Origin of the sequence: Moellerella wisconsensis ATCC 35017 (assembly GCF_001294465.1) — a bacterium.
In the GTDB taxonomy this organism is placed as follows: domain Bacteria; phylum Pseudomonadota; class Gammaproteobacteria; order Enterobacterales; family Enterobacteriaceae; genus Moellerella; species Moellerella wisconsensis.
The window spans coordinates 57672-173014 of the sequence record NZ_LGAA01000002.1 but is presented as its reverse complement, the minus strand read 5'-3'; the positions used below and the strand labels follow the sequence as shown (position 1 = coordinate 173014).

The following is a 115343-nucleotide window of genomic DNA, read 5'->3' as shown; positions in this document are numbered from 1 at the left end:
CTCGTTTTTTACTTTTACAGACAATATTATTGCGCGTACAGGACAAATGCAAAACAGAGCTTAGCGGTATATCTATATCGTTATTCATTTATTTGTTCACTTAGGAGTACAAAACCAGATGCGACCCTGCCATCTGGTTTTTTAACCGGTTTAAGCGTATGAAATATAATATTCATACGGTGATATCGGTATTAATGTTGTCTCAATTTTTCTTTATGTTTAGTTATCTGGCGTGACAATTTATCAACCAGCATATCAATTGCGGCATACATATCTGAACTTTCCGCTGAAGCATGGAGGTCAGCGGCATTAACTTGTACGGTTGCTTCTGCAATTTGATTCAATTTTTCGACTTTTAATATCACTTGGATACCATTAATACGGTCGAAGAGTTGCTCCAGTTTTTTGCATTTTTTCTCAACTGTTTCACGTAATGCACTGGTTATTTCAATATTTTGTCCAGTAATTTGAAATTCCATACTATCTTCCTTATATGTTTAATTTAAACCAGTTTTTTACGCTGGTTAGAGGGCGGGATAGATAAAGATTCTCGATACTTAGCGACAGTTCTTCGGGCAACCTGAATACCTTGTTCGGCAAGCATGCTAGCCAATTTACTGTCGCTGAGTGGCTTGGCTGAGTCTTCGGCGGCCACTAATTTTTTCACCAACGCACGGATTGCCGTTGAAGACGCTTCACCGCCAGTATCGGTATTGACGTGGCTGGAGAAAAAATACTTCAATTCAAAAATACCCTTTGGACTGTGAAGGTATTTTTGAGTTGTTACTCGTGATATGGTGGATTCATGCATATCAACTTGATAAGCAATATCCGCGAGCACCATTGGTTTCATCCGTTCTTCGCCGAATTCGAAAAATTCTTGTTGCTGCTCAACAATGCAAGTTGCCACTTTTAACAGTGTCTCATTTCGACTTTCCAGGCTTTTTATCAACCACTTAGCATCTTGTAAATTATTACGAATGTATTGGCTATCATTTTCATTCTGCGGATTTTTAATCATTGCCGCATAATGCTGATTAATACTTAAGCGTGGAATACTATCGTTATTGAGTTCAACCTGCCAATGGCCGCCAACTTTACTGACTAATATATCAGGAATAACGTATTCGGATTCGCTAGTATTAATTGATTGTCCCGGCTTCGGATTTAACGACTGGATTAAATCGATGGCAATTTTTAGCTGTTCTTCTTTGAGCCGAGTTAATTTAGTTAATTGCCGAAAATCTCTATTAGCTAATAGATCGAGATAATTTTTGATGATAATCAGAGCGTCTTTTATTCCAGGAGTTTCATCTGGATACCAAGATAATTGAATTAATAAGCACTCTTTTAAATCACGAGCAGCCACCCCAATGGGGTCAAAATGCTGAATCCGCTTGAGCACTGCGATGACTTCGTCTAGGCCAATATCAGGATTATCAATACCTTCATGAATTTCTTCGGCGCTCAGTGTTAAGTAGCCAGAATCGTCAACAGAATCAATAATTGAGGTCGCAATAGCTCGGTCAATTTCACTAAAAGGCGTTAATTCAGCTTGCCACATAAGATAATCTTGCAATGATTGAGTCGTTTCGCCCTGATAAATAGGCAGTTCATCATCACTATAATCATTACGTGTTCCCGAAGGCGTACCGGCAGTATAAATCTCATCCCAGCTAGCATCTAGCGGTAGCTCGTCGGGCATAGCGGCTTTTTCAAGCGCATCACCAGTATCTATAGCGCTGTGATCATCGTGGTTATAGTCGTCAAGTGATTCGATTTCATCATGGGTATCTTCTTGTTCTAACAGGGGGTTAGTTTCAAGTGCCAGTTGAATTTCCTGCTGAAGCTCAAGCGTAGAAAGTTGCAACAAACGAATAGCTTGTTGTAGCTGTGGCGTCATTGCCAATTGCTGACTTAATCTTAGCTGTAAACTTTGCTTCATGAACGAGTGATAATCTCCTTTGATAATATACAGATAGCCTAATGTTTACAGTCGGAATCCTTCACCGAGATACACGCGTTGAACTTGTTCGTTGGCCAGGATCTCTTGAGGAGAACCATGAGCGATAAGGTGTCCCTGACTCACGATATAGGCTCTCTCACAAACATCAAGTGTTTCGCGAACATTATGATCGGTAATTAATACCCCCAGACCATAGTCTCTTAAATGCTGAATAATTTTTTTAATATCCAGTACCGAAATTGGGTCAACACCAGCAAAGGGTTCATCGAGTAAAATAAATTTAGGATTAGCGGCCAATGCCCGGGCAATTTCAACTCGACGACGTTCCCCGCCAGATAACGATTGGCCTAAGCTATCACGTAAATGGGTAATACTAAATTCTTCCATCAGTTCATCGGCACGGTCTTTACGTTGCTCTGCGGTTAAATCATGGCGAATCTCGAGTACCGCCATCAGGTTATCATAGACACTTAGACGGCGAAAAATCGATGCTTCTTGCGGTAAATAACCGATACCTCTGCGCGCGCGTTCATGCAGTGGTAGCAGGCTGATATCTTCGTTATCGATAGTAATGGTACCTGCGTCGCGCTGGACAATACCGACCACCATATAGAACGTAGTTGTTTTGCCTGCACCGTTAGGTCCCAATAAGCCTACAATTTCACCTGATTCAACCTTTAAGCTGACATCTTCAACAACTTTGCGTTTTTTATACGCTTTGGCTAAGTTTTCTGCGATTAATGTTGCCATTGTCTATTATTTACTCTTGCTATTAGCGTTGGGGCCTTTTTCTTGTAACTGAGAAGGCAATAATACGGTAGTAACCCGTTTACCTTTGTCGCTAAATGCTTCCATCTGTTGTGTTGGAACCAAATAAGTGATTTTGTCCCCTTTAATGCTGCTATCAAGTTGTTCTAATTGCGCATTCCCAGTTAAAATAACCAGCTCTTTTCCCATCTCATAACGCATTTTTTCGCCGCGTCCTTTGATAGGTTTTCCATCATCTTGCAGTTGATAGAATGTCACTGGATTACCGAAAGCTTCAACCACAATTTGTTTTGCGTCGCCGTTAGGACGGGTAACAATAACCTTGTTGGCTTTTATTTCGATTGAACCTTGTTTGATGATAACGTCATCTGTAAATATGGTAACATTTTTTTCTAAATCAAGGGATTGCTTAACAGAGTTAATCGTAATTGGCTGCTGCGTATCTGTTTTCAATGCCATTGCAGGTACACTGAGAGCAAAAATTGCACAAGCAATGGCCCCTTTGATTAAACATTTTTTACCGACGTGATTCATTCTTTTGCTCTTCATTGTTGGATCTCGTAATGAGTTTTAACATCATCAATTAATTCTGCTGTTCTGTTGCGCAGATTGCCGCGCATTTTCATTCCGACTGATTTTAGCCCAAGGCCAATAATGGTGACTTTATCTTCGGAGGATACATCTTGTGTCGTTAAATTAACAATGGCACTTTGTGTTGATATTCGCTGTATTTGAGAGTCTTTACTCAGGCTGTCGACTTCAACTTCACCATATAAATACAGCATTTTATCACTAGTTAGTTTGGCTTTCTGCGCCCTAACAGTCCAGGTTGGAATACCTGATTCATTATAAGTCGTCAATACAGGTTTACTGAACCAGGTTATTTTTTCGGCGGTATAATTATCAATTTTATCAGCCACTAATTTATAGGCTAAATCACCCATCGGATTATAGACAAAAGTCACCGACTCATCAGTTTGATAATTAGGCTGGCTATTATCCGCGGACACAGAAACTACCGGTGTTTCGTTGTCGGAAATATTCCAGCCAATCAAGCCAAGAGCAATAATTGCTAAGATAATTATTAACCAAGTTTTTGTTTTGCTCATTATCGGGTCTGTTCAGTTAAATAGATAATCCTTTTGCTTCTTCTAATTTACCTTGCGCTAGAAGAATCAAATCACATAATTCGCGTACTGCGCCTTTACCGCCAGCAATTTTAGTGACGTAGTCGGCTTTGGGTAATAACAGCGGATGGGCATCAGCAACAGCGACGCTTAAGCCGACTTGTGACATTACTGGCCAGTCAATTAAGTCATCACCAATGTAAGCAATTTCTTCTGGTTTAAGCTTCAGTGTATCTAACAGTTCGCGATACGCCAAAAGCTTATCGCTTTGTCCTTGGTAAAGATATGTAATACCGAGGGTTTGAGCGCGATCTTCCAGTAATTTAGCTTGGCGACCAGTAATAATAGCGACTTCAATACCGGAAGTGATTAAACACCGGATACCGTAGCCATCTCGAACATTGAACGCTTTTAGCTCTTCACCTTGATTGCCCATATAAATCAACCCATCGGACATCACGCCATCAACGTCACAAATCAATAACTTGATACGTTGTGCTTGGTGTAAAATATGTTTATCTATCGGGCCATAGCAAGTCGCTACATATTGTGGTTCAGTCATGCTATCTTCTCTGTTAACAAAACGGTTTTTAATTACTCGACGGTTATTTAATATTGGCAATACTATAATTAACAGACTTATTTGCCATCGACGTTAGATAACACCGGCTTGCAGTAAATCATGCATATGTAATACGCCAACTAATTTATTATCCTCGGCGACTAATACTGAAGTAATATGTTTTGATTGCATCAGGTTTAGCGCTTCAACGGCGAGAATATCCGGAGAAACGCGGATCCCACCAGCTGTCATGACGTCGGTGATTTTGGCATTATTTAAATCGATACCCATATCAAAAATACGGCGTAAATCACCATCAGTAAAAATACCGTTAATTTGCATATTATCATCGCAGATAACACACATTCCCAGTTTTTTACGGGTAATTTCTAGTAGTGCTTGGCGTAATGTTGCTGCTTGAGTGACATGAGGAATATCATCACCTGTATTCATTAAATCACGAACTAGCAATAATAGTTTGCGTCCTAGTGCGCCACCCGGATGAGAAAGGGCAAAATCTTCTGCTGTAAAGCCGCGAGCTTTTAATAGGGCAACCGCTAATGCGTCACCCATGACTAAGGTTGCTGTAGTACTGGTTGTAGGTGCCAATCCTAGTGGGCAAGCTTCTTGTGGTATTTTTATGCATAAATGGATATCAGAATATTTACCCATGTTGCTATGTGGATTATTAGTCATGCAGATGAGAGAGACTTGCTGACGTTTTAAGACTGGAATAAGAGATAAAATTTCATTTGATTCCCCCGAATTAGAAATAGCTAACACGGTATCGCTGCGGGTTATCATACCAAGATCGCCATGGCTGGCTTCTCCCGGATGAACAAAGAATGAAGGGGTGCCTGTGCTGGCTAGGGTAGCTGCAATTTTTCGCCCGATATGGCCTGATTTCCCCATGCCCATTACCACGACTTTGCCTTTACAGCTAATAATTCGTTCACAAGCACGATCAAAATCGTCATTAATATATTGTTCTAGGTTAGCCAGTCCTTCGCGTTCAATTTGTAGAACCTCTTTGCCTACCTGCTGAAAATTAATTTTTGACATTTTTTCCTACTCTCAGGGGGTTATTTTTATTTAGAAATTGAAAATAGTATCACTAATGTATCTCAGCCTTGTTCGAATAATTACACGGGCTTTTGAAGATTGCAGCATACCGTAAATCAGAAATATACGCTTTAGATTCACGAAAGATTATTATTTAACTATATTAATAACTATATTATCTAACAATACAGTGATTAGCTTAGCACCATAAACTAATCGATATGAGTTAAAAGTAACTATTATTGAATAGTTATTTTAGGTTTTGTTACTCAAAAATATCTTTTTTTAGTCTATTTTTTAATAGCCACACTAATTTCATGCGTTTTTTATGCTGTATTGGTCAGTTTTAATCATTATTAGTTGAGATAAATATTTATTTAACAACGCCCTAGGTGAAAATAAAACAGTTGTAACTTAGAGAGCGAAATAAAAACCAACATTCTGTAACATGCTATTTATAGATAATAAGATTATTATGGCGATAAAATAGACCAGCTCATAAATTCAATTGGATGATGTAAAAGAGTTAGCTGATAAATGAAAGCACAAATAGATAATTTAATTGAAGTGCGCAATATGTCCTTTACTCGCGGTAATCGGAAAATCTTTTCGGAGATAAATCTGACCATACCGCGAGGAAAAGTTACCGCAATTATGGGGCCGTCTGGAATAGGAAAGACCACGCTGCTGCGTTTGATGGGGGGACAGCTTCGGCCGGAAGAGGGTGAAATTTGGTTTGATGGCGAGAATATTCCTGCGCTATCACGCGCCAAGCTATATCATGCGCGTAAAAAAATGAGCATGTTATTTCAGTCGGGCGCGCTGTTCACGGACATGAATGTCTATGATAACGTGGCTTTTCCCTTGCGTGAGCATACAAAGTTACCTGAATCCTTAATTCATACGACGGTGATGATGAAATTAGAGGCTGTCGGCCTACGCGGTGCGGCGAAATTAATGCCTTCAGAGCTTTCAGGGGGAATGGCTCGCCGTGCGGCGCTCGCGCGCGCGGTAGCTCTTGACCCTGAGTTAATTATGTTTGATGAGCCATTTGTTGGTCAAGACCCGATCACAATGGGCGTTTTGGTTAAATTAATTGATGAATTAAATCAATCGCTTGGTGTGACTTGTGTGGTGGTCTCCCATGATGTGCCTGAAGTGCTGAGTATTGCAGATAAAGCGTATATTGTGGCGGAACAGCATGTTATCGCCCAAGGAACCGCTGACGAATTGCAATCAAATACTGATCCACGAGTGAGACAGTTTATCGATGGTATTGCTGATGGCCCGGTGCCATTTCGTTTTCAGGCTGGGGATTATCTGACAGATTTATTAGGGTAAGTAATATGATAACAAAGGCAATCGCCGCTCTAGGGCGACGCTGGATTAATATAACCGCATCATTTGGACGCGCGGGTTATATGTTGTTCAGAGCGCTAATAGGTAAACCAGAATTTGGTAAACAATGGCCTTTATTGGTTAAGCAGCTGTATCACGTAGGTGTTCAATCATTGTTAATTGTAGCCGTATCAGGTTTATTTATTGGTATGGTTTTAGGTTTACAGGGTTATTTAGTACTAACCACATTTAGTGCCGAAGCCAGTTTGGGCATGATGGTGGCATTGTCACTACTGCGTGAGCTTGGTCCCGTTGTAACCGCGCTATTATTTGCAGGGCGAGCAGGCTCTGCTCTGACCGCTGAAATTGGTTTGATGAAAGCCACTGAGCAAATTTCTAGCTTGGAGATGATGGCTGTTGATCCCTTACGACGAGTTATTGCTCCTCGTTTCTGGGCCGGTTTTATTAGTATGCCATTATTATCCCTGATTTTTGTTGCGGTGGGAATTTTAGGTGGTTCGATTGTTGGTGTTGATTGGAAAGGTATCGATGAAGGCTTTTTCTGGGCTTCTATGCAATCGGCGGTTGAATGGCGTCATGATTTAATCAACTGCTTTATTAAAAGTGTAGTTTTTGCCATAACAGTTACTTGGATTGCACTGTTCAATGGTTATGATGCGATCCCGACATCAGAAGGGATCAGTCGAGCAACGACGCGTACCGTGGTACATGCCTCGTTGGCGGTATTGGGTTTGGATTTTGTACTTACGGCAATGATGTTTGGGAATTAAGTCATGCAAAGCAAAAAAAGTGAAATTTGGGTTGGATGTTTTATGCTTATCGCATTAGCGGCAATTGTCTTTCTTTGCCTAAAAGTCGCGGATATTCAATCGATTGGTAATAAGCCCACTTATCAGATCAATGCTTCTTTTAGCAATGTAGGTGGATTAAAACCGGGCTCTCCGGTACGAGTTGGTGGTGTAGTGGTGGGCCGAGTGGCTGATATTACACTGAATAAACAAACCTATGAGCCAGATGTCAAAATTGATATCTTGAGCGAATATGACAATATTCCAGATACTAGCTCATTATCTATTCGTACCTCGGGTTTATTAGGTGAGCAGTATTTAGCCTTAAATATTGGTTTTTACGATGAAGATATGGGCACTGAAATATTAAAAAACGGCGGTCGGATTCAAGATACTAAACCCGCTATGGTGCTAGAAGATCTTATAGGACAGTTCCTGTATAAAAGCGGTGACTCTGCAACTCAAGTTGAAAGTAAGTAATCAGTATTCTCCTGAGAATATTAGAGCGCATTTTTATATTTTAAATTTTTAGTTGAAAAACTTTATTAAATATTAAGGAATTATGTATGTTTAAACGATTTCTTATGGTGGCATTGCTGGCGATAGCGCCTTTTGCAATGGCTATTGACCAAACGGATCCTTATAAATTAATGGATGAGGCGGCAACAAAGACCTTTACCCGTTTAAAACAAGATCAACCTCAAATCCGTAAAAATCCAGACTATTTACGTCAAGTAGTACGTGAGGAATTACTGCCATATGTACAAATAAAATACGCGGGTGCGTTGGTATTAGGAACTTATTATAAAGAGGCGACCCCTGCACAACGAGAAGCTTATTTTCGTGCTTTTGAGGCGTATTTAGAACAGGTTTATGGGCAAGCATTGGCGATGTATAATGGTCAAACTTACCAGATAGCCCCTGCGCAGCCTTTAGGAAATAAAACAATCATTGCTATTAGAGTAACCATTGTTGATCCTAATGGGCGTCCGCCTGTACGTTTAGATTTTCAATGGCGCAAAAACAGCAAAACAGGTTATTGGCAAGCCTACGATATGATCGCCGAAGGTGTCAGTATGATCACGACTAAACAGAATGAATGGTCTGATATTCTGCGTAAAAAAGGTATTGATGGACTGACTGAAGAATTAGAAATTAGCGCTAAAGTGCCGATTACTCTTGATGAGAAGAAGTAATATGACTCAAACCCTTTCTTGGCAACGGCATGATAATATTCAAGGGCATGTTTTGCGTTTAGCCGGTGAACTGGATAGAGAGACTTTATTGGCTTTTTGGCAGCAACGTGACGCTTTGCTGGTGGATATAGCCGCAATTGATGTTTCTGGGTTGACACGGGTTGATTCAACCGGGTTAGCCATGTTTGTGCGTTTACAAGGCGAATTAAGCGCCGTGGGCCATAAAGTACAGATTACAGGAATTAGCGATAATTTTAATACCTTAATTGAGCTCTATGGTTTAACTGCGCTGATTAACAACTAAGTCAATTTGTGTAAAAATTACGCCTCTGACTGCTTTTCTGCCTCAGAGGCGTTTTCTTTGGTTTAAGAGTGACGATTAATCCATTAGGATAGCTGGTTATACCCGTTATATTTTATATTGTAGCTGCATTAGTTTGATGCTCATCATCCCAAGATTTAAGTTATCAAAAATAACTTAAATGAATTTATTGGGTTGCCGCTATCTCTGACATTTTTGCAATTTTGATTATCGATATTGTTTGATCATGAATTGTTTGATCATGAATTGTTTAACCATGAATATTATATTTAGGGTAAATTTATAAAAATTTATACTGAAAATTATTAACCCTTTGGAAAATGAGTGATTATGGATACCAACGAAATTAAACAAGTACTAATGGATGCTCTGGGTCTGGATGAGGTCATCGTTAAAGGTGAGGGTAGCCATTTTCAGGTTATCGTTGTTGGTGCCATGTTTGACGGCATGAGCAGAGTAAAACAACAACAATCTGTTTACGCACCGTTGATGGAATATATCGCTGATAACCGCATTCATGCGCTGACAATTAAAGCCTATACCCCCGAGCAATGGGCGCGTGATAAGAAATTAGGCGGCTTCTGATAGCTAGCCAGCCTAATTTAGAGTGTAGTAATACGGTATCAACCTGATACTGTTTGAAAATAATGATGACACGTTTGCCGAGGCGAACCGTCTATTGAATTTGATTGATGAGAATAACTGAATGGACAAGTTCCGAGTACAAGGTCCAACCCAATTATCGGGTGAGGTCAAAATATCAGGCGCAAAAAATGCCGCATTACCGATTATGTTCGCAGCATTATTGGCCGAAGAGCCCGTTGAAATTCAAAATGTACCTGAATTAAAAGATATTGATACGACCATCAAACTGCTAAATCGCCTCGGAACAAAAGTAGAACGTAATGGCTCTATTTTTGTTGATGCGAGTAACGTTAATCAATTTTGTGCACCGTATGAGTTAGTAAAAACAATGCGCGCATCTATTTGGGCGCTTGGTCCATTAGTCGCTCGTTTTGGGCAAGGGCAAGTCTCTTTACCAGGTGGTTGTGCTATCGGTGCTCGTCCTGTTGATTTACATATTTCTGGATTAGAGCAATTAGGCGCGAAAATCGTACTGGAAGAAGGCTATGTTAAAGCGACAGTTGATGGTCGCTTGAAAGGCGCGGCTATTGTTATGGATAAAGTCAGTGTTGGTGCGACTGTTACCATTATGACTGCCGCCACGTTAGCAGAAGGTACGACCATCATTGAAAATGCTGCACGTGAGCCAGAAATTGAAGATACGGCAAATTTCTTAAATACGCTCGGCGCCAAAATTAGTGGTGCAGGCACTGACCGTATTGTTATTGAAGGTGTTGAGCGTCTGGGTGGCGGTACTTATCGTGTATTGCCTGATAGAATTGAAACCGGCACATTCTTAATTGCTGCGGCGGTTTCTCGTGGCAAAGTGATTTGCCGTAATGCTCGCCCAAATACCCTTGATGCTGTATTGGCTAAATTGCGTGAAGCCGGGGCGAAAATTGAGACTGGAGAAGATTGGATTAGCTTAGATATGGAAGGTCAGCGTCCAAAAGCGGTTACTTTGCGTACTGCTCCACATCCGGGATTCCCAACCGATATGCAGGCGCAATTTAGTTTATTGAACTTGGTTGCTGAAGGTGTAGGCATGATCACAGAAACGATTTTTGAGAATCGTTTTATGCATATCCCTGAATTAATTCGTATGGGAGCTCATGCTGAAATTGAAAGTAACACGGTAGTATGTCATGGCGTAGAAAAATTGACTGCCGCGCAAGTGATGGCAACAGATTTACGCGCATCAGCTAGCTTGGTGCTTGCGGGCTGTATCGCGGAAGGGACGACTACGGTCGAGCGTATTTATCATATTGATCGCGGTTATGAGCATATTGAAGATAAATTACGCGGCTTAGGTGCCAACATTGAACGTATTAAATCAGATGAAGAATAATTGATTCTGAGATGATTGAATCTTCTTTGTATTGCCGAAAGGATTAAAATTAAATGGGGCGATGAGTTAATCTTAATTGCCCCATTTCGTGGTCAGGTTATTTTTAATCATCAAGGTGTTTCATCGGTCACTTCTTCGATAATCACATCAATAGTCATCATTTCACCGTCACGTAAAATCTGTACGGGGACTTTACTGCCGGGACGAATTTCTGCCACTAAATCCATCGTTTCTGCTGCAGATATTGCGGGTTTTCCTTCAACAGCAAGAATGATATCACCTTGTTTAATCCCGGCTTTTTCTGCTGGACCATCATGACTTACCTGAAAAACACGCAGCCCTTTAATTTGATTGATATTATTGTTATTTGAGCGGATTTGCGGCAACTCGCGCGAAGTAATTCCGATGTAACCACGTACAACGCGACCATCACGGATCAATTTATCCATAATTTTGGTGGCAAGAGGTGCAGGGATTGCGAAACTTAATCCTTCAGTTGATAGCCCATTACCGGCATTAAACGATAATGTATTGATACCGACTAGCTCGCCTTCAGTATTAATCAGCGCGCCACCAGAGTTACCTGAATTTATTGAGGCATCAGTCTGTAAGAAATTTTGTCGCCGAGTTGAGCTAAGGCCGACCCGTCCAGTAGCGCTGATAATTCCTTGAGTGACGGTTTGTCCTAAATTATACGGATTTCCTATCGCCAAGACGACATCGCCAACGCGAGTTGTGCGTTGGGGATTAATTGGAATAACCGGTAAATTTTCTGCATCAATTTTTAATACGGCTAAATCTGTCAGAGGATCTGAACCGACAAGCAGTGCATCGAAAATCGAACCGTCTTGCAGAGCAACAAGTATTTGATCTGGGTTATCTACGACATGTTTATTGGTAATAATATAGCCATTGGCATTCATAATAACACCAGAGCCTAATGAATTGAGTTCACGCCCAGATTGAGAAATACTGCCTTTTGCGCTGCTGTAGACATAAACGACGGAAGGTGCGGCGATCCGTACCGCTTTATTATAGCTAACTGGCTCATTATCCGATTTGCCATACAGCAAATTGGTAATCCCTTGAGGGCGCAGAGTAGGCACCGCAATAATAATAATTGCGGCAGCAATAATGCCTAATAGCGCTGCACGGATTAACTTTTTAACCATAAGCTGAGTAATAATATTTATCAAAGAAGATAGGAATAGCAGGAGAATAGCATAAATAAAAACAGACACAGTAGATAACTGTGTCTGTTTTGCGCAAAAATAATAATTATTGCTAGTGCTGGTTATTTTCTAAACAGCAAATAGAGCGTCTCATCACCACGTAGAACTTTCATTGCCAATACGGGCGGTTTGCTATCAATAATTTTACGGAACTGCTCAATGGTCTCAACGCGAGCGTCATTTACACCAAAGATTAAGTCACCTTTTTCCAACCCGATCATTGCTGCCGGTGATTTGGCTGCAATGCTGTCAACTTTTACGCCGCGAGTATTGCTGATAGTGGCATTAGATAAGGTTGCACCCAGCAGTGACTCCGTTAATTTTTCGGCTTTAGTGCTGTTACCTTCGCCATTTTCTAACACAACTTTTACGTCTATTGGTTTGCCATTACGCAGCAAGCCAATAGTAATTTCTTTACCGATTTCGCTGGTACCAATTTTGGCTCTTAATTCAGCAAAGCTATTGATGCGCTTACCATCGACAGATATCAGGATGTCACCGGATTTAATTCCAGCTTTAGCTGCGGAGGATTTAGGCATAACTTCACTAACAAAGGCTCCACGCTGAGCATCAATTTTGAATGCTTTAGCAATATCAGAATTCATTTCAGTGCCTTTAATACCCAGCAATCCACGTTTGACTTCACCGTGTTTAATTAATTGATCACTAAGGTTTTTAGCCATATTGCTTGGAATAGCGAAGCCGATGCCAATATTACCGCCGCCCGGTGCTAGAATTGCGGTATTAATCCCAATTAATTCACCATTTAGGTTTACTAGCGCACCGCCAGAGTTACCACGGTTAATTGAGGCATCAGTCTGGATAAAGTTCTCTAAGCCTTCAAGATTTAATCCACTGCGGCCTAGCGCAGAAATAATTCCTGAGGTTGCTGTTTGGCCTAATCCAAATGGATTACCCACAGCGACAGCAAAATCACCGACGCGTAATTTATCGGAGTCTGCCATTTTGATTTGTGATAAATCTTTGATATCTTTGTTATTTATTATTTTTAATAGTGCGATGTCAGTTTGTCTATCTTGCCCTATCAGCTTAACATCGATTTCTCGACCATCATTTAGTTGAATTTGGATTTTATCCGCACCATCAATAACATGATTATTGGTTAATATATAACCTTGACTCGCATCAATAATAACCCCTGAACCTAGCCCTTCAAATGGACGTACATTTTGTTGTGGTGCAGGAAAATTAGGGCCAAAAAATGGTTTTAACTCTTCTGGGATTTGTTGGCTTTGAACCCGAGTGCCTGAAACATGTACGCTGACAACAGCAGGCAATACTTTTTCTAGCATGGGGGCAAGGCTTGGCAATTCTTGACTTTGCGATGTGGCAGGAATTGCAGCGCTACTGACGGCCGGAAGCGTGGCTAATGATAAACTAAGACTCATCGCTAATGCGGTCAGAAAGAAATTTTTTCTTTTCATAATTAGGTTAATTCTCTCAAGACTAAAGGGTAATTAATGGTTAAATTTATTCTGTTGGATAAAGTGCTTCGCTTGATTCAGTGATATACAGAATTAAGCTAAATCTAGCGAGATGACAGATATGGATATTATGACTGTCGATTATGGGGAAAAGTTCAATTAGCGGATAGCGGGATTGGTCTTTTTTACACGTATTTACATGCATTTAATTTGAATAAAGATAATTATGCACTGGCAAACAATAAGTTTGCCAGTTATGTATAGAGGTAATTATTTTTCTTTTTCGTCCATAGGGCGGAATAATCCAGAAGCACCTTCAGAATAATCTCTTGGCGGCATTTTTACTGGGGCTTGATCATTATCAGCTTCAGATTCGGTGAGGCGATAATTAAATGGATTGTCTTGCTCTGGCATATCAGACATTAGTTCCGATGAACTTTTAGCCATGTGCTGATAAAGCTGACGATAATCACGAGCCATGTTATCGAGTAATTCCGCGCTGCGAGCAAAATGGCCAACGAGCTCTTTACGGTATTCTTCGAGTTCCTCATTTTTCTTTTCTAGCTCAACCTGCATTGTTTTTTGCTGGCGAACTTTACTGTTACCGTATCGCACGACTAGCGCGCCGATAATGAAACCAATAACTAATCCAATTAGTGCATATTCCCAAGTCATACAGGCTCCTTCGTTCACATCATTATTGTTCGCAGAATTTAAGCTTAGTTCCCATTACTATATACTATAAATAGTTCGAGTTGCAGCAAGATGGCAAACGAAGATCTCCAAATTAGTATATTTTATTACTGATTTGGATTACTGAGAACAGCCAGCATATCTGCATCTTGAAGTATGACGAGTATACCTGTTAATGTCGAAAGAGTGGAATACAAAGGCGTATTGATAAACTTTATTTAACCTTTGGCGCGACATTATATTATCTCGGCATTACGTCGGCGGTGATTTTATCGGCTTATTTATGCGTTAATTAAGCGTTAATCGACCCGAATATGAGAGCGGCGCTAGCAAAGTTAATTGAATCACAAACTTGGTTATATTTAGCGCAGTGTACAGCAAATAGCGGCTCTAATGCCGTGATAATTTAAGGATTATTCAGTTAATGTTGTCAACCACCCCTCTGATGCTTTATCAGCAATCGCTTGATGCAGGTGATTATCAGCCGGATGATGTCCAGCGTAAAACTGTCGAACGTTTGGATGAGATTTATCATCAGCTGATTGAACGATCGAAGAATAATCAGCCGGAGAAATCTTTGGGATTTAAACAGCGATTAGGAAAATTATTAAATAAAAAGACCCCATCAGCTATCCCTCCGGTGCAAGGATTATATCTGTGGGGCGGAGTGGGGCGAGGTAAAACGTGGTTGATGGATATGTTTTATCAAAGCTTACCCATCGAACGAAAACTTCGTTTGCATTTTCATCGATTTATTCAGCGGGTCCAACAAGAGCTAATTGCTCAGCAAGGGAAAGAAAATCCATTAGAAATCATTGCTGATGGCTTCAAAGCTCAAGCGGACGTGGTGTGCTTCGATGAATTTTTCGTATCCGATATTACCGATGCGATGATTTTAGGTACTTTATTTGAAGCATTATTTGCGCGTGGGATCACGTTAATCGCTACTTCAAATATCCCCCCGGATGAGCTGTACCGCAATGGGTTACAGCGCGCCCGTTTTTTACCGGCGATAGAACAAATAAAAAAACATTGTGAAATTATGAATGTTGATGCCGGAATTGATTATCGATTAAGAACCTTAACTCAAGCACATTTGTATCTTACCCCGTTATCTGAGCAAAATCGTCAGCAACTAAATACGATGTTTGTGCATTTAGCCGGCAAAAAAGCCGAGGCTAATCCAATTTTAGTAGTAAATCATCGCCAAATGCCCGCTCTTTATTCAGCAGATGGTGTATTAGCGATTACTTTTAACGTATTATGTGAAGATCCACGCAGTCAGAATGACTATATTTTTCTTTCCACCTGCTATCACACGGTGTTGCTCTACGATGTTCCTATGATGGGGTCATCGAATGAAAGCGCAGCGCGACGTTTTTTAGCCTTGGTGGATGAATTTTATGAACGAAAAGTAAAATTGATTATCAATGCGCAGGTTGCCATGGAACAATTGTACCAAGGGCAATTATTGCAATTTGAATATCAACGTTGTCTTTCTCGTTTGCAGGAAATGCAGAGTGAGGACTATCTAAAAGTTCCGCATTTGGCATAATTTGGAATGGCGCGGATATTGTCATAAAACGATTTCTTTGTGCGATTGCTAATGCGATTTGCCTATAGAAGTCAGTTGAATTGATAAACTTTGTGTATATTTCATTCATCTTTTTTGAGATGATTTTGGTGAAATAGAAAAAAAATGCTTTTGGGGTCGATTTTTATGATTAACTTCTCTATAATCTTGCGACCCCACGTTACAGCGATGTTTTTTATTTCCCAAAAAATATCGCATTAGTGCCGGCATAGGCTGCTCGAAGGGGTAGGTTTGCTGGACAAGCGTCGTGTGAACCTCGAAAAAGTTTATGGACATGAGTGTTCACCAACATGTAACTTCAATATTGGGTAAGCTTTAATGAAAACTTTTACAGCTAAACCAGAGACGGTAAAACGTGACTGGTACGTTGTTGATGCAGATGGCAAAACATTAGGCCGTCTTGCAACTGAAATTGCTAGTCGTCTGCGCGGCAAGCACAAAGCGGAATATACTCCGCACGTTGATACTGGCGATTACATTATCGTTCTTAACGCAGAAAAAGTTGCTGTAACCGGCAAAAAGCGCGAAGACAAAATCTACTATCGCCATACTGGCCATGTAGGTGGTATCAAGCAAGCAACCTTCGAAGAGATGATTGCTCGTAGTCCTGAGCGTGTGATTGAAATCGCGGTTAAAGGCATGCTGCCAAAAGGTCCTCTGGGTCGTGCTATGTACCGTAAACTAAAAGTTTACGCAGGTAACGAGCACAACCACGCGGCGCAGCAACCGCAAGTTCTTGACATTTAATCGGGATTATAGGTAATGGCTGAAAATCAATACTACGGCACTGGTCGCCGCAAAAGCTCTTCCGCTCGCGTCTTTATTAAGCCTGGTAGCGGTACTATCACAATCAACCAACGCACTTTAGAACAATACTTTGGTCGCGAAACTGCGCGCATGGTCGTTCGTCAGCCGCTGGAATTGGTTGAGATGTTAGGTAAACTGGATCTGTACATCACTGTTAAAGGTGGTGGTATTTCAGGTCAGGCAGGCGCAATCCGTCACGGTATCACCCGTGCACTGATGGCTTATGATGAGACTCTACGTTCAGATCTGCGTAAAGCTGGTTTTGTTACCCGTGATGCGCGTTCTGTTGAGCGTAAGAAAGTGGGTCTACGCAAAGCACGTCGTCGTCCACAGTTCTCCAAACGTTAATTTATTGCCCTTGTGGCAGAGAATTAATGATAAAACCCGTCACTATGGCGGGTTTTTTATTTTTATTAGAAAAACTTTAGAGTTAAATTCAAGGATATAATCCTGAATATCACATCGCAGTGGTTTTTATTGGCTGATAAAATCGAATATTTTGGTTATTTTCGATATTTAATCACGATTTTTCAACATCCACCCCCCTAAAGTACGCAAAATCTGCTAAACTAGAGCCCTGCTTTTTGTTTTTTATTTCTCGCATCAACTTGGCGAGAGGGTTGTGCGAGCTTTCAATATGGAAAATTGAACTTTAGCACAGAGAACTTTAAAGCGGATGAACGGGTTGAAATAATAATTCTGTTATTTCAGCAAAGTTATTCTGCTTTTATAAAATTTGGAGGTTTTCATGGCTGTCGCTGCCAACAAACGTTCGGTAATGACATTATTTTCAGGCCCAACCGACATTTTTAGCCATCAGGTACGTATTGTGCTGGCAGAGAAAGGGGTGAGCGTAGAAATTGAACATGTAGAACATGATCATCTACCACAGGATCTTATTGATTTAAACCCGTACCAGAGCGTACCAACATTAGTTGATCGTGATCTGACTCTGTACGATCCGCGTATCATTATGGAATACCTCGATGAACGTTTTCCTCATCCGCCATTGATGCCTGTGTATCCAGTCGCGCGTGGTAACAGTCGTTTATTAATGCATCGCATTGAAAAAGACTGGTATTCATTGATGAATAAAATTGAAAAAGGTACGGCACAAGAAGCACAAGCTGCGCGTAAACAACTGGCTGAAGAATTGATTGCTATCTCTCCGGTATTCAATGAAATGCCTTTCTTTATGAGCGATGAGTTCAGTTTGGTTGATTGCTATTTGGCTCCGCTATTATGGCGTTTACCGGTTCTCGGTGTTGAGTTGCATTTAGCTAGCAGCAAACATTTACAAGTTTATATGCAGCGTGTCTTTGAACGTGATGCATTCTTGGCATCAATGACTGAAGCTGAGCGTGAAATGCGCCTTCCAGCAAGAGGTTAGTAATATGATGGATATGGCACCTATGTCACCACGTCGTCCTTATTTATTGCGCGCCCATTACGAATGGCTGCTGGATAATGAGTTAACTCCCCATTTAGTCGTGGATGTTGCTGCCCCTGGGGTAAATGTTCCTATGGAATATGCGCGTGATGGACAGATAGTGTTAAATATCGCCCCGCGAGCGGTGGGTAATTTAGATATCAGTAATGAGTATGTGCAGTTTAATGCTCGTTTTGGTGGTATTCCTCGTCAAGTATCTGTGCCTATGGCGGCGATTATTGCTGTTTATGCGCGTGAGAATGGGGCTGGTATGATGTTTGAACCTGAAGCAGCTTATGATGAGTCTGAATTAGTAGATCAACAGGATACTGAATCATCCAGTTCAACAGAGAAGACTGCACATCTTCGTGGTATCAAAGTGGTTGATAATTCAAGCGATGACAGTTTATCAGTCGAGCCACCCTCGGAGCCTTCTTCTCCTGATGATGAGCCACCTAAGCCACCGAAAGGTCGTCCAGCGCTACGGATCATTAAATAACGATATGATTAAATAACGGTATGATTAAATACTGATCCTCTAGCGTTCGGTATCAGACTGGGTTGCCACATTATTCATCATAATTAAACAGGGGGGCTATCCCCCTGTTATTTATTTTACTGTTTTGCGTTTATTCCCGCTTAAACTATCAAACATTCATATACAGCATTATCCCTTCAGCAGCTTTGCGTCCTTCAGCAATCGCAGTAACCACTAAATCAGAGCCACGAACAATATCGCCTCCGGCAAAAATTTTGGGATTTGACGTTTGATACGGTCTGTCAGAAAATTCTGGTGCGACAATACGGCCTCGATTATCTAATTCAACATTATGTTGTGTTAACCAAGATAAATCATGTGGTTTAAAACCAAAGGCCATAATGACGGCATCAGCGGGAAGAATATGCTCCGAGCCAGCAATTAACTCGGCTTGTCTGCGTCCATTACGATCTGCGACGCCAAGCTGAGTACGGACGACTTTGACTCCGCAGGTTCGACCATGCTGATCGACTTCGATACTTATCGGTTGTAAATTGAATAAAAACTCGGCGCCTTCTTCGCGTGCATTTTTAACTTCGCGCGGTGATCCGGGCATATTTTCTTCATCCCGTCGATAAGCACAACTGACTTGAGTCGCGCCTTGGCGGATGGCAGTTCGCACACAATCCATTGCTGTATCACCGCCACCGAGTACGACAACGCGTTGACCTTTGAGGTCGATATAAGGTGATCCAGAGTTAGCGCTAAATCCCATCAGCTCGCGTGTATTGGCGATGAGGTAGGGCAATGCTTCATAGACACCCGTGGCATCTTCATTGGCGATATCGCCTTTTAATGAATGATAAGTACCGGTACCGACGAATACTGCATCATATTGCTCAACTAAGTTGGCGAGTGCAATATCTTGGCCTATTTCGGTATTGAGTATGAATTCAATGCCCATTTGGCTAAAGATCTCTCGCCGACGGCTCATAATTGATTTTTCGAGCTTAAAGGCGGGGATCCCAAACGTCAGTAGTCCACCGATTTCAGGATGTTTATCATATACAGTGGCTTGTACGCCATTGCGAGCCAGTACATCGGCACAGGCTAAGCCCGCAGGACCGGCCCCGATAATCGCCACACGTTTACCGGTGGGTTTAACCTGTGAAAGATCAGGACGCCAGCCCATCTCGAAGGCTTTATCGTTGATATAGCGCTCAATATTACCTATGGTCACAGCACCAAAATCATCATTGAGAGTACATGCGCCTTCACATAAACGGTCTTGTGGGCATACGCGACCACAAACTTCTGGTAAGCTATTGGTTTGATGAGATAATTCAGCTGCTTCTATAATCCGCCCTTCATTGGCGAGTTTTAACCAATTGGGAATGTAGTTATGCACTGGGCATTTCCATTCACAATATGGATTCCCGCAGGACAAACAGCGGTCTGATTGTGTTTCTGCCTGCATGGCACTGAATGGCTCATAAATTTCGATAAACTCAATTTTTCTGATATTGAGCGGTTTCTTTGGCGGATCAATGCGTTGCAGGTCAATAAATTGATATACGTTATGGCTCATATCTTCCCCTTATTGTGCCTGAATACGCAATTCAGCGGCAGAGCGGCTACGGTGTCCTAACAATGCATTGACATCGCTAGATTTTGGTTTGACCAGTGAAAAATGGCTCAGCCAGTGTTGCCAGTTGGCGAGAATAGCTTCTGCACGTGCTGAGTGAGTGAGTTGCGCATGTTCAGTCATCAAACCACGTAAATGTTCTTCATGTATCGGCAGATCGCCGACAGATAATACCTCGACCATCTCGCGGTTAACTCGTTGATTAAAGTCATTGAGTTCATCAAGCACGTAAGCAAATCCCCCGGTCATACCGGCACCAAAGTTGATACCTGTGCGCCCTAATACACACACTATACCGCCGGTCATATATTCACAGCCATTATCGCCTATCCCTTCAACTATCGCGATAGCCCCGGAATTTCGCACCGCAAAGCGTTCCCCAGCACGGCCTGCGGCGAACAGCTTGCCGCCAGTAGCGCCATACAGGCAGGTATTACCAATGATGGTGGCTTCATGGCTAGAAAAAGCTGAACCTACTGGAGGTGCAATCACAATACGCCCGCCTGCCATGCCCTTACCTACATAGTCATTAGCATCACCAATAAGGGTTAACTCCACGCCTCCGGCATTCCAAACGCCAAAACTTTGCCCGGCAGTCCCAGCAAAATGCAGTCGAATTGGATCGGCTGCGAGGCCTTGATCGCCATGACGACGAGCAATTTCGCCGCTGAGCAGCGCACCGACAGATCTGTCGGTATTGAGAATATCGTAATACAAAGTTTTGCTTTGTTGTTGCTCGATAAACGGCAGGGCATCTTGCAGTATCTGCTGATTTAGATTTCCTTTATCAAACGGCGGATTCGTCGCGGTGCAATAAACCGGTGCGCCTGATTGCGGTTGCGCTTGTTCCAGCAATTTTTCTATTTTCAATTTGCTCTGTTTTGCGGTAGTGCCTTCAATAATATCAAGTAAGTCAGTTCGTCCAATCAGGTCGGTTAACTGTTTAATCCCCAGAGCAGCCATAATTTCGCGAGTTTCTTGGGCGATAAATTTAAAGTAATTAATCACTCTTTCTGGCAATCCGTGATAATGGTGCTGGCGCAAAGTATCATCTTGGGTAGCAACGCCGGTTGCACAGTTATTAAGATGGCAAATTCGTAGATATTTACAGCCTAATGCCACCATAGGCCCTGTACCGAAACCAAAGCTCTCTGCTCCTAATATTGCGGCTTTGATAATATCTAATCCAGTTTTTAAGCCGCCGTCTATTTGTAGACGAATTTTATGGCGTAATCCATTGGCAACTAAAGCTTGTTGAGTTTCAACTAATCCTAATTCCCATGGACAGCCAGCATATTTGACTGACGATAATGGGCTGGCTCCGGTGCCGCCATCGTAGCCTGCAACAGTGATTAAATCGGCATAGGCTTTTGCGACACCGGTCGCAATAGTCCCAACACCCGGCTCCGAAACTAATTTGACCGAAATTAGAGCTTGTGGATTAACTTGTTTTAAATCGAAAATTAGCTGCGCTAAATCTTCAATTGAATAAATGTCATGATGCGGTGGTGGCGAAATTAATGTAACGCCCGGTACAGAATAGCGCAGCTTTGCAATATAAGGGGTGACTTTATCTCCCGGTAGTTGTCCGCCTTCTCCGGGTTTTGCTCCTTGCGCGACTTTAATTTGAATAACATCGGCGCTAACTAAATAGGACGGCGTGACCCCAAAGCGGCCTGAGGCAACTTGTTTGATTCTGGAGCGTTTTAGCGTGCCATAACGCACGGGATCTTCACCGCCTTCGCCTGAGTTAGAAAAGCCACCGAGAGTATTCATCGCGATAGCCAATGCTTCATGTGCTTCTGGGCTGAGGGCGCCAATTGACATAGCTGCGGTATCAAAGCGCTGATACAACGAGCTTGCGGGTTCAACGTCATCGATATCAATCGCATTATTACCAATTTTTAGCGACAGTAAATCGCGCAGGGTCGTGATAGGGCGATGAGATACCAGCGCGGAATATTTTAAATAATCACTGTATTCACCACTGTGAACGGCTTGTTGCAACGTTTTAATGATATCTGGATTATAGGCGTGATATTCCCCGGTATGGCTATATTTTAGATTTCCGCCTTGCTCCAGCGGTAAGCGTGGCAACCATGCTCGGCGGGAGAGATTAAATAGATCTTGCTCAAAATCGCCAAAATCGGCTCCCCCAATACGACTGATAACCCCGTCAAAACAGGCAGCTGTTAGCTCTTCACTTAGCCCAACGGCTTCAAATAATTTGGCACAACGATAAGATGCAACCGTTGAAATACCCATTTTTGACATGATTTTGTATAAGCCTTTATTGATCCCATTACGGTAATTCAATAAGACATCGGTAAGCGATTTATCAAATAGTTGATTATCTTTCATCGCTGCCAGTGATTCATAGGCTAGATACGGGTAAATCGCTGTTGCCCCAAAGCCAAGCAATACGGCAAAGTGATGTGGGTCACGAGCGCTAGCCGTTTCAACGATAATATTGGCATCACAGCGTAAATGTTTTTCAATTAAACGTTGCTGTACCGCGCCGACAGCCATTGGGGCTGGGATAGGCAACCGTTGGGCTGAGATATTACGATCGGAGAGGATCAGCATAACTACGCCTTGGCGTACGAGTTTTTCGGCTTGCTGGCACAGCTCGTCAATAGCTTGTTTTAGTGTTGATTCGCCTATTTGATAAGTAATATCAATTATTTCATGCTGATAATAGCGTTTATCTTGTGAGAGTAATTGCTGAAAATCGGAATACAGCAATATAGGCGATTTAAAACTTAATCGATGAGCCTGGCCTTCGGCCTCGCAAAAAACATTCATCTCACGGCCAATACAGGTCGCTAGAGACATGACATGTGCTTCTCTAAGCGGATCGATCGGAGGATTGGTGACTTGAGCAAATTGCTGCCGAAAATAGTCATAAATAATACGCGGCCGGCTAGATAATACTGCAAATGGCGTATCATCACCCATTGATCCCGTCGCTTCTTGGCCGTTTTCGCCTAGCACGCGGATAACTTGATCTAACTCTTCACTGCTGTAAGCAAATTGTTTTTGATAGCTGGCTAGCGTTTGATTATCCATTGCCCGCTGCCCTGAAAAGCTATCGACGAGATCTTCAAATGCGGTTAAACGAGTCACATTTTTTTCTAACCACTGTTTATAGGGGTGGCGGCTTTTCAGGTCATTATCGGTTTCTGCACTGTGCAGAATGCGACCTTCTTGTGTATCAATCACCATTAATTCGCCCGGGCCTACACGGCCTTTCTCGACGACTTCATCGGGCTGATAATCCCAAATACCAATTTCGGAGGCGCAGGTAATTAGTTTATCTTTGGTTATCACATAACGCGCAGGGCGCAGGCCGTTTCTGTCCAAATTACAGGCGGCATAACGGCCATCAGACATTACGATACCGGCTGGGCCATCCCAAGGTTCCATGTGCATTGAGTTGAAATCAAAGAAGGCTTTAAGATCATCATCCATATCTGGATTATTTTGCCAAGCGGGTGGAACCAGTAAGCGCATCGCTCGCACTAAATCCATTCCGCCATTTAATAATAATTCCAGCATATTATCTAATGAGCTGGAATCAGAGCCTGTTTCATTGACGAATGGCGCAGCAGATTGTAAATCCGGGATTAAGGGGGTGCGAAATTTATACGAGCGTGCTCGCGCCCATTGGCGATTACCGGTAATAGTATTAATTTCGCCATTATGCGCTAAATAACGAAACGGCTGAGCAAGAGGCCAGCGCGGAGTAGTATTGGTTGAGAAACGCTGATGGAATAAACAGATAGCAGATTCCATTCGGAGGTCAGCAAGGTCAGGATAAAAACGAGGTAAATCAACAGCCATACATAGGCCTTTATAAATATTGACCAAGTTTGATAGGCTGCAAATATAAAAATCGCTATCGGTAATACGTTTTTCTATCCGCCGGCGCGCCATAAACAGACGCCGTTCTAGATCTCTTGAACGCCATCCCGCGGGAGCATTGATATAAATTTGCTCTATTTTCGGTAGGCTAGAGAGCGCAATACTGCCTAGAATCTCTTTATTAATTGGAACGGTACGCCAACCGACGACGGCTAAGGTTTCATCGGCAATTTCTTCTTCAACAATCTGACGACATTGCTGGGCAATATTTTCATCTTGACTGAGAAATAACATGCCTACGGCGTAATTTTTAGCTAATCGCCAACCTTTTTCTTCGGCGATAAGATGAAAAAAACGGTCGGGTTTTTGTAATAATAAACCGCAACCATCGCCTGTTTTACCATCGGATAATATTGCGCCTCGATGTTGCATTCTGGCGAGTGCATGGATTGCGGTTCTGACAACTTTATGGCTAGGTTCGCCTTCGATATGGGCGATAAGTCCGAAACCACAGTTATCACGCTCCTGTGACTGATTGTATAACATGATTGCCCCCAATATTCCCTTGCAGCTCTATGGTATTTTAATTTTACTCACGCTGGTTTATGAAAATTTAAGTTGTGGCGTCAGTAAATATCGCTAACTATCTGATTGATATAGCGATTAAATGATTGTTGTGTGTGCCTGTTGCTGTATTATGAATATAGCTAAGTTTGCATAAATATGGTGTGCCTAATCGACTGAGTTGACAGTTGACGGCGAGAATTCAACTTAGCGACATTTATTAATGCGGTCAAATATTAGCTATTGAGTAAGATTTTTAGTATTTTGTTGAGGTAAGTTTTTGATTAAAAAAATAAATATAGGATTAAATGGTTTTTGTGAGCTAGCTCATATTCTATTTTTGTTAGATTTATAATCACTGTGTTTTATACGATTTACCTTGCATATGTTCTGATTGTTTCTGGTTTGTAACGCTTTAATTTCTCTTTCCGTTTCATTTAAAGATGATTAAATTATTTTTAATATTTTTTCTTCAATAGTAATAAAAAGTAATGATTTATAATGTAATAAATATAACTGATATGAATTTTAATTCTCATTCAGTGATTTTTGATTCAATTTAACTACGGCATTTTTTGATTGAAATAGGCTTGTAGTAATTATTGTTTTAATTAATTGGCTAATTTTCAATTGGTTAAATGAATCTCCTTACCCAGAGATACAGAGAGTTATTATTTTCTGATTATCCACCACCGTTTTTATTTTATTTGATATATGATCCAGTAAGATTTTTATTTACGGGGTAATTATGAAAGTACTAAAAGGGCTTGCACAATACTACGTCGACCTGATGATGAAGCTCGGGCTGGTGCGATTTTCACTATTGTTAGCCTCTGCATTAGTGGTACTAGCCATTATTGTACAGATGGCAGTGACTATTTTATTGCAAGGACAAGTACAGAGTATTGATTTAGTCCGCTCGATCTTTTTTGGGCTGATTATTACGCCTTGGGCGGTTTATTTTCTCTCAGTGGTCGTGGAGCAATTAGAAGAATCGCGCCAACGTCTTTCGCGGATGGTGGATAAACTGGAAGTGATGCGAACCCGAGATGCCGATTTAAATACTCAACTGAAAGAGAATATTAGTCAGCTTAATCAAGAAATTGCCGAGCGAGAAAAGGCTGAGCAAGCCCATTTAGAGTTACTTAAAAAGCTTAAAAAAGAGATGGCACGACGAGAAGAAACTCAAATCGAATTAGAACAACAATCGGTTTTATTACGCTCCTTCTTAGATGCCTCTCCCGATTTAGTCTATTACCGTAATGAAGATAATGAGTTCTCAGGATGCAATCGAGCTACGGAATTATTAACGGGTAAGAGTGAAAAACAGTTAGTCGGCTTAACGCCTAAAGATATTTATGATCCTGAAATTGCCGCTAAAGTTATTGAAACTGATGAAAAAGTATTCCGTCATAACGTCTCTTTGACCTATGAACAGTGGCTGGTTTATCCCGATGGGCGTAAAGCCTGTTTTGAATTACGTAAAGTCCCTTTTTACGATCGTATCGGTAAACGCCACGGCCTTATGGGCTTTGGTCGTGATATAACTGAACGTAAGCGCTATCAAGAGGCATTAGAGAATGCAAGCAGGGATAAGACCACTTTTATCTCTACTATAAGCCACGAGCTTCGTACGCCGCTTAATGGCATTGTTGGATTAAGTCGGATTTTGCTCGATACGGAGTTGACCGCCGAGCAAATGAATTATCTCAAAACTATACATGTCAGCGCGATTACGTTAGGTAATATTTTTAATGATGTGATCGAGATGAATAAAATTGAGCGGCGGAAAGTACAATTAGATAACCAGCCGATTAATTTAACTGAGTTTATTTCTGATCTTGAAAATCTATCTGGACTGCTAGCTCAACCTAAAGGGCTTAAATTTACCTTAGAAATAGACGAAGAATTACCCGTAACAATTCTTTCTGATGGCACTCGATTACGTCAAATATTATGGAATTTGATAGGCAATGCCGTCAAATTTACTCAGAAAGGGGAAGTTAAGCTACGGATCTGGCGTGAAGCTGATGACAAATTGCTGTTTCAGGTACAAGACAGCGGTATCGGTATCCCGAAAGATGAACTCGATAAAATTTTTGCTATGTATTATCAGGTTACGGACAGTGCAGGTGGACGGCCAGCAACCGGGACAGGGATCGGTTTATCAGTATCGCGCCGTTTAGCACAAAATATGGGTGGGGATATTCAGGTTGAAAGTTCGATTGGTAACGGTTCGACATTTACCTTATCAATTATTGCACCGGTCGTTGAAGAGGTTGCCGTGGATGAGCAAGAAGATGGAGATTATCCATTGCCAGCTCTGCATATTTTACTGGTTGAAGATATTGAGTTAAATGTGGTCGTTGCGCGTTCGGTACTAGAAAAATTGGGCAATACTGTTGATGTAGCGATGAACGGTGCCGAGGCTTTAGCCTTGTTCCAGCCGAATGAATATGATTTGGTGCTATTAGATATTCAATTGCCAGATATGACCGGGTTAGATATTGCGCGAAAACTGCACCAGGAATTCCAGAAAGATCAATTGCCGCCCTTAATTGCTTTGACCGCTAATGTACTTAAAGATAAAAAAGAATATTTAGACGCCGGTATGGATGATGTGCTGAGTAAACCGTTGTCTGTTGCTGCCCTTACACAAATTATTGAGCATTATTGGGGGGCGAATGCGGCAATTAATATGCCAACGTCTGTCGATGAAGTCGATATTAATCAATGTGATAAAATTCTTGATACCGAAATGCTGCAGCAATATATCGAGTTAGTTGGACCGCAACTGATCCATGATAGTTTGCAGGTATTTGAAAATATGATGCCCGGCTATTTGGCGATACTGGATTCGAACATGGTGGCAAAAGATCAAAAAGGTATTGTCGATGAAGCACATAAAATCAAAGGTGCTGCCGGCTCGGTTGGATTAAAACATTTACAACAAATTGCCCAACAGATCCAATCCCCTGAATTACCAGCATGGTGGGATAATGTTGATGAATGGGTGGATGAATTAAAACAAGATTGGAAAACGGATATAGAAATCTTGAGAAGCTGGGTTGCAGCTCAAGAAGCCAAAAAATAACCCCAACCTAAGTTGGGGTGCGCGAATATTGCGCCAACACCAGGGAAATCGTCAACTCGCCTTGCTAGCGAGTCATTTGGAATACCGTTAACTTAGAAATTAACATCAACATAGCAAAATTTAGCGTTTTTGTTACAAGATTCATTAAGATCTGTGATGAACGTTGGTGTTTATTCCCCTTAGTAGGTAATGGATAATTTACTACAAATGGAGTGAGATATGAAATCTATTGCAGTTATTTTAACTGGTTGTGGTGTGTTCGATGGTAGTGAGATCCATGAATCAGTATTAACAATATTAGCTTTGAATAAAAATAATGCTAAAGTAACATTTTTTGCACCTGATGAATCGCAATCCACTGTTATTAATCATGTTAATGGGAAAGAAAAAACAGAGATACGCAATCAAATGGAAGAGTCTTCGCGTATATCAAGGGGAGAAATAGCGCCTCTATCCTCTGCTGATGCCAATAAGCTAGATGCACTTATTATTCCCGGTGGTTTCGGCGTGGCTAAAAATTTATGTGATTTTGCAGTCAAAGGTAGTGAATGTGAAATCAATAAGGATTTATTAAGTTTAGTGCAATTAATGCATCAGCAAAAAAAACCATTAGGGTTGATGTGCATTGCTCCAGTTATGTTGCCAAAATTGTTAAATAAATCTGTTCGATTAACTATCGGTAACGATCCTGACATTATTGCTCAGATTGAGAAGATGGGAGGAATGCATATTCAGTGTACAGTTGATAATATCGTAGTAGATGAAAATAACAGAGTTGTTACAACCCCTGCTTATATGCTCGCCCAATCAATTTCAGAGGCAGAAAAAGGGATAACAAAGTTAGTGGAAAAAGTGCTAGAAATGGCTTAATGGCTAAATAATGATATTTGTTTCATTTTTAGGGCACTGGTTAAAGAAAATTACGATCTCTTTACTTCTTCTTTGGGGAGCCTCGGTGATCGTGTTTAAGTATTTTCCAGTGCCATACTCTGGTGTAATGTTAGAAAAGCAAATTAGCGCCGCAATAAACTTTAATTTTTCTTATGTATCTAAATCACGCTGGGTAGATGCAGATCAAATTTCCCCTTATATGTATCTGGCTGTAATTGCGGCTGAAGATCAAAATTTTCCTAATCACTGGGGATTTGATATTGAGGCCATACAACGTGCTTATCAACATAATTTGAATAATAAATCATCGCTTCATGGTGCATCTACGCTTTCACAGCAAACAGTAAAAAATCTATGGTTATGGAATGGTAGAAGCTGGATAAGAAAAGGCATTGAGACACTAATGACACCAGTAATGGAGGTTATGTGGTCAAAAAAAAGAATTCTTACTATTTATCTCAATATAGCAGAGTTTGGTGAGGGTATATTTGGAGTAGAAGAGGCCGCTTTATTTTACTTCAAAAAGCATGCGAATCAATTAACTATGAGTGAATGTGCTTTATTAGCTGCAGTTTTACCTAATCCTATTAAGCTAAGTGCTAAAAACCCATCTAATTATGTGTTAAAAAGGCAAGCATGGATAGTTCATCAGATGCAGCTTTTAGGCAGTAAGAATTTTCTGAAAAAACATAGAATTTATCCATAATGCTAAAAAAAGCCACAGAACAGATTCTGTGGCTGATATTTTGGTTACCAATCAACCGTAATCTTACGGTGGCTGATGATCATAAATTGAAGCGAGTCTGACGCTGTTAATATATTACCTAAATTTATTCGACTAGTTAGACGATATCATTAGTTTTATTAACTATGTCAGTTTTCTTAATTAAGATAGGTAAAGGCGGTTGTCACTTTACGTACGCCATCAGTTTCGCTGGCGATTTTAGCCGCGGCATCACCTTCTTGTTTGGTTAATACGCCCAACAAAAAGACTTCGCCATTTTCAGTGATAACTTTAACGCTGGATGATTTTACCGTATCGCTTGCCAGTATTTTGGATTTTACTTTGGTCGTGATCCACGTGTCTTTGGATGCGGTACCTAAATCAACCGGTTCACCTTGGCGAACTTCGTTATATACCACATTGGTTCCTTCGACGTCTGCCGCTAGCTGTTTGGCTCGATCAGCCCAAGACAAATCAGGGCTTTGTCCGGTTAGTAACACATTACCTTGATAGGCAGTGGTAATAATTCGCGCTTTACCGGTGATATTTTTATCTTGATTTAATGCCGCACTAACACGGGCTTCTAATGTACCGTCGTCAACTTGTTGGCCGACCGTCCGGGGGTCTGTCGCACTTTTAGTCGCGACAGCAGCAGACCCTATGACGGCTGCACCTATACATCCTTGTAGCATTAATCCACCGCATATAACGGCTAATAATGGGAATAATCGCACTGTAGCTCTCCTTAGTCATCCTGATGAGGGAAAAGGGTATTATCGATTAAATCACACAGACAATTAACTGTGAGAAGATGCACTTCTTGGATCCTAACACTGCGCTGTGAAGGAATCCGAATTTCAACGTCTTGAGGTCCTAATAAACCCGCTAATTCGCCACCGTCATAGCCAGTTAAGGCGACGATAGTCATGTCACGGGTAACTGCCGCTTCAACGGCTTTAATTATCTCGTGGCTATCGCCATGGGTAGAAATCGCTAATAGAACATCACCCGCTTGACCGAGAGCTCTGACTTGTTTGGCATAGATCTCTTCAGGTTGCTTACTGCCTGCAATCGCGGTGATCATGACATTGTCTGTTGTAAGCGCTAGAGCTGGTAAGCTCGGGCGCTCTGTTTCAAAACGATGCACCATACTGGTAGCAAAACGCTGCGCGGTTGCTGCAGAAGCCCCGTTACCACAACATAAAATTTTATTGCCATTCAGTAAGGAGTGAACCAGCATTATTGCCGCTCGAGAAATGGCATCTGGTAATGCTTCAGCGGCAGCTATCTGTGTTTGAATGCTTTCTGTAAAACAGACTTTAATTCTATCCAGCACGTTGAATTTTTTCCTGTCAGATTAGTGTGTGAATTCATCATCATTGAATGCGTTCGGTACCCATTCGAATTGTTGCCCTGTTATAGCACAAATATCAAAACGGCAGAGAGCAGTATCAAAACTCTCATTTCTTTGGGCGAGCCATAATTTTGCAGCAGTTAAAATTTTTTTCCGTTTTTTTTGGGTCACGGAAACTAATGCACCACCATACCGGAGATTGCGACGAAAACGTACTTCAACAAATACCCAATAGTGTTTATCTCGCATTAGCAAATCAATTTCACCACCACGGTTACTAATATTTCGTTGCACGAAGCTCATGCCTTGTCGTTGCAAAAAATATTGGGCTTGGCGTTCATAATACTGGCCGACGAGCCAATTTACTGCTTTTAGCGGTTGCATATGACATCCTTGTCAGAATTTTAACCTGATGATTAATTTACCGCTTTTATTTGCCCTTTACTGAACTCTAACCACGGCAGTTCACGATAAATAATACAGTTGTCAGTTACGTCTAATTCCCCAGACGCACCCTTGATTTTAAATTGAGGATTATTTTGTAATTTATTGAAATTATTAGCTAATGACCAAGCATCAACGCCCATTGCATACAAACGAAGTAACGAATAATCCTGGGCTAATTTTTGTTGTGCCTGTTTCATCAAGTTAGCATTTGCACCAGCGAGTAATGGAATTTCACTGAATTCGACCCCTTCCATTTCAAAGCGGAAATCTGCACCGCTACCGGCTTGATTACTGCGAGAGCTGGCATATAAATTAGGACGACTACGGGTACTGATTGCCATCTCTATCATCGGCTTAATCAACACGAGTTCATCACGAGTCGCTACAATATATACGGCATCAATTGTGTCTGATGCCAGATTGCTTGGCGATTCAGTCTCAAGCGCAGGATATCCCTCAGTATTGAGTGGCTGCGTTACTGGTGTATTAGTAGTAACCACCGGTGTACCCGTCATGCGAATACCAATACCTTGGTTAATAGATTCTTTTAATGAAGCTACGGAGCCAAAGGATTGCTTGAGTACGGTTGAGCCATTTTTAGTTTGCCATTCATCAGCAAATGCTTTAGCTACACGCTCTCCAAATGCATTATCAGGCACCAATATCAGTGGGGCGGATTTACCTTGCTCGGCAATGTGTTGTGCCGCATTACGGGCTTCATCTTCTGGCGATAAAGAAAAATAGCATAAATTTGGACGCGGTTGTAATTGGTCAGTATCCAATTCATTTAATGCCAACACACTAATAGGTGACCCTATTTGAGCAATTTTCTGTACATTACTTTTCAATAATGGTCCAACGACTAAATTATAGCCATCTGCTTGCGCTTGTTGTAATAACTGCTCAATCGGTTGGCTAGTGGTATCGTAGACTTTAACACTTTGGCTATTTTGTGGAACAGGATCAATCTGTAAATTAGTTGTTGCCGTGGCTGCTGAGGGATGGGTATCCTCTGGTGCAGTAACTTCGGCATAAATTTGGTCTAAAATATCATCTTGATCACTAGCGTTTTCAGCCGGTGGGGTCGTGGGTAACGTAGCTACGTTATTCGCTGGAGCACTAGGCAAGCCCTTTTGTGCATCTAGAAAACCTTGCATAATCGCTTCTGCAAATACTTTACCTTGGCCACTTAATGGAAGTAATAATGCTATTCGTGGCGTTGACCCTACCGGGGAAAGGATTGCTTGCTGTAATTGTGTCGGTGGTATTTTAGCGGCAGGATTTAACGGATAACGCATTTTCCAGTCATCGTAGCCTGCTTTCAGGCTATCAGCACTCTCTCGATTATTTTGATAAATATCGAGTAAATCCACCCAACCTTGCAAAATATTCTCATCGGCCCCCACACCTTGGATCTGTTCAGGGGACATCTGGGTCAGCATCTGCCATAATCCATCAATATTTTTTTGACGGGCAACTGAGTCTGATAATAGAGGTTCTTGGGCAATATAAGCACGTAAAACATCGATTGATGGCTTATTATTCGATTTATCAATAATAGATTGGTAATGGCTAATCGCATTATCGCCTTGCCCAGAAGTGGCGGAGGTAATAGGCGCTGAGCCTTGTTGCCCAGACAATTGACAACCTGCCAGTATCAGTGTTGATACCATGGCAGAGTAGATTAACCCTTGTTTGAAACGCAATAAAATTGAAGGACGCATACTGTATCCAGTGATGTATTTTCAGTTGCTTAATTTTAAACTGGCTATTCGGATGAAACAATGAATCAACCTAATCAAGCAGTGGTTATGGCATCCACACTGTATATTGTGCCTACTCCCATTGGTAATTTGAGAGATATCACGCAACGTGCGTTGGATGTACTTAAAAATGTTGACCTGATTGCGGCAGAAGACACTCGGCACTCAGGCATATTATTACAGCATTTTGCAATTAATGCGCGCATGTTCGCTTTGCATGATCATAATGAACAACAGAAAGCTGATCAATTAATTAGCAAACTCCAGCAAGGAGACAGTATCGCATTAGTTTCAGATGCAGGTACACCTCTAATTAATGATCCGGGTTATCATCTAGTTACTCGATGTCGTGAAGCTGGCATAACGGTGATCCCGTTACCAGGTCCATGCGCAGCAATTACGGCCTTGTCTGCGGCTGGGCTACCTTCGGATAGATTCTGCTATGAAGGCTTTTTACCTGCCAAAAGCAAAGGCAGAAAAGATGTATTACGCGCATTAGAACAAGAGACAAGAACGCTCATTTTTTATGAATCCACTCATCGCCTATTAGACAGTTTACAAGATATGGTTGAGGTGTGGGGAGAAAATCGTCATGTCGTATTAGCTCGCGAATTGACTAAAACCTGGGAATCGATAGAAGGTCGGCCTGTAGGGGATTTACTCCGTTGGGTTAAAGAAGATGAAAATCGCCATCGAGGTGAGATGGTATTGATTGTTGAAGGCTATAAGAAACCTACAGAAGACGAGGCGATTACTCCTGAGGTCTTACGTACATTGGCATTATTACAAAAAGAACTGCCATTAAAAAAAGCTGCCGCAATTGCTGCTGAGATTTATGGCCTGAAGAAAAATGCGTTGTATAAATTAATGTTGGAACAACAACAGACTGAATAATGAGTCTTTTTTAGTTGTTATATTGAAAACACCTATACAACTGCGGACAAACTTCCTATAATCTGCGGCGGAGTTGGCTAGACAACCGCTGCTTTATCGTTGTCCTTCGGGAGACGGGTAAAGGGGAGGAAAGTCCGGGCTCCATAGGGCAGGGTGCCAGATAACGTCTGGGAGGGTCAAACCTACGACCAGTGCAACAGAGAGCAAACCGCCGATGGCCTGTTTACAGGCACAGGTAAGGGTGAAAGGGTGCGGTAAGAGCGCACCGCGCGACTGGCAACAGTTCGTGGCACGGTAAACTCCACCCGGAGCAAGGCCAAATAGGGGTTCATAAGGTACGGCCCGTACTGAACCCGGGTAGGCTGCTTGAGCCAGTGCGCAAGTGCTGGCCTAGATGAATGGTTGTCCACGACAGAACCCGGCTTATCGGCCGACTCCACAAATTAGGCCCCGAGCTAGTTCTCTAGCTTGGGGCTTTTTTTAGCCATTATTCTGCTAAATCAATAAGTAAACCTTGAAAGTCAGCCTTTGCAGTAAGAGATAAATAGGGCTCATGATGTAAAAATACGCCATCCCCACAATGGAGCTGTTGGCTAAGCGCTGATGTTGAAGTTAAGTTAATTGGTCCTTGAATTGACTGCAAATAACCATGCTTTCCGTTGAGAGATAACGCAAGTTGTTCCCCCGCAGCTAAATGAATATGGTGAATCCAAATATTCTGCCGAATAATTAAACTTCCCTGTTCACCTTGCGGTGAGGCAATTAATGACAATTTTTGCTTATCGAACGTAATTTTTTGGGGAGGATGGTAATCTTTTTGCGGGCAAGCATTTATCCATAGTTGTAAGCGAGTTAATTGATTAGTCCCACAATTATGTTCACTATAATGGATCCCTGGTTGAGGTGAAAAGCGCAAATATTCGCCTTGTTCAGCATACATCTTATGGCCTAAGCTATCGTAATATTCTGCACTGCCTTGCAAAATAATATTCACAATATCGACATTAGGATAGGTTTTGGCTTGAAAAGAGTGCCCGGGAGCCAGTACTTCTTGATTTAGCACCCGAAGCGCTTTAAAACCAAAAAATTCGGGGTCAAAATAATGACCAAAAGAAAATGAATAACGAGCCTTAAGCCACCCGTAGTCAGCAGAACCGCATTGATTAGCTTGTCTAATTTTCATCATGGCCAGAGTTCCTTTAAAGAAATATCCTTTCATAATAATTAGCTGGACGTTTAATTGTTAGCCAGTTAATCTGGTCACGATATTCAAATTTACTGAAAGAGATATTGAATGAATAAAGATCGGGCATTGACGTTGGAAGCATTACGAGTGATGGATGCAATAGATCGTCGTGGTAGCTTTGCTGCTGCCGCTGATGAACTAGGCCGAGTTCCCTCTGCGTTAAGCTACACTATGCAAAAATTAGAAGAAGAGTTGGATGTAGTGTTGTTTGATCGTTCGGGGCATCGTACGAAATTTACCAATGTTGGGCGCATGTTATTAGAGCGTGGGCGTACGTTACTCGAAGCCGCAGAGAAATTAACCGCAGATGCTGAAGCGCTAGCAAAGGGCTGGGAAACTCAGTTGACGATTGTATGTGAAACGTTAATTCCTGCTTCATCATTATTTCCACTAGTAGATAAATTGGCAAAAAAATCAAATACGCAGTTAGCCTTAATGACTGAAGTACTCGCCGGAGCATGGGAGCGTTTAGAAGCTGGTCGAGCAGATATTGTGATTGCTCCTGATTTGCATTTTCGTTCATCATCTGAGATTAATTCAAAAGTTTTATATTCGATTAATCATGTGTATGTCGCCAGCCCAGATCATCCTATACATCAAGAGCCAGAGCCTCTTTCTGAGGTAACACGGGTTAAATATCGAGGTATCGCTGTGGCAGATACCGCACGTGAACGTCCGGTATTGACCGTGCAGCTATTAGATAAACAGCGACGATTGACGGTGAGTACGATAGAAGATAAACGTCGAGCCTTACTAGCTGGTTTAGGCGTTGCAACCATGCCTTATCCAATGGTTGAGCAGGATATTCGAGAAGGGCGTTTGCGGGTAATTAGTGCTGAATATAGCCATGAAACACAAATTATTATGGCGTGGCGTCGTGACAGCATGGGGGAAGCTAAATCTTGGTGTTTACGAGAAATTCCCAAATTATTGGCACAAAAATAAGAAAAAAACACCTCATCAAGAATGTATTCCCGATGAGGTGTAACCGTTGGATGGTTAAAAATGGAGATAATAAAGGTAATAAGGTTTAGTGAATAAAGTGTGTTATCTTTTTTTAGTTAATAAATAATCAAAACTAAATTTACCTGGACCCATGACAGCTAAGAGTAGAAAACCACCGGCAATGGTCATATTTTTCATGAACATTAATGAATTTGGCGCTACTGAGAAATCCGTATGGAATAACAGCGCGGTTAATAAAGTAAATCCGGCAATAAAGATAGCGATTGTACGGGTGAAAAAGCCCAGTAATATAGCGATACCGCCCCCGAGTTCAAGCAAAATAGTTAACGGTAATAAAAATCCAGGTACACCCATTGAGCTCATATAGGCTTGCGTACCGGCATAGGCATCGCCTAATTTTCCGTAGCCTGCAACAATAAATAAAATCGACATTAAAATACGCGCAATTAATATAAGGCTATTGTCTAAATTTTTCATTCCATTCTCCAAAAACTATCTGATTTAATTGGGTCTTAAACCTGTTCTTTATTCACCATGATTTATTTAATTGGTGCTCGATAGGTTCACTAAATTTGATGGAGTTATAGTAATAAGAATGCTTCTTAGTAGATAGCTAAGCTTGTTAACTAAGTTATACAAAAAATTTGAATGCCCAATATTTAAATATAAATAGCTAAAGATTAAGGCTTAGAAATAGTATTTAGAAAGTAACATTTAGAAAAATAGACTTTATTATAAGTAGGTTGAGGCAGATAGCTTAGGCTAGAAATGAAAAAACCAGAAAATAGACAATTTCTGGTTTAAATATATTAGAATAATATTGAGATTATGAACGGTGAGTACTCATGCTATTACGTACTGTACGGACTATCCCCCATGCCCCCAACGCACGCTTGCCCCATGATAATAATTTTTTAGGGCGGCGTAGTGAGTAAAGAGATAATAAGCTAGCGCCAGCAATCAAGATAGGACGGAATGAAATCAGTGTTTGCCACGTACGATCATAAGGCTCAGTTATTTTCAGCCAATGCTGTGTGGTATCAGACAGAGAAGTGCGCTGTTGCTCTATTTGTTGCAACAGTTGCTGTTTCTTTTCAGCCAATATTTTCTGTTTATTCGCCATCAGATTGCTGAGTATCTCCGGTTAATGCTTGATGATCGCGTTTTAATTGCTCTCTCGTCGCACCTAACAAAGTAGATTGGCGTGATTTTTTTAACGTCCAAATAGCCCCAATAATAGCTAAAAGTATTAATATACCCGTAGTAATAGCAAGCGCTTGATAACGATAAACGGGATCAACAGACCAAAAAATGAGGCCCAATAAACACATTAATCCAAAAGCCGTGAATAACAACGTAATCCCTGCCATAAGAATTAGCTGGATAAGCGTTGCTTTTTCTTCTTCTAACTCAACGGCAACCAGTTGGATACGGGTTTCCACCATATTAACGGCGATAGTTACCATTCTTTGTAATGTGTCCAGGACCCCTTTTGCAGGGCCCTGTGGGCGTTCATGTTGTTCCATAATTAACGTTTAGCCAGAAGCACACCCAGAACGACACCGACAGCTGCGCCGATACCAATGCCTGTCCATGGATTTTCACGAACATAATTATCTGCTCGACCAGCCGCTTCTTTGGTTTGGGCAGTGATTTTCTCTCCGGCATAACTGAGTTTATTGCGAGAAGAAGCTAGAGCTTGCTGAGCTTTACTTTTTAGCCCTTCAATTTCTTCTTTAGATTTATTTCCGCTATCGTTTAGGATGGCTTCTAATGAATCTGCCAGTGATTTTAGTTCTGTGCGTAACTCTTCAGATGAATTATTCGTTGACATAACAATAAACTCCTTTAAGCAGAAAAAGTAATATGACGTTAATAACCATAGACTGTTTTAACTCAAGATTAAAGTCAAATAGTATTAAAGATAGGTAAAAATTTTTATGCTCAGGTAAATAGTGTGTTTTTATTTAATAAAATAATACTAAATATCGTGATGTTATGATCTGTTGGTAAAGATTAAAAATAATAATTTATTGTGATTAAAATGATGAAATTCTTATCGCCAGAATAGATGAATAGGAAAATAGCCATAAAATAAGCTACTACTCAAATTATTTTTAGTCGAACTAGGCGTAATATAAAGCAATTAAATAAAAAAAGCGGAAAATGGATTTCCGCTGGATTAGATGATTTTTTGGTTAGCTAGCTTTTTTACCAGACATTTTTTTCTTAAATACTACAATAATGCTTCCTAGTAGACCAATAATTAGCAGCCCAACAGGGATTAACATTAAAACATTCATTATATGGTGTTCATATTTTAAGAAAATAGGGCTTTTACCAAAGCCATAGCCAATAGCGGTTAAAATAAAGACCCATAAAAAACCACTTAACCAATTAAACAATTGAAAGCGACTATTATTTAATCCGGCTAAACCAGCAATTGTCGGAAGCAACGTTCGGACAAATGCGAGAAAACGGCCAATTAATAATGCCGCAAGCCCGTGACGGTGAAATAAACCATGAGCACGCTGATGATAATGTTCCGGTAAATGGGAAAGCCATCCTTTGACTATTCTAGTATTTCCTAGCCATTTACCTTGTACATACCCAAGCCAACAACCTAAGCTTGCACCGGCAGTTAATATCACAATAGTTAATGGATAATTCATTGTTCCTTTGGCGATTAATACTCCAACTAGGATAAGTAAACTATCTCCAGGTAAGAAAGCAGCAGGTAATACGCCATTTTCTAAAAAAAGGATCGCAAATAACATAAAGTATATTGCCCAAACCAATGAAGGATTAGACAGGGTGACATAATCTTGCTGCCATAAGGCTAAAAAAAGTTCTTTTACTAATTCCATCAATAATTCCTAAGCGCCAAACTCTCACAACAAGGCGTTGTGGATGTCGGGAGAAAATGGATGAACATCTACGCTACAGCTATAATAACGGTGTTAAGCCAAAAACGTATCACATAGTATAAAGCATGCACACTGTAACAAAACAAAAAATAACTAAACAGTAAATTCTATAGTTACGGTTAGCTTTTATTTAAATTTTGCAGAGAGTTAACATTTTTATCTTGGTGTGATTATCTATAAAAAATAGTTTTTTTAGTCTATTTATTTTTTCTCTTGATATAAACATCGGATTATATAAAACAGTATCGGCTAAAATTTATCGATCTGGCTATGCGTTTATCATATTGCTTTTTATATCGATTTGTCGTATTTTGCGGGTCATAGCAAAGGGGAGTAACTTCCTTGTCGGTTTATCGTCATTACGGTGCCATATGCACCCGGTAGCCGAGCATCACAAATTTTAGGCCCTTAGGTTAATTTGTGTTGTAAGTGAGACCTTGCCAGAAGGCGAGGTTTGCTCACTGTTTACAACCAAATATTGATTTGAGGTTAAAACATTAAGCGGCTGACGTCTTCTGAGATGTCAGCCGTTTTTTTGTTTATGAGGAGTAATAACATAATGAATTCTGTAGGAAATCCTGTTTTGTGGGGCAGTTTTGCGGCGATTATCGTGGTGATGTTGCTGGTGGATTTATTATGGCAGGGTAAGCATAAAGATCAGCCTATGTCGGTAAAACAAGCCGCCAGTTGGAGCTTGGTGTGGATAGCATTATCGATGTTATTTGCATTAGGTCTGTGGTGGTATTTTCGTGAAACGGTCGATATACAATTTGCAAATAGCCAAACAATGGCATTTTTGACCGGTTATTTATTGGAAAAAGCGTTAGCAATAGATAACGTTTTTGTCTGGCTTATGCTGTTTGGATATTTCTCAATTCCGGCAAATTTACAGCGCCGCGTATTAGTGTACGGTGTATTAGGTGCAATCGTTTTACGCACCATCATGATATTTGCAGGCAGTTGGTTAGTGTCTCAATTTAGCTGGATCCTATATATTTTTGGGCTATTTTTATTGTTCACTGGCGCTAAGATGGCCTTTTCCAAAGAAGATGATTCTCCGGTGGGAGAAAAAGGCTTTGTGAAATGGATCCGTTCACATTTACGTATGACCGATGAACTGCATGGCGAACGATTCTTTATTAAACAGAATGGAATACTGTTTGCTACTCCATTGATTATGGTGCTGATATTGGTTGAGATCAGCGATATTATTTTTGCTGTAGACAGTATTCCTGCAATATTCGCTGTGACGACCGATCCTTTTATTGTGCTTACTTCTAACTTATTTGCCATTTTAGGCTTAAGAGCCATGTATTTCTTATTAGCTGGTGTGGCAGAGAAATTCAGTTTATTAAAATATGGTTTAGCGGTTATCCTTATTTTTATCGGGATAAAAATGTTACTGCTGGATATTTACCATATTCCAATGGCTATCTCATTAGGCACAATTGGTGGTATTTTGTTAGTCACGATGATAATTAATGTAATTATAAATAAACGCAATGAAGCTAAATAATCACTAAATTAATATCTGATTGATTAAAGAACGCTGTCCGTGTGTTTGGTTAAACTAATACACGGACAGATCAATCGATAAATTGAGGTATTACAGCTTATACGCCAAATCCATCCCCTGCTTAATGGCGCGTCTTGCATCTAATTCAGTGGCAATATCTGCCCCACCAATCAAAGAAACACAGATTCCTCGCTGCTCTAATAATTTATATAGCGGGCAGTAAGGTTCTTGCCCTGCACAGAGGATTACATTATCGACCTCGAGGCAGTCTGTTTGACCATTGCGGCGGATGTGCAAACCTTGATCATCTATTTTGAGATATTCGACAGCATTTAACATTTCAATGCCGCGCCTATGTAAAGTTAAGCGATGTATCCAACCGGTTGTTTTAGCTAGATTAGCACCATTTTTACTTGGTTTTCTTTGTAATAAATACAATTTACGCGCTTGCGGTAAAGGATATTCGGGGAGGGAAATAAGTCCGCCCGGTGTATTTAAACTGGTATCGATATTCCATTGTTTAGTGAATGAGTTAATATCTGAATCACCTTTAGTTTGATGGCTAAGAAATTCCGCTACATCAAAACCAATGCCACCAGAACCAATAATTGCTGCCCTCTGGCCGATGTGGTGATGATATTTTAATACGTCGATATAATTCACTACTTTAGGATGATTAATTCCGCTCAATTGTATTTTACGTGGCTGTACACCCGTAGCTAATACCACTTCGTCAAAGCCAAGTAAGTCATCTACTTCTGCACGATGATTGCAGAATATCTTGATATTTTGTAATTCGAGTTGGCGGCGGAAAAAACGTAATGTTTCATAAAACTCTTCTTTACCTGGAATTTTTTTGGCTAAATTAAAGAGCCCTCCAATATCCATATCTTGTTCAAATAAAGTGACTTTATGGCCCCGTTTTGCACTATTTATTGCGCAGGATAATCCGGCTGGTCCGGCTCCAACGACCGCAATATTTTTTATTTTAGTGGTTGCTTTCAATAAGTAATCAGATTCATGACAGGCGCGAGGATTGACTAAACAAGAGGCTATTTCTCCCGCAAAAATTTGATCTAAGCATGCCTGATTACAACCAATACAAGTATTAATTTCATCGGCTCTATCTTGTTGTGCTTTGGTAATAAATTGTTCATCAGCGAGAAATGGACGAGCCATCGACACCATATCGGCATGCTGTTCGGCTAACAATGTATTGGCAACATAAGGGTCATTAATCCGATTAGTTGTAATTAGTGGAATAGATACTTTGCCCATTAATTTCTGAGTAACCCAGCTGAAGCCTGCTCTGGGGACTTGGGTTGCAATCGTCGGGACTCTGGCCTCATGCCAGCCAATCCCGGTATTAATCATGCTGGCACCTGCGAGTTCTATTTCTTGTGCAAGCTGAACTATTTGTTGCCAATCGGAGCCTTCATCGACTAAGTCAAGCATAGATAAGCGGTAGATAATAATGAAGTTATTTCCAGTTTTTTGGCGAATAGCTCGCAGAATTTCTAGCGGGAACGCTATTCGATGAGCGAAACTGCCGCCCCATTTATCCTCGCGTTTATTGGTGCGTTGAGCGATAAATTGATTAATTAAATAGCCTTCAGAACCCATAATTTCGATGCCATCATAGCCGGCACGTTGAGATAATTGCGCTGTATGAGCAAAATCATCAATAATTTGCAGTATCTCGTGATGAGTGAGTGGGTGAGGAGTGAATGGATTGATATCGGCTTTAATTGCACTTGGTGCAACTAATTGAGGGTGAAAACTGTATCTACCAGCATGCAATATTTGCAGGGCAATTTTCCCTCCCGCTTGATGAACCGCGTCGGTCACAATTTGGTGTTGCGCGATTTGTGATCCCTGAGTAAAGCTGGCTCCATTAGGAGTTAATGTACCGGCTGGATTAGGCGCAATTCCTCCGGTAATAATTAAGCTCACGCCATTTTCTGCGCGTTCACGATAAAACTGAGCTAAACGATGCGCCCCTTCTGGATGTTCCTCTAATCCAGTGTGCATTGATCCCATCAGGATCCTATTTTTTAATACGGTATGGCCTAGATCCAGTGGTTGGAATAAATGTGAAAATTTGCTCATAGAATTGCCCCACAGAATTATTTTTATACAGAGGTCGGATGAGTTTGATTTAATTTAGCCTAAATAAATTATGAATGTTGGTTATTGTTAATTTTTTGTGATTTTTATCATGACTTAGAATCGATATATTTTCTTGGTAGATTTAAAACAATCATAATTTCGCCTCGAAATAACACAAAATAACTTGATATGTTATTAATCTATTTCTTTTATTGTCATGAATAGTTATTAATAGGATTGTAAATTAGGGCTACAGATAAAAGAGGAGTTAATGATGAGTACGATGACAACGCCTGTAGTTCTGGAAGAAAATAGCGGATTACTTATACCGATTAGCCATCAGTACGATATTATTTTGAGTGAGATTATTCGGAGGGGAAAGCTAAAACAATTTTGGTACACCTCGGTATCTGCGCCTGAAAATATAGTTACCGAAATTGATCGCTGAATTAATTTGCAAGCGGCAGGCAAAATGTTGTCTTTTATTGTGATACATAAAAATAACCAACAAGTTGTTGGGTTAACTGCCTGTAACACGATTGAGAACTAAGCCCATCGGCTAGAAATTGGTACGATATAGTATAGATTAGAAGTACAGCAAACTCATATTAATACTGAGGCTAACTGTTTGTTATTAAAATACGCTTTTGAACAACTTGATTGTGTTGCAGTTGAATTTCGTACACGTATTCTTAATTTACAAAGTAGAAAGCTATTGAACGCCTAGGGGCGAAACTGGACGGTATTTTACGTAGCCACAGTGATACCAAAACGGGAGAATGACGAGATAGTTGTGTTTACAGTATCATTGCTAGTGAATGGTCGGTGATAAAACGTCATCTCGAATGGCCGTTAACTAAACCGCGCTAATTATTAGCGAGCAATTGGGTGATGAAAAACAGTAAAAGACCGGCTAAAGATTAAAGTTGATGGTTTGAATCATCCATATATTTAATGTGTTATCAACATAGTAGACATTATTTTTTTAGATTGGATAGAAAATCAGCATACAGTTTCTAAAGACTAGACCTAAAGGAAAACTGCACGTATAATCCTCCCCCATCAGGCCCCTTAGCTCAGTTGGTTAGAGCACTCGACTCATAATCGATTGGTCGCTGGTTCAAGTCCAGCAGGGGCCACCAAATTTATCAAGGAGTTACGTTAATAGCGTGACTCCTTTTTTTATTTAAATTTTTCATCGCTCTATCCTATTCCATTATCTATCCCTCGATAAGTAAAGAGCTAATCTGATTTATCAGGGCGACGTAAAACTCCGTGCTTTAATGAACAGTCTAGCTATATGGGGCCAGTTCACTTCAGGGTGGGAGGATGTCAAAAATAACTGCATTACAAGATAATCATTAAAAACAGCAGTATTTAGTTATCATTCTTTGATGGTTTTTATGGTTAGTTATTTACAATAAATTTTAATCTTTCTAAGATATTAGTGTTCTCTATATTTATCTATTCGATTTTAGTTTATCCGCGAGCTCATCAAATTGAGTGGCTGCATTATACCGTCATGCCTATCCTTATTTATATTTTATCAGTTAGTTATTTGTTGGTGGTTATTGTTTGATCTTCTTCACAGATTACTGTTTTTCTTATTGGGAAATCATGCTCCGTAAAATAATATAATTTGGAGTTTTATTTCAAAAAAGAGAATATAAAATGACGCTAATTGAAAAGATGACCAAGGATATTCAACAAAAAGGTGGATTGATAGTGTCTTGCCAGCCGGTTGATAATAGTCCAATGGATAAACCCGAAATTATTGCTGCAATGGCTCAAGCTGCGGTAAATGCAGGTGCTATCGCGGTACGAATTGAAGGTATAGATAATTTAAAAGCCACCCGTCCCCTGATAGATATTCCCATTATCGGTATTATTAAGCGTGATTTATCTGATAGTCCAGTGAGGATCACTCCGTGGTTAAGTGATGTTGATGCCTTAGCGGCAGAGGGTGCAGATATCATTGCTTTTGATGGCACTGATCGCGTACGTCCTATTTCTGTCGAGGCATTGCTTACTCAGATTCATCGTTTAGGTAAATTAGCGATGGCAGATTGTTCCACCTTCGATGAAGGAATGTATTGCCAAAAATTAGGGACGGAATTTATTGGTTCAACTATGTCCGGTTATACCGGTGGTGAAATACCAAATTTACCTGATTTTCAGCTGGTTACAGAGTTGGCAGCCCAAGGATGTCGAGTGATTGCTGAAGGGCGTTATAACACGCCCATAATGGCTGTAAAAGGCATGCAAGCAGGTGCTTGGGCCGTCACTGTTGGTTCTGCGTTAACTCGCCTTGAACATGTCTGTGAGTGGTTTACTCAGGCTTTAAAGTCGCAGCGGGAGTTAGATAAATAAATACATTAACCATTGATATTGGAGGAACAAAAATTTTGGCTGCGCTAATTAGCCGCGATAATCAATTAACACAACATACTCAAATCACAATACCAGCAAGCGTATCACCGACACAACTTTATGAAGTATTGGTTGTGATCACCACGCCATTACAAGCCGATGCAAGCAGTATAACCAGAGCATCAATCGGGTATTGCGGCTGAACAGGGAGCAAACACGCTAAAAAAAGCTGTAATTAAGATCGATGTAACCACATTAGCTGATTAATTTGTTATTTATTGTAATCAAGCGCTTTATTTTTTGATATCTCCGTTGGTTTTATAATGGTGGCATTAGAAATAAAGTGTTTAGTTATTATTATATTACTATAACAGCAAGCTTTTTTTAACTGATTGGAATTGGTACTCTTATCGGCAGAATTCTTTTCCCATTTATCTTCTGCAACCAAGGATAATTTCCATGACGGAACAGGCAACGACTCGACTCAAGCCGGGTAAAATACTCGATACGTTGGGAGCGATGAAAAATAGCTTATCACCAGTATCACAGCGTATTGCAGACTATATCCTGTTCCATCCTTCAGAAATCACTCAACTTTCTATTGCGCAACTCTCTCAAGCCACCAAAGCGGGTGAAGCAACGGTCGTGAGGTTTTGTCGCACTTTGGGGTATAAAGGTTTTCAAGATTTTAAAATGGATTTAGCCATTGAAATGGCAATGTCAGATAATGAAGCATCGCCGCTCCTCGATGCTGAAGTGAGCCATCAAGATGACATCCATACTATTGGCCTAAAATTACAAGCAACCATTAATAACGTGTTATCAGAAACGCTAAATTTGCTGGATATGCAGCAGGTAAAAGGCGCGGTAAATGCTCTATTATCAGCTAATTATGTTTTCATTTGTGGCGTGGGATCCTCGGGGATTACCGCCGAAGATCTCAAAAATAAGCTGATGCGTATTGGTCATCGAGTTGATGCTGTTACTAATAATCATTTTATGTATATGCAAGCCTCGTTATTAAAACCGGGAGATGTAGCGATCGGTATTAGTCATTCAGGTAACTCTCCTGAAACGGTACATGCCTTAAAACTGGCTAAAGAGGCGGGGGCGAGTACTATCGCACTTACCCATAATCTAGGATCACAAATTATGGAATATGCGGATTACCATCTGATTAATGGTAATCGTCAGGGCAAATTACAAGGTGACTCGATTGGTACTAAAACGGCTCAACTATTTGTGTTAGATCTGATTTATACGTTGCTGGTTCAAACTCAGCCAGAGAGCGTTAAAGAGCAAAAACTACGTACATTGAATGCATTAAAAAGTAGCAATTCGGCATAGAGCTATTTCTTCCTTATTTAATTTTTAGTCAAAATTGACGAAAGATCACACTTTTATTTTTTTCTCCTTATTACACTCAATTGGTTATTGCGTACTTAGGTATTGCTCTTTAATTTAGAGCTAAACTCCATAAATAAAAAATTAAGAAAATTGACCTCTAAAGGGGGCTGTAATTAATAAACTATCTGGATTGATTGCTGCTCCTCATATCCCTTTTGCGGCTGATGGTAGCGTTAATTATCCTGTCATTGATCAGATAGCAAAATATTTGATTATAAGTGGTGTTAAGGGGACTTATGTATTAGGAATAACAGGCGAAGGTATTCATTGTTGTGTTGAATAACGTAAGAAAGTTGTTGAACGTTGGGTGCCGGCAAGCCAGAGAATGTGGATGATTTAGTAGAATATTGTTGTTTAGCGGCTGCGAGTGCACCTTGTCAAGGTTTTTACAAGCGGCGGGCAAGGCCATTCCTAATTTATCTGGTATGAAGTTTAACTCCCCTGATATGTATGAATTCCAGTGTTGTTTACGTGTGGATAGCGGTAAATACGATAGTCCATTTGGCATTGATGTGTTTATGCCTGCAGGATTAGCTTGTGGGGCATTAAGTGCAAGGCAGCACTTATAATTGGTTGAATACGGTGGCGTTGCCGCCGGTAAAGTGCCATACAATGACATGGAATTGATGTTGGTGATCCTCGCCGCCCATTGCGTCCAATGACAGCAGAACAAAAAGCGGATGCATTAGCCAAGTTTAAAGCAGCTAATTTCCTGTAATTATATATATTCAGTGTGAATGGATGGCTAAGCGCTTCCCCTGTGAGTGAGAGCCTGTTCGCATTGAGTACTGCTAAATCAGTCGTGAATGAAGCCACGTTTAATTAAGTGGCTTTTTTTATCGGCTATTTGTTATAAAATAAGCTGTAAAATATGCTCTAAAAATAATTCACTTATTTGTTGGTGACAAAGCAAAAGTTGCTCGAAAAATTAATTAAGCGATAATTAAATAGAGGATGACTTTAGGATTTAGTTGCTGAATTTAAGTTAAAAAAATACCCGCATAGGCGGGTATTCTTGTGGCTAAGAATATTAGCGTAAATTATTCATCCAAGAAACTGCGCAGAACTTCTGAGCGGCTTGGGTGACGTAATTTACGTAATGCTTTAGCTTCAATCTGACGGATACGTTCACGGGTAACATCAAACTGTTTACCGACTTCTTCTAACGTATGGTCAGTGTTCATATCAATACCAAAACGCATACGAAGAACTTTCGCTTCACGCGCTGTAAGACCCGCCAAGACATCGTGGGTTGCAGAGCGCAGGCTCTCTGAGGTCGCCGAATCTAATGGCAGCTCCAGAGTGGTATCTTCGATAAAATCACCTAAATGCGAATCTTCATCATCACCAATTGGTGTTTCCATGGAGATAGGCTCTTTGGCAATTTTAAGTACTTTACGGATTTTATCTTCAGGCATCAGCATACGCTCTGCCAGTTCTTCAGGCGAGGGTTCACGGCCCATTTCCTGTAGCATCTGACGAGAAATACGATTCAGCTTGTTGATAGTTTCAATCATATGTACTGGAATACGAATGGTACGAGCCTGATCGGCGATTGAGCGAGTAATGGCCTGACGGATCCACCAAGTTGCATAAGTTGAGAACTTATAACCACGGCGGTATTCGAATTTATCAACCGCTTTCATCAGACCGATGTTACCTTCCTGAATTAAATCAAGGAACTGTAAACCACGGTTGGTGTATTTTTTTGCGATAGAAATAACCAGACGTAAGTTGGCTTCAACCATCTCTTTTTTCGCACGGCGGGCTTTCGCTTCACCGATTGACATGCGACGGTTAATATCTTTAACTTGCTCAATGGTCAGACCCGTTTCTTCTTCAATCTGACGTAATCTTTGCAGGCTACGATGCACTTCTTCTTCAACTTCAACCAGTTTTTCAGACCATGGTTTGTTCATTGCTTTAGCAGCAGTTAACCAAGTGTCGTTGGTTTCATTACTGGTAAACAAGGTAATGAAGTTTTTCTTTGGCATCTTGCATTGTTCAACACACAGTTTCATGATGGTACGTTCTTGCAAACGAACGCGATCCATCATTTCACGCATATTGTTAACGAGATAATCAAACTGTTTTGGTACTAAACGGAACTGTTTGAAAACTTCAGATAATTCTTCAATCGCTGCAACAGTTGCAGGATTACTCCGACCATGCTGCTTGATATGTTGACGCGTTTTTTCATACTGCTCTTGCAGTTCCATGAATTTCTGACGAGCCAGCTCTGGGTCGATGCTGTTATCATCATCTGCATCGCTATCATCTGATTCTTCGTCTTCATCTTCATCTTCGTCAGCATCTAATTCTTTTTGAGGAAGCTCGGACCCGACATGAGTAGCCGTTGGCGCGATTTCTTCTTCAGCATTAGGATCGACAAAGCCTGTAATCAGGTCGGAAAGGCGTGATTCTCCTGCCTCAACACGTGCGTATTGTTCTAGCAGATAGGTGATCGCTTCAGGGTATTCAGCAACTGAACATTGAACCTGATTGATGCCATCTTCAATGCGTTTTGCAATGTCGATTTCACCTTCGCGAGTCAGCAATTCAACTGTGCCCATTTCACGCATATACATACGTACTGGGTCAGTTGTTCGGCCTATTTCACTTTCAACACTCGACAGTACTTGTGCTGCAGCTTCGGCAGCATCGTCATCTGTATCGGAAGTCGTTTCAGCCAGCATCAGATCATCAGCATCAGGTGCTTCTTCCATAACCTGGATGCCCATGTCATTAATCATCTGGATGATGTCTTCGATTTGATCCGAATCGACGATATCTTCCGGCAGATGGTCATTGACCTCAGCATAGGTCAGATAGCCTTGCTCTTTACCTTTAGTAACGAGTAGCTTTAGCTGTGACTGCGGGTTTTGCTCCATAAGACGGTATCCACACTTCTGAGTATTTAGATTGGTGTCGGTCGGCGAACAAATCAGCCAACAATAACATTTAAGGGGATTTGTTAATTTTTATGCTACGCCCCTTCATTTCTCGTAGCAGATTACAGGCATTCGCCTTAGGTAAAGCGGCACTTAAGCCGTGTTGTTTTTTTACTGAATACTTTAGGTCTTCACTCTTGCTTGAGTGATCAGACGGACTTCTTCGCGCTCTTCTGGGGTTAGCCCAGCGGTTCGCTCTTTTGCAATTAAAAAGTCAAAACGTTCATCAAGAGCACTAATGAATAGATGACTTAAGGCATCTATAAATGTTTTTTCTGCTATTTCCTCTATCTCTATATCGTTCCATGTAGCCAGCTTTTCAAGTTGTCGGACAAATTTATTATCACGATACAGCTCAAGTAGTTGACCAGTATTCATTCCAGGATTAGAACGACATACATCGACTAGCTCTAAAAATAGAGGAAGTCCCGGTAGCTGTGAGTGGCTAATGCCATCCAACGGCGGAACTAAATCCGAAAAATTCGGATTTTGCACTAACAAAGCGATTAAAATTCGCATTGTGGTTGGTTTTAATTTGGGTGCCTGATAATTCTTTTTTTCACTAGTCTCTCTATCAATCATAGCAAGAACCTGTGAAATATCAGGGATACCGATAAAATTACCTAATTCTTGTGCCAAATATAGTCGCAGAGTTTCCCCAGGTATTTGTTTAATCAGGGGAATTGCAAGCTTATTGAATTTGGCTTTTCCTTCCTGTGTACTTAAATCGACCTGCGTTAGTAAAGTATCAAATAAGAATGTTGATAGCTGATGGGCTTCGCTCATTCTTTTTTCGAAATTAGCTTTGCCTTCTTTTCTGATTAATGAATCAGGATCCTCTCCATCAGGCAAAAACATAAATTTTAACTGGCGGCCGTCGTTCAGGTAGGGGAGTGCGGTTTCTAATGCCCGCCATGCGGCTTCGCGACCAGCACGGTCACCGTCATAACAACAAATAACAGTTTCAGTCGAACGATATAAAAGCTGAATATGCTCGGAAGTCGTTGATGTTCCTAATGATGCTACAGCATAATCAACACCAAACTGAGCTAAAGCAACCACATCCATATAGCCTTCAACGACCAATAATTTTGCAGGCTCATGGTTATTTTGAGTCGCTTCATACAAACCGAATAATTGTCGACCTTTATGAAAAATATCGGTTTCTGGTGAGTTAAGATACTTCGGTACACCATCACCTAACACTCGACCACCAAAAGCAATAACCCGTCCACGTCTATCGCGGATAGGAAACATCACGCGTTCTCTAAAACGATCGTATGTACGGCCCTTATCGTTGGTGACCAGCATCCCGGCTTCATCAAGCTGTTTTTTGGCTTCATGATTTGGGGCAAATCGTTTGAGCAGATTATCCCAACCAGGAGGCGCAAAGCCAATGGAGAAGCGTTTAATAATTTCATCACTGAGTCCGCGTTGGGTTAAATACTCTTTAGCCACTTTTGCCGAAGAATTATTTAACGCACCACAGTAAAAGTGGTTAATTTTTTCCATTAACTGATAAAGATTTTGTCGCTGATGCCGTTCTATCTGACTAGAACCCGTACCGGACTCATAAGGAACTTCTAGTCCATGCAGGGTGGCTAACTCTTCGATAGTTTCGACAAAATCTAACTTGTCGTAGTTCATCAAAAAGTCGATGGCATTGCCATTGGCTCCGCAACCAAAACAATAATAAAATTGTTTTTCACCATTAGCGGTGAATGATGGCGTTTTTTCGTTATGAAACGGACAACACGCGTGATAATTTTTACCTTGTTTTTTTAACGGCACACGGGCATCGATCAAGTCGATAATATCGGTTCTCGCTAATAAATCATTGATAAATGAACGCGGAATTCGTCCAGCCATAAGCCTTATATTCGCCTGTTGTTGAACGATAAGTTGAACGATAACAAGCCGCGCTTTCCTACGGAAAGCACGGCCTTTAACTGCTACTGCTATCTGTGTTGATTGCGGTCGTAACCGCAGTCAATTAATACAGACGAGTACGACGTGCGTTTTCGCGAGCCAGTTTCTTAGCGTGACGCTTAACAGCAGATGCTTTAGCGCGTTTACGTTCAGTCGTTGGCTTTTCATAACATTCGCGACGACGAACTTCAGCTAAGATACCTGCTTTTTCGCAGGAACGTTTGAAACGACGTAATGCAACGTCGAATGGCTCGTTTTCACGTACTTTAATTACCGGCATGTGCCTCTCACCTCAATAGAAATCGGTTTTTCGCTGGCGCTGCTCAGCCAGCCGTCATTTAAAATGGTGCGGAATTTTACTTCAATGAGTACGGCTTTGTAAAGTGCCGTATAAAATTGAAACACACAAGATTACCTGTTTTGTCCCAGTAATTGCAATATTTTCTGCAAAAACAAACGACAGAACTGATGTAATAATGAATTTAGCCGCACAGAAAATTGATATAGGGTGCAGATTGTAAACTATGATGGATAAAAAGTCAGCCTTTATCCGGCATAAATTACACCTCACCCACGAAATAATGATAAACTTGGCGCACTATATGAACAAGGGCAGTGTAATGAGTGGTGCAATGCGAGTTTTAGGTATCGAAACATCCTGCGATGAAACCGGGATCGCAATCTATGATGACAAAACCGGCCTGTTAGCTAATCAACTTTATAGCCAGATAAAACTGCATGCCGATTACGGTGGTGTTGTCCCTGAACTCGCATCACGGGATCATATTCGTAAAACCGTGCCATTGATTCAGGCGGCATTAGAACAAGCGGGTTTAACCGGGAAAGATATTGATGCGGTTGCTTATACTGCCGGGCCCGGATTAGTTGGGGCATTAATGGTAGGCGCAACTATAGGGCGCGCGTTGGCGTATGCTTGGGGCGTACCCGCGGTACCTGTTCATCACATGGAAGGCCATCTTCTGGCGCCAATGTTAGAAGAAAAACGTCCTGAATTTCCCTTTGTCGCCTTACTGGTTTCTGGTGGGCATACACAGCTAATTAGTGTTACTGGCATTGGCGAGTATCAGTTATTAGGCGAATCAATTGATGATGCTGCGGGTGAGGCCTTTGATAAAACCGCTAAGCTGCTCGGTCTTGATTATCCCGGTGGTCCGGTATTATCGAAAATGGCCCAGCAAGGGACTGAAGGGCGTTTTGTCTTTCCTCGTCCAATGACTGATCGCCCGGGGCTTGATTTTAGTTTTTCTGGTTTGAAAACATTTGCCGCTAATACTATCCGCGCCAACGATGATGAGCCTCAGACGCGTGCTGATATTGCTCGTGCATTTGAAGATGCCGTGGTTGATACTTTAGCGATAAAATGCAAACGTGCATTAGAGCAGACTGGATTTAAACGATTAGTGATGGCTGGTGGTGTTAGTGCGAACCGTACGTTGCGTACCAAAATGGAAGCCGTGATGAATAAATTAGGCGGCGAAGTTTTTTATGCCCGTCCTGAATTTTGTACCGATAATGGTGCGATGATCGCTCTTGCTGGAATGATCCGTTTACAGGGTGGAATGACGGGGGGATTAGACGTGAGTGTAAAAGCACGTTGGCCATTGGCTGACTTACCGCCGCTGAAAACACCTTCGCCATCGAAGACATCTTAAGTTAGCTTAAGGCTCTTTAGATGCCGTTATTAATCACAGTGTTAGTTATTATTGTCTATAATTGTGGTTTAAAACGACGGTTAATAATCGCGGCTAAACACAGTTATTAACAACTAGAATGGCATTGACCCGTATTTGAAGCATAAAAAAGGCTGAATAAAATTTCAGCCTTTTTTATGCCTAATTTATGCTAGATAAATCAGGCGAATAACACTTAGTCATCTTGTTCCTGTTCACGGGTATCTTGAGCAATTTCTTTGGCTGTTTTTTGTTGTTTATTTTTAAGCTTTTGCCAAATCCGGCTTTCTTGTCCACGCCATAAGCGTTGGATATTATCATGGTGACGGAATAAGACTAAACACGATAGCATTGCCACGGGAAAGGTAAATTCAGGTTTAAACCACCAAACATAAAACGGGGCTAACAATGCACTGACAATAGCGCCAAGTGAAGAATAGCCGCTGAGCAGCACCGTTAATAGCCATGTGCCGGCGATTAAACCCGATAAATCCCAGCCGATAGCCGCAATAGCCCCAAATGCTGTCGCGACTCCTTTTCCCCCTTTAAAATGGAAAAAAACTGGGTAAATGTGGCCAAGACAAGCTGCAATTGCAACAAAGCCAAGATAAAATGGCTGAACATTGAGATAGTAAGCCAACCAGACGGGAAGCATGCCCTTTAAAACGTCACAAATGAGTACAGCTATAGCAGCGGATTTTCCACCGGTACGCATTACATTGGTTGCCCCAGGATTACCTGAGCCATGTTGACGAGGATCAGGTAGCTTTGCTAAGCGGCAGATTAATATCGCACTGGATATTGAACCGCATAAATAAGCAAAGATAATCATGCCAAGCGCGATTGCACTCATAGCTAACTCCAAATGGTTGAGATCATTTTCACTTCATACTGCGATAATACGCAAAATTTATCTGAAGTGGTATCAAATATGCAGTAAATCAAGAGAAGGACGTGATGGATATCGTATTTATTGAGCAATTATCAATCATAACAACTATCGGTGTATATGATTGGGAGCAAACAATTGAACAAAAATTAGTGTTCGATATCGAAATGGGGTGGGATAACAAACGCGCATCTTCGAGCGATGATGTTGAATATTGCCTTGATTATTCAACGGTTAGCCGCGCAATTATTCAGCATGTGAGCCAACAGCGTTTCGCGTTGGTTGAGCGAGTAGCAGAGGAAGTTGCCCAGTTATTATTAACGCAGTTTCACTGTCCATGGGTCAGAATCAAAGTGGCGAAACCGGGCGCAGTGGCTCAGGCGGCACAAGTTGGCGTAATTATCGAACGTGGTAGCAAATAGTATTAAGTTTATAAAAGGTGTTTAGTGGCGCCGAGTATTTGCCACTAAACATCCTTTATCGCTATTGAACTGGCTGTTACTAACTTTAATATAAGCTTGTATATCGTGCTTGAAATGCATAATTTATCTCAGCATAGTTAGATTAAAGCAGCAAGATCAAAACAGTTATAGCCTAGCCGTTATAATGATTCAGGGAGAGGCATCAGAGTTTGTTGTTGGCGCCAAATAGCTAGCGCTTGCTCCCGCTGTTCGGTTAATTTTTGACGGATATTAGGCCCTTTAAATCCTTGTTCGACAATCGGTTTAACACTTACTTGGCTCGCAATTTCAAATGCCTGGCGAAAAAAATCGCCTTGAGGATAAGCTTGTTGCTCTAATCCTTGACGTCCTCGAGCATCCGCCTCACTAATCAGCGCGAGTTGGATTATACGCTCTGGTTTACGCCAACCGTCTAATCCGTCAAATAATGAGACTAATTCAGCGGCGGATAAACGCGCAATAACATGAATTTGATCATGATATCGCGCGGCTAAACGTGCAAGGTCGCGAATATGATTCGGGATCCGAAAGCGCTGGCAAATTGCTTCGATTAATGGAACCCCTGCTTCTCCATGATTAGGGTGATGCGGCCACAGTTCTGATGGCGTTAAACCTTTGCCGAGATCGTGACATAAGGCTGCAAAACGACAATCAACCTCTTTTGTTAGCGAAGATATTTGGGTCAATACCATCAGCGTATGGATCCCAGTATCGATTTCTGGGTGCCATTTTGCCGGGGCAGGGACCCCAAACAAACGGTCAATTTCAGGAAATAAGACGGCCAATGCGCCGCACTGGCGCAAGATATCAAAATAAACTTGCGGTGAGCGGCTGTTGAGTGCTTTCTCTGTTTCTGTCCATACGCGCTCAGCGGTTAACTCGGTGAGTTCGCCTGATTCAGCGATTTGCTGCATCAGTTGCAGGGTTTCAGGAGCGACAGTAAACCCGAGCCAATGATAACGCGCAGCAAAACGTGCAACTCGCAATACTCTGAGCGGATCTTCCGTGAAGGCATCTGAAACGTGGCGCAAAATCCGCTGATTAAGATCATCCACGCCATGATATGGGTCAACCAGCGAGCCATCCTCCGCTTGTGCAATGGCATTAACGGTGAGATCGCGCCGTTGCAAATCTTGTTCAATCGTCACGTCAGGCGCGGCATAACAATCAAAGCCGGTATAGCCGGAACCGATTTTGCGCTCTGTACGAGCTAATGCATATTCTTCTTGCGTTTTAGGATGTAAAAATACCGGAAAATCTTTGCCAACTTGTTGATAACCTTGTTTTAGTAAGGTTTGAGGATCTGCGCCGACAATCACCCAATCGCGATCAGCAATGGCTAAATTAAGCAATTGATCGCGTACTGCACCACCGACTAAGTAAACTTTCATGGCTATTTTAGCTCATCCAACGGTCATTACGTTTTTTACGACGAGGAATAATATGTGGCAAAATGAGCCCTAAAATTAAGCCGACCCCAGCAACACCTCCTCCGTACATAAACCATTGTAGGATCAGTTCACGGCGACGGTCATCAAGGTTAACTTCAGCAATTTCTAACTTTTTACCGGCTTTAATTAATTCATTATTTAACTTAGTATTTTCAGCTTTCAACTGGGCAACAATATTGTCGCTATCAGCCACTTTATTTTGCATTTCTGCGGTACGCGCATTCCATGTATCATCAATATTTTGCAATTTAGTCCGTAATTGTTGATTTTCGGCTTCTAGTGTTGGAATTCGCGTTTTTAAGCTTGGTTGGCTGCTTAACTGATCTGAGGGCAGCCAAACCGTGCGGCCACGGCTATCTTTTACTTGAGCAAAGTCTTTATCCGTTGCAACTAATTCAACTTCATCACCAGAATTTAGTGTGCCGACGATACGGTATTGAGTGCCAGGACCGGTATGGACGTAGGTCGATAGTTCATCAGAGATATAACGTTTCTCAGCAGCCTGAGAGGTCATCGATAGGCCGATACCTACCAGTGATAATACTAATAAAGGGCATTTTCGCATGTTAGTTTACTGTGTCTGTTAAGGGTGAATTAATGACTTTAATTTCAATATTAAAGAGTTAAGTTTGCGTGTGCAAATACTAAACCAGAATGAGAACTATCCTAACTGTCTAAAAAGAGTGTTTAAATACTGTTTTTTCGGCATAAATTGCTATTAAAAATAGTTCGGGTAGCATTTTTGGTTTGAATTTAATTCTTTTTCTCAGGAACATTAATTCAGAGTAATATGGAAACAGTCGATATAAGCAAGGATATGTATGAGTCAGGTTGAAATTGAATTGAAATTGGCGGTGCAAACGCCCGCAATAGAGACTGTTCGCCAATATTTGGCCACTTTACCGCATCAGCATACTGATGCTCAAAAGTTGATGAATATCTATTTTGATACCGCAGATAAGCAGTTACGTCGGTGGGACATGGGATTACGTATCCGTAGCTGTGAAGGTCATTATGAAATGACGATAAAAACCGCAGGGCAAGATATTGGGGGCTTATATCAACGGCCGGAATATAATATTGAGCTTGAAAATCCCGAGGTCGACCTTACTGCCTTCCCGGCACATATTTGGCCTGAAGGGACTGATATAACTCAGTTACAGTCACAACTTGAAATTTTATTTAGTACTAATTTTAATCGTGAAAAATGGCTAGTTAATCAGGATGATAGTGAAGTTGAGGTAGTGCTTGATCTGGGTGAAGTGCATGCAGGCGAAAAGAGCGTACCAATTCAGGAATTTGAATTTGAATTAAAACGCGGAACGATTGCCGATGTACTTAATTTAACTAAAAAACTTGCTGATTTTGATGGGTTACGTTTAGCGGCTAAAAGTAAAGCCGCGCGCGGTTATGCTCTTACTGCGGCACAAAAGGCTGAAACGGTGGCTCCGTTATCCAGTTTTGATTATGAACAGCAACCGATAGAACAGGCGTTAAGAGCATTATTGTCAGTTTGGCAGCAACATGAGGACTATTGGCTTGATGAGCACCCGCAAGCCCGCGCTGAATTGGTGTCATTTTTACATTTCGTGCAGGCCTTCTTAGTGCATTATCGTTATTCAGCACCGCAATTTATTCAAGATATTCCACTCGATAAATTACAACAGACCGTTTCTGATGAACAAAACAGTGCCGTTGAAGCGTGTTATAGCGCTTGTTGGCTCCGTTGTAAATTGGCATTTACTCAGTGGTTGATTGCATTAACGCTACCTTAGCAAATAACTGTGGGACATACTGTGGGACATTGATATGTATCCTTTTTCTGCTTTATTACAGCAACAAAATGAGCAAGTAAATCAGCAATTTTCTGAGCAGGCAGCGCACTTATTGCCTCTGAGTGAAATGGAACAGCAATTTTTCAGTTTCAGTGAATTTGCCTGTAACCAAGTGCTTGCTCATCCTATTTTTTTAGCGTCATTACGTGCCTCTCCACCGAAGGCTGATGAATGGCAATATTATGATAGCTGGCTGCGAGAGAAAATGCAGGGTGTGAGCGACGAAAATCAATTAATGCACGTTTTACGTCATTTTCGTCAGCAAATACTGATCCGTATTGCGTGGATGCAGACGTTTCATCAATGTCCGACACAAACTAGTTTAAAGCAGCTGAGTGAACTTTCAGAAGTGCTGATTGTGGCAGCCAGAGATTGGCTGTATCTCGATTGCTGTAAAGCGTGGGGGCAACCTTGTGATCCTCAAGGGAACGCTCAACCGCTATTAGTTTTAGGTATGGGAAAATTGGGTGGCGGAGAGCTTAATTTTTCTTCTGATATCGATCTTATTTTTGTCTATCCAGAAAACGGCGTAACGCGTGGTGGGCGCCGTGAGCTGGATAATGCCCAGTTTTTTACCCGTTTAGGGCAAAAAATGATTCGAGTGCTTGATCAAATCACTATTGATGGGTTTGTTTATCGGGTCGATATGCGCTTACGTCCATTCGGTGATAGTGGTCCACTGGTGTTTAGCTTCGCAGCACTGGAAGATTATTATCAAGAGCAAGGCCGTGATTGGGAGCGTTACGCGATGGTGAAAGCGCGGATCATGGGGCCAGATAGTCGAGATTATACCGATGTATTGCGTAAACTATTACGTCCGTTTGTGTATCGTCGCTATATTGATTTCAGTGTGATCCAATCACTGCGTAATATGAAGATCATGATCGAGCGTGAAGTTCGACGCCGAGGATTAGTCGATAATATTAAATTGGGTGCAGGCGGAATACGTGAGATTGAATTTATAACGCAAGTTTTTCAATTAATTCGCGGCGGACGAGAGCCGAGCCTTCAGTCACAATCTTTATTACAGGCACTCGAGGTTATTGATAACCTTAAACTGCTTGAATCCGCACAAATCACTAATCTAAAAACGGCTTATTTTTTTCTGCGTCGCTGCGAAAATTTATTGCAGAGCATCAGCGATCAACAGACTCAACAATTGCCAGAAGATGAGCTGGATAAAGCTCGCTTAGCTTGGGGTATGGATTTTGTCGATTGGCCGGCGTTTTATCAACAGCTGACCCAGCATATGAGCGCGGTGCATCATATTTTTACTGAGTTAATTGGGCAGGATGAAGACGAAGACGCGGCGGATAATAATCATGAAATTTATACCAGCTTGTGGTTGGATGGAATTTCTAAAGAAGAATTGGCCGAACATTTAGTTAATCATAGCGAAGATGAAGCCCAGAAGATCATTCATGTTATTTTCATGTTTCGCCACGATTTAAATAAACGAACCATCGGGCCGCGTGGACGCGATGTTCTCGATCAATTAATGCCGCGATTATTGGCTAAATTGGGGAGTAGAGAAGACGGTGGAATGGTATTAGAGCGGATCACCCCTTTATTGCTCAGTATCGTCAGTCGAACCACTTATTTAGAGTTAATGCTAGAATTCGACGACGTTCTAATCCATGTTATCCGTTTATGCGCGGCCTCGCCGATGATTGCCGAGCAATTAGCTCGCCACCCGCTATTATTAGATGAATTGCTGGATCCCCAGTCATTGTATCAACCGTTACCATTAACCGCGTATCGTGATGAATTACGTCAATATTTACTTCGTGTGCCTGAATCTGATGAAGAACAACAACTTGAGGCATTAAGGCAATTCAAACAAGCCCAATTGTTACGTATTGCAGCAGAAGATATCACCGGCGTTTTACCCGTGATGAAAGTGAGCGATCATTTAACCTATTTGGCTGAAGCGATTATCGATGCTGTTGTGTGCCAAGCGTGGGATAAAATGGCTAAACGCTATGGTATCCCGACTAATGTGGCGCAAGATCCCACTGGAGCCCGAGGGTTTGCGGTATTAGGCTACGGAAAATTAGGGGGATGGGAGTTAGGCTATAGTTCCGATCTTGATGTGGTTTTTCTGTTTGATTGCCCTGAAGGTGTGATAACTGACGGTGAGCGCTCGATTGATGCTCGCCAATTTTATTTACGCCTAGCGCAGCGTATTATTCATTTATTTAGTACCCGTACTTCGTCAGGAATTTTGTACGAGGTTGATGCTCGTTTACGGCCATCCGGTGAAGCTGGAATGTTGGTAAGTACAATCCAAGCATTTGATGATTATCAAAAAAATGATGCATGGACCTGGGAGCATCAGGCATTGATTCGAGCCAGAATGGTGTTTGGTGACGAACAACTACAGCAGGGATTTGAGCATATTCGCCACCAAATATTATGCTTACCGCGTGACCCAAACACGCTACGCCAACAGGTTCGCGATATGCGATTAAAAATGCATCATCATTTAGGCAGCCATCAGGCTGAATATTTTGATTTAAAAGCAGATGCAGGGGGGATAACCGATATTGAATTTATCGCCCAGTATCTAGTATTGCGCTATGCTCCTGAAAATGAAGTATTAACTCGTTGGTCTGATAACGTGCGAATCTTTGAGTTAATGGCAGAATATGGCTTTATGCCCGCGCATGAGGCCGAAACCTTGACGGCAGCTTATGTCACCATGCGTAATGAATTACACCATTTAGCGCTGCAATCCTTACCGAGCCGTGTGAATAATCAGTTATTCATGGCGTTAAGAGAGCAAGTGCTACATAGCTGGAATAAATGGTTTGGTGCGCCAGATGGAGATGCTGAAGACAAGCAAATTTAACCAATATCATTGCTTTATGATAATATTTGGCGCAATTAACAGAATATAACCGCCGTATTTCTTATTATGTGCAGATTAACTTGATGAGTCTGCTCAATATAAAGATGAAATATTTGGCTATAGGTTCCCTTTTTAAATGGAGTTCGGGATGAAAGTGACGCTCCCTGAGTTTAAACACGCAGGCGTATTGGTGGTTGGCGATGTAATGTTAGATCGTTATTGGCATGGATCGGCAGATCGGATCTCTCCTGAAGCGCCAGTTCCTGTGGTTAAAGTCAATATGGTCGAAGAACGTCCCGGTGGTGCTGCTAACGTTGCTATGAATATTGCTTCTCTTGGCGCGAGTTCGCGTCTTGTAGGTTTGACCGGGATTGATGATGCGGCAAAAGCCTTAGCTGAAAAACTCAATGAAGTCAGCGTACGCTGTGACTTTGTGGCATTACCGACCCATCCAACAATAACTAAACTTCGAGTTTTATCGCGTAATCAGCAGTTGATCCGTTTGGACTTTGAAGAGGGATTTCAAAATATTGACGCGCAGCCACTGCTTGAGCGAATTGAACAAGCGCTACCGCATATCGGTGCCTTAGTCTTATCTGATTATGCCAAAGGAGCATTATCTCAAGTACAGAAAATGATTGCCCTGGCCAACAGTAAAGGAGTGCCGGTTCTTATTGATCCTAAAGGTAATGATTTTGAACGCTATCGTGGCGCGACGTTATTAACTCCAAATATGACGGAATTCGAAGCTATTGTTGGGCGTTGTAAAAACAACCAAGAGGTTGAAGAGAAAGGTATGCAGCTGGTGGAGTCATTAGACTTGACTGGATTATTAATTACTCGCTCAGAGCAAGGCATGAGCCTGCTCCAACGTGGACAACAGCCACTGCATTTACCTACCCAAGCACAAGAAGTGTATGACGTGACAGGTGCTGGCGATACCGTGATTGGGGTATTAGCGGCATCATTAGCCGCGGGCAAGCCGTTATATGAAGCTTGTGCTTTAGCTAATGTCGCTGCTGGTGTTGTGGTCGGTAAGTTAGGGACTTCAACGGTGTCACCTATCGAATTAGAAAACGCTATCCGCGGTCGCACTGAAACAGGCTTTGGTGTGATGAGCGAAGAAAAATTAAAACAGGCGGTTGAAAATGCACGCCAGCGTGGCGAACGTATTGTGATGACTAACGGTTGTTTCGATATTTTACATGCTGGGCACGTTAGCTATTTAGCCAACGCACGTAAATTGGGCGATCGCCTAATTGTAGCTGTAAACAGTGATGCTTCTACCCAACGATTAAAAGGTGAAACACGTCCAGTTAACCCATTAGAACAGAGAATGGCGGTATTAGGGGCATTAGGCGCAGTAGATTGGGTGGTGCCTTTTGAAGAGGATACTCCACAGCGTTTAATTGCTAATATTTTACCGGACGTTTTAGTCAAAGGTGGCGATTATCGCGCTGAAGATATTGCTGGCAGTAAAGAAGTTTGGGCGGCAGGTGGAGACGTTAAAGTGTTAAATTTTGAAGATGGAATTTCAACGTCGAACATCATTAAAACAATTATGAAAAAAAGCTAATTAGAGATTATTAGCCTTCTATTAATCTCATTCTATTAAAGGATTAATAGACAATAAAAAGCCATCCAGTGACTGAAAATTCACACTGCGATGGCTTTTTTTATGGCCTATTCTGCGTCAGTAGATGACGGAGTTTGGCTATTTTCTTGGGGATTATTTTCACGTTCTAAAGCACTAATTCGTTGTTCCATCAATGCTAATTTTTCACGCGTTCTCAGTAATACTTGGGTCTGAATATCAAACTCTTCTCGGCTAACTAAATCGAGCTTACTGAGCTGTGATTGTAATAATCCACGGATTTTTTTATCCACATCTTCACCCAGTTCGCGTACTCCCTTTGGCAGAGCGCCCTGGATTTGACGGGCAACCTGTTCAATTTTCTTTGGATCGAGCATTAGGAGTCCTTTTTGTTTATTCAAGTCAGTTCAAAATAAATTAGCTAATGGGTAAAATATTACACGGAAAAACCGCTTCTAACATCATTAAATTTGAACCTCATCGCCGAATAGTCAGGTTTGCTGATGATTTTAAGTGGCGCTAGGCAAAAAGTGTGAGTGTACAGTGAGTTTTGCTTTTGATTATTGCGATACCTAATAATTAGCGCTATATTAAAAACGTTTATCTCAGGGCGGGGTGTAAGTCCCCACCGGCGGTAACATCAGTCAATGATCTTGCTATCATTTGAGCTGGTGAAGCCCGCGAGCGCTTTATAGTGGTGTTTAGACAATTCATTATAAAGGTCAGCAGATCCAGTGAAATCCTGGAGCCGACGGTTATAGTCCGGATGGGAGAGAATAACAGCATCACTGTCCACAGCGATAATAGCCAATAAATGGTGATGTTCTGCATGCCTTATAGGCGAAGTTTTGCATGGCGCAAAGTTTCGTTGCTTGCAATTTTACACTCCTAAGACTGCCCTGATTCTGGTAACTAAATAATTTAACCAAGAGGTTTTTACCATGAATCAGACGCTCCTTTCAGAATATGGCGATCCCATTGCTCGTGTTGAACTGGCATTAGACGCTTTGCGTAATGGCAAAGGTGTTATGGTGTTAGATGACGAAAGTCGAGAAAATGAAGGTGATATGATCTTTGCTGCCGAAACTATGACGGTAGAACAAATGGCGCTTACTATTCGCCATGGCAGCGGTATTGTGTGTTTGTGTATCACCGAAGAACGCCGTAAACAATTAGAATTACCTATGATGGTGGAGAATAACTCCAGCCATTATCAAACCGCATTTACGGTGACGATTGAGGCCGCTCAAGGTGTTACTACTGGAGTTTCAGCTTTAGATAGATTGACGACTATTCGTGCGGCAATTACCGATAATGCCAAACCTGCTGATATTAATAGACCGGGTCATGTTTTCCCATTACGCGCACGTGATGGCGGTGTATTAACTCGCCGTGGTCACACTGAAGCGACTATTGATTTAGTTACTTTAGCTGGGTTTAAATCTGCCGGTGTGTTGTGTGAATTAACTAATGATGATGGTTCGATGGCGCGTGCTCCAGAAGTTATTGCTTTTGCTAAACAGCATGATATGCCTGTCGTTACTATTGATGATTTAGTGGCGTATCGTCAGCAGCATGAACAGCAAGCGAGTTAATCGGCAGCGGTTTTTGATGTTGTAAATTTTAAGCCTGAATTTTAAGCCTGAATTTTAAGCCAATGTAAGAATATCAACTTCTTATATTGGCTTTTTCAATTATTTTGACTATCTCTATCATCCATTACCTCCTGTCCTAGCGCTAAAATCAGCGTATGCTGAGCAATATCATATTATTGCTGTGGAGCTTCGCCTTATGTCTACTTATACAATGTCAGCACCATTGCCAGCGCTATTTATTGGTCACGGTACACCAATGAACGCACTAGAACATAATCGCTATACTGCGGCATGGTCGACGCTCGCGAAGACCTTACCGCGCCCTAAAGCCATATTGGTGATTTCGGCCCATTGGTATACGGAAGGGACGGCAGTTACCGCGATGAAACAACCTGCCACTATTCATGACTTTGCCGGCTTTCCTGAATCGCTTTTCGCCGTACAATATCCAGCACCCGGTTCGCCTGAGCTAGCGGCTCGTATTGGTGAATTATTAGCACCAATCGAGGTATATCAAGAGAGTGAGCAGTGGGGATTAGATCATGGTAGCTGGGAAATACTGGTTCAAATGTACCCTGATGCCGATATTCCGGTGGTTCAACTGAGTATTGATGCGGCAAAGCCGGCACAGTGGCATTATTCGGTAGGGCAAAAATTGGCAGCATTAAGAAAAGAAGGTGTCTTAATTTTGGGCAGTGGTAATGTAGTCCATAATTTATCGGCAATTCGTTGGCAAGCAGAAGGTTCTGACCCTTATCCTTGGGCCGTCTCTTTTGAGCAATATGTGGCTGAAAATATTGCCAGCCGACAGCAACCGCACCCTTTAACACAGGCGCTTGAGCGCCAAGAGGGTAAATTATCGAATCCCTCGGCAGAGCACTTTTTACCGTTATTATATATTTTGGGCACTTGGGATCAGAGTGAAAATATATCAATACCGATTCAAGGGATTGAATTAGCTTCATTAAGTATGATGTCAGTACTGATTGGTGGTTAAATAGAAGGGGAGATTTGATGTTTATTTTGAGATATATAAATAAGTGATAAATATTGCCGCTCTGAAAGCAGAGCGACAATAATATTAATACTATTTAATCAATAATAACATGCGGATAGAATCGAGATAGATCCTGAGTGATCAGTTCTTTATCTTCACGAATGCAGATCCCTGCGGCTTGATCATTTACCAACCAGCTACCGACTAAAGTATAATTACCTTCAAATTTTGGCAGAGGATGGAATTGCTGAATAATCATACCCTCTTCACCATAAGGACCATCAGCAGAGGCTATCTCTTTCCCATTGTCTACAATGCGAATATTTGCTCCTTCGCGTGAAAACAACGGTTTAACCACATAGCTGTCTAGCGGTGGTGGATTGTTATCAGCAAAATAAGCCGGCAGAAGATTAGGATGCTCAGGGAACATTTGCCACAACATCGGCAACAGTGCTTTATTGGAGATAATGCTCTTCCATGCTGGTTCTAACCAACGGACACCCGCATCTTCGAGTTTGGTTGAAAAAATCTCACGCAGCATAAATTCCCAAGGATAAAGCTTGAACAAGTTACTGATCACTTGATCTTGTGTATCAGTAAATTCCCCTTTTTCTCCTAAACCGATTTCATCAACATACAGAAATTCTGTCGCGATACCGGCTTCGTTGGCGCAATCCTGCAAATATTGAACTGTACCGCGATCTTCTTCGGTATCACGACAGCAGGTCATATGCAGTAAACGAAAACCAAATTGATCTTTAAGCTGGGTAAAGCGCTCGATCAGTTGTTCTTGAATGCCATTAAATTGATCGGCATTTTCTGGCAAATTACCGGCATTAATTTGATCTTCTAACCAAATCCACTGGAAAAAGGCAGATTCATACAGCGATGTCGGTGTATCCGCATTGTTTTCAAGCAGCTTAGCTGGGCCCACGCCATCATAAGCTAAATCTAAACGAGAATAGAGTGAAGGCTGATTAGTTTTCCATGAATCGCGTACAAAATCCCACGTGTGTCGAGGAATTTGAAATCGAGTCAGGAGCTCTTCGCTATTCACGACTTTTTCCACCACTTGTAAACACATTTGGTGCAGTTCTGCCGTGACTTCTTCTATCTCTTCAATTTGCGCTAGAGTAAATTGATAATAAGCATCTTCTGACCAGTAAGGCTCGTCATACATAGTATGAAAATTAAAGCCAAATTCAGAGGCTTTTTCACGCCAGTCTGGACGTTCAGTAATAGCAACGCGTTTCATCTGTCTTAGCCACCCATGGAACGAGATGAAGAGTTAGTTGACGCTTTTCTCTGCATTGTAGACTGTTTATTTACGGTTTGACCGAAACCGCCACGCGTCACGGTAGACGTTGTTGGTGGTTTTGGTGCCATGGCTGTTTTAGGGACGTTCATTGAACGTCCACCTGCGGTGGCAGAACCATAACTTTTACCGGATGCATCAACAAATTTACCGTTAGCAGGGCTGGATGGATTTTTAGAGCTAAATAAAGGTTGTGATGCTGCGCCGCCGCCCATCATTCGCCCCATCATATAGCCCATCATCAATGGCATCCAGGTACTGCCAAAACCGCTTTGTGCTTGCTGCTCACCGCCGGTACCTGTAGAGGTAGGGGTATCTGTACTTGCAAGTCCTGATTGAGCAGGTGCTTGGGTACACATAGACTCACCGAATTCTGCAACACAGTCTTCACGGCTAGCATATTTAGGTGCTGTTTTCGCCGCTTCTTGCAGCGCGTTATTATAAGCTAACGTACATTGTTCTGATTGGGATGGATTTGCTTGGCTACACTCTTCTGCATTAGTAAACAGCGAAACGGTTTCATCGCTTTCTTCACAGGCCGAAAGCATAAATACCGCACTAATAGCGATAGCAACAGGCGCCAGGCGATAATTACGCCAAGACTTACGGAATGCATCTGGATTGATATTCTTGGTACGCTTCATTGTCATGGTTATTTACCCGAATATAGAGATAATTGTTTGATGTCTAAATAATAGTTTAAGTTGTATACCGACGGCTAGAATGACGGAATATAGCCAACATATTGGCAACGCTTAAGTCTGGATTAATTAGATTAAGTACAGAGGTTATAAAAATTTACCCTAGAATAGGTGATATGCGCTGAAAATTAAAGCACTAAGGTTCAGTTATCTGCGTAAAAAAAGCTTTTTTTTATAATTTTCAGATTTAACTTGGGATTTTTTAAATGTTACTAGTTATGAGTATGATTAAAATCAACTAATTAGGCTATTAAATTACGGTTTTTTAATTATTTAATGCACTTACTCATAATATGGATTAATGCGTAGATATTTTGTATGCGATCATAAGATATTGGTATGCTGGGCTCGTGTATTAGTGTTGTATGAGGTTGGGAGGCGCTGATTTCATCCTATCAATCGGTATCTATTCATTATTGGTAACGGCATGAGAATAAATGTATTAACTCTCACCTTCCAGTCATCATCATTTTGGGGATAACGCCGCGATTGACTCTAAATTTATGTGGAACAGGAGTTTTTTACAGTTTCATCGTTAGGCTTATCTGCCAATATATTTTTTTGGGTACTTATTGAACACCAAAATATGCCATGCAACGTCAGCAATTAGTTAATCGATGAGAAAATTAATTAAAGGCAGACAGGCCTCCATAGGAGGAAGCCATAATAATATTGTGCGTTAGCCGATTAACGTTTTTTCTTTTTACGCCCCGGTTGTACGAACTTTTTTCGTGAGTTGTTTTCTGGCGCAGCTTTACTTACAGATTTACCGCCTGCCTTAGACGCTACACCTGCTGGGCTCTTTTTGGCACCACCAGTGTTGGCCTTTGGTTTTGCCGATTTTGCTGGTTTAGCTTCAGAGGTTGATTTTTCTATCGAATCAAATAGTTTGATGAGCTCATCATCGGTTAAATCACGCCATTCGCCCAAAGGTAAACCTGACAAGCTAACATTCATAATACGTACACGTTCAAGTTTGGTGACTTCATAGCCAAAATGTTCCGCCATACGGCGAATTTGGCGATTTAATCCTTGCACTAGCGTGATACGAAAGACAAAAGGCGCTTCTTTTTTGACTTTACATTTTTTGGTCATGGTACCCAAAATAGGCACACCGGCACTCATTCCACGAATAAATTCGTCGGTGATTGGCTTATTGACGGTCACTAAATATTCTTTTTCGTGATCGTTACCCGCTCGTAATATTTTATTGACCAGATCACCATGATTTGTGAGGAAAATAATGCCTTGAGAATCTTTATCTAATCGGCCAATAGGAAATACGCGCGTGCTGTGATTAACAAAATCGACAATATTATCTTTTTCGCTATTTTCCGTGGTACTGACAATTCCTACCGGTTTATTTAGAGCTATGAGCACTAAATCTTCTTCATTGCGGGGTTCAATCAACCGTCCATTAACTTTTACTTCGTCACCAGCGACCACTTGATCGCCAATCGCGGCACGTTTGCCATTAATTAATACTAGACCTTGCTCGATATAGCGGTCGGCATCACGTCGTGAGCAAATGCCACTTTCACTGATATATTTGTTAAGGCGAGTTGATGAATTAGTCAGCATGATTTCCTCCGTAAACGGCTAAATATACAGACGTTGAATCGGGATACCAACATTGATTTGTAGTTTTTAGAGTCAAGGTGTTTTTTGTATTAAAATTTAATATTTTCATAGTGATAATTTATTGGGAAAGATGAAGCTCAGTATCAGTTTTTACCAACTAGACAGTGAAAATGACATAAAAAATCCGAAACAATCACTGTTTCGGATTTTAGAGTATTTTTTAATTAAACGCTATTATATCAGATAATTAGGTTATTTGATGACCGGCGTTTTAGTTTGGCTAATGATACTGCTCGCTGAGGTAGAAAGTTCTTTACCTAAAGTCGCATTCAACTTAGCAATATCATCTTCGTTCAAAGTACCACGAGCGAATTCAATATTTAATTGGTTAATTAAATAATCATAACGCGCATTAGATAAACTTTGTTTGGCCTGATACAACGAGGTCGTTGCGTTTAATACGTCAACGATAGTACGTGTTCCCACTTGATAACCGGCTTCCATCGCATCTAAAGAGCTTTGCATTGAGACTACAACTTGTTGATAAGCCTGAATACTACTGATTGAAGATGCAATATTATTGTAAGATGAACGTACTAATTGGGTCACGCTACGATAAATACTTTCTAATTGCTCGCTGGCGCTTAAGAAGCCAAATTGTGCTTGTTCAACTTTCGAGCTTACACCACCACCACTATATAATGGCAAGCTGAGGGTCAAGCCGACACTATTTTGTCCAGCATAGCTATTACCCGGCTGGTTCGATTGACCTAATGCATTAGTGCCATAACCGCTACCGTGGTATTGGGTGTTGCTCACACCTGTCGATGCATTTAAATCAACGGTTGGCATATGTCCCGTTTCCGCTAAACGAATATTCTCGCGGGAAACATCTTGTGCCAGTCGAGCACTTAACAGACTTAAGTTACGTTCCTCGGCTTCTTTTAATATCGCATCAACATTTTCAGGAGCTGTTGTTTTAAAGCGTTCGATATTTAATGTGGCCAATTGCGCATAATAAATTCCACTGACCTGACGCAGTTTCTCTAACGAGTTTTCAAGCTCATTACGGCCAGCAACTTCTTGCGCTAGCACGCTATCATAATTAGCACGGGCGTTCTGTACGTCAGTAATAGCGACTAAACCAACGTTAAAACGCTGGGTCGTTTGGTCTAACTGGCGGTAGACAGCTTCTTTTTGTGCTTCGATATAAGAAAGTGCATCAATAGCACGTAGTACATTAAAGTACGCGGTCGCGGTATCTAAAATCAGTTGTTGTTGGCTAGTTTGATAAGCCACATCAGTGATCCCGGCGCTTTTTTCTTGCAGCGTAAGCTGACGCCATTTAGACATATCAAAAATAGTCTGAGTCAGCTTTAATGACGCGCTGAGCTGATTATTCTCAGTATTATTGGTATCACGATAACCACTATTATAAGTATAACCCGCTCCCAAACCTAATTGTGGTAACAGCGGGCTGCGGGCTTCATTAATCTTTTCAAAAGCTTGATTACGTTCAGCCTGTGATTTTCTTAGTTCAGGGTTACTTTCCTTCGCTTTTTGATAGACCTGTAACAGATCCTCTGCATAGCCAGTAGTACTGAGCCCTGCAAAGCTCATTGCGATAAAAAGAGGGAGCAGTTTCTTCATTTTGATTCCTTGATTAAGCCGCAATTTATATCGAGCCTGTGCTGCAAAACCATTAATTTACTCAGTGGATATTGGGTTCAGAGTAAATATGGCAAATGCCGATAAATAAGCTGACATTATAGCGCATCAGTCAATGTTATCAGCCGCTCCGGACACAGTTATAAAAACAGACTCTATTGTTGCCTGCGATTTTGAGCCAATATTTGGCCATTGTAGCAGAATATCCCTATAAATTACGGTGGCCTTTTGTGCCATATTGTCTCAAATTAATTAAACATTACATCATTAATGGGCTGAATTATTTAAAAACTGTGTTGTTTACTTATTTTTTCCTTAATATAGTAATCAATCTATAAATGATATGCCCAGCGGTAAATCGTATTTGCGATAAATCTCCGATAAGCGGATTAGCCTTATGCCATGCTCGTTCGATATCGCATCCTTGAAATATTTGGGCTATTTTTGCCATGCTATTAACGCGTGTAGGAGAATGATATGACGAAAAAGATATCTTCACCGTTTAAATATAGTAACAATGATGTTGAAATTATATCGATACGTAAATTATTTAAAGGCTTTTTTGCCTTAATGGAGTATCGATTCCGCCATCGCTTATTTGCCGGAGGCTGGAGTGAGGAAATAACGCGCGAAGTTTTTGAACGTGGCAATGCTGCCGTCGTGCTGCCTTACGATCCTATTCGTGATCAAGTGGTGTTGATTGAACAAATCCGAATACCGGCGATAGAAACGAGCGAAACGCCATGGTTATTGGAAGCGGTCGCAGGCATGATAGAGCCGGGAGAGGAAATTGAGCATGTGGTGCGCCGGGAAGCGGAAGAAGAAGCTGGCTTAACCATAAAGCGTTGTGAGAAAATGCTAAGTTATCTTTCTAGCCCGGGCGGAACAACAGAACGAATGTATGTGTATGCTGGTGAAGTTGACAGTTCTACCGCCAACGGGATCCATGGGTTAGCCAGTGAAAATGAAGATATTCGGGTTCATGTAGTAACGCGTGAGCAGGCATATCGTTGGGTTGAACAAGGATTAATTGATAACGCCGCAACTGTTATCGCGTTGCAATGGTTAGAGATAAATCAGCAAAAACTCAGAAAAAAATGGATGGAATAGCTATATACGATCCTTATTCTAAGGAATTGTGTGCCATTTAGCAGATATCGTCTGACAGTTAACGATAGAATAGCGTGAAATTTTTAAAGGAAAGGGATACTTTTGGACAGCCTGCTTAGATTGACTGCAAAAAATGAGAAGGCAGTCAGGATATTACAAATAACTGATACACATTTATTTGCTGATACTGAAAATACATTGTTAGGCGTTAATACTCATGATAGTTACCATGCGGTGCTTGATGCAATTCAAGCGCAAGGACTTGAGATTGACCTTATTGTCGCTACCGGCGATTTAGTTCAAGATCAATCTATCGGCGCGTATCACCGTTTTGCCGCAGGTATTGCACGTATTTCTGCACCTTGTGTGTGGTTACCGGGCAATCATGATTATCAACCTGCAATGTTTGACTCATTGAAAGCCGCCGGTATTTCATCAGCAAAACAAATTGTTATTGGTAATGAATGGCAAGTCTTGATGTTGGATAGCCAGATTCAAGATGTCCCCCATGGCGAGCTGTCAGACTATCAATTGGAGTGGATGAAAGCGTGCTTAGATAATAATTCTGAGCGCAGTACTATTATCATGCTGCACCATCATCCCTTGCCTTCAGGCTGTACTTGGCTAGACCAACACAGTTTACGCAATTCCCATATTCTTGCAGATTATCTTAAAGGCTATCATCAAGTTAAAGCCATGCTTTGCGGCCATATTCATCAAGAAATGGACGAAGATTGGCACGGTATTCGTTTATTAGCGACGCCCTCGACCAGTGTACAATTTAAGCCACATTGTACTAATTTTATGTTAGATACCGCTGCACCAGGCTGGCGTTATTTAGAATTATTAATTGATGAGCAGGGGCGAAAACAGGTCACAACTGAAGTTTATCGGCTTTCATCCAGAGATTTTTGCCCGAATTTGGATTCGGACGGCTACTAATGGCAACATTGATTTATATCCACGGTTTTAATAGTTCATCAAAGTCAGCGAAGGCTAATTTGCTGAAAACTTGGGTTAATGAACATTATCCGCAGATTAATTTGTTGATCCCTCAATTACCTAATTACCCTACGCCTGCGGCTGAATTGCTTGAGGATTTAGTGGCTGAGCATGCGGGAGAGCCGCTTGGTCTGGTTGGTTCTTCACTAGGCGGCTATTTTGCGCTCTGGTTGTCCCAACGTTTTTCGCTGCCTGCTGTGGTGGTGAATCCCGCGGTTCGCCCTTTTGATTTGCTGCAAAATTATTTAGGCGAAAATACCAATCCTTATACTAACGAACACTATATACTTGAACCAAATCATATAGATGATTTGAAAGCATTGCATATAGAAACGTTAACATCGCCTGATCTTATCTGGCTTTTACAGCAGACGGGAGATGAAGTACTGGATTATCGACAAGCAGTGACCTATCTTATGAAAAGCAAACAGACGATAGAATCTGGCGGCAATCATGCTTTTGTCGGCTTTGAATATTACTTCCCTCAAATTATTCACTTTTTAGGTTTGGCTGAGTTCGAGTAAATTAATGCCAAAACCTATTAACACTGTTATTATCAACAGTAATTCACTGATTGACCAGTTCAATCGATCACTCATTACCGCAGAATGACAACATGACTCAATCTAGTTATAACGCAGAGGCCATCGAAGTCCTTAGTGGTCTCGAGCCGGTTCGCCGCCGTCCTGGTATGTATACAGATACCAGCCGTCCGAATCACCTTGCACAAGAAGTAATTGATAACAGTGTAGATGAAGCTTTGGCGGGGCACGCCAAACATATTCAAGTCATCTTATACGCTGATCAATCACTTGAAGTGATTGATGACGGTCGTGGTATGCCCGTAGATATTCACCCTGAAATGAAAGTTACAGCGGTGGAGCTTATTATGTGCCAATTGCATGCCGGCGGAAAATTCTCTAATAAAAATTACCAATTTTCAGGCGGCCTGCACGGTGTCGGTATCTCGGTCGTCAATGCGTTATCTAAACGTACTGAAGTCACCGTGCGCCGCGATAGTCAGGTGTACCAAATTGCCTTTGAAAATGGTGATAAAGTCGAAGATTTACATGTCATCGGCAGTTGTGGAAAACGTAACACAGGCACCAGCGTGCATTTTTGGCCTGATGAAAGCTATTTTGATAGCCCGCGTTTTTCTGTTTCTCGCTTGACGCATAATTTAAAAGCTAAAGCTGTGTTGTGCCCCGGCGTTAAAATCACGTTTAAAGACCAAATTAATAATACTGAGCAAACGTGGTGTTATAGCGATGGGTTAACTGATTATTTAATGGAATCAGTTGATGGATTTATAACGCTGCCAGAACAAGCATTTACTGGAAACTTTCAGGCAGAAACTGAAGCCGTTGAATGGGCCCTGTTGTGGTTACCTGAAGGCGGAGACTTATTGACTGAAAGCTACGTTAACTTAATTCCGACACCGCAGGGTGGAACGCATGTCAATGGACTGCGTCAGGGATTATTGGATGCGATGCGTGAATTCTGTGAATTCCGTAATATCTTACCGCGCGGTGTGAAATTATCAGCCGAAGATATTTGGGATCGCTGTGCGTATGTTTTATCGGTCAAAATGCAGGATCCTCAATTTGCCGGTCAAACCAAAGAACGTTTATCTTCACGTCAATGCGCTTCATTGGTATCCGGAGTGGTCAAAGATGCCTTTAGCTTATGGCTCAACCAGAATGTACAAGCGGCTGAACAATTAGCCGAATTAGCCATTTCTAGTGCTCAGCGCCGTATGCGTGCAGCAAAAAAAGTGGTTAGAAAAAAATTAACTAGTGGCCCAGCGCTACCGGGGAAATTAGCCGATTGTTCTTCTCAAGATCTCAGCATGACCGAATTATTTTTGGTCGAAGGTGACTCCGCAGGGGGATCAGCTAAGCAAGCGCGTGATCGAGAATATCAAGCTATCATGCCGCTGCGCGGTAAGATATTGAATACTTGGGAAGTATCTTCAGATGAAGTATTAGCTTCTCAAGAGGTTCATGATATTTCTGTAGCTATTGGGATGGATCCTGACAGTGAAGATTTGAGCCAATTACGTTACGGTAAAATTTGTATTCTCGCCGATGCGGATTCCGATGGCTTACATATCGCCACATTATTATGCGCGTTGTTTGTGCGTCACTTTGCTTCTTTAGTCAAAGCTGGACATGTTTATATGGCGATGCCACCTCTTTATCGTATTGATTTAGGTAAAGAAACTCACTATGCCTTAGACGAAAGTGAAAAGAATGCCATTCTTGATCGTCTACAGCGTAAAAAAGGCAAACCGAACGTTCAACGTTTTAAAGGGTTAGGGGAAATGAATCCTCTGCAATTGCGTGAAACCACACTCGATCCGAATACTCGTCGATTGGTGCAATTGACCATAAACGATGAGAATTATAAAGACACCATGGCAATGATGGATATGCTATTGGCGAAAAAACGTTCTGAAGATCGTCGTAATTGGTTGCAGGAAAAAGGCGATAAGGCCGAAATCGAACTATAATTCACCGGAAAAAGCCCAAAGAATGAGTAAGGAAAGTATTCAATGAGTGAAGTAACTCATGATGGTGTAGAGCGTCTACCCCTCTATACCTTTACCGAAAGCGCCTATTTGAACTATTCGATGTATGTCATCATGGATAGGGCGCTACCTTTTATCGGGGATGGTTTAAAACCCGTTCAACGACGCATTGTATATGCGATGTCTGAACTCGGATTAAGCAATTCAGCAAAATATAAAAAATCTGCCCGTACAGTAGGTGACGTGCTGGGTAAATATCATCCGCACGGCGATAGCGCATGTTACGAAGCTATGGTGTTGATGGCACAGCCTTTTTCTTATCGTTATCCATTAGTTGATGGTCAAGGAAACTGGGGGGCACCGGATGATCCAAAATCATTTGCGGCGATGCGTTATACCGAATCACGTTTATCGCGCTACTCAGAAACCTTATTAAGTGAGCTGGGCAACGGGACTGTAGATTGGGTTCCAAATTTTGATGGAACCTTAAAAGAGCCTAAAATGCTGCCGGCTCGTTTACCGAATATTTTACTTAACGGCACAACAGGTATTGCCGTCGGGATGGCGACAGATATTCCTCCGCATAATGCCCGTGAAGTGGCGAATGCAGTGATTGCGTTAATTGATCATCCTGAGTTGACTCTGGATGAGGTGATGGAGTATATCCCTGGACCTGATTTTCCGACAGAAGCCGAGATTATCTCTGCCAGCCATGATATTCGTAAAATCTATCAAACCGGTCGCGGTTCCGTGCGTATGCGTGCGATTTGGGAAAAAGAAGATGGAAATGCAGTGATTACTGCGTTACCTCATCAAGTTTCTGGCGCTAAAGTATTAGAACAAATCGCCAGCCAAATGCGTAATAAAAAATTGCCCATGGTTGAAGATTTACGCGATGAATCTAACCATGAAAATCCAACTCGCTTAGTAATTGTTCCACGCAGTAATCGCGTGGATTTAGACCAGGTAATGACCCATCTGTTCGCCACGACCGATTTAGAAAGAAGCTATCGGGTTAATTTAAATATGATTGGCCTAGATAATCGCCCAGCGGTTAAAGGCTTGGTTGAAATTTTATCTGAATGGTTAGTTTATCGTCGTAAAACAGTACGTAATCGACTGAATCATCGTTTAGAAAAAGTACTAAAACGCTTACATATTCTGGAAGGATTGTTAATTGCTTACCTCAATATTGATGAGGTTATTGATATTATTCGTACAGAAGATGAGCCTAAAGCTATTTTAATGTCTCGTTTCGGGATTTCTGAAATGCAGTCTGAATCTATTCTGGAGCTAAAATTACGCCATTTAGCTAAACTAGAAGAGATGAAAATTCGTGGTGAGCAAGATGAATTAGCTAAAGAGCGCGATAAACTGCAAGCTATTCTGGGCTCAGAACGTCGTTTAAACAGTTTACTGAAAAAAGAAATTCAGGCCGATGCAGAAAATTATGGTGATAATCGTCGTTCACCGCTGAATGAACGCAGTGAAGCGAAAGCCATGAGTGAGCACGATATTTTACCCTCTGAGCCTATCACTGTGGTGTTATCTGAGATGGGATGGGTACGTAGTGCCAAAGGGCATGATATTGACCCGACCAATCTTAATTATAAATCGGGAGATAGCTTCCGAAGTGCGGCGCGTGGTAAAACTAATCAAGCGGTGGTTTTTTTAGATACCACTGGACGCAGCTATTCTTTAGATCCTTTGGAGTTGCCTTCTGCGCGTAGTCAAGGAGAGCCTCTCACCGGTAAATTAACCTTACCGCCAGGCGCTTCAATTGAACAGGTATTAATGGCGCCAGAGCAGCAAAAATATTTATTAGCCTCTGATGCTGGTTATGGTTTTATTTGTACGTTTAATGATTTAGTCACCAAAAATAAAACCGGTAAAGCGTTAATTAATCTGCCTGAAAATGCAAAAATTATTTCTCCAATAGAAATTGAAAATGAACAACAGCAATTATTATTAGCCATAACTAAAGCTGGGCGGATGCTGGTATTCCCAGTTTCTGATTTACCTCAATTATCGAAAGGTAAAGGTAATAAAATTATCAATATCCCAGGTGCACAAGCTGCCACCGGGGAAGATCTATTGGTGTGGTTATTATTGCTATCACCAGAGTCATCAATTACGTTATTCTTTGGCAAACGTAAATTGAAATTTAAACCAGAAGATTTGCAGAAATATCGTGCCGAGCGTGGCCGTAAAGGAACCTCTTTACCGCGTGGGCTGCACAGTATTGAACGTATTGAAGTGGAATCAGCAGATAGTAGCGCCGAGTAAATTTTATTTATTTGCTATTATTTAAGCTATCGTACGGTTAAGAATAATGGGGCAGGCTGCCCCACTATATTTAGAGGTTATTATGTTAGCTATTATTCGTACCATTATTGTCATTATATATACAATATTGGTGTGTGTTCTTGGGGGGATATATTGCTTATTTAGCCCGCGTAATCCTAAACATGTGATGACCTTTGGCCATTTATTTGGTCGATTATCTGGGGTGTTTGGTATTAAGCTAATTAAGCGGATCCCACAGCAAGCCAAAAATTATCCTCCGAGTATTTATCTTGGTAATCACCAAAATAATTATGATATGGTCACTATCTCTAATGGGGTTCAGCCGCGTACAGTAACTGTCGGCAAAAAAAGTTTAATTTTCGTGCCTTTCTTTGGTTTCTTATATTGGATAACCGGTAACATATTGATTGATCGCGGTAATCGTTCTAAAGCCCACACTACGATTTCTCAGGTTGCTGAACAAATAAAGCAGCGAAAAATTTCTGTTTGGATGTTCCCTGAGGGTACACGCAGTCGTGGCCGAGGATTATTACCGTTTAAAACAGGGGCGTTCCACGCGGCTATCTCTGCTGGTGTACCTATTGTTCCAGTCTGTGCCTCTAGAACCGAAGGGCGAGTAAAATTAAATCGCTGGAATAACGGCACGGTTATTATTGAAATGCTTGATCCGATTGATACCAGCAAATATACCCGTGATCAGGTCCGTGAATTAGCTCAGCATTGCCATGATTTAATGGACGCTAAAATTAAACAATTAAATAAAGAAGTCGAATTGTTAGATAGTAAAAAGTAAGACAGTAAAAACAGTTATTTTATTTTTATTTCTTATTTTGATTATCATTTCTCTTTTCTTATTATGAAGTAAGGTAATCATACTTAATGAGGGAAAAGAGAAATGGCGCTAGCTTAATGTAATAATTTAATTATTGTTTTGTAGATCCCTGCTTGTAAGTTTTCGTATTCCTATATTAATTTTATTCAGATATTTTTAGATGTTAGACTCTTTTCGCGCTAATATGGCGCATTATGTAAACTAGCATTAATGTTGTTAGATATAATGGCTGTTATTTAGCTAATAAAAATTGTTTACCCGTTATATCCATCATAGTTCCAGTTACAGAAGTGTTTACTATAACAATTTGGGCATATTCAACAATCAGCTTACTTAGTAATAAAAAAATCTAAAGCAGAGTTAGTTGAAATGACATTGTTTGCTGTTTTTCTGTCGCTCGATTTATTAAAGATATATATATTATAAAAGCGTTGGGATTATTATTTCTGCGGAGAAAATATGTCATTTAGTATGCGCCCATTTCCATTCCTTAAAATTTCAGGTTTGGCTTTATGTCTTGCTTCGATAGCATTTAGCGCGAGTGCAGATACAAACGGTACTAATTTACTGCCCGTCCCGCCATTACTTGAGTCTCGTAGTGGCCAGCCGTTATTCTTAACTTTACAGAAGATCCATTGGTCTTTTGATGGTAAATCACGCGCCAATATTTGGGGCGTAAATGGCTCATATCCTGGGCCAACGGTTAGGGTCAAAAATGGCGATGATATTAAATTAATTTACAGTAATCGTTTACCAGAAGCAGTCTCTATGACGGTTAGTGGATTACAAGTTCCCGGCACTCAGATTGGTGGTGCTGCACGTTTGATTTCCCCTGGAGCAGATTGGTCCCCTGTGATCCCTATTCGTCAGCCTGCGGCTACACTTTGGTACCATGCGAATACCGAAGGTAAAATGGGGTCTCAGGTTTATAATGGCTTAGTGGGAATGTGGATTATTGACGATGATTCAACTAAAAATTTAAGGTTGCCAAAGCATTATGGCGTCGATGATTTTCCTGTAATTATTCAAGATAAACGGCTCGATAATTTTGGAACGCCTGAATATCAATCCTCTGAAAATGGTTTTGTTGGCGATACTTTATTAGTTAATGGCGTACAAGACCCTTATATTGAAGTATCGCGAGGCTGGATCCGCCTACGATTATTGAATGCATCCAATTCACGTCGTTATATCATGAATATTAGCGATGGCCGACCATTTTATCTTATCGCTTCAGATCAAGGGTTATTGACGGTACCAGTACAGGTACAATCTTTGCCGCTCGCCCCAGGAGAGCGTAAAGAGATCCTCATTGATATGGCGAAAACAGAACAAGTTTCAATTACCGCGGGCGAACCTGCGGGATTTATGGAGAGAATGAAAGGGCTATTTGAACCTTCATCATTACTGGTTTCAACCAATGTATTAACCCTCCGCGCCACTGGATTAATGTCTTTGGTGACCGATGATGTGCCAGCTCGATTAGTTGATGATAATACTCAAATTACTACATCTATTCGTAATCGAGACATTCGTTTAGATGATCCTGCAGGAATCAATGGCGCTACCAGAAATGTGAAGCGTATAGATTTAACCACGGAGCAAGGTAGCTGGGAGCGCTGGGTCGTTAATAGTGACGTGGCTCAGCCATTCCATATTGAAGGCGCACGGTTTAAAGTGATTAATCATAATGGACAACCGGTATCTGCCGATGATTTTGGATGGAAAGACACCGTTTGGGTAGAAGGACGTACGGAGTTATTGGTTGAAATGCTGCAGCCATCGTTTAATCATTTTCCTTTCTTATTCTATAGCCAAAATTTGGAAAAAGCCGATCTTGGCAGTGTCGGACAAATGGTTATTAATCCCCAAAATCCATAATTAAATATAATTCAGTCATCAATAGTGTCTTGGTGGCTGAATGATTAATTAGAATAATTTATGTTTTATCAGTTACTAGTAGCTTGACTAGCTTAAGCGAGAAGATTCTATTCAGCAGTAGATTACAGACAAATCAAGTCTAATAGCTAAGTTTATACCTATTTTCTCTTTACATTAGTCTAAATATAATCAGTAGAAAACATTCAATTAGTAATAATTTACATTCAAATAATAAAGCCATAGATAACTTTTTGTTATCACTTTGATAAAGTTTTATTATTGTATACAAAATAATAAAAAATAACTTAGGTTTCAATTAATAAATATTATTAATAAGATTTTTATCTTAACGCTAATTAATTAATCTTTATCTATCATGTGTTATTAAGAATCTAACAGACTGATTTTAATTAGGTAATGTTCATATGAATAGCCTTTAATCTCAATAAATGTTGTCAGAGTCGTTACCATGAGGAAAATTTAACACAAAATATTTGATTAGCGAGTTAGCTAAAAAATAGATTACGTTGTATAAAATTTTATTCACATATTATTTATTATCTTTTTGGTTTGTAATGGATTAAATAGATTTTTTACGAAAAGAAAAAAGCCTGTTTAAGTTCAGTTTCTATAACGTAAAAAATAAGTCATCAAAAAAATAGACAGGATAAATATAATTATATTTATTTATTTAAATAGAGTGGCTACTGATTTAAAGAATAATCCAAGTGACAGTATAACCATAAACTAGTTATTTGTATTTATGGAAGCGTAAATTTAGTCGACGCAGGTTTTTGCTTTACGTATAGTAGCGTGAAAATTTTATATTATTAGCCTTCTTATTTAGCTTTAAGGTATCCCAATGAATATTAGCCTCATTGCAGCAATGGCGATAGATCAGGTTATAGGCATGGAAAAAGTCATGCCATGGAATCTACCCGGCGATTTAGCTTGGTTTAAAAAGAATACGTTGAATAAACCAGTGATTATGGGGCGCGTGACTTATGAGTCAATAGGGCGTCCATTGCCTCAACGTATCAATATTGTGTTGAGTAACCATCCCGGAACGGATGATCAGGTTATATGGGTTAAATCCATTGAAGAGGCATTAGCCGCGGCTGGTGAGGTTGATGAGGTGATGGTGATTGGTGGTGGAAAAGTCTACCAGCAGTTTCTTCCCATGGCGACTCGATTGTATTTAACCCATGTTGATGCTGAAGTAATTGGAGATACGCATTTTCCTGACTATGAGCCAGATGAATGGGATTCTGAATATACCGAATATCATGATGCAGATGAATTAAATTCCCACGGTTATTGTTTTGAAATATTAAATAAAAGAATTTAATTGCAGTGTGAAATATCGGAGTTAACAACTCCGATTTTTTAATAAAAATGACTTTAATTTATAGAAATTTACATATTTATTAATATCAATCCTATATTATTAATATGAAATATAAAATACAGGAAATTTCATTCTATATCTTATCTTAATTTAGTTAAGTCATAATATGATAAAATAATATATATTATGAGTTAAGCATAAACAAAAAAATAACCGCATAAAAAATCCCAATTAAGAGACTTTTTATGCGGTTATTTTTTAAAGCGAATAATAATTGTTATTTTAATAATAGTTTTAATCCTGCGCGCGTTTTATGTGAGAAGCTTGATGATAAAACGTTTTTTCTTCCCAATGAAATAGGGTTAATGGCCCACCCCAACAACATCCCGTATCCAATGCGTAAACATTGTTAGCAGTAACTTTCCCTTCTAATGAAGCCCAATGACCAAAGAAAACGCTATACTGACTTGATAATCTGCTGGGTAATTCGAACCAAGGCTTTAAAGGTGAAGGCGCATTTTCTGGACTGTCTTTGCAGAGCATGTCGAGTTGCCCACTCGGGAAACAGTAACGCATACGGGTTAATGCATTGGTACTAAAGCGTAATCGTGATAAGCCAGATAAGTCGGGAGACCAGTTATTAGGCATATCACCATACATTGAATCAATAAACAGCGGGTACGCATCACTGGATAAAACTGATTCAACTTCTCTGGCACACATACGTGCAGTAGCTAAATCCCACTGTGGGGTGATCCCCGCGTGTGCCATGATAATCTGCTTTTCTTCATCAATTTGCAGTAAAGGTTGACGCCGAAGCCAATTAATTAATTCATCAGCATCTGGCGCTTCGAGCAGAGGAGTCAAGTTGTCTTTGGGCTTATTACGGCTAATTTTACAATAGATCCCCAATAAATGAAGATCATGATTGCCGAGCACAATACGTGCAGAATCGCCTAGCCCTTTGACGTAACGTAAAACATCTAACGACCCAGCGCCACGGGCAACAAGATCACCGGTTAGCCACAAAGTATCCTTTTTAGGGCAAAAATTAACTTGCTCGAGTAACGCGCGTAATTCATGGTAACAGCCATGAACATCACCAATGAGATATGTAGACATAATTAATTGATCAATGTGGGGACAGCTAAACGAAAAACCGGAATATCGACAAAAAAGCTATCACCGTGATGGTCAATCATCGTGTAATGCCCTTCCATTGTACCTAGCGGCGTCTCTAAGACTACGCCGCTGGTATAATGATATTCGGTCCCAGGATAGATAGTCGGTTGCTCACCGACAACACCTTCACCCTGAACTTCCGTTGTATGCCCATCACTATTTGTAATAAGCCAGTAGCGTGTTAGTAGCTTGACTGGCTTGCGGCCTAGATTGCGAATCGACATGGTATAAGCAAAAACATATCGAGACGCATCAGGTTCGGATTGACTTTCTATATAGACACTTTGGACTTGTATGCTGATACAGGGTTGATTAAGCACAGTGCCTCCTCAAGCATATTATTGATCTGGGTGCTCACAGAGATAGTTAGCCATCTTACAATATGCCTCAACAGAAATATTTTCAGCGCGTGTTCCGGGGTCAATTCCCAGTTCAATCAGTTTCTCAACGCTAAAGATATCCCCCAAACTATTACGTACAGTCTTACGACGTTGATTAAAGGCTTGGGTAGTAATACGGCTAAGAACTTTAATATTTTTTACCGGATAAGGGTTTACCTTATGTGGAATTAAGCGTACCACAGCAGAATCTACTTTAGGTGCCGGCGTAAAGGAGCCAGGGGGGACTTCAAGTACAGGAACAACTTGGCAGTAATATTGTGCCATGACACTTAAACGGCCAAAGGCTTTACTGCCGGGGCCTGCAACTAATCGATTCACAACTTCTTTTTGCAGCATAAAATTCATGTCTGAAATAGCATCTGTAAAGGTGAATAGATGAAACATCAGTGGAGTTGAAATATTATACGGCAAGTTACCGAAAACTCGCAGCGGTTGTCCCGCTTGTTTGGCTAATTCCGAAAAATCAACAGTCATTGCATCTTGCTGAATGATGCTAAGTTTATCTTTTAATATCGGATGAATATGTAAACGGGCAGCTAAATCACGGTCGAGCTCAATGACGGTCATTTTATCCAGTCGTTTAGCGACTGGTTCAGTTAATGCACCTAATCCGGGACCGATTTCAACAACGGCTTGACCGACTTTAGGGGCTAAAGCATCAACGATGCTATCGATAATAAATTGATCGGTTAAAAAGTTCTGCCCGAAACGTTTGCGGGCAAAATGCCCCTGATGGACTCTATTATTCATTGCTGTTATATGTCATTTGAATGGCTAACTTTAATGCGGTGATAAAACTTCCCACATCTGCATGGCCCGTACCGGCTAGCTCAAGAGCTGTTCCGTGATCGACGGAAGTACGGATAAACGGCAAACCTAGCGTGATATTCACCGCTCTACCGAATCCTTGGTATTTTAACACAGGCAAGCCTTGATCGTGATACATTGCTAAAATTGCATCTGCATGCTCTAAGTATTTAGGTTGAAACAGTGTATCGGCGGGGAGTGGTCCGATTAACTTCATGCCTTCACTTCTTAAACTATCAAGGGCGGGAATGATGGTATCAATCTCTTCCATGCCCATATGGCCACCTTCTCCCGCGTGAGGATTTAATCCACAGACATAAATCACTGGCGAAGAAATACCAAATTTAGTATGTAAATCGTGGTGAAGGATATTAATAACCTCGCGCAAACTTGTATAAGTAATAGCGCCAGCTACCTCCTTTAACGGCAGGTGAGTTGTCGCTAAAGCGACGCGTAATTCTTCAGTTGCCAACATCATAACAACACGATGACAATGGCTGCGCTCAGCAAAAAATTCGGTGTGACCACTAAAAGACATACCTGCATCGTTAATAATGCCTTTATGTACAGGGCCTGTAACTAACGCTGCAAACTCACCATTTAGACAGCCATCGCAGGCTTTTGCCAGTGTTTCGGTAACATATGATCCGTTTTTTACGTTCAGCTGTCCTGCAATCACCGGCGTCGCAAGCGGTACAGGCAAAATAGATAAACTTCCGGCCGGTTGTGCTTCATGCGGAGCATTTGGCGAATAAGCCTTTAGTGTCAACGGTAGGTTAAGTTGCTTCGCGCGAGCTACCAACAATTCAGGATCGGCACAGGCGACTAATTCGACAGGCCAAAATTGTTGAGCAAGCTGGATAAGCAAGTCAGGGCCAACCCCGGCTGGCTCGCCGGGGGTGATAACGATGGGTTTATTTTGATTGTGTATCATTTGATTGCGTATCACTGCCATCTAATACCTTCACATAAGCGGCTGCGCGTTGTTCTTGCATCCAGCTTTGTGCTTCTTCGTTAAATTTACGATTAAACAGTAAGCGATAAGCTTGATCTTTCTGTGCGACATCTGTTTTATCGACGCTGCGCGTATCTTCCAGTTGGATTAAATGCCAGCCAAATGAAGAACGAATAGGTTGACTGAGTTCGCCTTTATTTAAACGCATTAATGCATCACGAAATGCGGGATCAAACACATCTGGCATATTCCAGCCGAGTTCACCGCCTTTTAATGCGCTGCCTGGATCTTCTGAATATTCGCGAGCGGCGTCTTCAAAAGTGATTTTTCCACTGCGAATGTCTTGAGTAATTTGCTGTAATTTTTGTCTGGCTTCTTCATCGTTCATGATAGGTGAAGATTTAAGCAAAATATGACGGGCTTTAGCTTCAGTGACTGAAATTGTATTGTTACCGCCACGCATATCGTTTAAGCGCAGAATATGATAACCAACACCGGAACGAATTGGTCCAATAATATCACCTTTTTTAGAATGTTTTATTTGCTCAGCAAATACAACAGGCAACTCTTGTAGGCGAGACCAACCCATGTTTCCGCCTTTTAATGCTTGTGGATCAGCAGAGTAAGTGATAGCCAATTTACCAAAATCTCCACCTTTTTGCAGTTGGGTGAGGATTTTTTTAACCGTAGCTTCAGCTTGTTCTAACTGTGCTTGGGTTGGATTTTCCGGTAAAGGGATCAATATGTGGCTAAGATTAACATCGGCTTCATTATCTGTTTGAGTGCTGATTTGTTGTGCTAATGAATCAACTTCTTGCGGCAGCACAGTAATACGACGACGAACTTCATTATTACGTACTTCAGCAATCAGCATTTCTTTACGGATTTCAGCGCGATATTGCGCCATATCAATACCATCAGCGACTAAGCGTTTTTGCATTTGATCGACAGTAATTCCATTTTGCTGTGCGATATCTTTGATGGTGGCATTGACGGCTTCTTCCGGAATATTAATCTGCATTTGGTTAGCCATTTGCAATAAAATATTATCCATGATTAAGCGCTCAAGGATTTGGTGATGCAATGAAGCCTCATCAGGAATTTGCTGACCCGCATTACGTGCATTCAATTTCACTGTATTCAACATGTTATTGACGTCACTTTCCAGCACAACACCATTATTCACTACAGCGGCGACTTTATCCATTTGCTGCGGTGCTGATAATGCCGTAGTACTGGCAAACATCAAGCCGAGAATAAGTGTTCTCCAATTCTTCATAGGTGTCCTATCATTATAGATTTCGCCAATGGCGGGTTAATCGTATTTATCTGGTTAATATTTCATCAGAAAGCGCGTTGGTAAGGCAGTATGCCACTTTCCAGCATTTTCTGGCTACCCAGGCTATGATTGTTGTTTAGGCCTCTAAGTTCCACATTGATTGACCATTTATTATCATATTCACTGCTAAACTTGTCTATTTGCCAGCCGACAATCTTACGTTCATAGCCGAGGTTAACCGCCCAACAACAAGTATTATATTGTAAACCAACCATTTGGCTGGCCGGTTGACGTTCTTTGGTATCGAAATAATAAGAGCCAACAAATCCCCATTGATCGCTTAATGGCCAACTTACCACCGCACCCACTTGAGATATACCTTGCTGATATGCCGGTAACGCATAGGTTTGCTGGTTTTCATCACGGCGGAATGTCGCTTGGATATAATCACGATCAACAAAACGATAGTTTAACTGTAGCAAACGATCGGCATCGAAGCGATACTCAGTGACCGCATTCCCCATCGTAATATTTCCTAAACGACGATCATACTGAACGCCGCCACGCACACCCCATTCATCAGTAATCCGCCAATAAGTATCCCCCGCCCATATTAATGAACCAGTATTACTTTTGTCATCTACTCTAAAGGTTGAATCACCGGCGCGAGGGCGCTCAAAATAATAAATTTGGCCCACAGAGAAATTAAAACGCTCGATCAGATTATCATCATAAATACGGCTAGTAATACCAGTTGTTACTTGATTAGCAGAAGCAATACGGTCGAGCCCACTGTACAGGCGATCACGGAATAAGCCGTTATAATCTGACTGTAATAATGCGGAATCGTAGTTATTGATATTATCCTGATTTTTATAGGGGATATATAAATACTGAACACGTGGTTCTAATGTTTGAACATAATCACTGCCTTGATACAGATTACGTTCAAGAACTATTTTTGCATCAGTTTTATACATTGGCAGAACGCGAGAAACATTCTTTTCAAGCTTATCATCAGTATTGGTATTAGGAATATCTTGATCATAATGCGTCGCCATCAGCTTAATGCTGTTATTAATACTCGCCCAGCCATTTGATAATGGCATATTTAATTCAGGTTCAAAGTGCAAACGTGTTGCATCAGGCTGATTTTTACCGACGCTAGTGAAATGCGCGGCTTGAGCATAGGTATGAAAATCAAAAATACCTAAGTCATTTTTATAGTAATTGAAATCCAGTTGTGGCGCGGCTTTATACGCTCGACGGTTAGGATTGTTGTCTTCAACAAATATTTGGAACTGTTTATGACTTAACGTGGTATTCCAATTTTCAGCTGAATAACCGGCGCTGAATTTTTGAGTTGCATATCCGTCAGTTGTATTTCCGTATTGCGAGTTAAAATCAGTGAAATATTGGCGATCACTGACTTTGGTATAATCGGCATTAAAATGCCAATTTTGCGCTAATACACCAGAATGACGCCAATAAAGTAACCAACGTTCATTACTATCGCGTGGGTCACGTTTATTATCTTCTTTATCTTTGGCATAGGCCCTATCATGCGGTAACCAATCAAAAGCCACAGTGCCTGAGCCCGGGGTAATTAAATAACGAAATTCGTTATTAATTTTTACGCCCCGATGAGTCATAAATTGTGGGGTGATTGTCGCATCATAATTAGGCGCAATATTCCAATAATAAGGCAGAGCAAATTCCACGCCATTATTATTAGAATAGCTACCCGTCGGGATTAAGAACCCAGAGCGTCGCTTATTACCAATCGGTAATTGTAAATAAGGACTATAGAATACCGGCACGCCGCCAACTCGGAAACGTGCATTCCAAATTTCAGCGACTTCTTCTTCGCGGTCAATAATGACTTCAGAGCCGGCCACATTCCAACTGTTATTGCCTTGCAAACAGGTTGTAAATGAACCATTTTCTAAAATGGTATAACGATTTTCACCGCGCATTTTCATTTTTTGCGCGTCGCCACGGCCTTGACGACCAACCATTTGGTAGTCACCTTGGTCTACATCCGTATTTTTATTATTCAAATTAGACCAGGCTTTAGGTCCTCGAAGAATAATCTGTGGATCGTCATAGTTTACATTCCCAGTCGCTGTGACTATCCGAACAGGATTAGCGGCATCGCTTTGGGTCAATTTAACGTTATCTGCGGTTAGTGTTTGATTTCCTTGTTGGATATCAACATCACCCGTATATTCAATAAAATCGGGATATTCACCACGGACATCTTCAGCCGTAATGCGTATTGGCAGATCGTTTGAGTTACCCTCTACTAATGGTTTTGTGTAGACAGGGATGCCCAACATACATTGTGCTGCGAGGTCAGCATAAGCTTGCTGACTATAAATTGCTGCCCACACCATAGTGGCGAGCAGAGTTGGATAACTTTTTTTCATAATCCTATATGCGGTTCCGTCATTATTGGTATTGCCGGCAAACGCTCAGAGACTAACGCACTCGACAATAATGCGCCAGTGTAAAGTATAAGAAACTTTACGCTCATGCGGTTAGGCACAGAGCAGAATGAATAGTATGATAATGCAAAATTGCATTCAGAGCATTGAAGAATTGAGGGATATATGCACTATTGGGGGAAAATAATTGGCGTTATTCTCGGAATAGTCTCTGGTTTAGGGATCTGGGGCGCCTTTATTGGTTTTTTATTAGGCCATGGATTTGATAAAGCATCGGCAGTAAAAGCGGCGATGGGAGGAATGAATACCCAAAATCGTCAGGCGATATTCTTTGCTAGCACGTTTCAAATTTTGGGGCATCTGACCAAAGCGAAAGGGCGTGTTACAGAGACTGATATCCAGCTTGCAACTGATTTAATGGATAGAATGCAGCTACATGGTGATGCTCGCGTGGCTGCACAACAAGCTTTTAGAGAAGGCAAATTAGCTGATTTTCCGTTGCGGGATATTTTGCGTAAATTACGTCGCGCTTGTTATGGTCGATTCGATTTGATTCAGATGTTTCTGGAAATTCAGTTACAGGCGGCTTTTGCTGATGGCGTGTTACATCCTAACGAGCGCAAAGTGCTGTTTATTATTGCCGAAGAGTTGGGGATTTCTAAAGTCCAATTTGAGCAATTCTTGGAGATGATCCAAGGCGGCAGAAGCTTTGGCGGTGGATACTCCCAGCAATCGGGAGGGAATTATCAACAGCCTCAAGGACCTACGCTCGATGATGCATGTAAGGTGCTGGGGGTATCAGCGACTGATGAGCCAACTAAAATTAAGCGCGCTTATCGTAAGTTAATGAGCGAGCACCATCCGGATAAACTTATCGCTAAAGGTTTACCGCCTGAAATGATGGAAATCGCTAAACAAAAAACCCAATCTATCCAAGCTGCCTACGATTTGATTAAAAAAGAGCGCGGTTTTAAATAATAAAAGAGCGAGTTATTTTATTTATTTGATAGATAATTAAATGGTGCGTTGAAATATCAATATTTTTTCGGTATTTCAGCGTATTTTTTATGCCGCTCAATCCAGAAAAATAGGACAGTTTATCCTGTTTAATTGAATTATCGTTACCACCTTGAGTTTATTTTTTGTTCCGGTAACATATAAGTTAAGTTTAATTATTTCACTTAAATTTATTTTAACTTAACTTTTATTTAATTGATTGAGGGATCAAAAAAATGGCTAATATCCGTGTTCTGTTCGGGAGTTTGGGATTGGCGCTGTGCCTTATTCTTGCTTCTTTGAATTCGGTAACAGTCCTGTTTGGCTAAGGTTATATTAGTATCTTATTTAAATAGATAAATATTTATTCTACTTAGTTAAAGGTGCTCGAGGATGGCATTTATGCCATCCCGATGTGTTATTTACTATCATTTTACTATCTTAATACCGCTACTAAATTCAGCTTTCCACTCAATCTAGGCTAAAAATCTGCTTTGCAACTGAAATGCATCGGTGTGCCATAGGCTGGGTGAGTGATATAAAGCTGCTCAGCATGTAATTGTAAGCGCGGCGCCAATGCTTTAGCGTCGGGAGGCGCATAAAATCTGTCACCCAAAATAGGATGTCCTAGCGCTAACATATGTACGCGTAACTGGTGTGAGCGGCCAGTAATCGGCGATAATTTAACTCGCGTCGCATGTTCTTCATAAGCCAATACTTCATATTCAGTTTGTGCCGACTTACCCGTTTCATAGCACACTTTTTGTTTCGGTCGATTCGGCCAATCACAAATCAATGGTAAATCAATTAATCCTTGTTGTTTTTCAATGTGCCCCCAAACGCGTGCAATATAGGTTTTTTTCGGTTCTCTTTCCCTAAATTGGCGTTTAAGTTCACGCTCGGCGGCTTTATTTAGCGCGACGACCATCACTCCGCTGGTTGCCATATCTAGACGATGAACCGATTCTGCCTCGGGAAATTGTTGCTGGACTCGAGTCATAATACTGTCTTTATGTTCTGGGGCTTTTCCCGGCACAGAAAGTAGCTCACTAGGTTTATTAACCACCATAATATGCTCATCCTGATACAAGACATATAACCAAGGGTCGGTTGGTGGATTATAAGGTGGCATCATGAGAGGAAAAACTCCAGAAAGTTAGCGTAAAGTTATGATAAATATCAGTTGGTTAGATTAATACTGCGGTGCCGGTAGCGGACTAAAAACGCTGAAAAAGTGTTCTAACCCAGAGATAAAAACACCTTCCCGGTAAAGGGAAGGTGGCAATATTACGTGTTTTTAGGCGCAATGAGAACTAAAGTTAGCGCTTATTGATGGGTTACGACAATCAGTCGAATAGCATCCAGACGCCAATTTGCTTGTTCAATGTTAAGCAGCAATTGTTGACGCTCTTGCTCTACCGTGTCTAATTCATCATCACGAATATTAGGATTGACTGCTTTTAGAGCTTCAAGACGAGATAATTCTAGAGTTAATGATTTGTCTGCGGCTTCTTTGGCACTGGCAATCAGTTTTTCTGCTTGCTCTGCTACCAGAGCTTCAGATTGGCGCAGTACCGCATGCACTTCACTTTGTACTGCATTGACTAGTTTGCTCGACGTATGGCGATTAACCGCATTTAATTGACGATTAAAGCTTTCGAAATCAACCTGAGGTGCTAGATCATTACCTTTTAAATCAATCAGTAAACGTACTGGCGTTGGCGGTAAAAAGCGAGTGATTTGTAGGTTTTTCGGCGCTTGCGCTTCAACCACGTAAATCAGCTCCGTCAGCAAAGTACCTACTGGTAACGCTTTGTTTTTCAATAAAGACATGGCGCAGCTGCCGGTATCGCCAGACAACACTAAATCGAGTCCATTACGGATAATCGGATGTTCCCAACTGATAAATTGGGTGTCTTCTCTGGAAAGCGCTTGTTCGCGAGAGAATGTGATAGTACAGCCATCTTCTGGTAATCCAGGAAAATCAGGCACTAACATATGGTCTGATGGCGTGAGCACAATCAAGCTATCGCTGCGGTCTTCTTGGCTAATGCCGACGATATCAAACAGATTCAGTGCGAAATTAACCAGTTCTGTATCATCATCTTGTTCGGCAATGGTCTGTGCTAGCTCTACACCGGCTTCTCCGCCATTTGAATGCATTTCAAGCAGGCGGTCACGGCCTTGCTCTAATTCAGTTTTCAGACGGTCGTGTTCAGCTCGGCAAGTTTTAATAAACTCTTCGAAGCCTTCAGTATTGGTTGGATTAGCCATAAAACCAAGCAGTTGCTGGTAATATTTATCATAAATAGCACGGCCAGTTGGGCAAGTATGTTCGAAGGCATCCAAACCTTCATGGTACCAACGCAGCAAAATAGCTTGCGCAGTTTGCTCAAGGTAAGGAATGCTAATGACGATATCGCGATTCTGACCGATACGGTCTAAACGGCCAATACGTTGCTCTAATAAATCTGGATTGAAAGGCAGATCAAACATCACTAATTGGTTAGCAAACTGGAAATTACGGCCTTCTGAACCAATTTCAGAGCACAGTAAAACCTGCGCGCCTTCTTCTTTAGAGGCAAAATAAGCTGCTGCACGATCGCGTTCAATCAGCGATAACCCTTCATGGAATACTGCTGCTTTAATTGCTTCGCGTTCACGCAACAGTTGCTCTAATTGCAATGCCGTCGCAGCTTTGGCACAAATCACCAAAACTTTTTCATCGCGGTGAGCCATTAAATAGCCCAGCAACCACTCTACACGCGGGTCAAAGTTCCACCAAGTGGCATTTTCACCTTCAAACTCTTGATAAATTTGCTCTGGATACAGCATCTCTTTCGCACGTGTTTCGATACTTTTTTTAGCGCCCATAATATCTGCGACCTTAATCGCGGTTTGATATTGTGTTGGCAGCGGCATTTTGATCGAATGTAATTCACGGCGTGGGAAACCTTTAACCCCATTACGGGTATTTCTGAACAACAGGCGGCTAGTTCCGTGACGATCCATTAGCATAGTGATTAGCTCTTTACGTGCTTTCTCACTCTCGTCACCGTGGGTATTAGCGGCTTTTAATAAAGGTTCAATATCTTGTTCTTTAATTAATTCATTCAAGATATTTTGCTGATCATTATTCAGTTTTTCACCCGTTAACAGCAGGGTAACGGCATCGGCAACCGGCTGATAATTTTGCTGTTCATCAATGAACGCTTGATAATCATGGAAACGGCTAGGATCCAGCAAACGTAAACGAGCAAAATGACTTTCTTGGCCTAATTGCTCTGGCGTTGCGGTTAATAGCAGTACCGAAGGAACTTGCTCAGCTAAGGTTTCAATGACTTGATATTCACGGCTGGGTGCGTCTTCGCTCCATTCCAGATGATGGGCTTCATCGACCACCATCATATCCCAGCCGGCTTCAACGATATGATCAAAGCGTTGTCTATTGCGACGTACAAAATCCAAAGAACACAAGACTAATTGCTCGGTTTCCAGTGGATTATCGCTATCATGCAGCGCCTCTGCATAACGGCTATCATCGAATAATGCAAAGCGCAGGTTAAAACGGCGCAGCATTTCCACCAGCCATTGGTGCTGTAAACTTTCAGGCACAATAATTAATACCCGCTCGGCACGGCCAGACATCAATTGCTGATGAATTATCATCCCCGCTTCGATAGTTTTACCTAAACCGACTTCATCGGCTAAAAGTACCCGGGGATGATGGCGTTTACCGACTTCATTGGCGATAAATAGCTGATGAGGGATTAAGCTAGCTCGAATTCCGCGTAGCCCGGTAGATTGATGGCGAAATTGCTCACTCAGAAAGCGCCGCGCACGATAGCGCAATGCGAAGCGATCCATGCGGTCAATCTGACCTGCAAACAGGCGATCTTGTGGTTTATTAAAAGTAAGTTTGCTATCGAGAAATACTTCTCGCAGCGTAACATTAGGTTCTTCTGTATCTAGTCGAATACCGTTATAAATGAGCAGACCTTCTTCTTGCTCTACATTTTCAATTTTTAACTGCCAGCCTTCGTGACTGGTCACGGTATCACCTTCATTAAACATAACCCGGGTGATAGGGGCATCATTGCGTGAGTAGAGGCGATTTTCTCCGCTAGCGGGGAAAAGTATTGTCACCATGCGAGCATCAATAGCCACGACGGTGCCTAATCCAAGTTCGCTTTCTGTATCGCTTATCCAGCGTTGACCAAGAGTAAATGGCATAGGTTAACTCAGTTCCGTATTTCGATTGTTTATTATGAGATAAATTATATGAGACGGTTTTTAGACCTGTCATACGTCAAATTACAGCTGTGCTGGTGGCTTTCTTAGATTTATCATTTCGATATCTTTACTTGCTGCCTCAGCGACAATTTGAACTGTTTGGATATCAGAATACATATCCGTCATCTTTTAAGTTGATTAGCATGTCGGCTGCTGTTCGCCATAAGAAACCATTATCCGAGTAAGCTTATAGCCAAGTTTGTCTGGCTAAGCTTAATACAAGTGACTAGGCTCATCGAGACACCTTGATATAACTTGAATGATTTTGGGTAGAAATTAATTAAATTATTATAACCGATACTATCAGTACGTTGCGAAGATGATGGGGTATCCATTACTCCAGAGGGGTGTTATTACCCAGCATAATCTCAGTGATATTACCTAGTAGCATGGTGTATCGATAGTAATGACTTACCTCAATAAGCGTATTTTAATGTCATCATTTTCGACTTAACTCTCACTCAGATTATGCTGCTATATTAATTGATGCACGGCTCATCGTCACCTGTTAAAAAAAGATTAATTGATTAAAAAGGCATTGACATTTGCCCCGTCAGAAGAGTGGTAAAATCATCTTGCAAAAAAGGCAGTATAGCATCGGCAATCGGCATAATTTGTTTATTGATGTAATGCTCATAATCTGGCGCTGCGGTAGTAACCTCAAGTGGCTCAGGGCCTGCCTGTGTCATTATGTAGCTTATCCAGCCGCCATTTTGGTATTGTTGCGGTCGTTGATGGCGAAGATTAAAGTCATCGGCTAAGCGAGCCGCCCGGACATGTGGTGGAACATTACGCTGATAATCTGATAATTTTCGGCGCAGACGTTTCCGGTAAATTAAGTGCTCATCAAGCTCTCCCCGGCGAATTTTATGGACATATTCAAGGATAAACTCGCGGTAGGGCTGTTGATGAAAAATCCGCGTGTAGAGCTCAGTTTGGAATGTTTTAGCCAGCGGAGTCCAATCTGATCGAATGGTTTCTAGTCCTTTAAAAATCATTTTATCCCCGCTTAATCCGGCATAGCGTTTTTTACTGCCTTGTTCTGTGCCACGAATAGTTGGCATCAGAAAGCGCCGATAGTGAGTTTCAAATTCCAATTCAAGCACGCTGTCTATATTCAGTGTCGATTGCAAATGCTGCTGCCACCATTGATTAATAAAATCCCGTAATTGATAACCGATCTGTTTAGCCTGTTGCTCGCTATGGGGTTGTTTAAGCCAGATAAATGTTGAATCGGTATCGCCGTAAATTACTTGATAACCTTGTGATTCAATCAGTTCACGAGTTTTACGCATGATCTCGTGGCCTCTTAGGGTAATGGATGAGGCTAATCGAGGATCAAAAAAACGGCAGCCTGCGGAGCCTAATACACCATAAAATGCGTTCATAATAATTTTTAGCGCTTGAGATAGCGGCGCGTTAGCTGTGACTTTAGCGCGGTCTCTGGCTTGCCATATTTGAGATACAATCGCGGGTAAACAGTGGGTTTGGCGTGAAAACCAAGCATGGCGAAAGCCGGGGATAGAATGGGATAATTCTGGCTGGGCTAATCCTTCAATCATGCCAACGGGATCTATCATAAACGTGCGGATAATCGACGGATAAAGGCTTTTATAATCCAGCACAATCACCGAATCATATAAACCAGGTTGTGAATCCATCACAAATCCCCCGGGGCTGGCTTCTTCAATTTTTTCACCTTGATTCGGTGCAACATAGCCGACGCGATGTAATCGAGGGATATACAAATGTGAAAATGCAGCGACTGAACCTCCGCTGCGGTCGGCATTTAGGCCAGTCACTGAGGCTCGTTCTAATAAGAATTCGATTAAATGAGTGGCGGCAAAGATGCGCGTAACTAAAATACAATCCTGAATATTGTAGTGGGCTAAAGCGGGTTTGTCGTGCTGAAAGCGCCGGTTGATTTCGTCCATTCTATCGTACGGTGTATCAATCGATTTTCCTTCGCCGAGTAAAGACTGAGCCACAAATTCAAGGCTAAACGAGCTGAAACTCCAAGTGGCTGTTTTTAGTGCTTCGATACCATCAATAATTAAGCGGCCCTCGGCGGCGGCAAAAAATACCCCTGGCTTAAAGCCGTGCTCACGCCATTCTAACGCCTTATTATTACGGCCTAATTTTAAAATTAGCCCATAGCGCTCGGCATGTTGTTGTAAAATTCGTAAATCGAATTGGATCAAATTCCAGCCAATAATTGCATCGGGATCATTTTTCTGAAACCATAAATTTAGTTGTTCAATCAATGCCGGGCGACTACTAAGGTATTCTAAACGGTATTCAGAGGAGTGGGCAGGGCCTTGGTCTGGACCCAACATAAACACTACATCATCATCGCACCCCGATAATCCAATGGAATATAACTCACCGTGCTGGCTAGTTTCGATATCTAATGATACGCAACGAATGTTAGGTCGATAATGTTCGCACGGTTTAAGCTGATATCGCTGTTTACCTAAAGGACTAAACCATACCGGGGCAGTGATAAATCGCTCCATTAAATAGCGATCTGCCGGGCGAATATCGGTTTCATAGACTTTGTATCCCAAAGTGACGAGCTGTTTTTCAATCTGCAATAATTGGCGATATTGACGGCAATAAATACCGTCAACCGGGTGCTGATTAAAATCTTTTAGCGCTAAGGAGCGTAGCTCAACACCTTGATATTGTGCAAGTACAGGCGCAACGTATTGGCGCGAATGGGTTGCAATAAAGCCTATCGCCTGCTGAGTAGGCACCGTCACATAGCGTGGGCCATTTTCAGTCAATAGCCAGTAGCTGACTTGGACGCCTTCGGGGGTATCTTTCCAGTGGCGGCTGATCACAAAGCCTTTTTCTGGGGGCGAAGAAGAGAGCGTCATGGCACGACCTTGAGTGACGGTAAGGAAGTTAATAATAGCATTTTATCTGTATTTTTATACAGTATTATTTAAGCGATATATTTTTATTCTGGCTGATTTACCGCGTGTTATTCTGTATTAGGATGCACGCCTAATAGTGCGGATTGTGCGACTTCCCCACGGATCAATGCCTGCGTGCTACCGTCGTAAGCAAGGGTTCCCTCGGCAATAACCAGTGAACGAGGTGCAATTTGCGCGGCATCTTCTAAGCTATGAGAAACCATTAGCAAAGTCAGTTGGCGTGAGTGACAAATTTCCTCCAGTAGCCCCAACATTTCATTTCTTAATGCGGGATCTAAGGCGGAAAATGGCTCATCTAACAATAAAATAGGCTGCTGGCGGATCAAACACCGTGCGACGGCCGCTCTTTGCCGTTGTCCGCCAGAAAGCTGTGATGGTAGCCTATCCAGATAATCGATTAATCCCACTTGCTGGGAAATTTTTATTACCTCGGCCTGCTGTTGCTGGCTTAAGCGTAAGCTTGGATTAGCCCCGAGAGAAATGTTTTGGCGTACCGTTAAGTGGCTGAAAAGATTATTTTCTTGGAATAACATGGAAACCGGGCGCTGTGCAGGAGCCGTTGAGGTGTGATCGACCCCATTTAACCAAATTGATCCTTGAGCCGCGTATTGAAAGCCACTGATTAAACTCAGTAAGGTACTTTTCCCCGCCCCACTAGGGCCCAAGATAGCGATACGTTCACCGGCTTTGGCAGTAAAGTTAAAATACATGGCTAAGTTTTGGTAAAAATAATTGAGGTTTTCCAATTTAATCATGGGGTTTTCCCGGAAGTCGTTCGAGAATACTGAATAGTGAAAAGCAAAGTAACAGCAGCAGCATAGCGGTAACCGCACCGTCATTGGTTCGATACGCTCCTATTTGCTGATACAGATAATAAGGCAGAGTGCGGAAATCTTCGTTGCCAAACAGTGCAACAACCCCAAAATCACCGATAGAAATCACACAGGCAAATGCTAAGGCTTGCCCTATCGGGCGCTTCAAGGCTTTTATTTCGATTAATCGTAAGCGATTGATCCCTTGTATGCCTAAAGATTGGCACAAAGGGTTATAGCGGGCAGCTAGATCACGCATCGGATCCTCTAATACTTTAAGCGCATAAGGGATAGCGATTAACGCGTTGGTTAAAATAACAATGCCATAAGGAGATTCCGGTAAGCCAATAGTTTGATTGAATAAAATAAAAAATCCTGTCGCGAGAACAATTCCTGGCATCGCCAATATTAACAATCCACTGAGTTCGATAGTTCGTGCCAATCGTAGCGCATGATTAATGCGTAACTGACGGCTGCTCCACAGTAACATCAGCGTTAATATTACACATAAAATACCGGCGCTAACGGCAATAATTACCGACGTAGTTAGCGCTTGCCATAAGGCGGGTTGGCGTAAAACATCCATCAATCCGCGGTTTAGGCCTGCCATAATTACCGCCAGTAGCGGGGGGATAAGTAGCAGAATTGCGGCGATGATCACGCTGATATCACGAATTTTACGCCAAAGTGTATCTTGAGGATTATTCCATTTTTGTTGTTGGCTAAATCCAACTGAAAATGCAGCATTCATTTTTTGACTCAGCAACATTAATCCTAAGCAAAAAATAATCTGGATCAGTGCTAATAATGCGGCTTGACCAAGGTCAAAGTCATAGCTAAGGGCTTGATAAATAGCTAATTCAATGGTGGTTGCAGCTGGGCCTCCGCCTAATGCTAGTACCGTAGCAAAGCTGGCAAAACAGAGCATAAATATTAAAGCTGCGGTGGGTAACATCTGGCGCCGCAAATACGGCCATTCCACAAGACGAAATTGCTGCCATTCACTCATGCCTAACTGTGCAGCGATTTGCCGTTGTTCAGTAGAAATGCTTTCTAGTGCAAGTAATAACATACGGGCAGCGAGTGGCAGATTAAAAAAGATATGTGCCAGTAAAATACCGCTCAATCCATAAGGTGAGAATTGATAATCAATACCTAAATATGCCGAGAGCTGTGCTAGCCAGCCGGTGGAGCCATACACGGAGAGAATACCGAAAATTGCCACTAACACCGGTAGTACTAAAGTCATCGCGCATAAACGCAATAACAATGTTCGTCCCCAAAATCGTCGCCGATAGAGCGCTCTCGCTAATAAAATTGCTGGAAATACCGAAAAAATAGCAGACAAAAAAGCCTGCCAAAAAGTAAATCGAATTACATACCATAAATAGCTGTCATCGATAATCGCTTTAAAATTCAGCTCCGGCGAAAATAATAGCAGCGCACCACAGGCCGATACCGCGATAAGGATCAGCAATCCACTGGCAATAGCCCCAGGGATAAGCGAGCGATTAATTATTGACTGACTGCAGTTTGCCATAAACGAGTCCATGCATTACGTTCTTTAGCAACTTCTGCTGCGCTGAACTGGAGAGATTTTTTGGGTAATGGTAATTGCTCGTATACCGCTGGTAACGGGATATCAATCACCGGATACATCCAGTTAGTGGTAGGTAATTCCTTTTGGAATTGAGGGGTTAGCATAAATTGCATAAATTGCTGCGCTAGCTCAGGTTGTGGGCTATTTTTTAATTGTGCGGCAACTTCAACTTGCATGTAATGGCCCTCATCAAATAGCGCAGCGGCGTAATTATCTTTGTTATCCGCCAAAATATGATAGCCCGGAGAGGAAGTATAACTGAGCACAAAATCGCCTTCACCTTTGAGGAATAGCCCATAGGCCTCACTCCAGCCTTTAGTCACCGTCAGGGTTTTTGCGGCTATTTTTTGCCATTCAGCGGCGCTTTTATCGGCGTATATTTTTTCCATCCACAGCAATAATCCTAAACCTGGCGTGCTAGTACGAGGATCTTGATAAATTATTTTCCACTTTTCAGGGCTATTTATCAGTTGGTCCATACTGGTGGGCGGATTTTTGATTTTATTGGTGTCGTAGATAAAGGCGAAATATCCATAGTCGAAAGGGATAAATGTTGAGTTTTTCCAGACAACCGGTAATTTTAGTGCCGTTTGATCAATCTTACTTTCGCTAAATAAACCGGTTTTTTGTGCAGTATCAATCAAGTTATTATCCAGCCCTAACACAATGTCAGCCTTGGATTTTTTACCTTCCATACGCAAGCGATTTAATAATGAAACGCCATCCCCTAACGCCACTAATTTTAATTCGCAGCCACATTGTTGTTCAAAACTGCGTTTAATTGCAGGGCCGGGTCCCCATTCTGCGGCAAAGGAATCATAGGTATACACGGTAAGCGTTGGTTTATCGGCTAAGGCGGCATGGCTAAAAACTAGTGCTAACATGGCGCTGGTGGCGAGTTTAAAATAGTTGCATTGAGACACGCTTCACTCCTGAATTAAAAAAACATTACACAGGATTTGAGATGGCGCTAAGAGAAAGTTTCATTAGGCAGGTACATCGCTCAAATCCCTACACCGATATTAGTCGGATCAGGTTCGACGGGTTTTTTCTCAGCCTGACTATTTGCGTCATAGCACCCCGTTGAGTCAGTGGCTATTGTAGTGACTTCGCGCATATCTGCAAACTCTATTGATAGTAGTTTACCGACTGGGGTATGTATGAAACAATTAGCTATCTTTCAAATTTGGTTATTGAGGTAGTCTGGTGATCGATGATGATGGCTACCGCCCGAATGTAGGAATTGTAATTTGTAATCGGCAAGGGCAAGTTTTGTGGGCTCGTCGCTATGGCCAACATTCATGGCAGTTTCCTCAAGGGGGGATTAATCCCGGGGAATCACCAGAACAGGCTATGTATCGGGAACTCTATGAAGAAGTCGGTTTACATCGCAAAGATGTTAAACTGCTTGCGTCTACCCGAAATTGGTTACGTTACAAATTACCCAAGCGTTTGGTGCGTTGGGATACAAAACCCGTGTGTATCGGTCAGAAGCAGCGTTGGTTTTTATTGCAATTACAAAGCAACGAGAATGAAATTAACGTGCAACGCAGTAAATCGCCGGAATTTGATGGCTGGCGATGGGTTAGTTATTGGTATCCTGTCAGACAAGTGGTTTCTTTTAAACGCGAAGTGTATCGCCGCGTAATGAAAGAATTTGCGCCTGTAGTGATGCCAATGCAGGAGCCACAACCTATGCAACGTACTGTTTATTCTCATCGCCGTAGGCGGTTTTAGGCGGATTTATGCTGGCGCGTTTGCGGGAGATTGTTGAAAAAGTTGCGATGGCAACAACTTTGGCAGAGGCGTTGGAACTGTTAGTGACTGAAACCTGTCATGCGATGCAGACAGATGTATGTTCTATTTATCTAGCAGATAGCCAACGCCAATGCTATTACTTAATGGCTACCCAAGGCCTGAAAAAGCCCAAAGGGATTGCGGTTCGCTTAGGTTTTGATGAAGGTGTGGTCGGTGCTGTTGGCCGCCAATCTGAAATGCTCAATCTTGCCGATATCCGTGAACACCCTCAATTCAAATTATTACCTCAACTTCGAGAAGGGCAGATGCGTGCTTTTCTCGGTGTTCCTATCGTTTATCGCCGTCAACTACTTGGTGTCTTAGTGGTTCAGCAGCGCGAGCGTCGTTTATTTAATGAAACCGAAGAGTCATTTCTGGTGACTTTATCAATGCAGCTGGCTGCCATATTAGCCCAGGCTCAAGCCAAAGGGATTTTTGGTCAATATCGACAAAATCGAATCAAGGCCTTACCTATCGCTAATGGGATAGCCATGGCTTATGGTTGGCGCGATATGTCACAGCCACTTTTAGAACATGTGTGTCAGGCATGCGCTCTTGATATTGATGCGGAACGTCATCGGTTGGCTGAAGCGCTGGAAGATGCAAGCGCTGAATGTCGGCGAATTAGTAAACGATTTTTAGCCAGCGCGCAAAAAGAAAGTGCGGCGATTTTCGATCTTTATAATCACTTGATTAATGACTCCCAGCTGCGAAAACGCTTATTTGCTACTATCGAACAAGGTTTAATCGCTGAATGGGCGGTGAAATCAGTCATTGAAGACTATGTTAACCAGTTTTCGCAGCTAAATGATCTCTATTTACGCGAACGCGGTTCCGATTTACGCGCTCTAGGGCAGCGTTTATTATTCCATCTGGATGATAGTTTAACGGCCACTGAACAGTGGCCTGAACGATTTATTTTAGTCGCCGATGAGCTCAGCGCTAACTTACTGGCAGAGATCCCGATTGAACAATTAGCCGGTGTGATTGTGCGCGATGGGGCAACCCATTCACACTCGGCGATTTTAATTCGCGCCATGGGGATCCCGGCAATTATGGGGGCAGATATTGAGCCGTCATTATTGCATAACCGTTTATTAATTCTTGATGGCTATCGCGGTGAAATCTTTATTGAGCCAGAAAATATCATTGCTCAAGAATACCGTCAGATAATTGAAGAAGAAAAAGTTCTTAGCCGGTTAGCCGAAGGGACATTACAGCAGCAAGCCGAGTTACTTGATGGAGAAACTGTCTCTATCCAGTTAAATGCGGGTCTTAGTTTGAAATACGAGCAAAAAATCAACCAAAGTGTGGATGGTATCGGCCTGTATCGTACAGAGCTACCGTTTATGCTGCAAAATGCCTTTCCCTCCGAAGATGAACAAAAGCTGCTTTATCAAGAGATGCTTCAGTTATTCCCAGACAAGCCGGTAGTGCTAAGAACTCTTGATATCGGGGCAGATAAACAGCTGCCTTATATGCCGATTAATGAGGAAAATCCATGTTTAGGTTGGCGGGGTATGCGAATTATGCTCGATCAACCGGAGATATTCCTGATCCAATTACGCGCCATGTTGCGAGCCAACGCGCAAAGCAATAATTTAAAAATCTTGTTGCCGATGGTCACCAGTATCGATGAAGTTGATGAAGCATTAAAACTGATCCAACGGGCGAAGCAAGAAGTTGAGCTATTTTTAGAACAATCAATTTCATTACCGCCCATCGGCGTTATGCTGGAAGTGCCCTCATTGGTTTTCTTGATCCCTCAATTACGCCAGCGGATAGATTTTATTTCTATCGGAACCAATGATTTAACTCAGTATCTTTTGGCTGTTGATCGCAATAATACTCATGTAGCTGCTATTTATGATCATTTGCATCCTGCGGTTATTCGTTTTTTGAAACTGGCGATTGATGAGTGTCAAAAAATGCAACTTCCGGTTAGTATCTGTGGAGAAATGGCCGGACAGCCTTTGGGGGCGATGGTATTACTGGCATTAGGTTACCGTAATTTAAGTATGAGCGGTCGCAGCGTACCGCGGATTAAATATCTTATCCGTCATTTATCGGCTGAAGTAATGGCACCGTTACTTTCATCGATTTTAGTTGCAGAAACTAGCCATCAAGTGAAGCAATTGACTACAGATTATATGGAGCTCAGGGGAATTGGCGGTTTAGTTCGTGGCGGTATTTAGTTATTTTATGCTTTTTTTGTGGGGAAAGATGGCAATATAAATTGGAAACCTCAAATAATTTGGTTTGCGGATTTTTAACGTATCAGTATTATTTACCGCACAAAAAATATTGTACGGTTTGTAATTCCAATAAATTCCATCGATATCCAAGCGAATTTACCCGCAGGATGGTGTAAATATAGATTATTTAGTATTAATCGCAGCTTGGATAGCGACAATCATGGGTATAAAGACAATAGTGGGGAAAGATGAATAATAGCTATCTGGTGCTTCCAGAGATTGATCCGGTGATGTTTTCGATCGGACCTGTCGCGCTTCACTGGTATGGTTTTATGTACCTGGTAGGTTTTGTATTTGCCCTATGGTTGGCGAATCGCCGGGCGGCAAAACCCAACAGTGGCTGGAGCAAAAATGAAGTTGAAAATTTACTTTATATCGGGTTTGTTGGGGTATTTGTTGGTGGCCGTTTAGGTTACGTTTTGTTTTATAACTTGCCGGTATTTCTTGATGATCCGCTATATTTATTTAAAGTCTGGGATGGAGGAATGTCATTCCATGGCGGCTTAATTGGGGTTATTTTGGCGATGATGTGGTTTGCACATCGCACGCACCGTCGTTTTTTACAAGTGGCTGATTTTATTGCTCCATTAGTACCTTTTGGTTTAGGTATGGGACGTATTGGTAACTTTATTAATGGCGAGTTATGGGGACGCGTTACTTTTGATACGCCATGGGCGATGTTATTCCCAACTTCACGTAGCGCAGATTTACAACTAGCGGCTCAAGATCCTTCGCTATTTGAGGTTATCAATCAATACGGTGTATTGCCTCGTCATCCATCTCAATTATATGAAATGGTGCTGGAAGGGATTGTTCTGTTCATTATTTTGAATGTATTTGTACGTAAATCCCGGCCGATGGGCAGTGTCTCAGGGCTATTTTTAATTGGTTATGGCACATTCCGTATTATTGTCGAATTTTTCCGTCAGCCAGATGCTCAGTTAGGCTTGTTTGGTGGGATAAGTATGGGGCAGATATTATCTATTCCGATGATTATCGCCGGTATTTTAATGATGATATGGGCCTACAAATACGGTAAAAATATACCAGCTACACAAGCTGATAGCCGTGAAAAATCCTAACGATAACTAATATAACTCAGATATTTTAATGAAATATTCAGCCTTGCTATGATTGGCGAGGCTGTTTAATGAGAGAATCTTATGAAGCAGTATTTGGCGCTATGTCAGCGCATTATTGACCAAGGGCAGTGGATTGAAAATAAACGGACCGGTGTGCGTTGTTTAACCGTTATTAATGCCGATTTAGAATATAATGTAGCACATAATCAGTTTCCATTAATCACTACCCGTAAGAGTTTTTTTAAAGCTGCTATCGCTGAATTATTAGGTTATTTAAGAGGTTATGATAATGCAGCCCAATTTAGAGAGATTGGGTGTAATACTTGGAATGCTAACGCTAATGATAACCAAGCATGGCTTAATAATCCACATCGTAAAGGTGAGGACGATATGGGGCGCGTATATGGCGTTCAAGGGCGTTCATGGCAGCGTCCCGATGGCAGTCATTTAGATCAGCTAAAAAAAGTCGTTGATAATTTAAAAAATGGCATCGATGATCGCGCTGAAATTATTACATTTTATAATCCTGGCGAGTTTGAAATGGGCTGTTTGCGCCCGTGCATGCATACCCATACTTTTTCTCTGCTTGGCGATACACTGCATCTCACCTCTTATCAGCGTAGCTGCGATGTCCCATTAGGATTAAATTTTAACCAAATCCAATGTTTTGTTTTGTTAGCTTTAATGGCGAGGATCACCGGACATAAGCCGGGAATGGCTTACCATAAAATTGTTAACGCGCATATTTATGAAAATCAATTAGAATTAATGCGCGATGTACAGTTAAAACGTGAACCGTACCCGTCACCTCAGTTAGTAATTAATCCCGCCATTACGCAGCTTGACGATTTGGAAACTTGGGTGACTACCGATGATTTTAGCGTGGAAGGTTATCAGTACCACGAAGCGATAAAATATCCTTTTACAGTATAAATGATCCGCTTACTCCGAACCGCTATTTTGAATAGCGGTTGTCTGGATCATTATGTTTGTTCCCCCTCAGTAAACGCAGTCTATTAAACCCTAATAGGCTGCGTTTTTCATTTCAGGCTTACTGATGTGCGCAGCTCATCGCAAAAATTATCATAATTTTTCATTCAGTTCGGGTTGTGTGCGAGAAGGTACACAATGCGGCAACGCAATTAATTTTATACTGCTGTTATAGCTTAAGGTAAGTGGCTACTCGCAATAAGCCGACGTGCATTAACTAGAACAAAGAATGAGAGCAGAGAATGAAAAGCCGACAGAATGGATTTACCTTGATAGAGGTGATGGTGGTTCTATTGATCCTATCCCTCATTCTATCCAGTGGATTATATGGCTGGCATCATCAGCAGCAGCAAATCAGATTACTAGAAACAGTCCGACGAGTGGCTGACTTTATTGATTCTCAATTGACTGATGCAATTTATCTTAACGATGAAAAAATATTAAAAATCAGTATATCCAGTGAAGGAGAACCTTGGAAATTAGAGGTTCACAGCAAAGCAGGGACCCAAAGTTATCGCTCATCTTTTGCCGATCAATTTAGTGATGTTTTATTAATAACCACTAATCGCAGTGATATCAGTTTTTATGGAAAACAAGGAACCACCCATGGGTTTAGTCTCACCTTCGAAAATGAAGCTGGTAGGGCATTAGTCGTGGTTTCATCCTTAGGGCGTGTTCGAATTTGCAGCATAATTAAGCGACAAGGAGTGTCTAAATGTTGAATGTTAAGCCACAAGATACCCGATTATTACAGCAAGGGTTTACCTTGTTAGAAACCTTAATTGCACTTTCGATAAGCAGCTTAGTCTGTTTAGCTATCGTACAAACATATCCAATGTTTGTGGCTAATATTTCTCAATATTTTATTCATTATCAAATTGATAGAGATGCGAAACGTGTATTGCATAATATTGAAAAAGATTTTCGTCGTATCGGTTATTGCCTGGGCGATAAATGCGTAGGTGAAGCTATAACATTGGGCGCGAAGCATGGAGAAGCACAGCATTCATGTATTCTTTTTGCCTATGACCAAGATAATAGTGGCCTCTGGGCCAAACCCAATAAACAGCACTCCAATTATTTTGCTTATCGATTAAATAATCATCGGTTAGAAAGTGCCAGAGGTGCGGACTCTTGTAATATTGATATGTGGGCTAGTTTATTCGATCCATTATTAATTAACGTACAGCGATTTACGCTTGATTGGCAGCCAACGTCCCGTCTATTACATTTAAATATCAGTTTAGTATCGGTACGTTTTCCGACCAAAATCTTCGATTATCAAATTAGTATTTTTTTAAGAAATCAGCCATGAATTGCCCTCAGCATAACCATAATCAGCAAGGTAGTGTTGCTCTGATTATGGTCATTGTACTAGCAACAATGGGATTATTGCTGCTAAAAAATCTTCATTATTACCAAAATAGAATGTTGCTTACTTTAGCCAAAGAGCAACGTTATTTTCAGGCGTTTAATCAGGCGGAATCTGCATTAGCTTGGGGGAAAACGGTTGATTGGAAAATCGATATTCCTGATGCAACATCTTGGTTATGTACTCAACACCCACAGAATAACAATCAAAGTTGTTTACTGTATGTGCCTAAAAAAGGCTTTTTATTGGCAGGAAAAGGACAATTTGATCCACAAACTAACTTAGTGGTGTATCAATGGATGCAAAAATCAGATTCTTTATCAATGCGACTGACTCCAATAAAACAAGGTTGGTTAGATTATTGTCCATTGAATAAAAAGAGACTTTGTCTATGAATCATGAAGATAGTCGCCAAAGAGGAATGGCTTTAATTGAAGCTTTATTTGCTGCGCTGATTTTTGCTATTTCGTTGATAGCACTGTTAAACTACTACCAATTTATCGCATTGAATTTTCATCACATTTGGAATAGAACTCAGGCGCTGAGAGTCTTAAATCAATCATTAGAGCTACGGGCGGCAGGGATATACGATATTACCTCGTTCATTAGCCAACAGAATGCACAGTGGAAAATAATTGCACATTCTGTTGAGCAATCAGTTAACTGTGAGCAGGTTACAATGGTACTTGTTGTAACCGCCAATGAGTATTCGTCTGAGCGATGGTTTTGTTCACTGGAGAACATAAATGTTTCAAATTTATCATTCTAATCAGTTAGATATATTAAAACAGCTGATTGCACATTTGATGGAAAGCCAGCCATTGTCTCACCCGTTTGAGCCTGAGGTCGTTTTAGTTCAAAGCCCCGGAATGTCGCAGTGGCTACAAATTGAATTAGCCAAAAGATTTGGAATCGCAGCGAATATTCGTTACCCATTACCGGCATCATTTATTTGGGATATGTTTAGCCGCGTATTACCTGATATTCCGAAAGAGAGTGCCTTTACCAAAGATGCGATGACTTGGAAATTAATGGCGCTTTTGCCGCAACTGATCGATGAACCCGAATTCGTACCGTTACAGCATTATCTGCAACAAGATTTTGATAAACGCAAATTGCATCAATTAGCCGGTAGAATTGCCGATTTATTTGACCAATATTTAGTTTATCGCCCTTCATGGTTAGAAAGTTGGCACAATAATCAATTAATCGAAGGCTTAAGCGACAATCAACTATGGCAAAAACGTCTTTGGCTAGAATTGTCAGAATATACCGCACAGCTAGGGCAGCCTAAGTGGCATCGTGCCAATCTGTATCAATATTTTATCCAGCAATTAAATACTGATAGCCAACTTGCCGAAAAATTGCCCTCAAGAGTGTTTATTTGTGGGATTTCGGCGTTACCTCCGGTTTATTTACAAGCCTTAAGTGCGCTTGGCCAACATATTGATATTCATCTTATGTTTACCAATCCTTGCCAATATTATTGGGGGGATATTCAAAATTATTCATTTTTGGCTAAATTACAAAGCCGAAAATTACGCCATTATCAGCATAAACATGAGCTTCCTCGTTTTAAGTTTGAGCAACATGCAGAACAGCTATTTAATGAGGACGGTGAGCAGGATTTAACTAATCCATTATTAGCATCTTGGGGGCGACTGGGGCGTGATAACCTCTATTTTATTTCTCAAATTGAAAATATTAACGAGATATCAGCGTTTGTTCCTACTGAGAGAGCTTCATTGCTGCAAAATATCCAACAAGATATTTTAGATCTTGATGATCATAGCGTACTCGGGGTTGATGAAGCCAGTTTTGCAACCAGCCAACAAAAATTACGTTTATCTGCTGACGATCAATCCGTCACTTTTCATTCTTGCCATAGTCCCCAGCGTGAAGTCGAAGTCCTTCAAGACAGGCTACTCGCGCTATTTGAGCAAGATCCTTCATTATCTGCACGCGATATTATTGTCATGGTGGCTGATATTGATAGCTATACCCCGTTTATACAGGCGGTATTTGGTAATGCTTCATTTGAACGATATATTCCATTTGCTATTTCAGACCGTAAAGCAGGGCAGGCTCACCCAATCTTGCAGGCCTTTATTGCCTTATTAGATCTTCCTCAAAGCCGATTTACTACTGAACAAGTTCTTGCTTTGCTAGAAGTTTCTGCATTGGCGCAACGTTTTGATATTGATGAAAGTGAATTGAGTTTACTGCGGCGGTGGGTCAGTGAATCCGGTATTCGTTGGGGACTAGACGATGATAACGTTCAATCATTTTCATTACCAATTACTGGACAAAATACTTGGCAATTTGGTTTAAGCCGAATGCTGGTGGGCTATGCTATGGATAGTCGTCATGGGCCGTGGAATAATGTTTTACCTTATGATGAATCTAGTGGTCTTGCGGCACAATTAGCCGGAAAACTGGCTCAATTAATGGATGCGCTAAAAGAATGGCGTACTATTTTGGAGCAAGAGAAATCGCTAACAGATTGGCTGCCGTTATGCCAAAAATTAATAGATCGCTTCTTTACTGCCGACAGCGATACAGAGCTAGTATTAGCGCTAGTCGCTGAACAATGGCAGAAAATAATTGAAAATGGTATCAACGCTCATTATTCCGATGCTATAGCGCTAAAATTAATTCGTGATGAGCTTGCGATTAATTTTGATGATGAAAAAATCAGTCAACGCTTTTTAGCGGGCTCAGTCAATTTTTGCACGTTAATGCCAATGCGTTCAGTTCCCTTTAAAGTAGTTTGTCTATTGGGCATGAATGATGGTATTTATCCTCGAAATATTCCGCCTCTCGGCTTTGATTTGATGGCGGAAAAACCACAGCGCGGTGATCGCAAACGACGAGATGATGACCGTTATCTATTTCTTGAGGCATTGAATTCAGCAGAACGGCAGTTGTATATCAGCTATATTGGTTTATCAATCAAAGACAATCAAATTTGTAACCCTTCGGTGTTAGTTAATGAATTATTGGACTATATTTGCCAAAGTTTTTGCTTAAATGGCGATGAAAATCTCAACATCGATCACAGTGCGCAAAAATTACGTCAACATCTAGTGACTCAGCACAGCCGGATCCCTTTCGCTGAGGATAATTTTGATCCCGCTAATCCGTATCAAAGTTTTGCGGCTGAATGGCTGCCAGCTGCCAAAAATGAAGGTTTAGCTGAATCCCCCTTTTGTGTTTCATTGCCAGATGCTGAAAAAATTGATCATGTCTCAATAGAGCAATTAATGCGCTTTTATCGGCATCCTATTCGGGCGTTTTTCCAACAACGCTTAAAAGTGCATTTCTCGATAGAAGAAACCGAACTCCCCGAAGAAGAGCCGTTTATTCTTGATAATCTATTACGCTATAAAATTAATGAACAATTATTAAATCAATTAATTGGCGAGCAATTGTCTGAGGGCTTTTTTGAGGTATTAAAGACATCGGGACAATTGCCAGCAAAACAGTTTGGATATTTGTTCTGGGAACAGCAAATCAGTGATATGGAATTATTAGCTGAGAAAGTAAAAGCACAAAAAACAGATTCAAAAGGTAAGGAGGCAATTGATTTACCTGTTGATCTAGTAATTGGCGACTTTCGTTTAACTGGACAATTGAAGCAAGTACAGCCTCAAGGCGTGTTACGTTATCGACCGGCTTACTTAACCGCTAACGATGGTATTTTATTATGGATTGAACATTTGGTGTTTAATCTTATCGAAGGTGAAGGGGAAAGCATTGCGCTAGGACGTGATAATAGTCATTGGCATTTTTTAGCAGTGGAGCCAGCCCAAGCCCGGGTTTATTTAACTCAGCTTATTCAAGGCTATATTGATGGTTTAAATACGCCCCTCGCGTTATTGAATCAAAGTGGATGGAGTTGGTTAATGGCTTGCTATGATAAAAAAAGCAAGCTGTTTGATTTTGATTCTGAGGAAATTCAACAGAAAGCTTATGGAATTTTAGTACAAAGTTTGCAGGGATCGTCAATGAAAAAAGGTGAAATGGAAGATGATTATATTTTACGCGCTTTTCGGCGAATAGATGCTGATTTTATTCAATCTGTGCAGACGAATGCGCTGCATTATCTTCTGCCAATGGCAGAGCATATAAAGTAACAGGGAGAGCATCAAAGGATGTCGATTATATCCAAAAATATCGCTCGTTTTTTCTTATTGTGTTCATTATTAATTTTAGGTTTTACTGTAGCTGCTCAACCTTTATGGCAGGTATTGCCTGATAGCATTAATAAAAGTGATCACGATAAACGAGATTACCAAGCGATTAAATTAAAAAATGGGATGACAGTATTATTAGTTTCCGATCCTAAAGCGACAAAATCACTGGCCGCAGTTTCGTTATCTGTCGGGAGCTTGGAAAATCCAGACAGCCAATTAGGGCTAGCGCATTATTTAGAGCATATGGTGCTAATGGGCTCTAAAAAATATCCGCAACCCAGTGCATTGTCTGAATATTTACAAAAACACGGTGGCAGTTTCAACGCAAGCACGGCATCTCACCGAACGGCTTTTTATTTAGAAGTTGAGAATGGAGAAGCGTTTACACAAGCAACTGATAGATTGGCGGATGCATTGGCTGAGCCACTGTTAGATCCTGAAAATGCTGATCGTGAAAGAAATGCAGTCAATGCTGAGTTGACAATGGCGCGTGCCCGTGACGGAATGCGAGCATGGCAAGTGCGTGCTGAAACGTTGAATCCGGCACACCCGAATGCACGTTTCTCTGGGGGAAATTTAGAAACTCTGCAAGATAAACCGAACAGCAAATTACAAACTGAATTAGTTAATTTTTATAATCGCTATTATTCTGCAAATTTGATGAATGGCGTGTTGTATAGCAACCAATCGCTAGAGGCGATGGCAAAATTAGCAACTGAAACTTTTGGCCGTATTCCAGATAAACAGGCATCGGTTCCTGCAATTACGGTTCCAGCGGTAACTGAGGCTGAAAAAGGGATTATTATTCACTATGTGCCTGCCCAGCCTCAAAAAGCCTTACAGCTAGAGTTCAGTATACCGAATAATATGGCTGATTTTCGCAGTAAAAGTGATGAATATATCGGTTATTTAATTGGAAATCGCAGCCCAGGAACATTGGCTGATTGGTTGATAAAACAAGGTTTAGCGGAGGGAATAAGCGCGAGTGCCTCACCAGATACTGATCGTAATCAGGGTAGTTTTACTATTTATGTCACATTAACGGATAAAGGATTAGAGCAGCGCGATCATATTATCGCGGCTATTTTTGCCTACCTGGATATCCTGAAACAGCAAGGTATCAAGAAAAGTTATTTTGATGAAATTGCTAATGTTTTAAACCTTTCATTCCGTTATGGTTCGATTGTCAGAGATATGAATTATATCGAATGGCTATCTGATCAGATGATAAATGTTCCAGTTAAGCATGTATTGGATTCTAGCTATATTGCCGATCAATTTAATCCAAAAGCGATTAAATCTCGCTTAGAACAGCTAACTGCGCATAATGCGAGAATTTGGTTTATTAGCCCTAATGAGCCTCATAATAAAGAAGCTTATTTTGTACAAGCGCCTTATCAGGTTGATAAAATCACCACCAAGCAATACCGTCAATGGACTGAGTTAGAAAAAGGGATGAAATTTACTTTACCTGAACTCAACCCGTATATTCCTGATAATTTGTCATTGATTCATACTGATAAAAAATATCCACATCCGGAAATGGTTTATCAGCAAGATAATGTTCGACTGCTGTATATGCCGAGCCAATATTTTGCCGACGAACCTAAGGCCAGCATTAATCTGAGTTTAAGAAATTCTCAGATGGAAAAAACGGCAAAATTACAGGTTACTAGTCTGCTACTGAACTATATTACCTCGCTAAAATTGGATGAATTACAATATCAAGCGTCGGTCGCAGGTATGTCAGTATCGGTGTCTGATGGTTTAGGTGTACAACTCAGTGCAAACGGTTATACCCAGCATCTGCCGGAATTATTGAATTCAATGATTAAGCTGTATTTGAGCTTTGAGCCCACTGAAACTGAGTTAATGCAGGCAAAATCTTGGTATCGTGAGCAGGTTGAAGTTAGCAATAATGCTAAAGCCTATGAAATGGCGATGCAGACCATGCAGCGCTTAAATAGCGTACCGTATTTTGAACAACAAGAAAAATTAAACGTCTTAGATTCTATCTCATTGAAAGATATTACTAATTATCGTCAATCTTCGATAGAAAATTCAGCATTACAAGCGATGATAGTGGGTAATCTAACCCAAGAGCAAAGTATAAAAGTGATCAAAGACGCGCATGCATTATTAAATAATAAAGGTACCCAATGGTGGCGTGGCGATATTGTGGTTATTGATAAAGATTACTTGGCTGATTTCCATCGTCAGGGAAAAAGTACTGATAATGCGTTAGCGGAAATCTTTATTCCTACCGGGTACGATAGAATTCAAAGTTCAGTATATGCAGGAATTTTGACCAATATTATTCAGCCATGGTTTTATGATCAATTACGTACTCAAGAACAGTTAGGTTATGCAGTATTTGCCTTTAAAACATCCTTAGGGGAGCAATCTGGCGTAGGTTTCTTATTGCAAAGTAATGCTAAAACACCGGCATATTTAAACCAACGTTATCAGCAATTTTATTCTCTTGCGTTCGATAAATTGAAAAAGTTAAGTGCTGAAGATTTCGCACAATATAAAAATGCGATTATTACTGAGATGAAACAGCCACCACAAACCTTCTACGAGGAAGTCGGCCGCTATTCATCAGATTTTACCCGCAATATATTTACGTTTGATACGCGTGAGAAAATCATTAAAACCTTAGAAAGTACCACACAGCAACAGATTATTGATTTCTATAAAAATGCCATCATTCAGCGTAAAGGCATGTCTTTAGCTTCTCAAGTTATTGGTAAAGATGAGAAACCACAAGAGTATGCAGAGCTGCCAGGATGGACAATTTATAAGACCACAAGTCAATTACAACAAATGTTGCCAATCGAGGAAGATGCGAAGTGAGTGAGACGCAAATACAGAGCCAACAACTAGATCCCTATACTCTGCCGTTATATGGTCAGCGATTAATTGAGGCCTCAGCAGGGACAGGAAAAACCTATACGATTGGCATTTTGTATTTGCGCTTATTGTTGGGATTAGGCGGCGAGTCCGCCTTTTCTCGGCCACTCACAGTTGAAGATATTTTGGTGGTTACTTTTACTGAAGCGGCGACGAATGAATTACGTGGACGTATTCGTCAGCGTATCCATGATATGCGCTTAGCCTGCATTCGTAACGGCAAAGGTTATGAGGAACAAACGGAATATAGTCAATTATTATCTGAAATGCCGGACGAAAAACAGCGTCTGTTAGCGGCTCAATGGCTATTATTAGCTGAGCGTCAAATGGATGAATCGGCGATTTATACTATCCATGGTTTTTGTCAGCGTATGCTGGTTCACAATGCTTTTGAATCGGGCATATTGTTTGAACAAACCATGGTGAAAGATGAATATCCAGTGCAAAAACAAGCCTGTGCCGATTATTGGCGACGACATTTTTATCCTCTTGATTATTCAATGGCAAAAGTGATTGCTAGTGAATGGTCGGGACCGGATGCATTATTATCGGATATTAAGCCTTTTTTGCAGGGCGATATGCCGATTATTGTGGGTGCTACGAATAATCAAGAAACTTTACTTGAACGTCATCAACGGCTCATTGCCTCTATTGAGCAAATTAAGGCTCTGTGGCTTACTGATGCAGATAATTTTAATCAGATTATCTCAGTATCAGATGTGGATAAACGCAGTTATAGTTCGCGTCATTTGCCCTCATGGATTGCAAAAATAACCTTGTGGGCGGCTAGTGATACGGTCGATTATCAATTACCCAAAGATCTCGAACGTTTTTCATCGGCGATACTAGCCACTAAATCCAAAAGTGGTCAGCCGCCCGAACATGTTGTTTTCCAGAGAATCGAAAATCTTTTATCTCAACCATTAACGTTGCGCGATTTAATTATTCCACAAGCGATTGTGGAAGTACGTCAAACAATTGAACAAGAGAAACAGCGCCGCAGTGAAATGGGATTTGATGATTTACTTACTCGATTGGATAAAGCATTGAGTGGCGAAGGGGGCGAATTATTAGCTGATACTATTCGTCAGCGTTATCCCGTGGCGATGATTGATGAATTTCAAGATACTGATCCTCAGCAGTATCGAATTTTTCAGCGTATTTATCGAGATAAAGAGCACTGTGGATTATTATTTATTGGCGATCCTAAACAGGCAATTTATGCTTTTCGTGGAGCTGATATATTTACTTATATTGAGGCGCGCAAGCATGTTAATGCCCACTATACACTTGAGACTAATTATCGCTCATCAGAGTCAATGGTTAAGGCGGTAAATAGTTTATTTAATCGATTGAATAACCCATTTTTATTCGATCAAATCCCTTTCCATAATGTTAGCTCTGCTCCTCATAATGCAAATAAACAGTTATATCATAATGGAACAGCAGTCAAAGCCTTGACGTTTTGGCAGCCGGTGTCTGAGGCGATTTCGGTAACCGATTATGAACAAATTATGGCAACCCAATGCGCCGAGCAAATTGCTCAGTGGCTGCAAGGGGGAAGAACAGAGAAAACACAATTTTATCATCATGACAAACCAGTCGCAGCAGTAAAAGCCTCAGATATTACTGTGTTAGTTCGTAGTCGCCGCGAAGCGATATTGATCCGTGATGCTTTAAATCAGCGTAATATTCCCTCTGTCTTTCAATCTAATCGAGAAAGTGTTTTTGAAACACCAGAAGCTAAAGATTTGCTTTGGCTACTGCAAGCCGTGTTAGCACCGGAAAAAGAACGCGTGCTCCGTAGCGCTTTGGCCTGTGGATTATTTGGGCTAAATAGCCTAGATATTGAATGCTTGAATAATGATGAAAAAGCATGGGAGCAGTTAGTTGATGAATTTACTCGTTATTCCATACTATGGCATAA

Annotated in this window: 97 protein-coding genes, 1 tRNA gene, 1 other RNA gene, 1 pseudogene and 2 riboswitches (2 of these 102 cut by a window edge); of the genes and pseudogenes, 52 read left to right on the top strand and 48 right to left on the bottom strand. The window is 41.3% G+C overall.

The annotated features are described in order from the left end of the window. The 8 genes from ptsN to kdsD all read right to left on the bottom strand — a co-directional run. Positions 1-88, bottom strand: partial view of a PTS IIA-like nitrogen regulatory protein PtsN gene (gene ptsN / locus M992_RS00885; protein WP_047255230.1) — the 5' portion only. Its footprint begins 380 nt before the window's first position; the window shows 88 of its 468 coding nt (coding positions 1-88); it begins with the start codon at positions 86-88; its stop codon lies off the left edge, out of view. 103 nt (positions 89-191) lie between these two features. Beyond that, positions 192-479, bottom strand: a complete 288-nt coding sequence (hpf, locus tag M992_RS00880; protein ID WP_053906982.1) for a ribosome hibernation promoting factor — start codon at positions 477-479, stop codon at positions 192-194. Between the two features lie 23 nt (positions 480-502). Then, a complete protein-coding gene (rpoN, locus tag M992_RS00875; protein ID WP_053906981.1) occupies positions 503-1945 on the bottom strand; it encodes an RNA polymerase factor sigma-54 in 1443 nt (480 codons plus the stop codon). A gap of 45 nt (positions 1946-1990) precedes the next feature. After that, positions 1991-2716 carry an LPS export ABC transporter ATP-binding protein gene (gene lptB / locus M992_RS00870; RefSeq protein ID WP_053906980.1) on the bottom strand — a complete coding sequence of 242 codons (726 nt, stop codon included), beginning with the start codon at positions 2714-2716 and terminating at the stop codon, positions 1991-1993. A gap of 6 nt (positions 2717-2722) precedes the next feature. Next, on the bottom strand, positions 2723-3268 hold the full coding sequence (lptA, locus tag M992_RS00865; protein ID WP_053906979.1) for a lipopolysaccharide ABC transporter substrate-binding protein LptA: 546 nt from the start codon (positions 3266-3268) through the stop codon (positions 2723-2725). An 11-nt stretch (positions 3269-3279) separates the two neighbouring features. Further along, positions 3280-3843, bottom strand: coding sequence for an LPS export ABC transporter periplasmic protein LptC (gene lptC, locus M992_RS00860; RefSeq protein WP_053906978.1), 564 nt, complete (start codon positions 3841-3843; stop codon positions 3280-3282). 16 nt (positions 3844-3859) lie between these two features. Further along, entirely contained in the window at positions 3860-4423 is a 564-nt protein-coding gene (gene kdsC / locus M992_RS00855) for a 3-deoxy-manno-octulosonate-8-phosphatase KdsC (RefSeq protein ID WP_053906977.1), read from the bottom strand. A 93-nt stretch (positions 4424-4516) separates the two neighbouring features. Beyond that, the gene (gene kdsD / locus M992_RS00850) at positions 4517-5485 is read right to left on the bottom strand and encodes an arabinose-5-phosphate isomerase KdsD (RefSeq protein WP_053906976.1); all 969 of its coding nucleotides are present in this window, start codon (positions 5483-5485) and stop codon (positions 4517-4519) included. A gap of 537 nt (positions 5486-6022) precedes the next feature. Between kdsD and mlaF the strand changes: the two genes are divergently transcribed. From mlaF to murA, 7 genes are all read left to right on the top strand, one after another. After that, positions 6023-6826, top strand: a complete 804-nt coding sequence (gene mlaF, locus M992_RS00845) for a phospholipid ABC transporter ATP-binding protein MlaF (protein ID WP_053906975.1) — start codon at positions 6023-6025, stop codon at positions 6824-6826. Between the two features lie 5 nt (positions 6827-6831). Beyond that, the gene (gene mlaE, locus M992_RS00840; protein ID WP_053906974.1) at positions 6832-7614 is read left to right on the top strand and encodes a lipid asymmetry maintenance ABC transporter permease subunit MlaE; all 783 of its coding nucleotides are present in this window, start codon (positions 6832-6834) and stop codon (positions 7612-7614) included. A gap of 3 nt (positions 7615-7617) precedes the next feature. Then, complete coding sequence (gene mlaD, locus M992_RS00835) at positions 7618-8112, top strand: outer membrane lipid asymmetry maintenance protein MlaD (RefSeq protein ID WP_053906973.1); 495 nt, start codon at positions 7618-7620, stop codon at positions 8110-8112. Between the two features lie 86 nt (positions 8113-8198). Next, a complete protein-coding gene (gene mlaC / locus M992_RS00830) occupies positions 8199-8828 on the top strand; it encodes a phospholipid-binding protein MlaC (RefSeq protein ID WP_053906972.1) in 630 nt (209 codons plus the stop codon). A 1-nt stretch (position 8829) separates the two neighbouring features. Then, the gene (gene mlaB, locus M992_RS00825) at positions 8830-9132 is read left to right on the top strand and encodes a lipid asymmetry maintenance protein MlaB (protein ID WP_053906971.1); all 303 of its coding nucleotides are present in this window, start codon (positions 8830-8832) and stop codon (positions 9130-9132) included. A gap of 348 nt (positions 9133-9480) precedes the next feature. Further along, positions 9481-9735, top strand: a complete 255-nt coding sequence (gene ibaG / locus M992_RS00820; protein ID WP_053906970.1) for a BolA family iron metabolism protein IbaG — start codon at positions 9481-9483, stop codon at positions 9733-9735. 121 nt (positions 9736-9856) lie between these two features. Continuing rightward, positions 9857-11122: a UDP-N-acetylglucosamine 1-carboxyvinyltransferase gene (murA, locus tag M992_RS00815; RefSeq protein WP_053906969.1), complete on the top strand. Its 1266-nt coding sequence runs from the start codon at positions 9857-9859 to the stop codon at positions 11120-11122. A 110-nt stretch (positions 11123-11232) separates the two neighbouring features. Here murA and degS read toward each other — a convergent pair whose 3' ends face one another. From degS to zapG, 3 genes are all read right to left on the bottom strand, one after another. Next, positions 11233-12294, bottom strand: a complete 1062-nt coding sequence (gene degS / locus M992_RS00810) for an outer membrane-stress sensor serine endopeptidase DegS (protein WP_047255265.1) — start codon at positions 12292-12294, stop codon at positions 11233-11235. 122 nt (positions 12295-12416) lie between these two features. Beyond that, complete coding sequence (locus M992_RS00805) at positions 12417-13799, bottom strand: Do family serine endopeptidase (RefSeq protein ID WP_053906968.1); 1383 nt, start codon at positions 13797-13799, stop codon at positions 12417-12419. A 270-nt stretch (positions 13800-14069) separates the two neighbouring features. Continuing rightward, on the bottom strand, positions 14070-14474 hold the full coding sequence (zapG, locus tag M992_RS00800) for a Z-ring associated protein ZapG (RefSeq protein WP_053906967.1): 405 nt from the start codon (positions 14472-14474) through the stop codon (positions 14070-14072). Between the two features lie 442 nt (positions 14475-14916). On the opposite strand from zapG, the gene zapE reads away from it, so the two are divergent. The 5 genes from zapE (at position 14917) to sspB (ending at position 18821) form a co-directional block, all read left to right on the top strand. Next, a complete protein-coding gene (gene zapE, locus M992_RS00795) occupies positions 14917-16047 on the top strand; it encodes a cell division protein ZapE (protein ID WP_053906966.1) in 1131 nt (376 codons plus the stop codon). A gap of 357 nt (positions 16048-16404) precedes the next feature. Then, on the top strand, positions 16405-16833 hold the full coding sequence (rplM, locus tag M992_RS00790) for a 50S ribosomal protein L13 (protein WP_047255212.1): 429 nt from the start codon (positions 16405-16407) through the stop codon (positions 16831-16833). Positions 16834-16848: 15 nt separating this feature from the next. Further along, positions 16849-17241, top strand: a complete 393-nt coding sequence (gene rpsI / locus M992_RS00785; protein WP_047255211.1) for a 30S ribosomal protein S9 — start codon at positions 16849-16851, stop codon at positions 17239-17241. Positions 17242-17641: 400 nt separating this feature from the next. Then, a complete protein-coding gene (gene sspA / locus M992_RS00780) occupies positions 17642-18283 on the top strand; it encodes a stringent starvation protein SspA (protein WP_047255210.1) in 642 nt (213 codons plus the stop codon). A gap of 7 nt (positions 18284-18290) precedes the next feature. Then, positions 18291-18821 (top strand): ClpXP protease specificity-enhancing factor, encoded by a 531-nt coding sequence (gene sspB, locus M992_RS00775; protein WP_053906996.1) that lies wholly within the window; start codon positions 18291-18293, stop codon positions 18819-18821. Between the two features lie 148 nt (positions 18822-18969). On the opposite strand, the gene M992_RS00770 is transcribed toward sspB, so the two are convergent. After that, a complete protein-coding gene (locus M992_RS00770; protein WP_053906965.1) occupies positions 18970-20388 on the bottom strand; it encodes an FAD-dependent oxidoreductase in 1419 nt (472 codons plus the stop codon). Positions 20389-20397: 9 nt separating this feature from the next. Then, on the bottom strand, positions 20398-24855 hold the full coding sequence (gene gltB, locus M992_RS00765) for a glutamate synthase large subunit (protein WP_053906964.1): 4458 nt from the start codon (positions 24853-24855) through the stop codon (positions 20398-20400). Between the two features lie 766 nt (positions 24856-25621). Here gltB and arcB point away from each other — a divergent pair. The 3 genes from arcB to mtgA all read left to right on the top strand — a co-directional run bounded on the left by arcB (position 25622) and on the right by mtgA (position 29564). After that, positions 25622-27967 (top strand): aerobic respiration two-component sensor histidine kinase ArcB, encoded by a 2346-nt coding sequence (gene arcB, locus M992_RS00760; protein ID WP_053906963.1) that lies wholly within the window; start codon positions 25622-25624, stop codon positions 27965-27967. Between the two features lie 219 nt (positions 27968-28186). Next, complete coding sequence (gene elbB / locus M992_RS00755) at positions 28187-28837, top strand: isoprenoid biosynthesis glyoxalase ElbB (protein WP_053906962.1); 651 nt, start codon at positions 28187-28189, stop codon at positions 28835-28837. Between the two features lie 10 nt (positions 28838-28847). Beyond that, positions 28848-29564 carry a monofunctional biosynthetic peptidoglycan transglycosylase gene (mtgA, locus tag M992_RS00750; protein WP_053906961.1) on the top strand — a complete coding sequence of 239 codons (717 nt, stop codon included), beginning with the start codon at positions 28848-28850 and terminating at the stop codon, positions 29562-29564. Between the two features lie 176 nt (positions 29565-29740). Here the strand turns inward: mtgA and dolP are convergent, their stop codons facing one another. The 4 genes from dolP to M992_RS00730 are packed head-to-tail and all read right to left on the bottom strand — an operon-like array spanning position 29741 to position 33107. Continuing rightward, positions 29741-30316, bottom strand: a complete 576-nt coding sequence (dolP, locus tag M992_RS00745) for a division/outer membrane stress-associated lipid-binding lipoprotein (protein ID WP_053906960.1) — start codon at positions 30314-30316, stop codon at positions 29741-29743. Between the two features lie 11 nt (positions 30317-30327). Then, entirely contained in the window at positions 30328-30918 is a 591-nt protein-coding gene (gene diaA / locus M992_RS00740) for a DnaA initiator-associating protein DiaA (protein WP_053906959.1), read from the bottom strand. Positions 30919-30939: 21 nt separating this feature from the next. Further along, positions 30940-31320, bottom strand: coding sequence for a YraN family protein (locus M992_RS00735; RefSeq protein WP_053906958.1), 381 nt, complete (start codon positions 31318-31320; stop codon positions 30940-30942). A 32-nt stretch (positions 31321-31352) separates the two neighbouring features. Continuing rightward, positions 31353-33107 carry a penicillin-binding protein activator gene (locus tag M992_RS00730; protein ID WP_053906957.1) on the bottom strand — a complete coding sequence of 585 codons (1755 nt, stop codon included), beginning with the start codon at positions 33105-33107 and terminating at the stop codon, positions 31353-31355. Positions 33108-33167: 60 nt separating this feature from the next. Here M992_RS00730 and rsmI point away from each other — a divergent pair, with 60 nt between their 5' ends. Together rsmI and rnpB are read left to right on the top strand one after the other, a co-directional pair. Continuing rightward, positions 33168-34040: a 16S rRNA (cytidine(1402)-2'-O)-methyltransferase gene (gene rsmI / locus M992_RS00725; protein ID WP_053906956.1), complete on the top strand. Its 873-nt coding sequence runs from the start codon at positions 33168-33170 to the stop codon at positions 34038-34040. A 69-nt stretch (positions 34041-34109) separates the two neighbouring features. Next, an RNA gene (rnpB, locus tag M992_RS00980) (RNase P RNA component class A) lies at positions 34110-34482 on the top strand. Between the two features lie 45 nt (positions 34483-34527). Here rnpB and M992_RS00720 read toward each other — a convergent pair. Then, a complete protein-coding gene (locus M992_RS00720) occupies positions 34528-35226 on the bottom strand; it encodes a pirin family protein (protein WP_053906955.1) in 699 nt (232 codons plus the stop codon). Positions 35227-35334: 108 nt separating this feature from the next. Between M992_RS00720 and M992_RS00715 the strand changes: the two genes are divergently transcribed. Continuing rightward, the gene (locus M992_RS00715; RefSeq protein WP_053906954.1) at positions 35335-36231 is read left to right on the top strand and encodes a LysR family transcriptional regulator; all 897 of its coding nucleotides are present in this window, start codon (positions 35335-35337) and stop codon (positions 36229-36231) included. A 102-nt stretch (positions 36232-36333) separates the two neighbouring features. On the opposite strand, the gene M992_RS00710 is transcribed toward M992_RS00715, so the two are convergent. From M992_RS00710 to M992_RS00690, 5 genes are all read right to left on the bottom strand, one after another. Continuing rightward, on the bottom strand, positions 36334-36729 hold the full coding sequence (locus tag M992_RS00710; protein WP_053906953.1) for a DoxX family protein: 396 nt from the start codon (positions 36727-36729) through the stop codon (positions 36334-36336). Between the two features lie 349 nt (positions 36730-37078). Then, positions 37079-37375, bottom strand: a complete 297-nt coding sequence (locus tag M992_RS00705; RefSeq protein ID WP_053906952.1) for a YqjK-like family protein — start codon at positions 37373-37375, stop codon at positions 37079-37081. Continuing rightward, positions 37365-37778 (bottom strand): phage holin family protein, encoded by a 414-nt coding sequence (locus tag M992_RS00700; RefSeq protein WP_053906951.1) that lies wholly within the window; start codon positions 37776-37778, stop codon positions 37365-37367. The genes M992_RS00705 and M992_RS00700 overlap by 11 nt, the downstream gene beginning before the upstream one ends. A gap of 2 nt (positions 37779-37780) precedes the next feature. Continuing rightward, complete coding sequence (locus tag M992_RS00695; protein WP_047255194.1) at positions 37781-38086, bottom strand: ElaB/YgaM/YqjD family protein; 306 nt, start codon at positions 38084-38086, stop codon at positions 37781-37783. 364 nt (positions 38087-38450) lie between these two features. Next, the gene (locus M992_RS00690) at positions 38451-39119 is read right to left on the bottom strand and encodes a DedA family protein (protein ID WP_053906950.1); all 669 of its coding nucleotides are present in this window, start codon (positions 39117-39119) and stop codon (positions 38451-38453) included. Positions 39120-39738: 619 nt separating this feature from the next. Between M992_RS00690 and M992_RS00685 the strand changes: the two genes are divergently transcribed. Then, positions 39739-40695 carry a TerC family protein gene (locus M992_RS00685; RefSeq protein WP_053906949.1) on the top strand — a complete coding sequence of 319 codons (957 nt, stop codon included), beginning with the start codon at positions 39739-39741 and terminating at the stop codon, positions 40693-40695. A gap of 90 nt (positions 40696-40785) precedes the next feature. On the opposite strand, the gene M992_RS00680 is transcribed toward M992_RS00685, so the two are convergent. Then, the gene (locus tag M992_RS00680; RefSeq protein ID WP_053906948.1) at positions 40786-42804 is read right to left on the bottom strand and encodes an NADPH-dependent 2,4-dienoyl-CoA reductase; all 2019 of its coding nucleotides are present in this window, start codon (positions 42802-42804) and stop codon (positions 40786-40788) included. A gap of 271 nt (positions 42805-43075) precedes the next feature. Between M992_RS00680 and M992_RS15370 the strand changes: the two genes are divergently transcribed. The 4 genes from M992_RS15370 to M992_RS14595 all read left to right on the top strand — a co-directional run bounded on the left by M992_RS15370 (position 43076) and on the right by M992_RS14595 (position 45377). Further along, positions 43076-43252: a hypothetical protein gene (locus M992_RS15370; RefSeq protein ID WP_248842474.1), complete on the top strand. Its 177-nt coding sequence runs from the start codon at positions 43076-43078 to the stop codon at positions 43250-43252. A 617-nt stretch (positions 43253-43869) separates the two neighbouring features. Next, positions 43870-43946, top strand: a tRNA-Ile gene (locus M992_RS00670). Positions 43947-44475: 529 nt separating this feature from the next. Continuing rightward, entirely contained in the window at positions 44476-45174 is a 699-nt protein-coding gene (locus tag M992_RS00665) for an N-acetylmannosamine-6-phosphate 2-epimerase (RefSeq protein WP_053906947.1), read from the top strand. Continuing rightward, positions 45171-45377 carry an ROK family protein gene (locus M992_RS14595; protein ID WP_315970568.1) on the top strand — a complete coding sequence of 69 codons (207 nt, stop codon included), beginning with the start codon at positions 45171-45173 and terminating at the stop codon, positions 45375-45377. Before M992_RS00665 ends, M992_RS14595 begins: the two co-directional genes overlap by 4 nt. Before the next feature lie 68 nt (positions 45378-45445). Here M992_RS14595 and M992_RS15030 read toward each other — a convergent pair whose 3' ends face one another. Then, complete coding sequence (locus M992_RS15030; RefSeq protein ID WP_156317254.1) at positions 45446-45622, bottom strand: hypothetical protein; 177 nt, start codon at positions 45620-45622, stop codon at positions 45446-45448. 11 nt (positions 45623-45633) lie between these two features. Between M992_RS15030 and M992_RS00660 the strand changes: the two genes are divergently transcribed. Together M992_RS00660 and M992_RS14590 are read left to right on the top strand one after the other, a co-directional pair. After that, complete coding sequence (locus M992_RS00660) at positions 45634-46521, top strand: MurR/RpiR family transcriptional regulator (RefSeq protein ID WP_053906946.1); 888 nt, start codon at positions 45634-45636, stop codon at positions 46519-46521. Between the two features lie 172 nt (positions 46522-46693). Continuing rightward, a pseudogene (locus M992_RS14590) lies at positions 46694-47299 on the top strand (dihydrodipicolinate synthase family protein). A 322-nt stretch (positions 47300-47621) separates the two neighbouring features. Here M992_RS14590 and rpoD read toward each other — a convergent pair. The 3 genes from rpoD to rpsU all read right to left on the bottom strand — a co-directional run bounded on the left by rpoD (position 47622) and on the right by rpsU (position 51741). Next, entirely contained in the window at positions 47622-49526 is a 1905-nt protein-coding gene (gene rpoD, locus M992_RS00655; RefSeq protein WP_255314139.1) for an RNA polymerase sigma factor RpoD, read from the bottom strand. Between the two features lie 129 nt (positions 49527-49655). Further along, positions 49656-51401 carry a DNA primase gene (gene dnaG, locus M992_RS00650; protein WP_053906945.1) on the bottom strand — a complete coding sequence of 582 codons (1746 nt, stop codon included), beginning with the start codon at positions 51399-51401 and terminating at the stop codon, positions 49656-49658. A 124-nt stretch (positions 51402-51525) separates the two neighbouring features. Beyond that, positions 51526-51741 carry a 30S ribosomal protein S21 gene (gene rpsU / locus M992_RS00645; protein ID WP_047255182.1) on the bottom strand — a complete coding sequence of 72 codons (216 nt, stop codon included), beginning with the start codon at positions 51739-51741 and terminating at the stop codon, positions 51526-51528. Positions 51742-52093: 352 nt separating this feature from the next. Here rpsU and tsaD point away from each other — a divergent pair, with 352 nt between their 5' ends. Beyond that, complete coding sequence (gene tsaD / locus M992_RS00640; protein ID WP_053906995.1) at positions 52094-53134, top strand: tRNA (adenosine(37)-N6)-threonylcarbamoyltransferase complex transferase subunit TsaD; 1041 nt, start codon at positions 52094-52096, stop codon at positions 53132-53134. 214 nt (positions 53135-53348) lie between these two features. Here the strand turns inward: tsaD and plsY are convergent, their stop codons facing one another. Beyond that, positions 53349-54005 carry a glycerol-3-phosphate 1-O-acyltransferase PlsY gene (plsY, locus tag M992_RS00635; RefSeq protein WP_047255181.1) on the bottom strand — a complete coding sequence of 219 codons (657 nt, stop codon included), beginning with the start codon at positions 54003-54005 and terminating at the stop codon, positions 53349-53351. 104 nt (positions 54006-54109) lie between these two features. Here plsY and folB point away from each other — a divergent pair, with 104 nt between their 5' ends. Then, positions 54110-54463, top strand: a complete 354-nt coding sequence (gene folB / locus M992_RS00630) for a bifunctional dihydroneopterin aldolase/7,8-dihydroneopterin epimerase (RefSeq protein WP_072057323.1) — start codon at positions 54110-54112, stop codon at positions 54461-54463. Between the two features lie 179 nt (positions 54464-54642). Here folB and M992_RS00625 read toward each other — a convergent pair whose 3' ends face one another. Continuing rightward, complete coding sequence (locus M992_RS00625; RefSeq protein WP_053906944.1) at positions 54643-55893, bottom strand: multifunctional CCA addition/repair protein; 1251 nt, start codon at positions 55891-55893, stop codon at positions 54643-54645. A 7-nt stretch (positions 55894-55900) separates the two neighbouring features. Further along, entirely contained in the window at positions 55901-56518 is a 618-nt protein-coding gene (locus tag M992_RS00620; RefSeq protein WP_053906943.1) for a TIGR04211 family SH3 domain-containing protein, read from the bottom strand. Between the two features lie 256 nt (positions 56519-56774). On the opposite strand from M992_RS00620, the gene M992_RS00615 reads away from it, so the two are divergent. The 3 genes from M992_RS00615 (at position 56775) to hldE (ending at position 62215) form a co-directional block, all read left to right on the top strand. After that, on the top strand, positions 56775-57728 hold the full coding sequence (locus M992_RS00615; RefSeq protein WP_053906942.1) for a CYTH domain-containing protein: 954 nt from the start codon (positions 56775-56777) through the stop codon (positions 57726-57728). A gap of 34 nt (positions 57729-57762) precedes the next feature. Continuing rightward, positions 57763-60639: a bifunctional [glutamate--ammonia ligase]-adenylyl-L-tyrosine phosphorylase/[glutamate--ammonia-ligase] adenylyltransferase gene (glnE, locus tag M992_RS00610; RefSeq protein ID WP_053906941.1), complete on the top strand. Its 2877-nt coding sequence runs from the start codon at positions 57763-57765 to the stop codon at positions 60637-60639. A gap of 148 nt (positions 60640-60787) precedes the next feature. Further along, the gene (gene hldE / locus M992_RS00605; RefSeq protein WP_053906940.1) at positions 60788-62215 is read left to right on the top strand and encodes a bifunctional D-glycero-beta-D-manno-heptose-7-phosphate kinase/D-glycero-beta-D-manno-heptose 1-phosphate adenylyltransferase HldE; all 1428 of its coding nucleotides are present in this window, start codon (positions 60788-60790) and stop codon (positions 62213-62215) included. A 107-nt stretch (positions 62216-62322) separates the two neighbouring features. Here the strand turns inward: hldE and ubiK are convergent, their stop codons facing one another. Further along, complete coding sequence (gene ubiK, locus M992_RS00600) at positions 62323-62610, bottom strand: ubiquinone biosynthesis accessory factor UbiK (RefSeq protein ID WP_047255174.1); 288 nt, start codon at positions 62608-62610, stop codon at positions 62323-62325. Positions 62611-62830: 220 nt separating this feature from the next. Beyond that, positions 62831-63015, top strand: a riboswitch (FMN riboswitch). Between the two features lie 159 nt (positions 63016-63174). On the opposite strand from ubiK, the gene ribB reads away from it, so the two are divergent. Both ribB and ygiD read left to right on the top strand, forming a co-directional pair. After that, a complete protein-coding gene (gene ribB, locus M992_RS00595; RefSeq protein WP_053906939.1) occupies positions 63175-63828 on the top strand; it encodes a 3,4-dihydroxy-2-butanone-4-phosphate synthase in 654 nt (217 codons plus the stop codon). A gap of 196 nt (positions 63829-64024) precedes the next feature. Next, complete coding sequence (gene ygiD, locus M992_RS00590; RefSeq protein WP_248842472.1) at positions 64025-64825, top strand: 4,5-DOPA-extradiol-dioxygenase; 801 nt, start codon at positions 64025-64027, stop codon at positions 64823-64825. 94 nt (positions 64826-64919) lie between these two features. Here ygiD and M992_RS00585 read toward each other — a convergent pair whose 3' ends face one another. The 4 genes from M992_RS00585 to tolC all read right to left on the bottom strand — a co-directional run bounded on the left by M992_RS00585 (position 64920) and on the right by tolC (position 70072). After that, a complete protein-coding gene (locus M992_RS00585) occupies positions 64920-66080 on the bottom strand; it encodes a glutathionylspermidine synthase family protein (RefSeq protein ID WP_053906938.1) in 1161 nt (386 codons plus the stop codon). A 5-nt stretch (positions 66081-66085) separates the two neighbouring features. Further along, positions 66086-66790: a DUF1190 family protein gene (locus M992_RS00580; protein ID WP_053906937.1), complete on the bottom strand. Its 705-nt coding sequence runs from the start codon at positions 66788-66790 to the stop codon at positions 66086-66088. A gap of 738 nt (positions 66791-67528) precedes the next feature. Next, a complete protein-coding gene (gene rluF, locus M992_RS00575) occupies positions 67529-68422 on the bottom strand; it encodes a 23S rRNA pseudouridine(2604) synthase RluF (RefSeq protein ID WP_053906936.1) in 894 nt (297 codons plus the stop codon). 252 nt (positions 68423-68674) lie between these two features. Continuing rightward, a complete protein-coding gene (tolC, locus tag M992_RS00570; RefSeq protein WP_047255169.1) occupies positions 68675-70072 on the bottom strand; it encodes an outer membrane channel protein TolC in 1398 nt (465 codons plus the stop codon). A 495-nt stretch (positions 70073-70567) separates the two neighbouring features. Here tolC and nudF point away from each other — a divergent pair, with 495 nt between their 5' ends. From nudF to folA, 8 genes are all read left to right on the top strand, one after another. Beyond that, entirely contained in the window at positions 70568-71200 is a 633-nt protein-coding gene (gene nudF / locus M992_RS00565; protein ID WP_053906935.1) for an ADP-ribose diphosphatase, read from the top strand. Between the two features lie 102 nt (positions 71201-71302). After that, positions 71303-72142, top strand: a complete 840-nt coding sequence (cpdA, locus tag M992_RS00560) for a 3',5'-cyclic-AMP phosphodiesterase (protein WP_053906934.1) — start codon at positions 71303-71305, stop codon at positions 72140-72142. After that, positions 72142-72726, top strand: a complete 585-nt coding sequence (gene yqiA, locus M992_RS00555) for an esterase YqiA (protein WP_053906933.1) — start codon at positions 72142-72144, stop codon at positions 72724-72726. The genes cpdA and yqiA overlap by 1 nt, the downstream gene beginning before the upstream one ends. A 92-nt stretch (positions 72727-72818) precedes the next feature. Next, positions 72819-74714: a DNA topoisomerase IV subunit B gene (gene parE / locus M992_RS00550; protein ID WP_047255165.1), complete on the top strand. Its 1896-nt coding sequence runs from the start codon at positions 72819-72821 to the stop codon at positions 74712-74714. A 42-nt stretch (positions 74715-74756) separates the two neighbouring features. After that, the gene (gene parC, locus M992_RS00545; RefSeq protein ID WP_053906932.1) at positions 74757-77018 is read left to right on the top strand and encodes a DNA topoisomerase IV subunit A; all 2262 of its coding nucleotides are present in this window, start codon (positions 74757-74759) and stop codon (positions 77016-77018) included. An 82-nt stretch (positions 77019-77100) separates the two neighbouring features. Then, positions 77101-77832, top strand: coding sequence for a 1-acylglycerol-3-phosphate O-acyltransferase (locus M992_RS00540; protein WP_053906993.1), 732 nt, complete (start codon positions 77101-77103; stop codon positions 77830-77832). Between the two features lie 498 nt (positions 77833-78330). Next, positions 78331-79752: a cell division protein FtsP gene (gene ftsP, locus M992_RS00535; protein ID WP_053906931.1), complete on the top strand. Its 1422-nt coding sequence runs from the start codon at positions 78331-78333 to the stop codon at positions 79750-79752. Between the two features lie 862 nt (positions 79753-80614). Then, on the top strand, positions 80615-81100 hold the full coding sequence (gene folA, locus M992_RS00530) for a type 3 dihydrofolate reductase (RefSeq protein WP_053906930.1): 486 nt from the start codon (positions 80615-80617) through the stop codon (positions 81098-81100). A 294-nt stretch (positions 81101-81394) separates the two neighbouring features. On the opposite strand, the gene apaH is transcribed toward folA, so the two are convergent. The 6 genes from apaH to lptD all read right to left on the bottom strand — a co-directional run bounded on the left by apaH (position 81395) and on the right by lptD (position 88153). Continuing rightward, positions 81395-82222: a bis(5'-nucleosyl)-tetraphosphatase (symmetrical) ApaH gene (apaH, locus tag M992_RS00525; RefSeq protein ID WP_053906929.1), complete on the bottom strand. Its 828-nt coding sequence runs from the start codon at positions 82220-82222 to the stop codon at positions 81395-81397. A 2-nt stretch (positions 82223-82224) separates the two neighbouring features. Then, positions 82225-82602, bottom strand: coding sequence for a Co2+/Mg2+ efflux protein ApaG (gene apaG / locus M992_RS00520; RefSeq protein WP_047255160.1), 378 nt, complete (start codon positions 82600-82602; stop codon positions 82225-82227). 18 nt (positions 82603-82620) lie between these two features. Next, positions 82621-83433 carry a 16S rRNA (adenine(1518)-N(6)/adenine(1519)-N(6))-dimethyltransferase RsmA gene (rsmA, locus tag M992_RS00515; RefSeq protein ID WP_053906928.1) on the bottom strand — a complete coding sequence of 271 codons (813 nt, stop codon included), beginning with the start codon at positions 83431-83433 and terminating at the stop codon, positions 82621-82623. Beyond that, positions 83426-84424 carry a 4-hydroxythreonine-4-phosphate dehydrogenase PdxA gene (pdxA, locus tag M992_RS00510; protein WP_053906992.1) on the bottom strand — a complete coding sequence of 333 codons (999 nt, stop codon included), beginning with the start codon at positions 84422-84424 and terminating at the stop codon, positions 83426-83428. The genes rsmA and pdxA overlap by 8 nt, the downstream gene beginning before the upstream one ends. Next, entirely contained in the window at positions 84405-85724 is a 1320-nt protein-coding gene (gene surA, locus M992_RS00505) for a peptidylprolyl isomerase SurA (RefSeq protein ID WP_053906927.1), read from the bottom strand. The genes pdxA and surA overlap by 20 nt, the downstream gene beginning before the upstream one ends. 65 nt (positions 85725-85789) lie before the next feature. Next, complete coding sequence (gene lptD, locus M992_RS00500; RefSeq protein WP_053906926.1) at positions 85790-88153, bottom strand: LPS assembly protein LptD; 2364 nt, start codon at positions 88151-88153, stop codon at positions 85790-85792. A gap of 183 nt (positions 88154-88336) precedes the next feature. On the opposite strand from lptD, the gene djlA reads away from it, so the two are divergent. Beyond that, positions 88337-89149, top strand: coding sequence for a co-chaperone DjlA (djlA, locus tag M992_RS00495; RefSeq protein ID WP_047255156.1), 813 nt, complete (start codon positions 88337-88339; stop codon positions 89147-89149). A 499-nt stretch (positions 89150-89648) separates the two neighbouring features. Here djlA and rluA read toward each other — a convergent pair whose 3' ends face one another. The 6 genes from rluA to thiB form a co-directional block, all read right to left on the bottom strand. Then, on the bottom strand, positions 89649-90302 hold the full coding sequence (gene rluA / locus M992_RS00490; RefSeq protein WP_053906925.1) for a bifunctional tRNA pseudouridine(32) synthase/23S rRNA pseudouridine(746) synthase RluA: 654 nt from the start codon (positions 90300-90302) through the stop codon (positions 89649-89651). A gap of 191 nt (positions 90303-90493) precedes the next feature. Continuing rightward, positions 90494-93400, bottom strand: a complete 2907-nt coding sequence (gene rapA / locus M992_RS00485; protein ID WP_047255154.1) for an RNA polymerase-associated protein RapA — start codon at positions 93398-93400, stop codon at positions 90494-90496. A gap of 587 nt (positions 93401-93987) precedes the next feature. Next, positions 93988-96339: a DNA polymerase II gene (locus M992_RS00480; RefSeq protein WP_047255153.1), complete on the bottom strand. Its 2352-nt coding sequence runs from the start codon at positions 96337-96339 to the stop codon at positions 93988-93990. A gap of 107 nt (positions 96340-96446) precedes the next feature. Then, the gene (gene thiQ / locus M992_RS00475) at positions 96447-97154 is read right to left on the bottom strand and encodes a thiamine ABC transporter ATP-binding protein ThiQ (protein WP_053906924.1); all 708 of its coding nucleotides are present in this window, start codon (positions 97152-97154) and stop codon (positions 96447-96449) included. Beyond that, on the bottom strand, positions 97147-98751 hold the full coding sequence (gene thiP, locus M992_RS00470) for a thiamine/thiamine pyrophosphate ABC transporter permease ThiP (protein WP_053906923.1): 1605 nt from the start codon (positions 98749-98751) through the stop codon (positions 97147-97149). Before thiP ends, thiQ begins: the two co-directional genes overlap by 8 nt. Next, on the bottom strand, positions 98727-99695 hold the full coding sequence (gene thiB / locus M992_RS00465; protein WP_053906991.1) for a thiamine ABC transporter substrate binding subunit: 969 nt from the start codon (positions 99693-99695) through the stop codon (positions 98727-98729). The genes thiP and thiB overlap by 25 nt, the downstream gene beginning before the upstream one ends. A 106-nt stretch (positions 99696-99801) precedes the next feature. Further along, a riboswitch (TPP riboswitch) is annotated at positions 99802-99904 on the bottom strand. A gap of 113 nt (positions 99905-100017) precedes the next feature. On the opposite strand from thiB, the gene rppH reads away from it, so the two are divergent. The 11 genes from rppH to recB form a co-directional block, all read left to right on the top strand. Then, positions 100018-100548, top strand: coding sequence for an RNA pyrophosphohydrolase (gene rppH / locus M992_RS00460; protein ID WP_047255150.1), 531 nt, complete (start codon positions 100018-100020; stop codon positions 100546-100548). Positions 100549-100556: 8 nt separating this feature from the next. Then, complete coding sequence (ptsP, locus tag M992_RS00455; RefSeq protein ID WP_047255149.1) at positions 100557-102803, top strand: phosphoenolpyruvate--protein phosphotransferase; 2247 nt, start codon at positions 100557-100559, stop codon at positions 102801-102803. 248 nt (positions 102804-103051) lie between these two features. Next, positions 103052-103945 (top strand): prolipoprotein diacylglyceryl transferase, encoded by an 894-nt coding sequence (lgt, locus tag M992_RS00450; RefSeq protein ID WP_053906922.1) that lies wholly within the window; start codon positions 103052-103054, stop codon positions 103943-103945. An 81-nt stretch (positions 103946-104026) separates the two neighbouring features. Continuing rightward, positions 104027-104878: a thymidylate synthase gene (locus M992_RS00445; RefSeq protein WP_047255147.1), complete on the top strand. Its 852-nt coding sequence runs from the start codon at positions 104027-104029 to the stop codon at positions 104876-104878. A 299-nt stretch (positions 104879-105177) separates the two neighbouring features. Continuing rightward, positions 105178-105657, top strand: a complete 480-nt coding sequence (locus M992_RS00440; RefSeq protein WP_053906921.1) for a prepilin-type N-terminal cleavage/methylation domain-containing protein — start codon at positions 105178-105180, stop codon at positions 105655-105657. Then, entirely contained in the window at positions 105651-106250 is a 600-nt protein-coding gene (locus tag M992_RS00435) for a prepilin peptidase-dependent protein (protein ID WP_053906920.1), read from the top strand. Before M992_RS00440 ends, M992_RS00435 begins: the two co-directional genes overlap by 7 nt. Next, a complete protein-coding gene (locus tag M992_RS00430) occupies positions 106247-106702 on the top strand; it encodes a YgdB family protein (RefSeq protein WP_047255144.1) in 456 nt (151 codons plus the stop codon). The genes M992_RS00435 and M992_RS00430 overlap by 4 nt, the downstream gene beginning before the upstream one ends. Next, the gene (locus tag M992_RS00425; RefSeq protein ID WP_047255143.1) at positions 106699-107076 is read left to right on the top strand and encodes a prepilin-type N-terminal cleavage/methylation domain-containing protein; all 378 of its coding nucleotides are present in this window, start codon (positions 106699-106701) and stop codon (positions 107074-107076) included. The genes M992_RS00430 and M992_RS00425 overlap by 4 nt, the downstream gene beginning before the upstream one ends. Next, the gene (gene recC / locus M992_RS00420; protein WP_053906919.1) at positions 107054-110443 is read left to right on the top strand and encodes an exodeoxyribonuclease V subunit gamma; all 3390 of its coding nucleotides are present in this window, start codon (positions 107054-107056) and stop codon (positions 110441-110443) included. The genes M992_RS00425 and recC overlap by 23 nt, the downstream gene beginning before the upstream one ends. A gap of 27 nt (positions 110444-110470) precedes the next feature. Continuing rightward, entirely contained in the window at positions 110471-113359 is a 2889-nt protein-coding gene (gene ptrA / locus M992_RS00415; RefSeq protein WP_390892471.1) for a pitrilysin, read from the top strand. Beyond that, positions 113356-115343 carry the 5' portion of an exodeoxyribonuclease V subunit beta gene (gene recB / locus M992_RS00410; protein WP_053906917.1) on the top strand. 1636 nt of this gene lie beyond the right edge of the window, so 1988 of the gene's 3624 nt are visible here — the first part of the coding sequence; the start codon lies at positions 113356-113358; the stop codon falls past the right edge of the window. The genes ptrA and recB overlap by 4 nt, the downstream gene beginning before the upstream one ends.

Bases quoted from the DNA above. Each gene is read 5' to 3' on its own strand.
- hpf (WP_053906982.1), bottom strand. From the start codon at position 479: ATGGAATTTCAAATTACTGGACAAAATATTGAAATAACCAGTGCATTA.
- rpoN (WP_053906981.1), bottom strand. From the start codon at position 1,945: ATGAAGCAAAGTTTACAGCTAAGATTAAGTCAGCAATTGGCAATGACG.
- lptB (WP_053906980.1), bottom strand. From the start codon at position 2,716: ATGGCAACATTAATCGCAGAAAACTTAGCCAAAGCGTATAAAAAACGC.
- lptA (WP_053906979.1), bottom strand. From the start codon at position 3,268: ATGAATCACGTCGGTAAAAAATGTTTAATCAAAGGGGCCATTGCTTGT.
- lptC (WP_053906978.1), bottom strand. From the start codon at position 3,843: ATGAGCAAAACAAAAACTTGGTTAATAATTATCTTAGCAATTATTGCT.
- kdsC (WP_053906977.1), bottom strand. From the start codon at position 4,423: ATGACTGAACCACAATATGTAGCGACTTGCTATGGCCCGATAGATAAA.
- kdsD (WP_053906976.1), bottom strand. From the start codon at position 5,485: ATGTCAAAAATTAATTTTCAGCAGGTAGGCAAAGAGGTTCTACAAATT.
- mlaF (WP_053906975.1), top strand. From the start codon at position 6,023: ATGAAAGCACAAATAGATAATTTAATTGAAGTGCGCAATATGTCCTTT.
- mlaE (WP_053906974.1), top strand. From the start codon at position 6,832: ATGATAACAAAGGCAATCGCCGCTCTAGGGCGACGCTGGATTAATATA.
- mlaD (WP_053906973.1), top strand. From the start codon at position 7,618: ATGCAAAGCAAAAAAAGTGAAATTTGGGTTGGATGTTTTATGCTTATC.
- mlaC (WP_053906972.1), top strand. From the start codon at position 8,199: ATGTTTAAACGATTTCTTATGGTGGCATTGCTGGCGATAGCGCCTTTT.
- mlaB (WP_053906971.1), top strand. From the start codon at position 8,830: ATGACTCAAACCCTTTCTTGGCAACGGCATGATAATATTCAAGGGCAT.
- ibaG (WP_053906970.1), top strand. From the start codon at position 9,481: ATGGATACCAACGAAATTAAACAAGTACTAATGGATGCTCTGGGTCTG.
- murA (WP_053906969.1), top strand. From the start codon at position 9,857: ATGGACAAGTTCCGAGTACAAGGTCCAACCCAATTATCGGGTGAGGTC.
- degS (WP_047255265.1), bottom strand. From the start codon at position 12,294: ATGGTTAAAAAGTTAATCCGTGCAGCGCTATTAGGCATTATTGCTGCC.
- M992_RS00805 (WP_053906968.1), bottom strand. From the start codon at position 13,799: ATGAAAAGAAAAAATTTCTTTCTGACCGCATTAGCGATGAGTCTTAGT.
- zapG (WP_053906967.1), bottom strand. From the start codon at position 14,474: ATGACTTGGGAATATGCACTAATTGGATTAGTTATTGGTTTCATTATC.
- zapE (WP_053906966.1), top strand. From the start codon at position 14,917: ATGTTGTCAACCACCCCTCTGATGCTTTATCAGCAATCGCTTGATGCA.
- rplM (WP_047255212.1), top strand. From the start codon at position 16,405: ATGAAAACTTTTACAGCTAAACCAGAGACGGTAAAACGTGACTGGTAC.
- rpsI (WP_047255211.1), top strand. From the start codon at position 16,849: ATGGCTGAAAATCAATACTACGGCACTGGTCGCCGCAAAAGCTCTTCC.
- sspA (WP_047255210.1), top strand. From the start codon at position 17,642: ATGGCTGTCGCTGCCAACAAACGTTCGGTAATGACATTATTTTCAGGC.
- sspB (WP_053906996.1), top strand. From the start codon at position 18,291: ATGGATATGGCACCTATGTCACCACGTCGTCCTTATTTATTGCGCGCC.
- M992_RS00770 (WP_053906965.1), bottom strand. From the start codon at position 20,388: ATGAGCCATAACGTATATCAATTTATTGACCTGCAACGCATTGATCCG.
- gltB (WP_053906964.1), bottom strand. From the start codon at position 24,855: ATGTTATACAATCAGTCACAGGAGCGTGATAACTGTGGTTTCGGACTT.
- arcB (WP_053906963.1), top strand. From the start codon at position 25,622: ATGAAAGTACTAAAAGGGCTTGCACAATACTACGTCGACCTGATGATG.
- elbB (WP_053906962.1), top strand. From the start codon at position 28,187: ATGAAATCTATTGCAGTTATTTTAACTGGTTGTGGTGTGTTCGATGGT.
- mtgA (WP_053906961.1), top strand. From the start codon at position 28,848: ATGATATTTGTTTCATTTTTAGGGCACTGGTTAAAGAAAATTACGATC.
- M992_RS00735 (WP_053906958.1), bottom strand. From the start codon at position 31,320: ATGCAACCGCTAAAAGCAGTAAATTGGCTCGTCGGCCAGTATTATGAA.
- M992_RS00730 (WP_053906957.1), bottom strand. From the start codon at position 33,107: ATGCGTCCTTCAATTTTATTGCGTTTCAAACAAGGGTTAATCTACTCT.
- rsmI (WP_053906956.1), top strand. From the start codon at position 33,168: ATGAATCAACCTAATCAAGCAGTGGTTATGGCATCCACACTGTATATT.
- M992_RS00720 (WP_053906955.1), bottom strand. From the start codon at position 35,226: ATGATGAAAATTAGACAAGCTAATCAATGCGGTTCTGCTGACTACGGG.
- M992_RS00715 (WP_053906954.1), top strand. From the start codon at position 35,335: ATGAATAAAGATCGGGCATTGACGTTGGAAGCATTACGAGTGATGGAT.
- M992_RS00710 (WP_053906953.1), bottom strand. From the start codon at position 36,729: ATGAAAAATTTAGACAATAGCCTTATATTAATTGCGCGTATTTTAATG.
- M992_RS00705 (WP_053906952.1), bottom strand. From the start codon at position 37,375: ATGGCGAATAAACAGAAAATATTGGCTGAAAAGAAACAGCAACTGTTG.
- M992_RS00700 (WP_053906951.1), bottom strand. From the start codon at position 37,778: ATGGAACAACATGAACGCCCACAGGGCCCTGCAAAAGGGGTCCTGGAC.
- M992_RS00695 (WP_047255194.1), bottom strand. From the start codon at position 38,086: ATGTCAACGAATAATTCATCTGAAGAGTTACGCACAGAACTAAAATCA.
- M992_RS00690 (WP_053906950.1), bottom strand. From the start codon at position 39,119: ATGGAATTAGTAAAAGAACTTTTTTTAGCCTTATGGCAGCAAGATTAT.
- M992_RS00685 (WP_053906949.1), top strand. From the start codon at position 39,739: ATGAATTCTGTAGGAAATCCTGTTTTGTGGGGCAGTTTTGCGGCGATT.
- M992_RS00680 (WP_053906948.1), bottom strand. From the start codon at position 42,804: ATGAGCAAATTTTCACATTTATTCCAACCACTGGATCTAGGCCATACC.
- M992_RS15370 (WP_248842474.1), top strand. From the start codon at position 43,076: ATGATGAGTACGATGACAACGCCTGTAGTTCTGGAAGAAAATAGCGGA.
- M992_RS00665 (WP_053906947.1), top strand. From the start codon at position 44,476: ATGACGCTAATTGAAAAGATGACCAAGGATATTCAACAAAAAGGTGGA.
- M992_RS00660 (WP_053906946.1), top strand. From the start codon at position 45,634: ATGACGGAACAGGCAACGACTCGACTCAAGCCGGGTAAAATACTCGAT.
- dnaG (WP_053906945.1), bottom strand. From the start codon at position 51,401: ATGGCTGGACGAATTCCGCGTTCATTTATCAATGATTTATTAGCGAGA.
- rpsU (WP_047255182.1), bottom strand. From the start codon at position 51,741: ATGCCGGTAATTAAAGTACGTGAAAACGAGCCATTCGACGTTGCATTA.
- tsaD (WP_053906995.1), top strand. From the start codon at position 52,094: ATGCGAGTTTTAGGTATCGAAACATCCTGCGATGAAACCGGGATCGCA.
- plsY (WP_047255181.1), bottom strand. From the start codon at position 54,005: ATGAGTGCAATCGCGCTTGGCATGATTATCTTTGCTTATTTATGCGGT.
- folB (WP_072057323.1), top strand. From the start codon at position 54,110: ATGGATATCGTATTTATTGAGCAATTATCAATCATAACAACTATCGGT.
- M992_RS00625 (WP_053906944.1), bottom strand. From the start codon at position 55,893: ATGAAAGTTTACTTAGTCGGTGGTGCAGTACGCGATCAATTGCTTAAT.
- M992_RS00620 (WP_053906943.1), bottom strand. From the start codon at position 56,518: ATGCGAAAATGCCCTTTATTAGTATTATCACTGGTAGGTATCGGCCTA.
- M992_RS00615 (WP_053906942.1), top strand. From the start codon at position 56,775: ATGAGTCAGGTTGAAATTGAATTGAAATTGGCGGTGCAAACGCCCGCA.
- glnE (WP_053906941.1), top strand. From the start codon at position 57,763: ATGTATCCTTTTTCTGCTTTATTACAGCAACAAAATGAGCAAGTAAAT.
- hldE (WP_053906940.1), top strand. From the start codon at position 60,788: ATGAAAGTGACGCTCCCTGAGTTTAAACACGCAGGCGTATTGGTGGTT.
- ubiK (WP_047255174.1), bottom strand. From the start codon at position 62,610: ATGCTCGATCCAAAGAAAATTGAACAGGTTGCCCGTCAAATCCAGGGC.
- ribB (WP_053906939.1), top strand. From the start codon at position 63,175: ATGAATCAGACGCTCCTTTCAGAATATGGCGATCCCATTGCTCGTGTT.
- ygiD (WP_248842472.1), top strand. From the start codon at position 64,025: ATGTCTACTTATACAATGTCAGCACCATTGCCAGCGCTATTTATTGGT.
- M992_RS00585 (WP_053906938.1), bottom strand. From the start codon at position 66,080: ATGAAACGCGTTGCTATTACTGAACGTCCAGACTGGCGTGAAAAAGCC.
- M992_RS00580 (WP_053906937.1), bottom strand. From the start codon at position 66,790: ATGACAATGAAGCGTACCAAGAATATCAATCCAGATGCATTCCGTAAG.
- rluF (WP_053906936.1), bottom strand. From the start codon at position 68,422: ATGCTGACTAATTCATCAACTCGCCTTAACAAATATATCAGTGAAAGT.
- tolC (WP_047255169.1), bottom strand. From the start codon at position 70,072: ATGAAGAAACTGCTCCCTCTTTTTATCGCAATGAGCTTTGCAGGGCTC.
- nudF (WP_053906935.1), top strand. From the start codon at position 70,568: ATGACGAAAAAGATATCTTCACCGTTTAAATATAGTAACAATGATGTT.
- yqiA (WP_053906933.1), top strand. From the start codon at position 72,142: ATGGCAACATTGATTTATATCCACGGTTTTAATAGTTCATCAAAGTCA.
- parE (WP_047255165.1), top strand. From the start codon at position 72,819: ATGACTCAATCTAGTTATAACGCAGAGGCCATCGAAGTCCTTAGTGGT.
- parC (WP_053906932.1), top strand. From the start codon at position 74,757: ATGAGTGAAGTAACTCATGATGGTGTAGAGCGTCTACCCCTCTATACC.
- M992_RS00540 (WP_053906993.1), top strand. From the start codon at position 77,101: ATGTTAGCTATTATTCGTACCATTATTGTCATTATATATACAATATTG.
- ftsP (WP_053906931.1), top strand. From the start codon at position 78,331: ATGTCATTTAGTATGCGCCCATTTCCATTCCTTAAAATTTCAGGTTTG.
- folA (WP_053906930.1), top strand. From the start codon at position 80,615: ATGAATATTAGCCTCATTGCAGCAATGGCGATAGATCAGGTTATAGGC.
- apaH (WP_053906929.1), bottom strand. From the start codon at position 82,222: ATGTCTACATATCTCATTGGTGATGTTCATGGCTGTTACCATGAATTA.
- rsmA (WP_053906928.1), bottom strand. From the start codon at position 83,433: ATGAATAATAGAGTCCATCAGGGGCATTTTGCCCGCAAACGTTTCGGG.
- pdxA (WP_053906992.1), bottom strand. From the start codon at position 84,424: ATGATACACAATCAAAATAAACCCATCGTTATCACCCCCGGCGAGCCA.
- surA (WP_053906927.1), bottom strand. From the start codon at position 85,724: ATGAAGAATTGGAGAACACTTATTCTCGGCTTGATGTTTGCCAGTACT.
- lptD (WP_053906926.1), bottom strand. From the start codon at position 88,153: ATGAAAAAAAGTTATCCAACTCTGCTCGCCACTATGGTGTGGGCAGCA.
- djlA (WP_047255156.1), top strand. From the start codon at position 88,337: ATGCACTATTGGGGGAAAATAATTGGCGTTATTCTCGGAATAGTCTCT.
- rluA (WP_053906925.1), bottom strand. From the start codon at position 90,302: ATGATGCCACCTTATAATCCACCAACCGACCCTTGGTTATATGTCTTG.
- rapA (WP_047255154.1), bottom strand. From the start codon at position 93,400: ATGCCATTTACTCTTGGTCAACGCTGGATAAGCGATACAGAAAGCGAA.
- M992_RS00480 (WP_047255153.1), bottom strand. From the start codon at position 96,339: ATGACGCTCTCTTCTTCGCCCCCAGAAAAAGGCTTTGTGATCAGCCGC.
- thiQ (WP_053906924.1), bottom strand. From the start codon at position 97,154: ATGATTAAATTGGAAAACCTCAATTATTTTTACCAAAACTTAGCCATG.
- thiP (WP_053906923.1), bottom strand. From the start codon at position 98,751: ATGGCAAACTGCAGTCAGTCAATAATTAATCGCTCGCTTATCCCTGGG.
- thiB (WP_053906991.1), bottom strand. From the start codon at position 99,695: ATGTTAGCACTAGTTTTTAGCCATGCCGCCTTAGCCGATAAACCAACG.
- ptsP (WP_047255149.1), top strand. From the start codon at position 100,557: ATGCTGGCGCGTTTGCGGGAGATTGTTGAAAAAGTTGCGATGGCAACA.
- lgt (WP_053906922.1), top strand. From the start codon at position 103,052: ATGAATAATAGCTATCTGGTGCTTCCAGAGATTGATCCGGTGATGTTT.
- M992_RS00445 (WP_047255147.1), top strand. From the start codon at position 104,027: ATGAAGCAGTATTTGGCGCTATGTCAGCGCATTATTGACCAAGGGCAG.
- M992_RS00440 (WP_053906921.1), top strand. From the start codon at position 105,178: ATGAAAAGCCGACAGAATGGATTTACCTTGATAGAGGTGATGGTGGTT.
- M992_RS00435 (WP_053906920.1), top strand. From the start codon at position 105,651: ATGTTGAATGTTAAGCCACAAGATACCCGATTATTACAGCAAGGGTTT.
- M992_RS00430 (WP_047255144.1), top strand. From the start codon at position 106,247: ATGAATTGCCCTCAGCATAACCATAATCAGCAAGGTAGTGTTGCTCTG.
- M992_RS00425 (WP_047255143.1), top strand. From the start codon at position 106,699: ATGAATCATGAAGATAGTCGCCAAAGAGGAATGGCTTTAATTGAAGCT.
- recC (WP_053906919.1), top strand. From the start codon at position 107,054: ATGTTTCAAATTTATCATTCTAATCAGTTAGATATATTAAAACAGCTG.